We start from the raw sequence: 115343 nt of genomic DNA on the forward strand, positions 1-115343 counted from the left end.
GAAAAGTTTGTGTTCAAAACCCACTTTTTCATACTTCTTTTTTCGGCAGGGTGTTTTTTTTGATTCTTCCATAGATTACTAAATATGATAACTTTTTTAGTCAACCTATTTCAGGACGATGCGTACATCAATGGTGTAAGAAACGGTAGCGTCTAAATAGGTTTCTTGTACCGTACCATCACCAATATTATCGTTAACCAAGGAAATACCATATCCAACCCTGCTATTACGTATTGGAGAGTGTAGGTTAAGTGTAAAGGTTTCTGGTGCACCTTCTAAACCAACCCATTGAGACCTATAAAGTGCAGCCGCTGTAAGTTGCCCTCTGGAACCTGCATAAGCAGGGTTTACAGACAACGTATTAAACATGTATTGCGTGTATTGTGCATCTTGTTGCGCTTTTACAGCTACAACGGTCATTATTAAAGCTAGTGTGGCTAAAAAATTCTTTTTATTTATCATCTTAGAACTAATCATCTAAATGTTATTTACTGATGTATAAGTAGCTGTTATCTATAATTCTCTCACCATTGTTGGCATCGTACTCAAAAATGTAGTAATAGATTCCAGAAGGTAGGTAATCATTAACGCTTAACGTAGAGCGACCTCTTGACCTACCATCAAAAATATTATTAACATTATCATAATCTTCCCCTTCATATACCAAGATTCCCCATCGGTTATAAATTTGAAGTTTATTATTCTTAGCATTATTGATACCTCTAATAAATAAGAAATCGTTCTTTAAATCGTTGTTCGGGGTTACCAACTGGTTTACTTCAACTTCACCATCATCCACTGTTTCTGGTTCAATATCTGGATCTAAATAATCTGGAGTACCATCATTATCCCAATCATCATTGGTTGGGTCTCCATCGCCATTTGCATCTTCGTCTGGAGTGTCTATGCTATCGCCATCGTCATCCAAATCGCGATAGTTAACGTCTTCCGTACCATCCGTATCTGGTAAATCGTTCGCTGGGTCTTCTATCTCATCGTTAACATCATAACCATCATTTACATCACTACCCTCATAGCCATCGTCTAAACCATCATTGTCTGTATCTACTCCAGTGTAAGTATTGTCTGGCTCGCCATCATAATCAAAGTCGTGACCTTCATTACTGTCTGGCACCAAATCATTATCACTATCATCATCTAAATAATCTGGAGTGCCGTCTTGGTCGGTGTCTTCTGGTGTAACACCTTCGTTGCCTGTCCCTTCATAAGCATCGTCCAAACCATCATTATCAGAATCTTCACCACTTGGTGGCAGGTAACCTTCTGTAGGTTGACCTTCTACATTGTCTGGAATACCATCGTCATCACTGTCAATGTCTAAACTGTCTGGTCTGCCATCGTTATCCGTGTCGATAGTTCCGTCTCCTTCTACGGTATCTAATATACCATCATTATCATCATCTAAATCCACCACGTCTGGTACGCCGTCACCATCCGTATCTGGACCGTTGTCTGGGTCTAAGTAATCCGGGGTACCGTCTTGGTCTGTATCATCATTGGTTGGGTCTCCATCGCCATTTGCATCTTCGTCTGGTGTGTCTATGCCATCGCCATCGTCATCCAAATCGCGATAGTTAACGTCTTCCGTACCATCCGTATCTGGTAAATCGTTCGCTGGGTCTTCTATCTCATCGTTAACATCATAACCATCATTTACATCATTACCCTCATAGCCATCGTCTAAACCATCATTGTCTGTATCTACTCCAGTGTAAGTGTTGTCTGGTTCGCCATCATAATCAAAGTCGTGACCTTCATTACTGTCTGGCACCAAATCATTATCACTATCATCATCTATGTAATCTGGGGTACCGTCTTGATCGGTGTCTTCTGGTGTAACACCTTCGTTGCCTGTCCCTTCATAAGCATCGTCCAAACCATCATTATCAGAATCTTCACCACTTGGTGGCAGGTAACCTTCTGTAGGTTGACCTTCTACATTGTCTGGAATACCATCGTCATCACTGTCAATGTCTAAACTGTCTGGTCTGCCATCGTTATCCGTGTCGATAGTTCCGTCTCCTTCTACGGTATCTAATATACCATCATTATCATCATCTAAATCCACCACGTCTGGTACGCCGTCACCATCCGTATCTGGACCGTTGTCTGGGTCTAAGTAATCCGGGGTACCGTCTTGGTCTGTATCGTCATTGGTTGGGTCTCCATCGCCGTTGGCATCTTCGTCTGGAGTGTCTATGCCATCGCCATCGTCATCCAAATCGCGATAGTTAACGTCTTCCGTACCATCCGTATCTGGTAAATCGTTCGCTGGGTCTTCTATCTCATCGTTAACATCATAACCATCATTTACATCACTACCCTCATAGCCATCGTCTAAACCATCATTGTCTGTATCTACTCCAGTGTAAGTGTTGTCTGGTTCGCCATCATAATCAAAGTCGTGACCTTCATTACTGTCTGGCACCAAATCATTATCACTATCATCATCTATGTAATCTGGGGTACCGTCTTGATCGGTGTCTTCTGGTGTAACACCTTCGTTGCCTGTCCCTTCATAAGCATCGTCCAAACCATCATTATCCGCATCTTCACCACTTGGTGGCAGGTAACCTTCTGTAGGTTGACCTTCTACGTTGTCTGGAATACCATCGTCATCACTGTCGATGTCTAAACTGTCTGGTCTGCCATCGTTATCCGTGTCGATAGCTCCGTCTCCTTCTACGGTATCTAATATACCATCATTATCATCATCTAAATCCACAACGTCTGGTACGCCGTCACCATCCGTATCTGGACCGTTGTCTGGGTCTAAGTAATCCGGGGTACCGTCTTGGTCTGTATCATCATTGGTTGGGTCTCCATCGCCGTTGGCATCTTCGTCTGGAGTGTCTATGCCATCGCCATCGTCATCCAAATCGCGATAGTTAACGTCTTCCGTACCATCCGTATCTGGTAAATCGTTCGTTGGGTCTTCTATCTCATCGTTAACATCGTAACCATCATTTACATCACTACCCTCATAGCCATCGTCTAAACCATCATTGTCTGTATCCACTCCAGTGTAAGTGTTGTCTGGTTCGCCATCATAATCAAAGTCGTGACCTTCATTACTGTCTGGAACCAAATCATTATCACTATCATCATCTAAATAATCGGGAGTGCCGTCTTGGTCGGTGTCTTCTGGTGTAACACCTTCGTTGCCTGTCCCCTCATAAGCATCATCCAAACCATCATTATCAGAATCTTCACCACTTGGTGGCAGGTAACCTTCTGTAGGTTGACCTTCTACGTTGTCTGGAATACCATCGTCATCACTGTCGATGTCTAAACTGTCTGGTCTACCATCGTTATCCGTGTCGATAGTTCCGTCTCCTTCTACGGTATCTAATATACCATCATTATCATCATCTAAATCCACAACGTCTGGTACGCCATCACCATCCGTATCTGGACCGTTGTCTGGGTCTAAGTAATCCGGGGTACCGTCTTGGTCTGTATCATCATTGGTTGGGTCTCCATCGCCATTTGCATCTTCGTCTGGTGTGTCTATGCCATCACCATCGTCATCCAAATCGCGATAGTTAACGTCTTCCGTACCATCCGTATCTGGTAAATCGTTCGCTGGGTCTTCTATCTCATCGTTAACATCGTAACCATCATTTACATCACTACCCTCATAGCCATCGTCTAAACCATCATTGTCTGTATCTACTCCAGTGTAAGTGTTGTCTGGTTCGCCATCATAATCGAAGTCGTGACCTTCATTACTGTCTGGAACCAAATCATTATCACTATCATCATCTAAATAATCGGGAGTGCCGTCTTGGTCGGTGTCTTCTGGTGTAACACCTTCGTTGCCTAAACCTTCATATGCATCGTCCAAACCATCATTATCCGAATCTTCACCACTTGGTGGCAGGTAACCTTCTGTGGGTTGACCTTCTACGTTGTCTGGAATGCCATCGTCATCACTGTCAATGTCTAAACTATCTGGTCTGCCATCGTTATCCGTGTCGATAGCTCCGTCTCCTTCTACAGTATCTAAGATACCATCATTATCATCATCTAAATCCACAACGTCTGGTACGCCATCACCATCCGTATCCGGACCGTTGTCTGGGTCTAAGTAATCCGGGGTACCGTCTTGGTCTGTATCGTCATTGGTTGGGTCTCCATCGCCATTTGCATCTTCGTCTGGTGTGTCTATGCCATCGCCATCGTCATCCAAATCGCGATAGTTGACGTCTTCTGTACCATCCGTATCTGGTAAATCGTTCGCTGGGTCTTCTATCTCATCGTTAACATCGTAACCATCATTTACATCACTACCCTCATAGCCATCGTCTAAACCATCATTGTCTGTATCTACTCCAGCGTAAGTGTTGTCTGGTTCGCCATCATAATCAAAGTCGTGACCTTCATTACTGTCTGGAACCAAATCATTATCACTATCATCATCTAAATAATCGGGAGTGCCGTCTTGGTCGGTGTCTTCTGGTGTAACACCTTCGTTGCCTGTCCCCTCATAAGCATCATCCAAACCATCATTATCAGAATCTTCACCACTTGGTGGCAGGTAACCTTCTGTAGGTTGACCTTCTACGTTGTCTGGAATACCATCGTCATCACTGTCGATGTCTAAACGATTAGGGATACCGTCACTATCTGTGTCCAAATCAGAACCAAAAACTGTAGTTTGAGGATTTTTAAAATTACTTAGACAACCGAAATCAATTCCAGATTGCCTAACAATTGTTTTAAAATTATCATTTCTAGCTGTTTTAACTCCAAACCTAAAAACAAAGGATGAAATTACATTATATCTGACAGCAATATTAACTGAAGGGTTTGAATTTTGAATACCTATGTATTCAGTGGTCCCACCAAAAACAAGCAATCCTCCTGCTGTATAATTTAAATCTACCTCGGTAGGTGAATCAAGAGTAAATGCATTAGGTGTGTCAAAGCGATTATATTCTTGATAGTCAGAGTTTCCGTCAATATCTATAAAATTTGCAACTAATCCCTCTATTATAGCTGGATTGTTGGTTTCCTTATCAACTAGGGTAATTCTTAAATCTACATAAGGATTTCTTATTGCGTTTGAAAATTCAAACTGTATTTCTGGTTTAAAAAATTCAGAATCTAAAGAATTGTTATCAATAGTCTCAATTCTTCCGTTTATAATAGCTTCAATTTCTATTAAAGCATCTAACTCTTCATAAACATTTTTAATCCTATATATAGCCCCTTCTTGGTTTGCATTTCCACTTTCCAATTCTGGATTCTGACTAAAATTCAAATTGGGAATTTTTTTACAATCATAATCGCTAATAGTAATACTAGATTCGTTTTGGTCTGGAATCCCATCATTATCCGAATCAAAATCCAAATAATCTTTGACTCTATCTAAATCCGTATCGATTGGTTTTATGCCAAAACCGTATGCTCCCTCGTATGCATCGTCTAAACCGTTGTTATTAGCGTCTGAACCAGAAGGAGCAATATAAGCTGACGTTAGTTGTGCTTCTACATTGTCTAAAATTCCATCGTTATCAGAATCCACATCTAAATAATCAGGAATGCTATCGTTATCACTATCATTGGGATTAGTAGATGGGTCGTTATCACCATCTAAATTAAAATCCTCAACAGAATTTAGAATACCATCATTATCGCTATCCAAATCATTATTAATGGTAAAAATAACTGGAGATATATTCCGATTAACAAAACCAAAGACAGATAAAGTAATAACAAACAGACTTAAGCTTAAAAGAATAGTTCTTTTGCAAGTGGAGTAACGTAAGCCAAATAATGTAGACATATATGATAATATTTTTAAATATTACCATGGCTTAATAGGTGCCTTAAAGGCTATAAGTACATGCAAGAATCTGGGACAATTCTTGTTGCATATATACAAGTAATGGGATTATTCTCCCATTTTACTCGATTAAATGCAACATTTAAACATTAAAAAACCTGTTCCTATAATAAAACAATTCTGGGGGAATATAGTAGATGGTCTCGTTAGTGTTGGCACGAAAATACTACCTTATTTTTAATCCGCACATGCTTAATTTTTGTTTTTTTTCATAGAAATATTAACATTAGGACACCTTGTCTGAAAAAAAGACACTTATAATTTTAAACTATTTTTGCAGAAATTTTTTTAAATGAATTTTGAAAGAGAAATAAATAAAAGAAGAACGTTTGGAATTATCTCTCACCCAGATGCTGGTAAAACTACCCTAACCGAAAAGTTACTACTTTTTGGTGGTGCCATACAAGAGGCTGGAGCGGTTAAAAACAATAAAATTAAAAAATCTGCTACCAGTGATTTTATGGAAATCGAACGGCAAAGAGGAATCTCTGTTGCTACTTCCGTTCTTGCTTTTATTTACAAGGATAAAAAAATAAATATTCTAGATACTCCGGGACACAAAGATTTTGCCGAAGATACATTTAGAACATTAACCGCAGTTGATAGTGTTATCGTAGTAATTGACGTTGCAAAAGGCGTAGAGGAACAGACCGAAAAATTGGTTGAAGTTTGCCGAATGCGCAACATACCAATGATAGTTTTCATAAATAAATTAGACCGTGAAGGTAAGGATGCGTTTGACTTGCTAGATGAAGTGGAGCAAAAACTTGGACTTAGCGTAACTCCTTTAAGTTTTCCTATAGGCATGGGATTTGATTTTAAAGGCATTTACAATATTTACGAAAAAAACATCAACTTATTCAGTGGTAATAACAAATCTAACATTGAAGAAACGATAGCATTTGATAATATTGATAGTCCTGAACTAGAAAAGATTATAGGTGAAAAAGCTGCAGAAGCTTTAAGAGAAAACCTAGAATTAGTAGAAGGTGTTTATCCCTCTTTTGATAAAGAGACCTATTTAAAAGGCGAGCAACAACCAGTTTTCTTTGGTTCTGCATTGAACAACTTTGGCGTAAGAGAATTGTTAGACTGTTTTATTGAGATTGCCCCCCCACCAAGACCTAAAATGGCAGAAGAACGTTTGGTAAAAGCCAACGAAAAAGAATTTTCTGGCTTTGTATTTAAAATACATGCCAATATGGATCCAAAACACAGAGACCGGTTAGCTTTTATAAAAATTGTATCTGGAACATTTGAAAGAAACACTCCATATTTACATGTTAGACATAATAAAAAGCTTAAATTTTCTAGTCCAAATGCCTTCTTTGCCGAAAAGAAAGAAATTGTAGACATATCATTCCCAGGAGATATTGTTGGTTTACACGATACTGGCAACTTTAAAATTGGTGATACCCTTACGAGTGGAGAAGAGTTGAATTACAAAGGAATTCCTAGCTTTTCTCCAGAACATTTTAGATATATAAATAATGCAGACCCTATGAAGGCGAAGCAATTGTTCAAAGGCATAGATCAATTAATGGATGAAGGGGTAGCTCAATTATTTACTTTAGAAATGAATGGTAGAAAAATTATTGGTACTGTTGGCGCTTTACAGTATGAAGTTATTCAATACCGACTTGAGCATGAATATGGTGCCAAATGCACCTATGAAAATTTCCCTGTTCATAAAGCTTGTTGGGTAGAAGCTACCGAAAAGAATGAAGAATTTAACGAGTTTAAACGAGTAAAACAGAAGTTTTTAGCAACAGATAAACAAGGTAAATTAGTATTCTTGGCAGATTCTCAGTTTTCTTTGCAAATGACGCAACAGAAGTATCCTACAGTGAAACTCCATTTTACATCTGAATATAAATAATGTAAACGAAAAATTTGAAAATATAACAATAGAAAAGCCCCGCAATGCGGGGCTTTTTCTTTTATGCTTCTCCTGTAGGACCAAAATTTAATGGTATAGGAGGTTGCTCATAATCTTTAATAGTTCCATGAGCATTTTCAAATCGTCTTACATTATCATTTAATGCTTTTAAAAATTTCTTAGCATGCTGTGGAGTTAAAATAATTCTACTTTTTACTTTACCCTTAGGCGCACCTGGCATTAAACTAATAAAATCGACCACAAATTCTGATACTGAATGATTTATAATTGCGAGATTAGAATAAGTCCCTTCTGCAATTTTTTCATCTAACTCAATATTAATTTGTTGTTGTTTCTGATCCTGCTCAGCCATTTATCTATTAAAATTTAAACTCTTCTTTACGAGCCATTATCTCATCATATTCTTCTTTAGATCCTACTATTATACTATCATAATCTCTCATGCCTGTACCAGCTGGAATCTTATGACCTACAATAACATTTTCCTTAAGACCTTCTAACGTATCTACTTTACCATTAACCGCTGCCTCATTTAAAACCTTAGTTGTTTCTTGGAAGGATGCCGCAGAGATAAAGGATTTAGTTTGTAAAGATGCTCTTGTAATACCTTGTAAGATTGGCGTGGCTGTTGCAGGAACGGCATCTCTTGCAGCTACCAAATTCTTATCTGCACGCGTTAAAAGAGAATTTTCATCCCTTAATTGTCTAACAGTAATAATTTGACCAGCTTTCAGGTTATCAGAATCTCCTGCATCCTCAACCACTTTCTTACCAAAGATTTCATCGTTTTCTTTTATAAAGTCATCTTTATGAACCAACTGGTTCTCTAAGAAAATAGTATCTCCTGCGTCTTGAATTCTTACTTTACGCATCATTTGTCTTACAACTACCTCAAAGTGTTTATCATTGATTTTTACACCTTGTAAACGGTAAACTTCTTGAACCTCATTCACCAGGTATTGCTGTACAGCAGATGGCCCTTTAATTTTCAAGATATCTTCTGGAGTAATTGATCCATCAGATAATGGCATACCAGCTCTAACATAATCATTCTCTTGAACAAGAATCTGATTAGATAGTTTAACCAAGTACTTTTTAATTTCTCCTAATTTAGACTCAATTATAATCTCACGATTTCCACGCTTAATTTTACCAAAAGAAACTACACCGTCTATTTCAGAAACAACAGCCGGGTTAGAAGGGTTACGCGCTTCGAACAATTCGGTTACCCTTGGAAGACCACCCGTAATATCCCCTGCTTTTGCAGACTTACGTGGTATCTTAACCAAAATCTTACCTTCTTTAATTTTCTCTCCATCATCTACCATGATGTGTGATCCAACTGGTAAGTTGTAAGAACGTAACACATCTCCTTTACCATCTTTAATAAGTAACGTCGGTATTAGTTTCTTGTTTCTAGATTCAGAGATAACTTTTTCTTGGAATCCTGTCTGTTCATCTATCTCAACTTGGTAAGTAATCCCTTGCTCAATATTTTCATAAGCAATTTCACCAGTAAATTCAGAGACGATAACACCATTATATGGATCCCAAGTACAAATAGTATCACCTTTAGATACTTTAGCACCATCCTTAATACTCAATTGAGAACCGTATGGAATGTTGTTTGTGCTTAATGTAATACCTGTTTTCTCGTCTATTATTTTAATCTCAGATGTTCTAGAGATAACGATGTCAACTTTTTCACCTTCAGCATTTTCACCAGTTACTAAACGTAAATCTTCAATTTCCGCTCTACCAGCAAATTTAGCTTCAAGTCTATTTTCTTCTGAAATGTTACCTGCAATACCACCTACGTGGAATGTACGTAGCGTAAGCTGTGTTCCAGGCTCCCCAATAGACTGAGCAGCAACTACACCCACAGCTTCACCTCTTTGCACCATTTTGTTGGTTGCAAGGTTCCTACCATAACATTTAGCACAAATACCTTTTTCTGCCTCACATGTTAATGGCGAACGCACTTCCATTTTATCAATTGGCGATGCATTAATTTTCTTAACAATGGCGTCATTAATTTCTTGACCTGCAGCCACAAGTAATTCTTCATTCAAAGGATTGTACACATCGTGTAAAGAAACTCTACCAAGGATTCGTTCTCCAAGAGATTCTACCACCTCTTCGTTCTTACGTAAAGCTTCAACCTCAATACCTCTTAACGTACCGCAATCCTCTGAATTGATAATTACATCCTGAGATACATCTACTAATCTTCTCGTTAGATATCCTGCATCCGCAGTTTTAAGAGCAGTATCTGCAAGACCCTTACGGGCACCGTGTGTTGAAATAAAATATTCAAGAATTGATAGCCCTTCTTTAAAGTTAGAAAGAATTGGGTTCTCAATAATCTCACCACCGCCTGCGGTAGATTTTTTAGGCTTAGCCATCAATCCACGCATACCTGTCAACTGTCTTATCTGCTCTTTAGAACCCCTTGCTCCGGAATCAAGCATCATATATACAGAGTTAAAACCTTGTTGATCCTCACGAATACGTTTCATAGCCAACTCTGTTAGCATAGCATTAGTAGAGGTCCAAACATCAATTACCTGATTATAACGCTCGTTATTGGTAATAAGACCCATGTTATAGTTCATCATAATACCATCTACCTGCTCATTTGCTTCAGCAATCATTTCATGCTTTTCTGCAGGGATAATAATATCGCCTAAACTAAAGGATAAACCACCCTTAAATGCAAAAGTGTATCCCATGGTTTTAATCTTATCTAAGAATGCCGCGGTTCTTGGAACATCAGTGACTGCTAAAATGTCACCAATGATATTACGTAAGGCTTTCTTAGTTAGTACTTGATTGATAAAACCTGCTTCTTCTGGCACCATTTGGTTAAATAATACCCTACCAACAGTAGTATCTACAATCATTGTAACTAACTCACCTTCTTCATTAAAGTCTTTAGTTCTTACTTTAATACCCGCATTAAGATCAACCTTCTTCTCATTGAAAGCAATTTCTACTTCTTCTGGTGAATAAAAAGTAAGCCCTTCACCTTTTACCGTAATAGTATCATCAGAAACTCTCTTTTTGGTCATATAATACAGACCCAGTACCATATCCTGAGAAGGTACCGCAATTGGAGAACCGTTAGCAGGATTTAGTATGTTCTGAGAAGCTAGCATTAATAACTGTGCTTCTAAGATTGCTTCTGGCCCCAAAGGTAGGTGGACTGCCATCTGGTCACCATCAAAATCCGCATTAAATGCAGTACATGCTAGTGGGTGCAAACGTATGGCTTTACCTTCAATCAATTTAGGCTGGAATGCTTGAATACCTAAACGGTGTAATGTGGGAGCACGGTTCAAAAGAACTGGGTGACCTTTCAATACATTCTCCAAAATATCCCAAACTACTGGCTCTTTTTTATCAATAATTTTCTTAGCCGACTTCACTGTTTTTACAATACCACGTTCAATCAGTTTTCTGATAATGAATGGTTTGTATAACTCTGCCGCCATATCTTTAGGCAAACCACATTCGTATAGATTCATTTCTGGACCTACTACGATAACAGAACGTGCTGAATAATCCACACGTTTACCTAATAAGTTTTGACGGAAACGACCTTGCTTACCTTTTAAGGAATCTGACAATGATTTTAAAGGTCTATTAGATTCAGTCTTAACAGCAGAGGCTTTTCTTGTATTATCAAATAATGAATCTACTGCTTCCTGAAGCATTCTTTTTTCATTTCTAAGAATTACTTCTGGAGCTTTGATTTCCATCAATCGCTTTAAACGATTGTTTCTAATAATTACCCTTCTATACAGGTCATTTAAATCTGACGTTGCGAAACGACCACCGTCTAACGGTACTAATGGACGCAATTCTGGCGGAATCACCGGAATTACCTTCATAATCATCCACTCTGGTCTATTTTCACGATTCTCTTGTGATTCACGCAAAGCCTCTACAACTTGAAGTCTTTTTAAGGCTTCTGTTTTACGTTGTTTGGAAGTCTCTGTGTTAGCCTTGTGACGCAATTCGTAAGAAAGTTGCTCAAGATCAATACGCGCCAATAAATCGATAAGACACTCAGCACCCATCTTAGCGATGAATTTATTTGGGTCGTTATCTTCTAGATATTGGTTTTCTACAGGAATGGATTCTAAGATGTTTAAATATTCTTCTTCTGTTAAGAAGTCCATTTTATTCAACTCTTCTCCTTCCGGACCTTTAGCAATACCAGGCTGGATTACCACATATCTTTCATAATAGATAATCATATCCAATTTCTTGGATGGTAAACCTAATAGGTATCCTATTTTATTTGGTAAAGAACGGAAGTACCAGATGTGAGCTACAGGTACCACTAAGTTAATGTGACCTACTCTATCTCTACGTACTTTTTTCTCTGTAACCTCTACCCCACAACGATCACAAACAATACCTCGGTAACGAATACGCTTATACTTACCACAAGCACACTCATAATCCTTGACAGGACCAAAAATACGCTCACAGAAAAGTCCGTCTCGCTCAGGTTTGTGCGTTCTATAGTTTATAGTTTCAGGTTTTAAGACCTCACCTCTAGATTCTGCCAAAATAGACTCCGGAGAAGCCAGACCGATGGAAATCTTATTAAACCTTTTTTGTGTGTTATTATCTTTTGCTCTAGCCATGATGCTATAAAGATGAAATGTTTAACTATGTTCTCTTAAAAATAGTTTCTCAACTATAAAATTACTCTTCCAATCTAATATCTAAGCCCAAGCCTTTAAGCTCATGCATCAATACATTGAAAGATTCTGGCAACCCAGGTTCTGGCATGGTCTCACCCTTAACGATAGACTCATACGTTTTAGCCCTACCGATAACATCATCAGACTTCACTGTCAATATCTCACGTAAGGTTGCAGAAGCACCGTAAGCTTCCAACGCCCAAACCTCCATTTCTCCAAAACGCTGACCACCAAATTGTGCCTTACCACCAAGTGGTTGCTGCGTGATTAACGAGTATGGACCAATAGATCGTGCGTGCATCTTATCATCTACCATATGGCCTAGCTTAAGCATGTAAATAACACCTACTGTTGCTGCTTGATCAAAACGCTCACCAGTACCACCATCATAAAGATGTGTATGCCCAAACCTTGGAACACCAGCTTTATCTGTAAGTTCATTAATTTGGTCTAAGGTAGCACCGTCAAAAATTGGCGTACCATATTTTTGACCCAATTTAAGACCAGCCCAACCAAGAACTGTTTCATAAATCTGACCAATATTCATACGGGATGGTACCCCAAGTGGATTAAGTACAATATCTACTGGTGTTCCGTCCTCTAAGAATGGCATGTCTTCCTGACGCACAATTCTTGCAACAATACCCTTATTACCGTGACGACCAGCCATTTTATCACCTACTTTAAGCTTACGCTTTTTAGCAATGTAAACTTTAGCCAATTTCATGATACCTGCAGGTAATTCATCACCAACAGAAATGGTAAATTTATCTCTCCTAAGGTTACCTTGAAGGTCGTTTAATTTAATCTTATAGTTGTGAAGCAAGTCTGCAACCAAAACGTTAGTTTCGTCGTCTGTAGTCCATGTTCCGCTCACCAAGTGCGCAAAATCATCTACAGAATTCAACATCTTAATCGTATACTTCTTCCCTTTCGGCAATACTTCTTCTCCCAAGTCATTTTGTACACCTTGAGATGTTTTACCGTTTACCAAGTGGAATAACTTTTCTATAAGAACATCTTTAAGTTGTTGGAATTTAACCTCGTACTCCAATTCTAACTTAGAGATTGCCTCTTTATCTTCAGAACGTTTTCTCTTATCTTTAATAGACCTAGAGAATAACTTTTTATCAATTACCACACCTCTTAAAGAAGGGGATGCTTTTAAAGATGCATCCTTAACATCACCTGCTTTATCTCCAAAAATAGCACGTAATAATTTCTCTTCTGGAGTTGGGTCAGATTCGCCTTTAGGCGTAATCTTACCAATTAAAATGTCGCCTGGCTTAACTTCTGCTCCGATACGAATCATACCATACTCATCCAAATCTTTTGTTGCTTCTTCCGAAACGTTTGGAATATCGTTAGTTAATTCTTCGGCACCTAATTTAGTATCTCTAACCTCTAAAGAATATTCATCAATATGTATAGACGTAAAGATGTCTTCCCTTACAACTTTTTCTGAGATTACAATTGCATCCTCAAAGTTGTACCCTTTCCATGGCATGAAGGCTACCTTCATATTCCTACCAAGAGCTAACTCTCCTTTTTCTGTGGCATAACCTTCACAAAGTACCTGTCCCTTTTTAACCGAATCACCTTTTCTTACGATAGGTTTTAGGTTAATGGAAGTACCTTGGTTCGTTTTACGGAACTTAATCAGATTGTAAGATTTATAATCATCATCAAAACTGATTAACCTTTCTTCCTCGGAGCGGGTATATTTTATGATGATTTTTTGTGCATCAACATAATCAACAATCCCATCGTCTTCAGCATTGATTAATACTCTTGAGTCTTTAGCAACTTGTGCTTCTAAACCAGTACCCACGATTGGAGACTGTGGACGCAATAATGGCACTGCTTGGCGCATCATGTTTGATCCCATCAAGGCACGGTTCGCATCATCATGTTCTAAGAAAGGAATTAAAGATGCTGAGATGGAAGCAATTTGGTTAGGAGCCACATCCGTATACTGGATTTCTGCTGGGTCTACCACAGGAAAATCTCCTTCTTCCCTTGCAATTACTTTATCAGTATCTATAGTACCATCATCTTTTAAAGGAATATTTGCTTGCGCAATTTTCATTCCTTCTTCTTCCTCCGCACTTAGGTAAATGTGATTATGAACATCTACTCTACCTTCTTCCACTTTACGGTAAGGAGTTTCTAAGAAGCCCATTTGATTCACTTTGGCAAATACTCCTAATGAAGATATCAAACCAATGTTTGGACCTTCAGGAGTTTCTATAGGACAAAGCCTACCATAGTGCGTATAGTGAACGTCACGCACCTCAAAACCGGCTCTTTCTCTAGAAAGACCACCAGGCCCTAAGGCAGATAAACGTCTCTTGTGTGTAATCTCTGCTAATGGGTTGGTCTGATCCATGAACTGAGACAACTGGTTAGTACCAAAAAATGAATTAATTACAGAAGACAATGTCTTTGCATTAATCAAATCTATTGGGGTAAACACCTCGTTATCACGTACATTCATACGCTCACGTATGGTACGAGCCATACGAGCTAAACCAACACCAAATTGAGAAGACAATTGCTCCCCTACAGTTCTAACACGACGGTTAGATAAGTGATCAATATCATCAATCTCCGCTTTGGAGTTAATCAACTCAATTAAATACTTGATAATTGTAATGATATCTTCTTTGGTCAAAACTTGTTTGTCCATTCCAATATCCAACCCAAGCTTTTTGTTCATTCTGTAACGCCCTACTTCACCTAAGTTATAACGTTGATCAGAGAAGAACAATTTGTCTATGATTCCACGTGCAGTCTCCTCATCTGGCGGTTCTGCATTACGTAATTGTCTATAGATATGCTCTACCGCTTCTTTTTCTGAGTTGGTAGGATCCTTTTGTAAAGTATTGTGGATGATGGCGTAATCAGACTGACTATTGTTCTCTTTATGAAGAAGAATAGTTTTTACATCAGCATCTAAAATTTCGTCAATATGCTCTTTTTCAAGAATGGTATCACGATCTAATACGATTTCGTTTCTTTCTATAGAAACTACCTCTCCTGTATCTTCATCCACGAAATCCTCGTGCCAAGTATTTAACACCCTAGCAGCAAGTTTACGACCAAGCACCTTCTTTAATCCGGCTTTAGATACTTTTACTTCCTCCGATAAATCGAAAATTTCAAGAATATCCTTATCCCTTTCAAAACCTATAGCTCTAAAAAGTGTAGTTACCGGTAATTTTTTCTTTCTATCAATATATGCGTACATAACGCTATTGATATCTGTTGCAAACTCTATCCAAGAACCTTTAAAAGGAATTACCCTAGCAGAATATAATTTTGTACCATTAGCATGAAAAGACTGGCCAAAAAACACACCTGGTGAACGGTGTAACTGAGAAACAACTACTCTTTCTGCACCATTAATTACAAAGGTACCGCTAGGAGTCATATATGGGATAGTACCCAAATAAACATCCTGTACAATTGTTTCAAAATCCTCGTGTTCTGGATCCGTACAATATAATTTTAATCTTGCCTTAAGTGGCACACTATAAGTTAATCCCCTTTCAATACACTCTTGTATGGAATATCTAGGTGGATCAATGAAGTAATCTAAGAACTCTAATACAAATTGATTTCTTGTATCGGTGATTGGAAAATTTTCCATGAAGGTATTATACAAACCTTCGTTGCCTCTCTCGTCAGATTTAGTCTCAAGTTGAAAAAAATCTTGAAAAGATTTAATCTGAATGTCCAAGAAATCCGGGTAATCCGGTATGTTCTTAGCCGATGCAAAGTTTACTCTTTCAGTCTGATTTGTGAACATCTATGGACGAATTTTATAGTGAAATCTCTAAACAGGTTACGTGCACCATTACACGTTGCTTTATAAAACGGGCTAAGGTCTTAACCGATTTACGGTAAGACCTTAACCTCAATATTATAGTTTTTGCTATTATTTAAGCTCAACTTCTGCTCCAGCTTCTTCCAAAGAGTTTTTGATACCTTCTGCTTCGTCTTTAGAAACACCTTCTTTAATAGCTTTAGGTGCGCTATCAACGATTTCTTTAGCGTCTTTCAATCCAAGACCAGTTAGTTCTTTCACCAACTTAACTACAGCTAATTTAGAAGCTCCAGCCGCTTTAAGGATTACATCAAACTCGGTTTTCTCTTCTGCAGCAGCAGCATCACCACCACCAGCACCACCAGCAGCAACAGCAACAGCCGCAGCAGCAGGCTCAATACCGTACTCTTCTTTTAAAATATCAGCTAATTCGTTTACCTCTTTAACGGTAAGATTAACCAACTGTTCTGCAAAATCTTTTAAATCTGCCATTTTTCTATCGTTTAATAAATTTTTAAAATATAAAGGTTTTAGTGCGTACTAATTATTTCTCTGAAAGCGTTTTTAAGATACCAGCTAGTTTTCCGCCACCAGACTTAAGTCCAGAAATAACGTTTTTAGCAGGAGATTGTAACAATCCGATAATATCTCCAATAACTTCTTCCTTAGATTTGATGCTTACTAATGCATCAAGGTTTTCATCACCTACATAAACAGCCTCTTCTACAAAGGCACCTTTTAAAATAGGTTTTGCTGCTTTCTTTCTAAAGTTTTTGATAAGTTTAGCAGGCGCATTACCAGTATCTGATAACATTAAGGAAGTATTTCCCTTAAGTACACCTGGAAGCTCACCAAATTCTTTATCAGAAGCCTCCATTGCTTTTGCAAGCAACGTATTTTTTACAACTGCTAATTTAATATTAGCTTTAAAACAAGCTCTTCTTAAATCTGAAGTTTGCACTGCATCTAGACCAGAAATATCCGCCAAATAAATGATGGAGTTTTCCGCTAACTGAGCAGTCAAATCTTCAATTACGGTTGCTTTTTCTTCTCTTGTCATTGTTTTGAATTTGAGCTACTCGTTATTAAACTGCTTTTGGGTCTAGTTGAACACTTGGACTCATTGTACTACTTATATAGATGCTTTTCATATAAACACCTTTTGCAGCAGCTGGTTTTAATTTCACCAAAGTATCAATTAGTTCTTTAGCGTTACCTGCAATTTTATCTGCAGAGAATGAAACTTTACCAATTGCAGCATGTACAATACCAGTCTTATCAACTTTAAAATCGATTTTACCACCTTTAACATCTGCTACCGCCTTACCTACTTCCATAGTTACAGTACCAGTTTTAGGATTAGGCATTAAACCTCTTGGACCTAAAATTCTACCCAAAGGCCCTAATTTACCCATAACACTAGGCATAGTTACAATAACGTCAACGTCTGTCCAACCACCTTTGATTTTATCCAAATACTCATCCAAACCAACATAATCAGCGCCAGCCTCTTTAGCCTCCGCTTCTTTATCTGGCGTTACTAAAGCTAAAACTTTAACATCCTTACCAGTTCCGTGAGGCAACGTAACTACCCCACGTACCATTTGATTCGCTTTTCTTGGATCAACACCCAATCTTACTGCTAAATCTACAGATGCATCAAAGTTTGCATTTGTAATCTCTTTCACTAAAGCAGAAGCTTCTTGTAAAGAATACAACTTATTCCTGTCAATTTTAGCTTGAGCTTCTTTTTGCTTTTTCGTCAATTTTGCCATTCTAAATTGCTTTTTAGATTAAAAAGGTTTAGTTCCTGAAACTTTTAGCCCCATTGAACGCGCAGTACCAGCAACCATCATCATTGCAGACTCAATAGTAAATGCGTTTAAATCTACCATTTTCTCTTCTGCAATGCTTCTTACTTGGTCCCAAGATACTGACCCCGATTTTACCCTGTTAGGCTCGCCAGATCCTTTTTTAATCTTAGCAGCTTCCATCAATTGAACGGCCGCAGGTGGTGTTTTTACAACAAACTCAAACGATTTGTCTTTGTAAACGGTGATAACAACAGGCAATACTTTACCCTGCTTGTCCTGTGTTCTAGCATTAAATTGCTTACAGAACTCCATGATGTTAACACCAGCAGCACCTAAGGCGGGTCCAACCGGTGGCGACGGATTCGCAGCACCTCCCCTAACTTGTAGTTTTACAACCTTATCTACTTCTTTTGCCATTTTATATAATTAAAATTTTAATTGTGTTTATTGGAAGCACACAATTTACTTGTAACAGCTCTTACTCTAAATTTTCTCAACTTGCATATAACTTAACTCCAATGGTGTTTTTCTACCGAAAATTTTAACCATTACTTCAAGCTTACGCTTTTCCTCATTAATTTTTTCAACAGTACCGTTAAATCCATTAAAAGGACCATCTATAACCTTAACCGTCTCACCAAGAACAAAAGGAATGGCAACATTATCTGTATTCACAGCTAACTCATCAACCTTTCCTAACATTCTATTCACTTCAGATTTTCTTAGAGGAACAGGATCACCACCTTTAGTTTCCCCTAAAAAACCTATCACATTGGTTATAGATTTAATAATATGCACCATTTCCCCACCTAAATTAGCCTTAACCATTATGTATCCCGGGAAATAAGTACGCTCTTTATTTATTTTTTTTCCGTTTCTGATTTGAACAACTTTTTCAGTAGGCACCAAAACCTCCTCTAGATAATCCGAAAAACCAGCACGTTCTACTTCATTCTCTATGTAGCCTTTAATTTTATTCTCCTGACCACTTACAGCCCTAACTACATACCATTTCTTTTCTAAAACCTCTGACATTGACCTCTATTTTTTCTTTACAAAAAATGAATTCACTCCTACAGCAATAGCCAATACCAAAAGCACATACCAAACTATACGTAAAACACCCCAAAAACCAGAATCTAATAAGGCGGAATAATAAGAACCATCCACCAACTTGCCAGTAATTGCATCAGAAAAGAACATATCAATTCCCCACGTAGTTAAAGCAAACAAAATGGAAAATACCGCTACAACCACCATTAAGTTAGATGCCTGCTCACGGCTTAACCATGTTACATTATTCTTAAGTTCTTCCCAAGATTCTTTTACGTAAGTCAACATACTTAAAACTTTAATCGCACGGGAGGAGAGACTCGAACTCCCGACACCTGGTTTTGGAGACCAGTGCTCTACCAACTGAGCTACACCCGTATTTACACTGAAAGGTATCCTGTTAAAACAGAACACCCCTTCGTGTAAATTATTTTATAAAATAAATTAATCTAAAATTTCAGTTACCTGACCAGCACCTACTGTTCTACCACCCTCACGGATTGCAAAACGCAAACCTACGTTTAATGCGATTGGCTGAATCAAATCTACAGTAATTGTCAAGTTATCACCTGGCATTACCATCTCCACTCCATCAGGAAGATTAATGTTACCAGTTACATCTGTAGTTCTTACGTAGAACTGCGGACGATAGTTATTATGGAATGGCGTGTGACGGCCACCTTCTTCTTTTTTCAAGATATAAACCTCTGCCTTAAATTTAGCGTGTGGCTTTACAGAACCTGGCTTACAGATAACCATTCCTCTCTTGATGTCAGACTTTTCAATACCTCTCAATAAGATACCAACATTATCACCAGCCTCACCTCTATCAAGAATTTTACGGAACATCTCTACCCCAGTAATAGTAGAAGACAATTTCTCTGCACCCATACCAATGATATCTACAGCATCACCTGTGTTAGCAACACCAGTCTCGATACGACCAGTTGCTACAGTACCACGACCAGTAATTGTAAATACATCCTCGATTGGCATTAAGAAATCCTTATCAACATCTCTAGCAGGTAATTCAATCCACTCATCAACAGCATCCATCAAACTCATTACCGTGTCAACCCACTTTTGCTCACCATTTAAAGCACCTAAAGCAGAACCAGCAATAACAGGACCATTATCCCCATCATACTCATAGAAAGAAAGTAATTCTCTTACTTCCATTTCTACCAATTCTAATAACTCCTCATCATCAACCATGTCAACTTTATTCAAGAAAACAACGATTCTAGGAATACCTACCTGACGACCTAATAAGATGTGCTCACGTGTTTGAGGCATAGGACCATCTGTTGCAGCTACAACCAAGATAGCACCATCCATCTGAGCAGCACCAGTTACCATGTTCTTTACGTAATCCGCGTGACCTGGACAATCAACGTGCGCATAGTGACGGTTAGCAGTTTGATACTCTACGTGGGAAGTGTTAATTGTAATACCTCTTTCTTTCTCCTCTGGAGCGTTATCAATAGAATCGAAGCTTCTAAGCTCAGAAAGACCAGCGTTAGCTAATACAGTTGTAATAGCAGCAGTCAAAGTTGTTTTACCGTGATCCACGTGTCCAATAGTACCTATATTAAGGTGTGGTTTGGAACGATCAAATGTTTCCTTAGCCATTTTAAATGATTTTTAATCTTAGTTTATATTAGTGTCAAAATCGTTTTGGAGCCAATGACGGGATTTGAACCCGTGACCTCTTCCTTACCAAGGAAACGCTCTACCCCTGAGCTACACCGGCGTAAAGTGTTGAATCAACTACCTTTTTCAATAGCCCCCCAAAATTGGAAGAGTTACCCTAAACAGGGATTGACTTAGAGCGGGAGACCGGGTTCGAACCGGCGACATTCAGCTTGGAAGGCTGACGCTCTACCAACTGAGCTACTCCCGCATTATTAATTATCAATATTTCAAAAAAACTCTGCGAAAAAATTTTTCTTCAGAGCAAATCTTAAAACCGCGCTTTAAGATTTAGTGGGGAGAGCAGGATTCGAACCTGCGAAGACATAGTCAGCAGATTTACAGTCTGCCCTCGTTGGCCGCTTGAGTATCTCCCCGCCTTGTGTTTTCAGTATTTCAGAGCCGATAGAGGGACTCGAACCCACGACCTGCTGATTACAAATCAGCTGCTCTAGCCAGCTGAGCTATATCGGCAATTTTGCACTTAAATTAGTCACAAAAAAAGCCCGCTATTTCTAACGGACTGCAAATGTAGAGATATTTTTATTTAAACAAAACTTTTTGCAAAAAAAATTATCAGGCATGTGCCCTAAGTTTTTGTTTCTTCTTTACCAATTGTCTTTCTAAAGAACTACACGCATTATCCACAGCCTCTTCAAAAGACTTACATTGTTTTTTTACAATTAATTGATCCCTTGGGATTTGCACTTTAATTTCTACAATTTTGTTCTCCTTTGCACTTGTGTTTTGGACTTTTAAATACACATCAGAACTAATTACTTTATCATAAAATAAATCTAGCTTATCCAATCTATTTTCTATAAAATTGATAAGCTTTTTGTCTGCAACAAAGTTTACGGATTGCGCATTTACCTTCATAAAGTGATTTTTTAAAGCTCGTAAGAAATACGAGCGGGTTAAACATAAAAGGAGGCCTTACTCCTTGCTTCTAGGATGGGCAGTCTTATGAATCTTCTTTAATTCTGCAATACTATTGTGCGTGTACACTTGCGTTGAAGCCAAAGAAGCATGCCCTAACAACTCTTTCACAGCATTTAGATCAGCCCCTTGGTTTAAAAGATGAGTAGCAAATGTATGCCGGAGCATATGCGGACTCTTTTTTACCTTAGGCGAGACCAAACTAAGATACTTATTTATAACCCGATAAACAAGAGTTTCGTATAATTTAAGACCCTTTTTTGTAAGAAATAAAAAGGCATAATCTTTGATGACAGGAAGCCTGTTTCTCGCCTCTAAGTACTCTTCTATAGCATCTTTAAGAGTGGGCAATATAGGTACAAGCCGCTCTTTTTTACGCTTGCCTAAAACTTTTAAATTACCTGTTACACCATTGTAATCTACGAGCTTTATTTGCACCAACTCTGCCCTTCTTATTCCAGTTGTATACAGCAGGTTTATTATTAAATAATCTCGTTTACCCTCAAAAGTATTTGGATATTCTATCTGATCTAGAACTTGTGACATTTCTTCTTTTGAAAAAGGAACCTGTACTTTCTTAGGAATTTTTAATGACTTATGTTTAGCGAATGGTGTATCAGTGCGTGCTTCTATCTTTAAAAGAAACTTAAAGTATGCTTTTAAAGAAGATAACTTTCTATTAATACTCCTGGCAGACAATCCAGATTCTATTAAAAATACAATCCAACTTCTTATAACTGCATATTCCAACGTAAGTAAATCTTCTTCCATTAACCCACTCTGAGCTAAGAATGTGCTAATATCATTCTTATAGGCCACAACAGTATGCTTGGCATACTTTTTTTCTAACTGCAAATAATCTAGAAATGCGGATACAGACATGATTTAAATTTACGTCAATCTAAATGGTACAAACAAAAAAATCCCGCCTTTTGGGCAGGATTTTAATATTATTTTGGAAAAACTACAGTTCTTCTTGGTCTCTAAGACTTTGGATATACTGTGCTTTTTGTATTTCCGCTCTACGTTTTACAGAAGGCTTAGTAAACTGCTGACGGCTTCTTAATTGTCTCATTGCTCCGGTTCTATCGAACTTACGCTTAAAACGCTTTAGCGCTCTATCAATGTTTTCTCCTTCTTTTACTGGTATAATTAACATTAGCTACAACCTCCTTTCTTTTATATTTTGGACGGCAAATATACAAATGTATTCCTATGTACAAAGAAAAAAATCATTTTATTATAAGTTATTAGTTTGTAGGCTTTTTATATTCTTTTTTATCGATTATGATTTTTGATAAAATTTCTTTTAAAATTTCTGAAGTACCACCACCAATGGGCCCCAATCTACTATCTCTTAACATTCTTGCAAGAGGATAATCTTCTATATAGCCATATCCACCCAAAAATTGCAAACAATTATACATTACTTCATCTGCAATTTGAGTGCCTTTTAATTTTGAAATGGTAGCCTCTTTAACCATATAGCTACCCTTTTGCATTTGAGCTACTACATGGTAATTGTAGTGTTTTATCAATTCTACCTCTGCTACCATATCTACTAAACGATGACGCAGGGCCTGGTATTGATTGATTGACTTACCAAAGGTCTCCCTTTCTCCCATATATTTTAAAGTATACTCCAAGGCAAACTCTGACCTAGCATGCGCATTTATCCCCATAACCAAACGTTCCAATGCAAAAGCCTCCATTATATAAACAAAGCCTTTACCTTCTTCCCCCATCAAATTGCCAACTGGCACTTCTACATTATCAAAAGCCAACTCCGCTGTATCAGAAGCACGCCAGCCTAGTTTATTTAATTTATTAGCAGAAACACCCTTTGCATTTCTATCCACCAATAACATACTAATCCCTTTATTACCTGCACTTGGGTCTGTTTTAGCAGCCAAAACAATGTAATCCCCATAAACACCATTGGTAATAAATGTTTTAGAACCATTAATGACGTAGACGTCCCCTTTTTTAACAGCAGTGGTACGCATACCTGCAACATCACTACCACCAAAAGGCTCGGTAACCCCTAGGCATCCTATTTTTTGACCCATGACACTAGGCTCTAGGTAACGTTTTTTTTGGTCTGGGTTTGCTATTTTATTTAAATAGGTCATTGCCAGATACTCATGAGCCCACATAGCAGCAGCAAAACCACCCGAGTTAATTTTCTGTAACTCTTCTAAAAAAATAGTGGTGTAAAAAAGATTTAACCCTAAACCTCCATATTCCTCTGGGGTATTGAGCCCAAAATAGCCCATTTCTCCAAATTTTTCCCAAATAAAACGGTCAATAGCTCCGGTTTTTTCCCATTTCTCTATATGAGGTACGACTTCTTTTTGCAAAAAGTCTCTTAGGCTCTCTCTAAACAGTTGGTGTTCTTCTGTAAAGTAGACACTATTCATAGCAATTTGTTTATAGTGACAAATATAAGGCTATTCTATCTAGTTTCTCTGATGGAAAACCGTGAAGATTTTTTAGTTCTTGGTAGGATTTGAACACTCCATTGCGCTCTCTGTATTGCACAATTGCCCATGCCGTTTTTTTATCTATATAAATTAATTGCACCAACTCCTCGTAGGGTGCGGTATTAATGTTTACAGGGGTAATACTTGGCTTTTTTAACACCTTAAATCTTTGAATAGCTTTTTGCGCTACCTCTGGAGGCAACCCATAAACATCCATAAATTGTTCTTCTGTTACAAAGCCACCTAATTTATCCCTAAACTTAATAGTTCTAGCTGCAAGTTTCTCCCCTATACCCTTAACCTGCATTAAATCTTCTTTAGTCGCCAAGTTAATGTCTATTACGGTTTTAACGTTGCTCAATGTTGGGGTCAATTCCTTATTTGATGCTTGCCCCCTTTTTTTCGTCTTCCATTTCGGAAACCTTAAAAAAGGCAAACTTCTTTTTAACATTGAATCTGATATACCAGAAACGATTTGAAAGTCTTCCGGACTATTCATAAAGCTATCCTTAGCTCTAAATCGGATTATATTTTCTAATTCACCAGAGGATAACCCTAAAACATAAGCTTTGTAATCCGAAATGTAATTAGGATTAAAAGGATACAGTTTTAAAGTGTCTTTTTGTTTCGCTAAGGCCCGTAAACTATCTAGTTCCTTTTGTAACTCCTGATTTATTATTAAGGATGAAGGTTGTGATTGTGTTCCATAATTTATCCATAGCCACTTTGCTCCAAGTATAAGGATTAACAGTAAGAGCAAATAAAAAATCCCACTTCGTTCTTGTTTAGAGAACCGAAAGTGAGATTTACTATTTTTCATAAGTATTTACGCCAAAAGGATTACTCCTCTATAGCATTCAACTTTAATTTTATAGCATCCATGTAACGTTTTAACTCTGCTTTTACCTTAGGAGCTAGGATAACTATACCAATCATATTGGGGACCATCATACCAAAAATCATGGCATCAGAAAACCCGATGACTGAGTTTAAACTAGCAGATGCACCTACAATTACAAATAAGCAAAAAATGATTTTATAGGTATATTCGGTCTTTTTATTTCTACCGAATAAATAAGCCCAAGCTTGATAACCATAATAAGACCAAGAGATTTGTGTACTAAATGCAAATAATACAACAGCAATTGTCAACACATATGGAAACCAGCTAATTACAGACTCAAATGCACCTGAGGTTAATAATATAGCTTCCGCATCATTCAAGGATGCGTTTTCTGGATTTACATTACCGGTTATAATTAGTACCAAAGCGGTCATTGTACATACTAAAACTGTATCTATAAACGGTTCTAATAAGGCCACCAAACCTTCGGATGCCGGATACTTTGTTCTCACTGCGGAATGCGCAATAGAAGCTGAACCAACCCCTGCTTCATTAGAAAAGGCAGCTCTTCTGAAACCTTGAATAAGTACACCAACAGCTCCACCTACAATACCTTCTGGAGCGAAAGCTCCATTTATTATTTCGCCAAAGGCCCATCCAATCAAATCGTATTTAGCAATAAGAACAAATAAAGATGCTCCTACATAAATAACAACCATAAATGGAACAATTTTATCTGTAACCTTAGCAATAGACTTAATACCTCCGATAATTACAATACCAACCAATACAGCCATAACTAGACCAAAAACCCATCTATAACCATACAAGAAAGACTCCGTACCGCCTGTCATATTTTCAAATAATTGCACCGCTTGGTTTACTTGAAACATATTACCACCGCCAAAAGAACCCCCAATACACATAACAGCAAAAGCACCAGCTAAGACCTTACCAAGTGTTTTATTTTTTAGTCCTTTATTTAAGTAATACATAGGTCCGCCAAAAACAGTACCGTCTGCACCAACGTCTCTATATTTGACTCCCAAGGTACATTCCACAAACTTGGATGCCATCCCTAAAATACCAGCGACTATCATCCAAAAAGTTGCTCCTGCTCCACCAATAGATACTGCTATTGCCACACCAGCAATATTACCTAAACCTACAGTTGCTGAAAGCGCCGCAGTGAGTGCCTGAAAGTGAGACACCTCACCATCAGAACTTTCATCTCTTATAGTATCTAATATATCGCCATCTACTACAATTTCATCTTTGTTATCTGTAAGGTGTTTATCAAGGCTGTCTACCTTATTCATGTCTACACCCCCGGCAATCCCGTCTTCTCCATATAGGTTTTTGGCTCCATATTTTTCAATGTCTTCATATTTACCCATCACTACTTTAATAGCGACCCAAACTCCGGTAAAATTGATAAATCTAAAATAAAATGTAAAAAAGCCCGCCCCGAGGATTAAAGGGAATAACACCCAATAAATTTTTATATTCTCTGTAAACGGTATTTGGTAGAAAATGAAGTTCACAAACCATCCGGTTAAATCTCCGAATACTTTATCGATTTTTTCATCTATACCCTTCTCTGCAGCATCTTGAGCAAACGTCATGGCGGGTAATAAAAAAGTCATGAGCGAAAGAAGTCTGTACTTCATACTTATGTTAATTTGGTTTAAATTTTTTGTTAGGTCACAATATCCTAAAAAATTACAACTCAATCAAATTTAGTTGTTATTTATCCGCCAATTTCAAACATTTGGTTCAGTTTTTGTATTTGCTCTGGTCTACCTAATACAATAACCTTTCCCTTTGGTTCTAGTTGTTGGTCTGCTTCTGGATTAATGATGTAATTTCCTTGTGGATCTATGTAACCAATTATTGTACATCCCGTTTTTCTTCTTAAATCTAAATCTCTAATGGATTGGCAATCTATTTGGTCTGTAAAATCCGTAATCTCTACCTCTTCTAAATTAGTAGTATTTTCACCCTCTATAGATAGTTTATCCATAAATGTGATTAAATCTGGCATTACTACCAGACTTGCCATGTGGTCACCACCAATTTTGTCTGGCATAATTACCTTATCTGCACCGGCAAATTGCAATTTTTTAACGGAATTAACTTGAGACGCTCTACTAATAATAAACAAGTTTTTATTTAATTGCCTTGCAGACAGCACCACAAAAAGATTTAGAGCATCGTCTGGCAATGCTGTAACTAAATATTGCGCTTTTTTTATGCCTGCAGCCATAAGAGCTTCATCATCATTTACATCGCCCTCCACAAAAAGTATTTCATCTTCAAAAGCTTCTATCACAGCATGGTCTTTTTCTATAACAACAAAAGGCTTTTTATAGGCCTTTAACTTTTCCGCTGCTTGTTGACCATTACGCCCATAACCACAGACAACCACATGATTCTCCAAACTATTAATTTTGTTCATTACTTTTTTCTTTTTTAATAATTGAAGGGAATTTCTACTTAGAATATATTCTGATATTACAGAAATAGCAAAACCAAAAATAAACACGCTAGCAATGATTAAAAAGACAGTAAATATCTGTGCATTTGTATCTAAAGGTCTTACTTCTGAAAAACCAACAGTAGTTACCGTAATAATGGTCATGTAAATGGCTTCTATCCACGTATACCCTGCCATGATACGATAGCCAAAAACCCCAATAATAAATATAACACACATTAAAGTAAGTGCTATAGCGAGTCTGGATCTAAATAATTTAATCATAAATTATAAATCAAAGACGGAAGTTCTCTTGGTATATACAAGGTCCTTAATCTTTAACCAAAAAGCAATAAATAAATACAGTGCAAAACCAAAACCGAGTGTTACAAAGGTTAGATAGATAAAAGTTGTACGTACCACTCTTGCCCTAATACCTATTAGGCCAGCTATGCGTTCACAAACTTCAAAGCCCCGCTTTTGAAAATAATAAAGTAAATCGTAAAACCATTGCATGGTTAAAATTAGCTATTTCTTCTTAAAAGTTGGTGCCCAAGCGCACATTGCAAGCATTTATTTTTAACACAATACTTGTGATACAATTGTAAATTTGCTTGTGAATCCAATGCATTTTCTACTGGAACACCCAAGTTTTTATAGTTGGTATTTATAGTATTTTTCTCTGATGACAAGCTGCGCATTTGTACTATTAAAACCTCTGGCTGTAACTTACCTAAATGCTTCTGATAAGCAAATTTTACTGGTATTAAAGTGTTAATGACCAACAAATCTATAAATGTCTTTGATATTTTTTTTCTTCTATGCGTTGATACTTTACCAAAGTTATAATGTGTATTCCAATAGTCAGATGCAGCAACTTCTTTAAAAACTGAGGTATCTACACCTGCTCCATCCGTAATTACTTTTCTAAAAATATTTTGGGTTTTGTGATACAACTGAGCAAGCTGTGCCAACCTGATGGTAGGAAAATTAGAAGGACGAAGCCCAAAGAACTCTGGCTTGGCAACCTGACTTTTTAATTGAAATTTAATTTTTAAAAAATTATACTCATTAATCAGCTGCTTTTCGTAAGAATGGACACCTTCTAATCCATCTAATAAGCCACTAACCCCTAAAAGCAAGGCTTCTAACTGTAAAATGTTAGGCGCTACTTTACGAATAATTGAAAAATCAATTGCTTTACCTAATTCCAAAAACGCATTGCCATTTCTATTTAAACCAAAATTCTTGAGCAGCATGCAGAAAAGCACTTTTTCCCAATCGTTTTGAGAATCTTCTAATAACTGAAAAAGTAAAGCCGATTTATCTTGTAAACGCTCTATGTATAACCTTTCTTGCCAATTCTTTATAATGAAAGAATCTATTTGCAATAACTGGGATTCACAATTAATAAAAGACTTTTTGGTGTTTCGTAGCAAGTTATTATAAGAATTTAAAAACTCCTTATCCACTATTGTTTTCAATTCCAAAACCGGAATACTAGAGCCATCTTTTCTAAAGACTTCAACATCATTTTCCCAAACTACATGTAAAATCACATTGTTGTACCGCAAGTCGGCTTCGTGCCCATGTATGTACCAATCCGAAGATTTTATATGCATTTCTACATTGCCAGCCCATACTTGTCCACCAATATTAAGTTTTGCATTAAAAAAATCAGGGCCAGCAAATAGATTTAAAGTACCACTTTGGTACACCTCTATTGGCTGACCCTTTTCTGTAGCAAGGCTTTTGCCTCTTAACTTATTATTTTTCCAAATAAAATGAAGTAAGTCTTCTCGCATACTGCTAATATACAGCAAACTACAAGCAACATGGCTTCATCAAAAAAAATAAGATTAATCTTCTACTACCGCTCCCTGCCAGTTCATAAACCCACCTTCTAAATTAAAGGCGCTTTTAAATCCAGCATTTTCCATTATAGCGCATGCTTGTCCACTTCTGTTACCAGAACGGCAATACACATAATAATTTTTACTTTTATCTAACTTTTCAACTTCTGCCAAAAAATCAGGACCTAAATAAAAATCAATATTTGTAGCACCCGGTATGTATCCTTCTTCTACTTCTTCTGGTGTTCTAACATCTAGTATAAACGCGTTGGAATCATTCTCCAACTGTTCTTCCCATGCTTCTTGAGATAAGTTTGCCATATGTTTTATTTTAATCTTGAGAATTAATTAGGCTAAACGCCGTTAATGTTTAAATTTTAATTGAACAACCTATTGCCTTAGTTGTTGTTACTTCTATTTGTTTACCGGCCAGCATAGCATTTACCGCATCTTCTACGTAGCGGTCTTCTACCAGTGCAGCATTTTGGTAATTATCATCAATAGCACCTATGTAACGCACTATATTACCATTCTGTGTTTTTTCTAACAAGAAAACATGCGGCGTTCTAGTAGCTCCGTATAGCGGAAAAACTTTTTGTCCTTCATCTACTAAATATGGATATTCCATTTCTTTTGCGTCTGCCCTCGCAATCATTTCTTTAAAACTTTCACCAGGTTCCACCACTGGGTTATTTGGATTTATAGCGATAACGGGTACATCTTTTGGCGCATATTTTGTGTGTAATTCTATAATACGGTCCTCGTAAGCTTGTGCATATGGGCATGTATTGCACGTAAAAATGACTAAGAAACCTTTAGCTTCTGGGTAATCTACCAAAGAAACCACTTTACCATTAACATTTTTTAGAGAAAAGTCAGATGCTTTATCTCCAATCTCGTACCCATTTTGAGCCCATCCTACCGCTACAAAAAGCAATATTAACAGGTTAATAAATAACTTTTTCATAATTCTTTTTATCTAGTTTTAATAAATTCGTTTAGAACTTCAGTTAACCTATTATAAGATAAACCTTCTTCAAAAAACAAACGTTTATCCTTGTTGTATATTAATGTAGCTGGTATGCCACCACCCCAATTTTCATTCACCTGCGGCATCCAATCATTCATCTTTGTGTCATCCAGAATAACCACTCTGCCTTTTAGTTTATGCTCTTCCACAAAAGGCACCAATCTTTTTTTCCACATATTAGGCATATCAAGACTCACTAGAATTAATTCTACGTTGTTCTCTTTTTGCTCTAAATATACTTTTTCAAAATCTGGTAATTCTGCTATACATGGTTTACACCAAGTTGCCCAAAAATTTATAATGTATGTTTTATCATCTTCCTTATGAAGCAAAGGTTTTAATCCTTCAAAATTATAAATAGGAAAACCTACACCCTCTCCAAAATCTTCATTCTTTTCTAAATTATTTGTAACCTCATCCTTCTTGTTTTTACAAGAACTCAACCCTACAACCAAAAAAATCAGCAATATTATCCTCATCCTAACCTAATTAAGGTCCTAAAATTAAAAGCCCTATAAAGCCTACCATTCTATTTTAACACAAAATTAGTGCTAAAATAATCTTTTCCATTCAAAAAGAATATACATTTGTATATACAATTATTGTAAATACATGAATGTTGAAAAGCTAATAAAAACTTCAAAAGAAATACCAATAAAACAACGTAGCATTATACACCTACAGATGGTGAGTAATATGATTACGGAACAAATTAACAATGCTTTAAAACCTTTTGATGTTTCTCTACAACAATTTAATGTGCTTCGAATTTTAAGAGGTCAAAAAGGAAAACCAGCCAACCTATCTACCATAAGTGAGCGCATGGTATCTAAAATGAGTAATACAACCAGATTGGTAGACAAGCTGATTAAAAAAGAATATGTAGAAAGGCAAGTATGCGCTAGCAACAGACGAAAAGTTGAAATACGCATAACAAAGAATGGTTTGGCCGCTTTAGAGGAAATTGACAAGGTCCTCTTAAACAAAGAAAATGATTTAACTAAAAGTTTTACGGACGAAGATTTAAAACAATTAAATAATCTATTAGATAAATTTTAGAATGAGTGATATTTTAACCCTCTTAAAATGGCGTTACGCCGTTAAAAAGTTTGATGATACAAAAAAAGTTTCTCAAAAAGATTTAGAGCAAATTTTAGAAGCCATACAACTAAGTGCATCCTCTTATGGTTTACAACCTTACGAAGTATTTGTGGTGACCGATGCAGAACTTAGACAAAAATTGCAACCTGCTTCCTGGGGACAATCCCAAATTGTTGATGCTTCTCATCTACTAATTTTTGCAAATAAGACTAACGTAGATGACGCTTACATAGATGCTTATTTAGAAAATGTAGGTGCCATAAGAAACCTACCTACTGAAGCGCTTACTGGCTATGCTGATTTTATGAAGTCTAAAATAAATGAGCTCTCTGCTGAACAGAAAAATATTTGGACCGCAAAGCAGGTATACATCGCTTTAGGCAATGCGCTAGATGCATGTGCTGCATTACAAGTAGACAGCTGCCCTATGGAAGGGTTTGACAACGCCACATACAATGAAATCTTAGATCTCCCTTCTAAAGGTTTAAATGCAACGGTAGTTTTACCAATTGGCTATAGGTCTACAGAAGACCAAACTCAACACTACGAAAAAGTACGTAAATCAAAAGAGGACCTTTTTACATTTATATAAATTAATACATTTTTAATAGTAAACACATGAAAACTACATTATTAAGTTTAGCACTAACATTAGTATTTGGCGCCGCCCTAGCAAACCCAATCGATGGTAAAAAACCTGTAGACACAGAAAAAAGCAAAGTAACATGGAAAGGTTACAAGGTAACTGGATCGCATGAAGGCACCATTTCTCTAAAAGAAGGATTTTTATCTTTTACAGATGATAAATTAACTGGTGGAGAATTTGTTGTTGATATGACCACCATAAACACCACGGATTTAGAAGGTGACATGAAAGGTAAACTAGACGGGCATTTGAGCTCTGCTGATTTCTTTGGTACAGAAAAGCACACCAGTTCTAAATTGGTATTTAAAAGTGTAAATGCTACAGGTAAAAACTCTTACGAAGTAATAGGAGATTTAACCATTAAAGGTACTACAGAACCTGTAACTTTTGATGTTTCGGTTTACGGCAGCAAAGCCACTGCTACTTTAAAGGTAGATAGAACAAAGTACGACATCCGCTATGGTTCTGGTAGCTTTTTTGACAACTTAGGAGATAAAACAATTTATGACGAATTTGATTTGGTTGTTGATTTGGTATTCTAATGAGAACTAATTATCCATGAATTTAAAAAGCCCACTCTTTTTGAGTGGGCTTTTTTCCTATACACCTCACCTACACTTTTGCACCACTCATCTACAGTTATAATTGCCTTATCCTGTTAGCTAACAAAAAATCATAGGGTATTTAAATATTTGTAGCAGATAAAACCAATAACTATGCTACAAAATACAGATTACAACTACCACTTAGCTAATGAGTCTTTAACACTACAACAAACACCTGTGTTTTTTAATGTGTACGATAACAATTTTGAGACGATTGACCGCTCCAAATATCCATGGCATCTAAAATTAATAATCACTTCTGAGTTCAATCCATTTCAAATTCAATCGTTTAAAAATGAAATGGATGTTCAGCATCACATAGAAGAATATCTGACAGCAAACATATCTAGATTTACAATATTTACTAAACTAGCAGCTGTTTTTGATAATCATGGTAATATTGTATACCATTGGTATTTGCAAGACCCCGTTATCAATGTAAATTTTGAAGAGATACAGGACATTAGGGAAATAGAAGTCAGTTTGTATAGAGATAACAATTGGCATAGCAATGATTATCTTATAAGCTATTTAGAAAAGGACAAACAATTTTTGCAAGACGCACAAGATGCCGATAATAGTTATGGCATTTAAGGAGATTAATTAAAATGTTGGTCAATTAAATTTTCATTGCTATATTTACGGCAATGAAAATGTTTACAAAAAATAATTGGTGGTGGAGTAACTTACGAATAACGTCGTGAGCTAGTCCTACCTATAACAATATTAGAAAAAGGCTTGTCATCACGACAGGCCTTTTTCCATTTTACATCACAACTAAAATTTTAACAGCATACCGCAAAGAACCCTAAAAATGAAACAATTTGAACTTAAAACACACTACAAGCAAATACTGGCAGACACCATTACGCCGGTAAGTGTGTATTTAAAAATTAGGGATAAGTTTCCTAATAGCATATTATTAGAAAGTAGTGACTACCACGCCAACGATAATAGCTTTTCTTACATCTGCTGCAACCCTATTGCACATATTAAGGTAGAAAATGAAGTTTTAGAAAAACAATATCCAGATGGCACCATTTCCGTAACCAATATTACCCCAGAAACGGATGTTGTGGCAGAAGTAGATGCTTTCGCAAAAAGTTTTAAAGCGCCAGAACATGATTTCAAATTTATAACCAACGGGCTGTTTGGCTTTATGGCGTATGATGCTGTAAGATATTTTGAAGATTTAGCACTTAGAAAAAAAGATGATTCCGTAAATATTCCAGATATCTACTATGCGGTATACCAGAATATCATTGCCATTAACCACTTTAAAAACGAAGCCTATTTATTTGCCCATTGTTACGAATCTGAAAACAACTTAGAAGAGCTAGAGCGTTTGTTCAACATCAGAACTTTTGCTTCGTACAATTTTAATCGAGTTGGCGCTCCTATCTCTAATCTAGAAGACGTTGAGTACAAAAAACATGTAGAGATAGCCAAAAAACATTGCCAAAGAGGAGATGTTTTTCAATTGGTTCTATCTAGACGATTCACCCAAAAATTTAAGGGAGATGAGTTTAACGTATACCGTGCGCTACGCTCCATAAATCCATCCCCGTACCTTTTCTTTTTTGACTATGGCGATTTTAAAATCTTTGGAAGTAGCCCAGAAGCACAGCTTATCGTTAAAGATGGTAAAGCAGAAATTCACCCCATAGCCGGTACGTACAAGCGTACAGGCAACGATGAAAGAGACGCAGAACTAGCCAAAAAGCTAGCAGCAGACGACAAGGAAAACAGCGAACATGTAATGCTGGTAGATTTGGCCCGTAACGATTTAAGTAGAAACGGCAATACGGTAAATGTAGACACTTATAGAGAGGTACAATACTTTTCTCACGTTATCCATTTGGTTTCAAAGGTTACTGGGATGAAAAAAGAGGATATACCAACTTTAAAAATAGTTGCAGACACTTTCCCAGCAGGTACTTTAAGTGGCGCGCCCAAGCATATGGCCATGCAGCTCATAGAAAAATATGAGAAAACCAGTAGAGGCTATTATGGTGGTGCAATTGGATTCATGGATTTTAGCGGCAACTTTAACCATGCCATTATGATTAGAACGTTCCTAAGCAAAAATCACGAATTGTATTACCAAGCTGGCGCCGGTTTGGTTGCTGCATCTAACCCAGAAGACGAGTTACAAGAAACATACAACAAACTTGGTGCTTTAAACAAAGCCTTAGAAATTGCAGAAACTATCTAAGATGAAGAAAGTATTAATGATTGACAATTACGATAGTTTCACCTATAACCTAGTGCACTATCTAGAAGAATTGGATTGCGAGGTAATTGTAAAACGAAATGACCAATTAACCCTGGAAGAGGTTGCTGATTATGAATTAATTGTGCTTTCTCCAGGCCCTGGTATCCCAGACGAGGCTGGTTTGTTAAAACCTATTATTGAAACGTACGGGGCCACCAAAAAAATATTTGGGGTCTGTTTGGGGCAACAAGCCATTGGAGAAGTTTATGGTGGTAGCTTAGTGAATCTAGACCAAGTTTACCATGGTATTGCTACAGAAATAGAAATTACGGGAGAAGACTATATTTTTAAAGGATTACCTAAGAAAATACAAGTTGGCAGATACCATTCTTGGGTAGTGAACAAAGAATTACCAGAATGTTTGGAAGCCACCTCTTTTGATGAGAATGGTCAAATTATGTCCCTAAAACATAAAACCCATGATGTTAGAGGGGTTCAGTTTCACCCAGAATCCGTTTTAACTCCAGAAGGTAAACAAATGTTGCAGAACTGGTTAGTAGGTTCATAGCAAGGTAAAAAGATATAAATAAGGTCATTTTATAGGAGCTACGTAACTCCAATTTTTGACATGCAATTGAAGTAATAGCTAAAAGCAAGTTCCGCCCTAGCGGAAAAAAAGTAAAGTGAATGAAAGAGACACTAAATAGATTAATTAATCACGAAATCTTGTCAAAGGACGATGCCAAACAAATCTTGGTCAATATTGCTAAAGGCGATTATAACACCAGTCAGATAGCGGCTTTCCTAACTGTTTACATGATGCGTAGCATCACCATAGAGGAATTAGAAGGTTTTAGAGACGCCTTGTTAGAATTGTGCGTTGCTGTGGATTTAAGCGATTACAATCCCATAGACCTTTGTGGAACGGGCGGAGACGGCAAAGACACATTTAATATCTCTACTCTAGCCTCATTTGTTACCGCTGGTGCGGGTATTCATGTAACCAAACACGGTAATTATGGGGTTTCTTCCAAATGTGGCAGTAGTAATGTCATGGAGTTTTTAGGCATTAAGTTTAGCAATGAAGCCGATTTTCTTAAAAAATCCATGGAGGAAGCGGGTATTTGCGTACTCCACGCTCCTTTGTTTCACCCAGCCATGAAAAATGTTGGTCCAATCCGTAAAGAATTGGCCGTTAAAACTTTTTTTAACATGCTAGGCCCCATGGTAAATCCTGCCTTTCCTAAAAACCAAATGGTAGGGGTTTTTAACCTAGAGCTAGCGCGTATGTACGGCTATCTGTATCAAAACACGGATAAGAATTTTACGGTATTACATGCGTTAGACGGTTATGATGAGATTAGTTTAACAGGTGCTACCAAGACCATTTCTAATGGTACAGAAAGCATGCTAGAACCCGTAGATTTTGGTATACAAGCGGTAAAAGCTTCGGAAATTGTTGGTGGTGATGATGTTGCGGATTCTGCTCAAATATTCCTGAATATTCTTAAAGGCAAAGGTACAGAAGCACAAAATAATGTGGTATGTGCCAACGCAGGTGTAGCCATTGCAACGGTAGAGAATTGCACGCCTAAAGAAGGTTTTGAAAGAGCAAAAGAATCGCTTTTAAACGGCAAGGGACTTTTGGCTTTAAACAAGTTAAGGGCATTGAGTAATTAGTGATTACTGGTTGATGCTTTAAATAATTGTTTAATAAAGCTAGATTCTCAAATTCTTTTTCGTCCATAGAAAAAGAAGAAATAAATAAAGAAAACATGAACATCCTAGATAAAATAGTTGCTGACAAGAGAAAAGAAGTCGATTTAAAAAAAGGGTTGATTCCTACTACCCAATTGGAAAAATCCGTTCTTTTTAATAGAACAGGTTCATCCTTGTCTACGGCCTTAAGAAATAGCCAATCTGGTATTATTGCAGAACACAAAAGACGCTCGCCCAGCAAGCAGACCATAAACCAAAATACCAATGTAGGTATGGTTGCCAAAGGTTATGAAAATGCCGGCGTGTCTGGTATGAGTGTACTTACGGATATAAAATACTTTGGAGGTTCTATTGAAGATTTGTTGCTAGCTAGAGCATGTGTTACCATGCCACTGCTTCGCAAGGAATTTATGATAGACGAGTATCAGGTTTTAGAAGCCAAAGCACACGGCGCAGATGTTATCCTTTTAATAGCTGCAGTGCTTTCGCAAAAAGAAATTAAATCACTATCAGAACTTGCAAAAAGTTTAGGAATGGACGTATTGCTAGAAGTACATAATGAGGCAGAATTACAAAAATCCATCATGCCTAGTTTAGATATGTTGGGCGTCAATAACCGTAACCTAAAAACCTTTGAGGTTAGCTTAGAAACCAGTAAAAAACTTGCTACACAAATACCAGACGATTTTGTAAAAGTCTCTGAAAGCGGTATTAGTTCCGTAGCTGCCATAAATGAGCTAAAACAATACGGTTATCAAGGTTTTTTAATAGGTGAAAACTTTATGAAAACCGAAAATCCAGGGCAAAGCGCCCTAGATTTTATTAATGCTTTACAAAACGTGTAGGCCATGAGACTAAAGGTTTGCGGAATGAAATATAACCCCAAAGAAGTAGCGGCTATAGCACCAGACTATATGGGATTTATATTCTATGATAAATCGCCTCGTAATCTTGTTGGGGTTATCCCTACAATCACCAGAAAGGTGAGCAAAGTAGGTGTTTTTGTAAATGCATCCATAGAAGAAATTTTAAAAAAAGTAAGCCTACATGGGTTGCAAATGGTGCAATTGCACGGGCAAGAACCACCAGAATTATGTGAGCGCATAAGAAACCTCAACATTAAAGTAATTAAGGTATTTGGTATTGCAGATAGCTTTGATTTTTCTGTATTGAAACCGTACGAGGACGTGTGCGACTATTACCTTTTTGATACCAAAGGGAAAAATCCCGGAGGCAACGGTTACACGTTTGATTGGGAAGTCTTGGAGAACTATCCGTCTACCAAACCCTATTTTTTAAGCGGCGGTATAGGATTAGAAAATATAGATGAAGTATTAACCTTTTTATATCGGCCAGAGGCCAAATACTGTTACGCCATAGATGTGAACAGTAGGTTTGAAACCAAACCTGGAAAAAAAGACATTGAAAAACTAATAGCATTTAAAAAAAGAATTGACGATGAAGTATCACGTAGATGACCGCGGATATTACGGTGATTTTGGCGGCGCATTTATTCCAGAAATGCTCTACCCCAACGTAGAAGAGCTACGCCAAAATTATTTAAAGTTGATGTACGAAGATGATTTTCAAAAAGAATTTCATCAGCTTTTGAAAGACTACGTGGGCCGTCCTAGTCCATTGTATTTCGCCAATCGTTTATCAGAAAAATACAATTGTAAGGTTTATCTAAAACGAGAAGATTTAAACCATACCGGGGCACACAAGGTTAACAATACCATAGGTCAGATTTTAATGGCCAAAAAACTGGGTAAAAAACGCATCATTGCAGAAACTGGCGCTGGCCAACATGGGGTAGCTACGGCAACGGTTTGTGCCTTAATGGGGATTGATTGTGTGGTGTATATGGGAGAGATAGATATTGCAAGACAAGCACCCAACGTAGCCCGTATGAAAATGCTTGGCGCTACGGTAAAACCTGCATTGTCTGGGAGTAGAACCTTAAAGGATGCTACCAATGAAGCTATTAGGGATTGGATTAACAACCCAGTAGACACCCACTACATAATTGGTTCTGCCATTGGTCCACACCCTTACCCGGATATGGTTACCAGATTTCAATCGGTAATATCCGAAGAAATAAAATGGCAATTAAAAGAAAAAGAAGGACGCGAACTTCCAAACTATGTGGTAGCCTGTATTGGTGGCGGTAGTAATGCTGCTGGTACGTACTATCACTTTTTAGATGAAGAAGAAGTAGGCATTATTGCAGTAGAAGCGGCTGGTAAAGGTGTAAATTCTGGTGAAAGTGCCGCTACTTCCAAATTGGGTAAAGAAGGTATTATTCACGGTTGTAAAACACTATTAATGCAAACGGAAGACGGGCAAATTACAGAACCCTATTCTATCTCTGCAGGTCTAGATTATCCCGGGGTTGGGCCTTTGCATTCGCATTTGTACAAATCTGGACGGGGCGAATTTTACTCGGCTACAGATGATGAAGCCATGGAAGCGGGCTTAGAATTAACCCAACTAGAGGGTATCATCCCCGCTATAGAAACCTCTCATGCCTTAGCATTATTCAAGTATAAAACGTTTAAACCAGATGATGTAGTGGTCATTAGTTTATCTGGACGTGGGGATAAAGATTTACAGACGTATATAGATTATTTTAAACTGTAGTTATACCCACTTAAGATTTCGGGAACAAAAACTTAGGAATTAAAAGGCAAACCTTCATACCTAAAACTATTTTAGATGAATAGAATAAACCAAAAATTACAAGAAGAACAAAAGTTACTTTCTATATATTTCACTGCTGGCTATCCAAAATTAGAGGATACCGTAACGGTTATTGAAGAACTGGAAAAATCCGGGGTAGACATGATAGAAATTGGACTACCGTTTAGCGACCCCTTAGCAGATGGCCCTACCATACAAGAAAGCTCTACCGCTGCTCTTAAAAATGGTATGACTACGAGCAAACTTTTTAAGCAATTAAAGGATATCAGAAAAACGGTATCCATTCCTCTGATTATTATGGGGTATTTTAACCCAGTTTTGCAATATGGTGTAGAGGCGTTCTGTAAAAAATGTGAGGAACTGGGGATTGATGGACTCATACTCCCAGATTTACCTTTAGATGTATATTTGGAAGAATATGAAGCAATTTTTAAAGCACACGGTTTAATCAATGTGTTCTTAATAACGCCACAAACTAGCGAAGCTAGGATTCGCCAGATAGATGCAGCTTCTGAAGGATTTATTTACATGGTAAGTTCTGCAAGTACCACGGGTGCTAAAAGCGGATTTGGAAACGAACAAACAGAATACTTTGAACGAATTGATGGTTTAAAGCTTAAAAACCCTCAAGTAGTTGGTTTTGGTATAAGCAATAACGAAACGTTTACGGCTGCCACTTCTAGAGCTAAAGGGGCTATTATTGGCTCGGCCTTCATAAAACATTTAACCACTCACGGCACTACTGAAATTGATTCGTTTGTGAAGGGGATTAGGTAATAACCTAATACCCCGGATTCTGAATAATATCAGGATTGTAATTAATTTCAATTTGTGGAATAGGCCAAATGTACTCATGAGATTGATATTGTTTGGCCCTTTCTGGATAGTTATCATTGAAAGCATTAATTGCTTCTTCTAATAAACCATTCCTTATCAAATCACTTTTGTAAGCACCTTCAAAAGAAAATTCTAATCTTCTTTGCTTTAAAATTTCATTTAAAAATGCCTGTTGAGTTAAACCCGCTTGTAATATTGTACTTGGTCCTGTTACAGACCTACTTATTAACCTTTGTAGTGCATCATAAGCGCTCTGTGAAGGACCATTAAGACTGTTCTCCACCTCTGCATAAGTCAATAAAACATCTGCACTTCTTAAAATTATTAAATCCATATCCGAGGAATTATAAGTAGGAGGACTAACAAAGTTTTTTATATTTTTCAAAGGTCGCCAATCATCAATATTGTCGGCATTTACTTGAGTATCATTTTCTAACTTAAAAGTCGCTATATTTTCGTTAAAACGTTTATCTGAAATTTCAAGTGGAAAGTTAACTGGACTGGCAGGTGAATTACCTTCCATAAAATAGTCAGAAATATATCCGGAAGTTATTTCTATAGCATCAAGATTTGTATATCCTAGCGGTCCATATATCACCCCTACACTTCTACCTCCCAAATCGGAATTTACATCAACATTTACAGCGAATAAAACCTCATCACTTAGAATATTAGAGGTTTCAAATACATCTCTATACTCATCTTCTAAAATTACATCTGGTAATAAATCAACTAGCAAACTTTTAGCTTCAGTCAATTTATCTGTTTCAAAATCTGGAAAGCCAGCTACATTCATGTAATGTTTAGCCAACAATAACTTTGCAGCATTCACATTTGCTACATACTTGCCATTATTACCTTCTTCTAAACTAGAAATCACAAAGTTTAAATCCGAAATAATCAAATCTTTAATCCCATCCCTATCGTTTACAAAAGGACCTTCTACGGTTGTATCTTCCGTAACTAGAACTGGATTTCCATATAGTACTAATAAATTAGAATAAACTAAGGACCTCATAAATCTCAATTCAGCCAAAATAGCAGGAGTTTGTTTTCCTGATTCTGAATAATAGTTATTATCTAAGACAGTTTTTAAGGTTTGATTAATCTGATACATAAATTGATAGTGATTATTCCAAACCTCTTCTACGACAGGATTATTTGGTGTCAATTGAAAACTATCCACTTCTTCCAATACTTGATTGTATGTGTTTTTATATGTAATAGTTCCAGTGCCCAAATCTCCCCAAATCCAATTTAAATCACCAAATTCAGTAGTATATATGAGTTTTAAACGGTTGTACATAAACTCTAAAAGAGAGTCGATTTCTACTTCACTCTCCCCAATCGGATCAGCCCCCTTTAAAATTGTTATTTCTATAGAAGTTGTAGCACCAGCGGTGACTATTGCACTTTCGTAACTGTACACAAAGTCTTCATTATAATTTTGAGAATTTTCATCAATTTCCACCAAAACATCATAACTTCCTATTAAAAGGTCGGTAAAAGTTGCAACCCCATTAGTATCAGTTTTTTTTGATTCCTTGGTTTGCAATAATGTTACGATAGCATTTGGTTCACGACTATCTTTTGATACTTGCACCGTAACTTCTAAGTTCCCACTTTCTACCATTTCAACATCCACCGTTTCATCTTTTGAACAACCAGCAATTATAAATATTGAAATAGCTATAACTAGTTTAAATACTAGCGTAAAAGAAAAAGACTTCATTGATGAGAATTTATTATGGTAAGTTTAATTAGATTTACAACTAATGTAAAGCGTATTTATGAGAGTTTTAAATTTCCTTTTACTAATCTTACTTTATGTCCCAATAGCCGCCCAAGATTCTACAAAAGTAAAATCTGAGGTTGCCCTTGCCATTACAGATTTACGTGAATTTGTAGCCATACCCAATGATGCCCTAAACCCAGATGATATAGACAACAATCTCTTTTGGTTAAAAAAACAGTTTGATAAACGTGGATTTAATTCGGCTATCTTAGACACAGAAGGTTTACCGCTATTTTTTGCCAACACCCCAATGAAAGATGGCAAAACCACCATCTTATTTTATATGCATTTAGACGGCCAAGGTGTTGATGCCAATAAGTGGGACCAACCAAACCCGTACAAAACGGTTCTTAAGAAACCTGTTGAGAATGGTTTTGAAACTGTAGATTTTTCTGCGCTAAATGAGGATATAAATTATGATTGGCGCCTGTTTGGCCGTTCTACCTCTGATGATAAAGGACCCATAGTGATGTTTTTGCATGCCTTGGATTTACTTAAAAAAGATGACAAGGAATTTCCGTACAACATCAAAATTATTTTAGATAGCGAAGAAGAAAAAGGTAGCAAAAGCCTTCCTAACGCGGTAAAGCAATATAGAGAACTACTGGCTGCCGATTTTTTAGTGATTTCAGACGGGCCAAGCCATGGCTCTGGATTACCTACTATGGTTTACGGTTGCCGCGGTATAACCACATTAAGTTTAACTACCTACGGACCAATAAAACCCCAACATAGTGGCCATTATGGAAACTATGCTCCCAATCCTGGATTCCAGTTAGCCCATCTATTAGCAAGTATGAAGGATACGGACGGCAAAGTGACCATTCCTGGGTACTATGATGGAATTTTTATAAATGATGACATCCAAGCAGTTTTGAAAAAAGTGCCGGATGACGATGCTGTAATCAAAGAAAAACTTCAGTTTAAAACAGCGGAAAAAGTTGGCAGTTATTATCAAGAGTCTTTACAGTTCCCTAGTTTAAACATTCGTGGTCTAAGCTCTGGATGGACAGGCGATGCCGCCAGAACTATTGTTCCAGAAAGTGCTACGGCCGAATTGGACTTACGCTTAGTACCAGAGAGTAATGGCAACCGACTAAAAAAATTAGTAAAAGAACACATTGCCAAACAAGGCTTTAAAGTCCTTGACCACGTACCTACAAATGCGGAGCGTTTACAATTTGACAAATTGATTACCATTACCGAACGTGGGGTTACCGATGCTTTTCGTACAGATTTGGACAATACTTACGGGGTGTTCCTAGCCAATACCCTACAAAGCACCTTTGGGCAAGATGTGGTACAAATACGCATAATGGGTGGTACAGTCCCTATTTCGCCATTTATAAACGAATTAAAGATTCCAGCTTTTATTGTTCCTATGGTAAATCCTGATAACAACCAGCATAGCCCAAATGAGAATTTAAAAATTGGACAATTGGCCTACGGAATTCGTGCTTTTTACAACATACTAAGCACACCCTTGCAATAATAAATAGACTTTAAAGCGTTGAATCTTGCCTAAGGTTAGCGCTAAAGCAATTATTTGTAACGCATTAACACCCAATAACATAGTTTTAGAAGGCTATTAACGGAGTTTAGCTCAAGCTTTTAGTACATTCTCAATAGTTATTAATTTAAAAAAAATACTATGGGAATTATTGAAGATAAGAAGAAGTTTAAAAGAAGAGTAGAACAAACAAATCCTACCAACCCAACTGGGAATACCAACATCAAAACTAACGATTTTGATATTGACGAGGATACCGTTAAAAAGCAACAGAACAAAGGATAATAAAACCCCTTTTTGTGCATAAGAAAGCCCCTGATTTCTCAGGGGCTTTTTCTATATTTTAAGCCGAGTTTCTACTGGCATTAATATTACCATAGAGACTACGTGTCACTATCTTCTCATACAACTCTTTATATTCAGAATCTTTGGTTATATGGAAGAGCGCATTCTGCTGAATTACCAATAACGGCAGAACAATTTTCTCACGAATCTTAACGGATTCTCTAGAAACCGCCTCGTCTTCCATTAAGATTTTATGTCCAGAAATTTGCAATAGCATCTTTTTAGACAATTCAAACTCTTGGTGTAGAATCTTCCAAAAATCACCGAACTCCTTATCCTCCTTCATGTAACTGGTTAAATTGAAGTTGGTTTTTGCCAAAGACATCATACTATTCATCATCAAGGCTCTAAAGAAAGGCACTTCTTTGAACAGCTTTTTCACATCGTTCATCTTACCTTCTTCTTTAAGCTGTGCAATGGCCGTACCCAATCCAAAATAGCCTGGTACATTTTGCTTTAACTGGCTCCAAGAACCAACAAAGGAAATCGCCCTAAGGTCAGATAACGTCAGTTGCTTTTTATTACCACGTTTTCCTGGTCTACTACCAATATTTGCCTTGGTGTAATATTTTAACGTACTTCTATGCTCCAAATAAGGTATAAACTTTTCATGTTGTTTTAACGCGTCATATTTATTAAAACTAAGCTGAGAAAGTTTTTCTATTAACCTACGTTGCTCCCCAGAAATTTTGTGTTCTTTTCCAAACAGGTTGTTGCTTAGCCCAGCGGTAAGTAATTGTTCCGCATTGTGTTTAAACTGCTCTTTGGTACCAAACGTACTTGTAATGGTTTGTCCTTGTACGGTTAATTGAATTTCATGGTTGGCAACATCCTTGGTTTGTGCGGCATAGAAACGATGTGTTTTACCACCACCACGTGCTGGCGGTCCGCCTCTACCATCAAAGAAAATAGCTTTGATGCCGTTTTTCTTACACACCTTACTTAAAGTTTCTTTGGTTTTTAAAATAGACCAGTTGGCTTTTAAATACCCGCCATCTTTTGTACCATCAGAGAAGCCCAACATAATAGTATGTACGTCTTTTCTACGTGCTAGGTGTTCTTTGTACATTGGTATATCAAATAGGGCTTGCATTACTTCTTCAGAAGCATCCATTCCTTTCATGGTCTCAAACAACGGAACAATATCAAAAGTTATATCCTCTGCTTTCCAACCACACCATCTAAACAAACCAAAAACGAATAGTACGGAAAAAATATCTTCGCTATTACTTATGATGTAGCGATTACAGCCTGCCTCTCCATTTCTATTTTGTATTTCCTTTAAGTGAGAAATATTAGTCAGGGTTTGCACCACAATGTCTTCCGTAAAATCGCTCTCATTTACAGTGATATCTTTTTTAAGCAAACAATTAATTAATTCCTCCTGCGATAATTCTTCAAGACTTTCCTTAATTACACCATGCTTTTTAAGTACCTCTGTGACTGTTAAGTAATGTTTACTATGGTCTTGGCGAATATCTAGCGTTGCGAAGTGCACTTTAAATATGTGCACCTTATCTATCATCTTAGTTAAATCTTCTAAATATAACCCATGATAATCATTAACAAGTACATCTTTAACCTGCTCTAGACTTTGGATGATTTCTTCATAGCTCACCAAAAATTCAGTTTGGAACATAGCCTTATAGAGCTTATCACTTAACAATTCTAACGGCTCAGCCAACCCACGGAACGTTAGTTTTTTCCGTAGCACTTTAATGTCATTATAATAACACTTCATTAAAGTAAGGCGCAATTCGTCTGCTACTTTTTTGGTGATATCTTCTGTTACATATGGGTTACCATCCCGGTCTCCGCCAGGCCAAAAACCTAATTTTATAATGTCGTAATTATCAAATTTCTCATCCCTAATACTCTTTTTAATGTCTTGAAACATTTCTCCAATAGCATCGTAATACGTATTTCTAAGGATGTGGATAATGTTTTTTGCTTCGTCTAAAGGCGTAGGCTTTCTGGAGTTTACCAGAGAAGTTAATCCTAATTGCTGCAAAGTGGTATCAATATCATTAATACGGTTATCTTCTATCATTTTTCTTAATTCTGAAATGATATCTAGAACCGCCGGTGTATAAAATTGGGTTGGGTGCGCCGTAAGTACTATTCTTGCACTAAAAGTAGATAGCTTTTTAGAGATTTTATCCCAATTCTTATTTTGGTCTACCAGCTCAAAATAATCTTTAATTCCAAGTGAGTTGGTATATTTTTGCAATTTTGGAAATGCGGCATCTTCTACACTATCATACAACACCACTTGGCGTTCTACGTACTGTATAATACGAAACATGAAATCTATTCGTTGTTTCTCGTCTGTAATTCCTGCAACGCCAGTAAAGAAATTTTCTAATATTTCTTCTGGTTTTTTACCCGCATTTAAGCCTTTCTCACACTGCTCAAATAACAAAGGAACAAGGGTTGCTACATTTTCCATGTCTGCATAAGGCAGACTAAGAAATAGGCTATTGTAGATATTGTATCTGTTGGTGACCGACTTTTGAAATTCTGCCAATCGTTTTGTTTGCCGCATTTTATTCATATAGCTGGATAAAATTTTAATTATGAAACCCTTCAAAGGTCGTTAAATAAGACCATTTAAACCATGGATTGCTGTACTATAACAATTTGTTAGCACCACCATACAAACCTAACAATAGCACTTGCTTTTATAAAGTATATTTATTTTTTTACTTTTAGATTGATGCAGTTTAAGGATTTAACCTTACAATATGATGCTAAAAGAACTTTGCATATTGGAGTACGCGAAAATCTAGAGTATTAAAACTTGGATTTTTACGCTTTAATTCTTTGTACAATGGCAAGCTGCCCACTGCCCTGTTAGCAGTACCGCTAGGAGCTGTTAGGCTAACCGTTTGTATATTTACTTGTGTGCTTGGGTGTACAAACTGATGTATTCTAGGCACCGAACTATCCACTACTTGTAGTCGTAAATTATTTGTCTTAAGCAATCTCCTAAAAAAATACTCGGGACCATTTTTGCTATTACCACCGGTAAAAAGTAGCGTGTTTACCGTAGTATATTCTTTCAAATACCCCAATAAATCTCTCAATTGCACATTTTGCATACCAAGGTCAGAGGCATCCACTTTTTCTCTTTCTGCACTCGCAACAATATCACAAACACCAATCTTCTGCTCACGTAAAAATTCTTTACGCTGTTGTACGGCCGCTTCCGTAGTTTCAAACAATAAATCTAAATGAAAAATACGGTCTAAAATTGGCCAAAGTTGACCATCTCTACTGCCATAACAAAAATCCACATCGCCTTCTTTTAAAAGCCCCGTTGTAAATCTCGGTGGTGGCAATGTCCCAACAATTAATTTTTCTACACCCTTGAATAAGAAAGGTGGATAAGGATGGGTATGTAAAAAGGGCTTAGACAATGGTACAGGTTTGTCCTAAAAATACAAGAATAATTCTGGGCCAGAAAAACCGACCCAGAACCAATATTACTTTAAAATAAGTACAAGGTCGTCACCATTGACCAAAGTACCGCTAGGCAATTCAACACGGTCTACAACACCCTCTTCCGGAGCTGTAACCGTTGTTTCCATTTTCATTGCTTCTATAATGAACAAAGGCTGATTCTTTTTAATCTCTTGCCCATTTTTAACTAGTACATTACTTAGTAAACCTTGCAATGGCGAGCCAATTTCTTTGGGATTATTAGCATCTACCTTTTTGTTTTCTTGCTTGTCTACCTTTATACTCTTGTCTTTAACAACTACATTACGTAATTGCCCATTGACTTTAAAAAACAAATTGACATTACCACTAGAATCTGGCTCGCCAACAAGCATAAGTTGTACTAAGATGGTTTTACCTTTATCCATCTCTATCATTATTTCTTCCCCAATCTCCATTCCGTAGAAAAAGTTTTTGGTAGGAATAACCATAACATTACCATATAAGAGATGGTGCTGGTAGGCATCTTCAAATACTTTTGGATACAACTGATATGACAAGAAATCTGTCATCTCTAATTCCCGTCCCATTCCCTTGGTGTACTTGGCCTGAAACACTTTAAATTCCTCATCAAAATCTACAGGTTCCAAATGTGCATTGGGCCTATCCGTATATGGTTTTTCATCCTTTAGAACAATCTCTTGTAGACGTTTAGGAAAACCACCTGTAGGCTGCCCTAAATCGCCTCTAAAAAAACTCTTTACGGACTCAGGAAAAGAAATGCTATCCCCTCTTTCTAATACGTCTTTAACAGAATATCCATTGCTGATAAGGTATTGCGCCATATCACCCACCACTTTAGAGCTTGGTGTTACTTTAATAATGTCTCCAAAAAGTTCGTTGACCTCAGCATACATTTTAGTTACCTCCGGAAATTTATTCTCTAACCCTAAAGCTATAGCTTGCCCTTTTAGATTGGAATATTGTCCGCCAGGAATTTCATGAGTATACACTTCTCCTGTTCCTGCTTTTAATCCAGATTCAAATGGATAATAATACGTACGAACGGTTTCCCAGTAATTAGAATACTCTGCCAATTTTTCACGGTTCATTTTATTTTCACGTTCCGTAAAGCGAAGCATCTCTAACATAGAATTGAAGTTTGGCTGTGCTGTTAAGCCAGATAAGCCCCCAAGTGCCACGTCTACAACGTCCACACCTGCTTCTATAGCTTTTAAATACATGGCTGCTTGTACAGAAGAAGTATCGTGGGTATGTAAATGTATAGGAATATTTAGTTCTGATTTTAATGCAGAAATCAACTCAAACGCAGCTTGAGGTTTTAACAACCCTGCCATGTCTTTTACGCCTAATATATGTGCACCGGCATTTTCTATATCTTTAGCCAACTGCACATAATACTTTAGGTCATATTTAGATTTTTCCGGATTCAAGATATCGCCCGTATAACAAATAGAAGCTTCTGCCAAACCACCCGTATGCTTACGCACGTGTTCAATACATGGCGCTATGGATTGCATCCAATTTAGCGAATCAAAAATTCTGAAGACATCCAAACCTGTTTCCCAAGATTTTTCTACGAATTTTGCAATTAAGTTATCTGGATACGCCTTGTAACCCACGCCATTAGAACCACGAATAAGCATTTGCGTTAATACATTAGGCATCGCATTTCGCAGCAATGCTAAACGCTCCCAAGGGTTTTCTTTTAAGAATCTAAGGCAAACATCAAACGTAGCTCCACCCCAAATTTCCATGGAAAAGATTTCTGGATGATTCTTTGCATAACCTTCTGCCACTTTTAGCATATCTATAGTACGCATTCGTGTGGCTAATAAGCTCTGGTGCGCATCTCTAAAGGTAGTATCTGTAAAATGTACTTGCTTTTGGTCTTTAAGCCAATTAGCAAAACCTTCTGGACCTAATTCTGTTAATAAGTCTTTGGTACCTTTAGGGTAAGGTTGGTTTTTAGGGAAACTCGGTATTTGTGGCTTTGTAAAAACGCGGTCCTTATCTACTTTTTTAACATCTGGATTGCCATTTACTATAGTTTCTGCCAAATAACCTACCAACTTATTGGCACGGTTTCTAGACTCTCTGATTTTAAATAAGCTGGGTTCGTTCTTAATAAAGTTTACCGTTACCTCTCCCTGTCTAAAGGTAGGATGTAATAGAATGTTATCTAAAAACGGAATATTAGTATTTAACCCTCTAATTCTAAATTCTGCCAATGCTCTACGCATTTTTCTACAACAGCCATCTAAGGTTCTACTAGAAGCAGAAACTTTTACCAACATACTATCAAAAAATGGCGAAATACGGACCCCTTGGTAAATACTACCTGCATCTAAGCGTATGCCATGCCCAGATGCACTGCGGTATGTAGTAACAATACCATAATCTGGCTTAAAATCGTTGGTAGGGTCTTCCGTGGTTACCCTACATTGCAAAGCATAACCAGTGGCTACTACAGAGGCTTGGTCTTTAATTTTTATTTGCTGGTCTGCCAATTTATAGCCACCAGCAATAAATAATTGAGCTTTAACCAAATCTATTTTGGTAATCTCCTCTGTTACGGTATGCTCTACTTGTATACGAGGGTTTACTTCTATAAAATAAATGCTACCATCTTCGTCTACTAAAAATTCTACCGTTCCAATGTTATTGTAATCTACCGCCTTGCAAATTTTTATGGCATACTCGTATAATTTATCTCTTGTAGTTTGTGGTAAGCCTAAAGAAGGCGCAAACTCAATAACCTTCTGATATCTACGCTGTACGGAACAATCGCGCTCAAATAAATGCACCATGTTCCCATGCGTATCTGCCACAATTTGCACCTCTATATGCTTTGGATTTTCTACAAACTTTTCTAAGAAAACAGTATCATCTCCAAAAGCTTTCAAGGCTTCTCTTTGCGCTTCTGGATAGCCTTTTCTTAAATCGTCTGCAGTACGTATTACACGCATGCCCCGGCCACCACCGCCAGAAGCCGCTTTTAGCATAACAGGATAACCAATTGTATCTGCTTCTTCTAGAGCAATTTCTAGAGTAGTTAAATCTTCACTACTACTTTGGATAATGGGCACTTGTTGAGATACTGCTACTTCCTTAGCCGTAATCTTATCACCTAATGCTTTTAATACCGAAACTTTTGGCCCTACAAAAATGATATTATTATCTGCACATTTTTGAGCGAATTCTGCATTTTCTGACAAGAATCCGTATCCAGGATGTATAGCATCTACACCGTTAGCTGTTGCGATATTGATGATAGCGTCTATATCCAAATAAGGTTTTAAAGGCTCATCATCTTCCCCAACTTGATACGCTTCGTCTGCCTTGTACCGATGCAGAGAGTATCTATCCTCATAAGTATAAATACCTACAGTTTGCAATCCGATTTCTGCACATGCTCTAAAAATACGGATGGCGATTTCACCGCGATTCGCAACAAGAACCTTTTTAATTTCCATTGATTTTCTTAAATTTTAGAATTAGTTAATAGTTAGTGTATGTGGTATAGTATAATTCTTTAAGTAATGAATATTTTTCACAAAACTATCATTTAAACTAAAAAAATCACAAACTAAAACGTTGTAGTGCCATTAATTTATGATGATTATAAAAAAATAAATATTAGTTTACGTGTAGGTAAAAGGGATGTGAATATAAGAGAAGATAAAATTACCGATAAGTGTTTGGCGCAGGAAGAAAAAAGCTCATAGTAGAGATAACCATCGTAGAAAAATACAGGTTATACTATTAATATAGGATTAATCAATTTTAAATTGAAACTGCAGTTCCCCTTCATCCGAAATAGACAACTCGTAAGTATAAACTCCTAAAGGAAGAGAATCTGTCTGTATTTCTGGAACAAAACGTAAATCTAAAGAATCTGCAACTACGTGTACTGTGTCTTGTTGGTAAGCCCTTACTACTTCTTGATAATCAGAATAACCACCTGAAACAACATTTTCAAAAACTAGTCGCTCATCCCCAACGGTAACCGTTGTAAAATTAGTAGAACTACTATTTTGAATACGCAGATCTACACCTTCTAAATTATCATCCCTATCATTACATGCTGCAATGGCTGCAACAACTACCAATGACAAAATAAGCTTTCTCATAGTTTTCTATATACTATAAGAACGGTATAAATTGCAATTTAGTCTACCGGATAAATGCAGGTTCATTAGGTTTAAGGGTATGTTCTTGGCTAAACTGGTATCCATCATAGTCAAAGCCTTTTAATTGGTCTAGCGTTTCCACATCATTATCTATTATATAACGCACCATAGAGCCTCTAGCTTTTTTTGCATAAAAGCTAATAATCTTCAATTTATCATTCTTCCAATCTTTAAATACCGGAGAGATTACAGGTACTTTTAAAGTTTTAGTATCAATTGCTTTAAAGTACTCGTTGCTTGCTAGATTGATAAATAATTCGTCTTCTACCAACTCGTCATTCAAATGCTGTGTCAGCGTTTCTTTCCAAAACTCATACAAATTCTTTTTGCGCCCTACTTTTAACTGAGTACCCATTTCTAAACGGTAAGGCTGCATTAAATCTAAAGGTTTTAGAATCCCATATAAGCCAGATAAGATGCGAAGTTTTTGCTGTAGAGCATCTATTTTGTTTTCTGGAAGAGTATATATATCTAATCCTTGATACACATCGCCATTAAATGCATAAACTGCAGGTCTTGCATTCTCCGGAGTAAAAGGTGTAGAAAACTGTTGATTGCGTTCCCAATTAAGTTGCGCCAAACTATCACTAATATGCATCAACTCTGATAAAGCGTTTGGTTTTTTCTTTGCCAATACCGAGTTTAACTTACTTGCTTCTTCTAAAAATACAGGTTCTGTGTGTTTACTAGTGGGCAACTGTGTTTCAAAATCCAATGACTTTGCAGGAGAAATTACAATTTTCATAGTGTCTAAACTTTGGGTAAAAATACATTGCTTTTTAAAAAGACAAAATGCTTGCTGCAATGCTCTTTTCAATAGCAGAATTGAAAATCTTTATGATTCTTCTATACTGTTTTTGCTGTAGGAGCGCCATTTTTCTATGCACGCTTGCATATCTGCCGGTATTTCAGAATCAAATCTTAGCGCCTTTGCTGTAGTAGGGTGTACAAATCCTAAAGTCTTTGCGTGTAAAGCTTGTCTTGGTAATAATTTAAAGGCGTTGTCTACAAACTGTTTGTATTTGGTATAGGTTGTACCCTTAAGTATTTTATCTCCGCCGTAACGCTCATCATTAAATAAAGGATGACCTAGATACTTCATGTGCACCCTAATTTGGTGTGTTCTTCCTGTCTCTAATTTGCAAGACACTAGGGTTACATAACCAAATCGTTCTAAAACTTTATAATGCGTTACCGCTTCTTTACCAACATCGCCTTCTGGAAAAACCATCATTTGCAATCGGTTTTTTGGATTGCGTGCCAGATTCCCTTCTATAGTGCCTTGATCTTCTACCACATTACCCCAAACAAGGGCTACATACTCCCGTTCTGTAGTTTTATTAAAAAATTGCTCTGCCAGATGCGTCATAGCATGTTCTGTTTTAGCTACAACTAGCAATCCAGAAGTATCTTTATCAATACGGTGTACCAACCCCGGTCTGCCAGAACTATTATCTGGCAAATTTTCAAAGTGATAAACTAAAGCATTAATTAAAGTGCCAGAATAATTTCCGTGTCCAGGATGCACTACCATCCCTGGTTCTTTATTGACGACCAAAACCTCATCATCCTCATAAGCAATATCTAGCGGAATGTTTTCTGGGGTTAGCAAAAATTCATACGGCGGATGCTCAAATAACACTTTTACAACATCCCCCGCTTTAACTTTATAATTTTGCTTAACTTGAGTGTCATTTACCCAAATGTTTCCTGTTTTAGCAGCTTGTTGAATTTTATTGCGGGTGGCGTTTTCTATAAAATTCATTAAAAACTTATCCACTCTTAGTGGTTCTTGTCCTTTAGAAGCTACAAACTTATGGTGTTCGTATAAATCGTCTTGGTTAGGCCCAAAATCTTCCTCTTCTTCCATATACATTATTGGTCAGACTCCGTAGCTAAAATCTCTTCTGGGATAGTACCGTTACCACAAATAAGCTCCACTTTGGAGGTTTTTGGCAATTTTTCTCCAGGACTTATATCTTTTCCCTTGTATTTTACACGGTATACCATGTCTTTACCAAGTTCGTCTATGTAGGTTACACGTTGCACATCTAAACCAACTGCACGGAGCATGGCAGTAGCGTTTCTGCGAGTAACTTGTATAATTTTAGGCACAGATACTTTTTTATAACCAGAAGGGTTTACCGTAAAATATATTTTTCTGTTATGTTTTACTTTGGATCCAGCCTTAGGGTTTTGTTCTAATATGGAAAATCTTGGATATTCTGGGTTATAATCGGTAGAATCTAAAACCTCATAACGCAATCCTGCTTCTTCTGCTGTTTTACGCATATCCATCACAGACATTTTAGAAAAGTCTGGCACCTGTACAAACTCGCCATGATTGGTAGTGCTTTTTAACCAGCCTAAGATTACAAACACTAATAACACTATTAACACCAATGCAATAGCCAACTGTATTAAAAACGTCTTGCTTTTTAAAAAGTCAATAAAATCCTTCATAAGAAGTTGTTTGCGGACAAATATAGAAAAACGCCCTCTTTTTTTATTTACTTTGCCACCACATTAATTCTAAGGAATGAAAATAAATATAGCTGTTGTCATGGGTGGTTTTTCTAGCGAAAAAGAAATCTCCATGAAAAGTGGAAGTGTTGTAATGAAGCATTTAGACACTACCAAATACAATACCTACGGCATTGTTATCACAAAAAATTCTTGGTATCACCAAGATATTAGTGGCAAAAAGTATGAGATTGACAAACACGATTTCTCTTTAGAATTACCTAGTGGCAAGATTACTTTTGATTGTGTTTTTAACGCCATCCATGGTACTCCAGGAGAAGATGGCCTATTACAAGGATATTTTGAGCTACTACAATTACCACAAACCGCCTGTAATGCGTACCAGGCGGCTCTAACTTTTAATAAACGTGATTTACTAAGCACCTTAAAACCGTATGGAATTAAATGTGCTAAATCTTACCCTTTAAACGAAGGAGACGTTATAGATGTAGAGGGTATTGTAGAGACAGTAGGCTTACCATGTTTTGTAAAAGCAAATAAGGCAGGTAGTAGTTTTGGAATTTCTAAAGTACATAAGAAAGAAGATATTGCTATCGCGATTGTAATGGCGTTTAAAGAAGATGATGAAATTATAATAGAGTCTTTTTTAGAAGGTACAGAAGTCTCTGTGGGCGTAATTACGTATAAGGATGAAATTAAAGTACTACCAGTTACTGAAATAGTTTCTGAGAACGATTTTTTTGACTACCAAGCTAAATACGAAGGTAAATCTCAAGAAATAACGCCAGCAAGAATATCAGATATTCAGCTACAAAATGTGGCCAGTGTAGCCACCAAAATTTATAAAGTATTAAAACTAAAAGGGTACACCAGAAGTGAATTTATTTTTATTGGGGACCAACCTTATTTATTAGAAGTAAATACGACACCTGGATTAACAGAAGAAAGCATTTTACCGCAACAAGCACAAGCTGCAGGCATAAGTCTAGCTCAACTTTTTGAAAGTGCAATTACAGAGGCTTTAAAGTAGAGAATAATCGTTACTTTTAAGCCAACGATTTACAACAAATGAGACGCGCTATATTTCCAGGGTCCTTTGACCCTCTTACCTTAGGACATTATGATATTATCCAAAGAGGTATTACCCTTTTTGATGAGTTAATCATTGCTATTGGTATTAATGCAGACAAAAAGTATATGTTTAGTTTAGAAGAGCGTCAGAAATTTATAGAAGAAGCGTTTAAGGACCAACCCAAAATAAAAGTGCTGACCTATGAGGGTTTAACAGTGGATTTCTGTAAAAGCATTAATGCTAATTTCATTTTAAGAGGATTGAGAAATCCTGCTGATTTTGAGTTCGAAAAAGCTATTGCTCACACCAATAGAAAATTATCAGAAATAGAGACGGTTTTTTTGCTCACCTCTTCTGGCAAGTCTTACATTAGTAGTTCTATAGTTAGAGATGTAATACGAAATGGGGGAAATTATACAGGGTTGGTACCAGATACCGTTCGCTATACAGCTCAACCTTAGTTAACAACCATTCACCTATAGCATATCTCCTTTCAATCAGAATGAGCAGGATTTAAAGGAAAAACCACATTTTTTTGTAGCTACACAACAAAAAGTCTTTTCTGTAGTACTATATTTATAGTATTGTAAGAAATTTCTTGTATTTGTGCGATTAACACCAAACACTTTGAAAGCTACTATTAACTCTTATTCCATAAAGGAATTGCCTATTATGATGGCAATGATTAACACTGATGGCGTGTTAGTTGAAGCCACCAAAAAGTGGGCAAAATTCTATGGTTTTAAGGGAGATTCTTTTATTGGCTTGCACTTAACAGAGATATTTAAGGGGGAGCAATGCGAGCAACAGAAAGAAATTTTTGAAGACGTACTTAAAGGAATTCACAAACAAGGTATTTGCGACCATAATGAGCACCAATATTTTAAATGGGATTTCTCGCCTTGGTTATCTGATGACATGGAGCTTTTAGGAACAGTTCTAAAAATTGAAGACATTACCCAAGAACTACAAACTAATCTTAAATACGATAAGCTAGACAATTTACTAAACATACAAAGCGAAATTTCTAAAGTGGGTATTTGGGAGTACGACATGTTCTCTAAAACCATTACATGGTCTAAAACCACTAAAGATATTTATGATGTACCTTTAGATTTTGAACCCACCGTAGAGAACTTCATTAAATTTTATGATGGTGAAGAAGCCAAAGAATCCATGAAAAACCTATACAAAACCAGTGCAGAAATAGGGATTACTTGGCATAAAACCATGAAAATTAATAGCGCCAAAGGCGTTAAAAAACATATTATAACCGCGTGTAGGCCAATAACACAAAACAAAAAAGTGGTAAAGCTCGTGGGAACCGTGCAAGATGTAAGTGAACAAGTAAATGCAAAAATACAGATTGTAGAAAACGAAAAGTTATTACGTACGCTGATAGACAGCCTACCTGTTAGTATCTATATTAAAGATTTAGAATCTAGAAAGGTTATGATTAACCAACAAGAATGTAAATTTTTTAATAAAACGGAAGAAGAGATACTAGGAAAAAATGATTTTGACTTATTTGAGCCAGAACTAGCACAAATTTTAAGGAAGGAAGACCTTGACGTAATGGAAAGCAAAGAGCCTATGTTGGGCAAAAGGTTTACCTACCGCAATGCCACAGGAGAAAGCTTATCTTTTTTAACCTCTAAGTTGCCACTACTAGATATTAAAGGAAGAGTAAAGGGTTTAATAGGTATCAGTTTAGATATTTCTGATGTGGTAAGTAAAGAAGCAGAACTGCAAGAGTTAATTAAAGTAACTGCGGTTCAAAATAAAAAGCTTCTCAATTTCGCCCATATTGTTAGCCATAATATCCGTTCGCATTCTGCCAACTTTACCATGCTATTAAATTTCTTAAATATTGAGAGTGATGGTATAGAGAAGCAAAAATTAATGGACATGTTAACGGAAACAGCTAGCAAATTATCAGAAACCTTGGAACACCTTAATGAAGTTTTAGAAATTAATGCCAATTTAAAATTAGAGAAGGAGCCTATAAATCTCTATGAAGCTACCATCAAGGCACTTAATAATTTAAGGACACAAATTTTAGATTCCGACATAAATGTAAAGGTTACCATAGATGATACTATTGTAGTACAAGCTGTTCCACAATATCTAGAAAATATCATCACCCAATTTATAAGCAATAGCATAAAGTATAGACATCCAGATAAGCCATTGGTTATAGACATAAAAAGTAGTATTACTGAAAGTAAAGTACTCCTTAATGTTACAGATAACGGCTTAGGATTTGACATTTACCAACATCAAGATAAGTTATTTGGTATGTATAAGACGTTTCATGATAATCCAGATGCAAAAGGCATCGGTTTATTCATTGCTAAAAACCAAGCAGAAGCTATGGGAGCAAAGTTAGCGGTATGTAGTGAAATTAATGAAGGAGCAACATTTAGCATCATTTTTAAACATGGAGAACAATAAAGTATTTATAGTAGACGATGATATGATTACCGTCTTTGGACTCAAAAAAATATTAGGCAAATTTCAACTTGCTATAGAAATAGATGATTTTGGCAACGGAGCTGATGCGCTTGCTGCTATTAAACTAATTATTGAGCAAAATAAAAGCATTCCTAACCTTATTTTCCTAGACATAAATATGCCTATCATGGATGGATGGACATTTTTAGAAGAATTTATAGCCCTACCTATAGATAAGCTCATAAATATTAAAATTATTACCTCCTCTATTGATAAGGCTGACCGGGATAAATGGCATTATTTCTCAGAAAACACCAAGCATCGTATAGATTTTCTTACGAAACCTATCTATAAATTAGACATTAATGATTTGTCTGTATTAAATATGGCTTCGTAAGGCATAATAGCTAATTTAGCGTCACAACTCTTTAATTTTTTTAAATGAAATTGGTTTGGCGCTCACTTAGTTTAATTGTTTTTTTGATTCTTATTGCTTGTGATGAACAAACGGAAAAGAACGAGCAAACGTTTAAAACCACCTTTGAAAATAGCGGTGGAACGGAAACTGCCACCTACCAGGAGGTCATAGATTTCTATTTAAATCTAGCTAAAGAATACCCAGAAATACATGTCCAAAACATTGGTGCTACAGATAGTGGCAAACCCCTTCATTTAGTTACTTACAATCCCGATGGCAACTTCAACTTTAAAAAACTTCAGGAAGACAAAACCATTTTACTTATAAATAACGGTATACATCCGGGAGAAAGTGATGGTATAGATGCCTCTATGATGCTTTTTAGAGATTTAGCTAATAATAAAATACCTACTCCTAAAAATACCATTCTAACAACCATTCCAGTTTACAACGTGGGTGGTATGCTCAACAGAAATAGTACTAGTAGAGCCAATCAAAATGGCCCCAAGGCATACGGGTTTAGAGGCAATGCCCGTAATTTTGATTTAAACCGGGACTTTATAAAAATGGACACCAAAAACGCCGCTACTTTTGCCACAATATTCCACATGGTAAAACCAGATGTTTTTGTTGATAACCATGTAAGTAATGGTGCAGATTATCAATATACTTTAACACATTTATTTACCCAACACAACAAACTTGGAGGTGCCGCTGGCGATTTTTTACATAGCACGCTAATGCCACAATTAGAACAAAAATTAGCTGTACATAAATGGGATATTACCCCTTATGTAAATGTATTTAACAAACCTCCAGAAACTGGTTTTTCCCAATTTCTGGATAATCCAAGATACTCCACCGGGTACACCACCCTTTGGAATACGTTAGGCTTAATGGTAGAAACACATATGCTAAAACCTTATAAACAACGGGTAGAAGGAACATATGAGCTTATGAAACAATTAGTAGTTCTAACAGAGGAGCATCACAAAAAAATTAAAAATCTGCGAAAGGAAGCTCAACAAACAGCTTTAACCTTAGAGAAATATCCTTTGCGTTGGGAACTAGATTCCACCCAAGTAACTACCCTAAATTTTAAAGGCTACAAAGCAGACACCATCGCTAGCGCCATAACAGGCTTTAATCGATTAAAGTATAACAGAGATTCTACGTTTACCAAGCAAGTTCCTTATTACAATTATTATAAAGGCACAGAAGAGGTAGAGGTACCAGCGGCTTACCTTATTAAAAAGAGTTGGAGCACTGTTTTAGAACGCTTGTCACAAAATGGTATTAGCTATCAAACCATAGCAAAAGATACTGTTTTAGAGGTAGAAGCATACAAGATTGCTAGTTATGAAACTTATTCTAATGCATATGAAGGTCATTATCCTCATTACGACACCAGAGTGACCAAGAGCTCCAAAAGCATAGCCTTAGAAAAAGGAGATGTTTTGGTTAAAACCAACCAATTAGGAGTACGATATGTGTTAGAAGTTTTAGAGCCTACCGCGGTAGATTCTTTTTTTAATTGGAACTTTTTTGACACGATTTTACAGCAGAAGGAAGGATTTTCTCCCTATGTATTTGAGGATACTGCCTTAGAAATTTTAGAAAATAATTCTATCCTAAAAGATAGTTTAATGGCCAAAAAACAACGGGAACCAAGTTTTGCCAATAACTGGTATGCGCAATTAGACTATATTTTTAACCATTCTCAATTATACGAAAGAGCACACTTAAGTTATCCTATTTATCGTGTTACAAAAGGCAAATACAATTTAGAAGGGTTAATCCAATAAGTCAGCATCAAACAACAATTTGATGTTTTCGTAGGTATTTTTGAGGGCTTTTCGTGTCTTACGAGGCCCTTTCCATTTTACTTTGCTAATACCCTCTTCTTGCTGAGGAACGAGTTTTTTATCATAATTCGTAGACATATGGTACCAATAGGTCCGCTTTAACTTAAACTTTCCTTTTCGCTTAAAAACATGGTAGGTAGTTTGTAAAAAATCGCCTAAAACTAAATTAGCTACTCCAGTTTCTTCTTCTACTTCTCGTAATGCCGCATCCTCAATACGCTCTCCTTCTTCTAACTTGCCCTTAGGCAAATCCCAAACACCATTTCTAAATATAAAAAGTACTTTGCCCTTAGGATTTTTAACCAATCCACCAGCAGCATCTACAAAAGGTATTTCTTTTGTAAATTCTGACAGAATTGCTCCGTTAGGATCTAAAAGATAAGTTTCTTTTAAGGTACCATCTAAATAGTGCTGAAGAACATCTTGTATTTTAATTTCCTCTATATTAAATACCCTTACCGTTGTATTTTTGGGTTTTTTATTGGTTAAATAAAGGGGCGCTTCATTCACAAAAACTTTATACATTTGCCGCATGATTTTGGATAAGAACAGTGCTAAAAAAACTGCCGAACTTTTGCTGCAAATTAATGCAATTAAGTTGAGTCCAGAAAACCCCTTTACTTGGGCATCTGGCTGGCAATCTCCCATCTATTGTGACAATAGAATTTTACTCTCTTACCCTAAAATACGTAATTACGTAAGGGAAGAAATGGCAAAACAAGTTGAAAAATTGTATGGTAAACCAGACGTTATTGCTGGGGTAGCTACTGGCGCCATAGGTATAGGCATTTTAGTAGCAGAAGCGCTAGGTTTGCCTTTTGTCTACGTACGTCCAGAACCCAAATCTCATGGTAGACAAAACCAGATAGAAGGGTATTTAGAGAAAGGTAAAACGGTAGTAGTAATAGAAGACTTAATCAGCACAGGTAAGAGCAGTTTAAATGCTGTAACTGCCTTAGAAAACGCAGGTGCAGAAGTAAAAGGCATGCTTGCTATATTCACCTACGGATTCCCCGCTGCTGCAGAAAACTTTAACGCTGCAGAGCTTGAACTGCATACATTAAGTGATTATCATCATTTAATTGAGCAAGCATCAGAAACCCATTACGTTAAAGAAGAACAACTAAAAACCCTTTTAGAGTGGCGAGAAGCCCCTGCTAATTGGAAACCCTAAGCATTATGCATATAGAGACCCCTAAAAAAACCGTAAATCAAAGTGCGGAACAAGTGTTTATCTTTTTATCAGACATCAAAAACTTTAAAGTTTTAATGCCAGATAATATTGACAAATTTGAAGTGTTAGACGAAAACACTTTTAAGTTTGCTTTAAAAGGTATGCCAGAGATTATTTTAAGATTAAAAGAGCAGATTCCTAATTCTAAAGTAATTCTAGGAGCCGCCTCTGACAAATTACCATTTACCTTAACGGCAGACATCGAAGAAATAGCGACCAGTAAAAGTGAAGTTACACTAAGTTTTGAGGGCGAATTTAACGCAATGATGGCTATGATGATAAAAAAGCCTATCACCAACTTTATGGACACTCTTACCACAAACATGGATAAAATAGGTCAGTAAAACAATTGCACCTCCTTAAAGGCATAGTCTTTTATACTATCGTCTTCTAATTGCAATTGCAATCTACCCTCTAGGGACACTCCTAAAATTACAGCACTAAATTGTTTTTTATGGGTGTCCTTAAAGGTAGACACCGTCCCTCTTCTAAATAATAAATTTTCATACTCCTTCTTTAAGAATTCGTATTTAGATACAGGATAGTCTGTAATACACTCCTTTAAATTTTTAATGAGGATTTGTAGTACTTCTTCTCTATCCTTTTCCTTGCCAGTTTGAAGTAAAACAGAAGTTGCACTGGGCAAATTGTTAAAAGATTCTTGATTTACATTTAAGCCAATACCAATAATCGATTTTTTAATATGGCCAGTTTGCAATAGGTTTTCTATGAGAATTCCACATATTTTTTTATTGCCTGCCATAATGTCGTTAGGCCATTTTACCCTGACACGCCCAACTGACAGGTCTTTCAAGGTCTTTGCTATTGCTAAAGACACCACACAATTTAAATAAAAAAAATCCTCTACATGCAAAGCATCAAACTTCTTTAACACACTTAATGTTAGGTTTTTAAAGGGTTCAGACTGCCATATATTTCCTACTTGCCCCCTTCCTTGAGTCTGTTCATCACAAACTACCAGAGTAAAATCTGAAACGGGGGCATCCAAAACAAGTTGTTTTAAATACAAATTGGTAGATTCCGTGGCACTAAGTTTGATTATTTGCATGTGGTTCTCTTAATTGCAGTTTCAATGTTATGTTAAAAACTCAATTGAGCAAAACAAAAAAATAATAACTTTGTAAAAATTTAAAATTATTGGATGCAGAAAAACAAAGCTAGTGCAGATGAACTGATTGCCTTAATCATCGCAGGTATAGAAGATGTAAAAGGAATAGATATAAACCTATTAGATTTAAGAGAAATAGAAAATACGGTTTGCGACTACTTTGTTATCTGTAACGGAACATCCAACACCCACGTCAACGCCATAGTATCTTCCATTCAAAAAACCGTAAGTAAAGCCATTAAGGATAAACCATGGCATATAGAAGGTTCTGATAATGCAGAATGGGTACTAATGGATTATGTTAATGTTGTTGTTCACGTATTCCAAAAGCATGTTCGTGAGTATTACGATATAGAAGGTCTTTGGGGAGATGCCAAAGTAACTATGGTCGAGAGCAGCTATAATTAAAAAAGAATGGCTAGAGAAAACAATTCCAACACACCCAAAAAACCCCGTTTTAGTTCTTGGTGGATATATGGTGTAATCATTGCCCTAATTTTGGGCTTTCAATTTTTTGGTAGTGCAGCTTTTTCCAACACAGAGAAAACTACAACATCAGAAATGCAAGAGTTTTTACGTAATGGAGATATTGATAAAATTGTTATCATCACCAACACTCGTAAGGCTAAAATATTTTTAAAGCAAGAGGCGCTAAGCAAAGAAATACACAAAGGCGTGTCAGAAAAATCTTTAATTCCGTCTGCAGGTATGGTGCCGCAGTATATTTTAGATTACGGAGATTTACAAATTTTTCAGAATGAAATTTCAGACATCAAAAAAGAAAACAATTTAGATACTATTGTTGAGTTTGATACGGAATCTAACATTTTTGGAGATTTACTATTGTCTCTACTTCCCTTTGTTTTAATCATTGGAATTTGGATTTATCTAATGCGTAGAATGTCTGGAGGCGCCGGTGGTGGTGCTGGCGGTCAAATATTTAACATTGGCAAGTCTAAAGCTAAGTTGTTTGATGAAAAAACAGACACTAGAACTTCTTTTAAAGATGTAGCTGGTTTAGAAGGTGCTAAAGAAGAAGTACAAGAAATTGTGGAATTCTTAAGAAACCCAGATAAATATACCTCTTTAGGAGGTAAAATTCCTAAAGGAGCCCTTTTAGTTGGCCCTCCTGGAACAGGGAAAACTTTACTTGCAAAAGCAGTTGCGGGTGAAGCTAAAGTGCCTTTCTTTTCATTATCTGGTTCTGATTTTGTAGAAATGTTTGTAGGTGTAGGAGCCTCTAGAGTAAGAGACCTATTTAAACAAGCAAAGGATAAATCGCCTGCTATCATTTTCATAGATGAGATAGATGCTATTGGTAGGGCAAGAGGTAAAAATAATTTTACAGGTTCTAACGATGAGCGCGAAAATACCTTAAACCAGCTACTGACCGAAATGGATGGTTTTGGCACCAACACTAACGTAATTGTATTGGCTGCTACTAACCGTGCAGATGTTTTGGATAAAGCTTTAATGCGTGCTGGTCGTTTTGATAGGCAGATTTATGTAGACCTTCCGGATATCCGGGAACGTAAAGAAATATTTGAGGTTCACCTTAGACCTATTAAAACAGCAGAAACATTGGATTTAGATTTCCTTGCTAAACAAACTCCTGGATTCTCTGGGGCTGATATTGCCAACGTTTGTAATGAAGCTGCTTTAATTGCTGCACGTAAAGAACGTAAAGCGGTAACTAAGCAAGATTTCTTGGATGCCGTAGATAGAATTGTTGGTGGTTTGGAGAAAAAGAACAAAATCATTACTCCAGAAGAAAAGAAAACAATTGCTTACCATGAAGCAGGCCACGCTACCGTTAGTTGGATGACAGAACATGCTGCTCCTTTGGTAAAAGTAACCATAGTTCCAAGAGGTCAGTCTTTGGGTGCTGCCTGGTATCTTCCAGAAGAACGCCTTATTGTTAGACCAGAACAAATGTTAGACGAAATGTGTGCCACCATGGGCGGTAGAGCTGCAGAAAAAGTAATGTTCGATAAGATTTCTACAGGAGCTTTATCTGATTTAGAAAAGGTAACTAAGCAAGCTAGAGCAATGGTTACTATCTATGGTCTTAATGACACTCTTGGTAATATTACCTATTATGATTCTTCTGGTCAAAATGAATACGGTTTCTCTAAACCTTACAGTGAAGAAACTGCGCAGAAAATTGACACAGAAATATCTAAAATCATTGAGGAGCAATACCAAAGAGCTATTAAGCTTTTAATTGATAATAAGGATAAGCTTACAGAGTTAGCAGAGCGCTTACTAGAAAAAGAGGTTATTTTTAAAGACGATTTGGAGAAAATTTTTGGCAAGAGACCATTTGACAAAAATGAAAATAATGATAGTAACACTCCTACAGAGGAAACTATTAATGAAACTCCTAGTATTTAAGAGTAAACCATCAGAACAGACATTACAAAGTAATTGCGTCATTGTCCCCAAATGAACGATACTTAACTTATAGGAATACTTATTTCATGGGCATATTTGATAGACTTTTTGGCGGTGGCAAAAAAGTATCCAAAGAAACATTGGAAACTCGTGGGGAACATATGCCCGATATCAGGATTCCCGCAGACGAAAAATTTACCATCTATTTTAAGAAAAACGGAGGTAAATTTATTTACTGTGAAAATTTTGATGAAGTACAAGAAGCGTTACAAAATATACTTGCAGAGAATAACTGGCAAAACAGTCATTTTTATACCTTAGACAAACGTATTAATGAACGTTTTGCCACAGAACGCATAAAATTTACTGCCAATAGAAACGACTCTGATATCTTTTTTACCACCTGTGAACATTTAATTGCTCATGATGGCTCTATACTAGTCTGTAGCAATCAAATCATGGAGAAAAAACTAAAAGAATTACCCTCGAACATAATAATATTTGCTACTACAAGCCAAATGGTAGAAAATATTAGCGAGGCGCTCAAAGTAATTAAAAAACGCTATCCAAAGCAACTCCCAGATAATATTACTACTATTAAACATTTTATCCCTTCTGCAGAAAACAAAAATGATTTTCTTTCTTACGGCAGTACATCAAAAAATGTATATCTTTTGCTCTTAGAAGATTTTTAGATTGATGAAAGAACTGCTGAGAAGGTCCATTACCGGGATTGTTTACGTCTTTTTATTACTTGCCGCCATCTTTTTAAGTTCAGATGCGTTCGACTTTCTATTTATGGTATTTGGTTTAGGTTGCTTGTACGAGTTTAAGCGATTAGTAAAAATACGTGGATACTACGTATTTGTTGCCTATTTGGCATTATGGTGGCTGTATATCTATTTTATCACCGATATGCTGCCAATCTATGGTTTGCTAGGGGCAACCTTATTAGTAGACCTTTTTCTTTTGGTTTACCTTTTTGCCGGAAGAGATTATAAATTAAATGATGTTTCTAAATTTCTTTATGGTATCTTCTATATTGGCGGCGGATGTATTTTTCTAACTTTAATACCTTACAGATTAGATGGTTTTGATGAATTACTAATAATGGGTGTATTCATCATTATATGGGTAAATGATAGTTTTGCTTATTTAGTAGGAAAATCTTTGGGAAGAACTAAATTATTTCCTTCAATTTCTCCTAAAAAAACTGTGGAAGGTTCGCTAGGAGGTTTTATTTTTGCACTGCTAGCTGCCTACTTGTTATCATTATTAGATACCAGTATTAATAGTTTTGAATGGTTAATACTTGCTGTAATTTTAGTAATAAGTGGTAATCTAGGTGATTTATTGGAATCTAAATTTAAAAGACGCGCTGGTGTAAAGGATAGTGGCGCCATACTACCCGGTCATGGAGGTATCCTAGATCGTTTAGACAGTTTGGTATTTGCAGCTCCTTTTGCCTACGCTACCCTAACGGTATTTGCATATGTTTCATAAAGAAGGAAGAAAAATAATTTTTACAACCTTAATTTTAGTTATTGCAGGCATACTTGCAGCACAATACTACATTGGGTTAGAGTGGCTACGCTATGCACTTCAAATTGGGTTACTTGTTATTTTAATTTTAATTCTTCAGTTTTTTAGAAATCCTAAAAGACCAGTAACTCCAAATTTTGATGAAATTATAGCTCCAGTTGACGGGAAGGTTGTGGTTATAGAAGAGGTTGAAGAAACAGAATATTTTAAGGAGAAAAGAAAACAGGTATCTATTTTCATGTCTCCTGTTAACGTACATGTAACAAGATACCCAGCAAGCGGAACAATTTCTTACTCTAAATACCATCCAGGAAAATATCTGGTAGCGTGGCACCCAAAGTCTAGTACAGACAACGAAAGAACAACTGTAGTCTTAAAAACTCCAAAGTTTGGTGAAATTTTATACCGACAAATTGCGGGTGCTCTAGCCCGTAGAATTGTGAACTATGCCGTAGAAGGAGATAGTGTTATGCAGGGAGAGGATGCAGGATTTATAAAATTTGGTTCTAGAGTAGATGTATTTTTACCGCTAGATGCCAAGGTTTGTGTTAAATTAAATCAAACCGTGAAAGGAGCTAGAACCTGTATAGCAATGCTTGCTGATAAGGATGAGTGATGAAAAATTACATAAAGCTTTTAATGATGCGGTAAATTTGGTCAACAGTTACACCAAACCACTACCAGCAGATTTACTATTAAAGCTTTATGCATATTATAGAATAGCCAACGATAATTACAACCATCCCGGAAGCCGAACACCACTCATAAATGCCTTTAAAGCCAATGCATTAATCCAAGCTAAAAATCTAAGTAAGGAAGAAGCTATGGAAAGTTATATTGCTTTAGTAAACAAAGAGGTTAAAAAGTTTATTGGCTAACCACAGTATTTTGAATGCTTTCCTTTTTCTCAATAAAAATAAAGTAGTAAGCTGCTGCAATACAAAATAGTAAGTACCCAATTAAATAGGTGCTATTGACTGTCATTTGAGCGGGCAATTCAACCCATTTTTGTAAACTTAGAATACTAGTAATTCCTAAAATTCCCCGTATCAATTCCATATAGAAACCGTATTTACTATTGTCCATTACTGCTGTATACCCAAATACACCAAGGAAAAGAATTCCACCTAAAACGAGTAGGTTTCTAAATCCTAAAATACTATAGTTATCAAACATATACATTAATAACATTGTAGTCGTAAGCAACTGTAAAACCGCATATATTTTTAATAAAGTAGAATTATAAGGATAATACTTATTATAAGCATATACATCTTTAATAGAATTTATAGGATACTTAATCCTTACATCTTTTGGTCGCCAGCCTGTGGGCATAAACCAAATTCTAAACTTATCACGGAAGCTACGAGTACGATAAGCATCTAAACACAACCGCCAAAAATGCTGAAAATTAATTATTACAGGATTCCAAGTTTTCACAGGTTTTAACACCCCAAATTTTGGAGGAACATTGTCCAATTCCTCTTGAAAAGTACCAAACATACGGTCCCAAATACTTAAAATTTGTCCCAAATTTTTATCTATGTATTCCGGATTTATAGCATGATGCACTCTATGCTGGGATGGTGTTACCAAAATATATTCTACCCAACCCAACTTACCAATGTGTTGCGTATGGTACCAAAACTGAGCAAATAAATGTAATGGTGCCAACAATGCAATGACCTCATTAGGCACCCCCATAATTGCTGCAGGAATTAACAATAGCGCATAATAGCCAAATATATTGGCTATAGGTTGCCTCAAAGCACAGGACAAATTAAACTCTTCACTACTATGGTGTATTACATGCTGATTCCAAAATATGTTAACAGCATGGCTCAATCTATGATTCCAGTAGCCCGCAAAATCAATAGCCAAAAAAGCAATTACCCAAACCACCCACGTAGTTTTAATATGGATAATCGCTAAATATTCAAGTAAAAATGGATAACTCACCAAAACCACAATTAGTCCTAATGAATCCTTGATAATATTGGTTAAGCCAGAGCTAAGGCTACTAACCGTATCCATTAAAGTATATTTCTGATTTTTTACAATATAGCCATAGGCTATTTCAATTAACACCAAAACCACAAAGAAGGGTATGGCATACAAAAGAGCTTTTGCGTAGGTTTCCATGAAATAAATTTAAACAAAAAAGTAAATTATTTTCAAATAAATAATTTAACTCCATTTTATTTACGCATTTCTTAAAATAAAACCTTTTCCGTGTACATTCTCTATTTGCACATTTTCTTCTTTATCTGTAATTTTTATAAGAGACTCTTGCTTGCTTAAAAAAAACCAGTTAACAAAACTATCTTGAAAAACCTAGAATTTAAAAAATTAATCAGCTAATCGGCTGTATTGTAGATAAACATTACAATCTTTTCTGCATTTATAAATCCTTGGCCATGTGTAGCATCCCATTCTTTAGAAAGGTTCATTTTTTGCACTTGCTCTAAACTCTTACCGCTATTCCTAGCGTCTACAATACGTTTGCGTAATGTCAGAAGCACATGCTTATAACTTTCTAAATCTTCTATATTAGAAACTGGACCGTGTCCTGGTATTATTTTAGTAGTACTATCTACCATACCTAAGGCCATGGTAACGTTAGCAATTAATCCATCTATATCTCCACCCGAATTGATATCTATATAAGGATACCTGCCACTAAAGAAATTATCTCCCATATGGAGAACGTTTTCTTCTGGAAAATAATAAAACACATCACCATCTGTGTGTGCATTGTTAACCGCAATGGCATGCATAACACTGCCATTACCTAAATGCAGGTTTAAATCTTTATCAAACGTTATTACCGGTAATGCTTTTTCTGGAGACGCTTCTGTGATTCTTCCTTCACCTCTATTTTGTTTGGTTCCCATTCTAACCCTAACATTTTCATGAGCAATGATTACCGCTCCACTTGCAGCCAAATTTAGATTTCCTCCTGTATGATCACCATGCCAATGGGTATTTAAAACAAATTTTATTGGTTTTTCGGTAATCGTTTTAACATGTGCAATAATTTTATCTGTCAACGGCCCAAATTGGTCGTCTATTACAAAAGCCTCTGTCTCCCCAATTGCCAGCCCAATATTACCTCCTGCACCAAATAAGGCGTACACGTTTGCAGACAATTGTTCTGAGGTAATTTCTACATCACTAAAATCCCGTTGCGCCATTGCTATTTGCATTGCAATTAAGGCTACCAATAATCCTAATATTCTATTTCTCATACCAAATGCTTTTATCTTTTAAATTTACCCAATTATTCGTTTTAAAAATGCCTCTTTGTAGGCTCTGCCTATTGGTATTTTATAACCCTCTCCCAAATAAACCAGATTACCGCTTATCCGCTCTATCTTTTTAAGATTGATGAGATAGGATTTATGCACCTGCATAAAATAACTTACCGGTAGTTGTTGCATCCAATATTTCAAAGTTTCATGAGAAAGCAGCTTGTTTGTATTTATATACAACTCTGTGTAATCTGCATCGGTATGGATATAACTAATATCCTCTGGATTAACCTTAACTAATTCGTGCCCAGTTTTTACAAAAAAAGAATTTTCGCTTTGATTCCGATTCAAATTTTCAGCTACAGGTGCAATAACTTCTTGCCGTTTAGGCACTTTATTCACAGCTTGAACAAAACGTTGAAAGGAAAATGGTTTTAGTAGATAATCTATCACATTCAAATTATACCCTTCTAAAGCATACTCAGAGTACGCTGTAGTTAAAATTACGTGAGGTGTCTGAGTTAAACTTTTGAGCATCTCTAAACCAGACATTTTTGGAAGGTTTATATCTAAAAACAGAACATCTACAGCGGTAGAACGCATAAAGTCCATAGCTGCAAGACTATCAGAAAAGGTTTTAATTAGATGCAAAGAGCCTTCTTCTTCTATAAATTTTTTAAGAATACGCTGTGCAGGGGGTTGGTCTTCTACTATAATACAATTCATACCACTATTATAATTGTTGTAATTCCATTATAACTTCGACAAAATATTCTGATTGATGTTCTTCTATTTTTAAATCGTGCTTATCCGGATACAATAATTGAAGGCGCTTTTTAACGTTCACCAAACCAATACCTTTGGCTACGGTATCCTCTGCTGTAGCTTTTTCAAAATTATTCCTCACACTAAAGTGCAATTTATTGGCCTTCATCCAGACATCAATTTCAATTTTAATATCCTTAGACTGCCCCGCTTGGCTGTGCTTAAATGCATTTTCCACAAAAACTACCAATATTAAAGGGGCAATCTTAAAATCATAGGACATATCTGTGACCTTAAATTGCACCTCTCCCCGTTCTTCTATTTGTAATTTATACAGTTTAATAAAATTTTCTAATTGCTCAATTTCTTTACCCAGTGGTACGTATTGCTCCTTAGACTCGTACAACATATACCTTAGTACACCGCTCATTTCTAGGATTATTTCTGGGGTTTTTGTAGAACCTTCTAAAGCATAAGAATATAGGTTGTTAAGATTATTGAACAAAAAATGAGGATTTATTTGGGAGCGCAAAAACTGCAATTCACTTTCTTGCACTGCACTTTGCAATTGGTTTATTCTTTCTTCTTTCTGTAAAGCATCCCATGCAAATTTACCACTGGCTAATATGGTCATGATTGGTAATACACCGAATAAGGATAAGAATACTCCAGGAAAGGTATTAGCTCTTTTAGTATCTGGATAAAGCCAAGGTTCTAAAATTTTTTCTTCTATAACTATCAAGATGACTAAGAACACAATAACACCTAAAAAAAAGTGCAGATATTTTTTCTTGTACAAATAGTTTGGCATTAGCACATAGCTGATTATAACCGTAGCAATTGCATACATTAAAAAAAACCATACTCTATCTGGACGTATAGCTTGGTCGCTCCAACTATACGTAAAGAATACTAGTACCACTATATGTAATAGCAGCTGAAATAGAATTTCTTTTTTAGTTACTGTCATTCCACTTAAATAAATTCCCCTAAAAATAAGGGTACATAATTGTGTATAGCTACAAATATCATTTAAACAACAGAATTAAGCCTGTAAACAACAATCATCCTTAAAGTTATCCTAAAAACCGTTGGTGAACAGTCTAACCATGTCGTTTGGAGTGAAAAACTACACGTTCTTTAGAGCTTTTTGGAATTTTGTAATCGTAAACTAAAAAACTGTTCATGAAAACACGTTGGCAATTATATCTTCTGTTATTTTTTAGCTTCTCTATTTTTTATCCCTTACAGGCTCAACAAAGCACCACCATCAAGGGAAAAGTAGTTGAAGAAGGTAGTAACTATCCCGTTGCTTTCGCTACAATAATGATTGGCAATCCTAATACCAAATCTGCTATTACGGGTACTACGACTTTAGAAGACGGTACGTTTGAGTTTACTTTTACCGCAAGTAACTATTTTATTGAAGTAAGTTTTATTGGCTTCAAGAAAAAGACTATTGCACAGCCCAATAACAATCAATCAACCATAGATTTAGGAACTATAACCTTAATACAAGATGCACAACAGCTCCAAGAGGTGGTTGTTGCAGGAGAAGTTTCGCAAACTGAATTTAAGTTAGACAAACGTGTTTTTAATGTTGGCAAAGATTTGAGTACTACTGGGGCTAGTGCTTTAGACGTGCTTAATAATGTACCTTCTGTAAATGTTGATATAGAAGGCGCCATAAGCCTAAGAGGAAGCTCTGGAGTACAAGTGTTAGTTAACGGAAAACCAAGTATCATGGCTAGCGATGAAAACAACGCTTTAGGTACTTTAACTGCTGATATGATAGAGCGTGTAGAAGTAATTACCAACCCATCTGCAAAATATGATGCTGAAGGTACTTCTGGCATAATAAACATCGTCCTTAAAAAAGAAGAACGTAAAGGACTCAATGGTTCTTTATCTGTAAATACTGGCGCACCCAACAACCATAGTATAGGACTCAGTTTAAATAGCCGTAGTGAAAAATGGAATCTTTTTACTCAATTGGGCGCTGGTTATAAAGAAATGCCGAACGATACCGAGAGCATAAATACCGACTTAACAGATGGTAGCCGTGTTACTTCCGTAGGTGAAGAGTTTAGGAACGAGACATTCTACAACCTCATCTTAGGTACAGATTACTTCATCAACAAAACAAGTGTAATAACATTATCTGGCAATGTTTCTTACGAAGAAGAAGATCAGCCCTCTACTACTTTATTTGGTGCTTTTGATGGTGAAAATAACCTATCATCTCAATGGGAGCGTACAGAGACCACGGATGCCGGCAACCCTAAATTTCAATATGAATTCCAGTATAAAAAAGACTTTGAAGACAATGAGGAACACGATTTACTATTTAGTGCCTTAGGAAACTTTTTTGGCAAAGACCAAACCTCTGACTTTACAGATGTTACCCTTTCTGGTGAGGACAGAGATAACCAACAAAAAACTAGAACCGACTTTAAAGAATCTGTTTACACCTTTAAATTAGACTACACCAAACCCTTTACAGGTGCTTTAACTATGGAGACGGGAGTACAGTACGTGATAAACGATGTAAGTAATGATTATGAAGTACAAAACTTAGAAAATGGCTCATTTGTAACGGATACTGGATTGACCAATATATTTGAGTATAACCAAAAAGTTTTAGCAGCTTACGGTACAACAGCTTACGAAGCGGAAAAATGGGGCATTAAAGGAGGGTTGCGCGTAGAGAACACAGCCCTAAACACCTTGCTTGCTAATACTGGAGAGATTAATGACCAAAATTACACAGACTTTTTCCCAAGCGCCCATGCCTCTTATAAATTTACAGATAGAATTTCTATCCAAGCTGGGTATTCTAAAAGAATATATAGACCAAGGTTGTGGGATTTAAATCCGTTTTTCAACATCAGAAATAATTTTAATATTCGACAAGGAAATCCGGACCTTTTACCAGAATATACAGATTCTTATGAGCTTACTTCTATATTTTTTGTAGGCAAGACAGCCATGAATTTTGGCGTGTTCCATAGAATTACAAATGATGTAATTGAACGTATAAGTCTGTTCGAAAATAACGTAAATACTACCATTCCAGAAAATGTGGGTACTAGCAATGCTACAGGTATTGAATTTAATACCAAGTACAGCCCTACAAGTTGGCTAACATTCAATGCTGATTTTAATTATAGTTATTTAGACCGAAATGGCACTTTTGAAGATAATGTATTCGATTTTACTACAGACCAATGGTCTAGTAAAATAAATTCCAAATTTAAACTACCTCTAGAAATAGATTTTGAAGCCACAGGAAATTACCGCAGTAGTTTTGAAACCGTACAAGGAGAACGTGCCGATAACTGGTTTATTGATTTAGGAATCCGTAAAAAATTATTAAAAGGTAGAGCCGTACTAAGCATGAGTGTACGAGACCTTTTTGCTTCTAGAAATAATGAAGTAAGCATTGCACAAGCAGATTATGAGGTATACAATTACAGCCAAAGAGGGCGTTTTATTGCCTTTGGCTTTAGTTATGGTTTTGGCAAAGGAGAAGCCATGCAATACACTGGTGGTAGAAGAAGATAAAGGTTAGCACACTAACTAGTTTGCATAGAATTGTTCTATTTGTTTTTTGCAAAACATAACAAGCAGTAAATAAGCTATTAATCTAAATTTGCTTCTTACCTTTATCGCTTTTTTTGCTAAAGCCAATACTCTTTTGAAGAAAGCCGTACTTTTTATGCTCTTGAGCACGCTGTCCTTTACCGGGATGAACCTAATGATTAAACATCTAGAAACTATTCCTACCTTTCAGATTGTATTTTTCAGGGCTTTAGGCACCGTTGTTCTTGCCTCCATTTTTTTATTGAAAAACGGAATTAACTTTTTGGGCAACAATAGAAAATTGTTGGTTTTCAGAGCGTTCTTTGGGGTTACAGCCATGACCTTGTTTTTTATGTCTTTAAAAGAACTAGAAGCTGGCACGGCTGTATCTATACGCTACATAGCGCCTGTATTTGCATCTATCATAGCTGTTTATTTCTTAAAAGAAAAACTAAGAGCTATACAATTATTACTGTTTGCAATTGCATTTGCCGGAGTTATGGTGATTAAAGGGTTTGACCCCAACATCAATTTAAAAGGATTGGGCTTAGCCTTAGCTGCTGCTTTCTTCACGGGTTTTGTATACATTTTTATTCGTAAAATTGGCAAGGGAGATCATTATATGGTTATTGTAAACTATTTTATGTTTTTCTCTCTAGTTATTGGGGGAATATTAGCCATTAATGTTTGGGTAAATCCAAATACTACGCAATGGGCTATGCTTTTAAGCTTAGGCATCTTTGGTTATTTTGGCCAAATTTACATGACGCAAGCATTTCAATTAGCTAAAACCAACGTGGTGGCTCCTTTAAAATATATGGAAGTTGTTTTCACCATCTTAATTAGCTTTACATGGTTAGGTGCTAAATACACTACACTAAGTTTAGTAGGCGTGACCATGATAATTAGCGCACTTATTGTAAATACGCTACTTAAAAAAGCAGATTAAAAAATCCGCCAGAGGGTAACTAGCGGATTTTAAAAGTATTAATTTGTTAAGAAACGTACTAGCCCAAATTGGCTAAACTCTTTTCTAAAGTTTCAATTTTAGCCTCTGCATCCGCAGCCTTTTTACGTTCTATCTCTACCACCTTTTCTGGCGCATTATTTACAAAACGCTCGTTACTTAATTTTTTCTGTACAGATTTTAAAAAGCCTTTAGTATACTCTAATTCTTGCTGAATTTTCTCTTTCTCTGCTTCTACATCTATAGCCCCAGCAATTGGAATAAAATACTCGTTACTCTTAACCCTGAACGTCAAAGCTCCCTCCACAGAGGCATCTACCGTAGCGATACTTTCTATATTGCCCAACTTCTGGATAATAGCATTCATACTTTCCGAAGTACCGGACTGATTTAAAATAGACAGCTCTAATACCTCTTTATTAGGAATATTTTTGTCCTTACGTATGGTTCTAATACCAGCAATTACCTCAGCAGCAAAGGCAAATTCTTCTACAATGTTGGTATCAAAAGTCTCCTTAGATGGCCATTTTGCCACACAAAGTGCATCTTTGGCATCGCGTTCCGCAATATGTTGCCAAACTTCCTCTGTTAAAAATGGCATAAAAGGATGCAATAACTTTAGGTTGTCTTCCAAAATGCCAATGACCTCATCAAAAGTTTTCTGGTCTATGGGCTGTTGGTAAGCTGGTTTTACAATTTCTAGTAACCAGGAACTGTAATCGTCCCAAACCAATTTATAAATAGCCATTAAAGCATCGGAAATACGGTATTTGCTAAAATGGTCCTCAATTTCTACTAGTACCTGTTGGTAACGGGCTTTGTACCAATCTATACCTATACGTGCTGCTTCGGGCTGGGGAATATCTGCTATTTCCCAACCTTTAACCAATCTAAAGCCGTTCCAAATTTTATTGGCGAAGTTAGAACCTTGCTGGCATAAGGCTTCATCAAACAATAAATCGTTCCCTGCGGCAGAACTCAACAGCAAACCCACACGAACACCATCTGCACCAAACTGTTCAATCAACTTTAAGGCATCTGGTGAGTTACCTAGAGATTTGGACATCTTTCTACGCTGTTTATCGCGTACCAACCCGGTTAAATATACGTTCTCAAACGGTCTTGCATCTCTAAACTCGTACCCAGCCACTATCATTCTAGCCACCCAGAAAAACAAAATGTCTGGTCCGGTAACCAAATCGTTTGTAGGATAATAGTATTTAATTTCTTCGTTTTCTGGCTCTAAAATGCCACCAAAAACACTAATGGGCCATAACCAAGAAGAAAACCACGTGTCTAAAACGTCTGGGTCCTGTTTTAAATCAGCTAGGGTTAACGCAGTATTTCCAGAAGCCTCTTTTGCTAGTTGTACTGCTTCTTCCGCAGTTTCTGCCACTACAAAATCTTCTTTACCATCGCCATAAAAATAGGCTGGTATTTGCTGTCCCCACCACAATTGTCTAGAGATATTCCAATCCCGAATATTCTCCATCCAATGGCGATACGTGTTTTTAAACTTATCTGGAAACAATTTTACATCGCCAGACTCCATAACCGCTTCTAAACCTGGTTTAGAAAGGTCTTCCATTTTAAGGAACCACTGATCAGACAGGCGAGGTTCTATTACCGCTTTGGTACGTTCAGACGTACCTACTTTGTTTACGTGTTGTTCCGTTTTTACCAAAAAGCCTCTTTCTTCTAGCTCTTTAGCAATCTCTTTGCGCACTACAAAACGGTCCTTACCTTCATAATGCAAACCAAAAGAGTTTAGACTGGCATCCTCATTAAAGATGTCTATTACTTCTAAATTATGCTTGTCTCCAAGGTTTTTATCGTTCTCATCATGTGCAGGTGTAACCTTTAAACAACCGGTACCAAACTCCATATCTACATACGCATCTTCTATTATAGGAATTACCCTACCAGAAATTGGTACAATAGCCTTTTTCCCTTTTAGATGTGTATATCTTTCATCATTTGGATTGATACAAATAGCCGTATCTCCTAAAATTGTTTCTGGCCTTGTGGTTGCGATGGTTACTTTTTCATCTGACCCCTCAATTTCGTAAGCTAAATAATACAAAAGTCCATTACGCTCTTCGTAAATCACCTCTTCATCAGACAAGGTCGTCTTTGCTTCTGGATCCCAATTTACCATTCTATAGCCACGGTAAATTAGTCCTTTTTTATAAAGGTCTACAAATACTTTGATTACAGAGGCAGACATATCATCATCCATGGTAAATTTGGTACGTTTCCAATCACAAGAACAACCCAGTTTGCGTAATTGTTTTAAGATAACACCACCATATTCATTGGTCCAATCCCAAGCGTGCTTAAGAAAGTCTTCCCTAGATAGCGTAGCTTTATCTATGCCTTCTGCTTTAAGTTTGGCCACTACTTTAGCTTCTGTGGCAATAGATGCATGATCCATACCTGGCACCCAACATGCATTTTTACCTTGTAAACGGGCTTTTCTAATCAATACATCTTGTATGGTATTGTTTAGCATGTGCCCCATATGCAATACTCCCGTAACATTTGGCGGTGGTATTACTATGGTGTACGGCTCCCTGTCATCTGGTGTAGATGTAAAAAAATCTTGGGATTCCCAGTACGAATACCAGCGCTCCTCTACCCTATTGGGCTCATATTTGGATGGAATTTCCATTTTCGGTATGATTATTGTTTATACAAAAATGGATTGGTCAACTATAAGAAAGCCACAACAAATTTTAACATATAGCTTTCCAGATTTACCAATCCGCTGAATACGAAACAAAAATAAGTAACGTTATTACATTACAAAAGAATTTTGGAGGTAGGTTTAAATCCCCTACTTTTGAATTTACCCAAAACTAAAAAAATGAAGAAAGTATTACTTTTAATGTTTGTTGGTCTTTTGGCCATGAGTGTAAAAGCCCAGGACAAAACAGCGAAAATTGAATTTAAGTCGGAAACGATTGATTATGGTGATATTGAAAAAGGTAGCGATGGTGTTCGCGTTTTTAAATTCACCAACACCGGAGATGCTCCTTTGGTAATCAGCAATGTTAGATCTAGTTGTGGTTGTACAATTCCCAAAAAGCCAGACGCACCTATTTTACCAGGTAAAGAAGGAGAAATTCAAGTTAAATATGACACTAAACGTGTAGGGCCAATTAGAAAGGCTATTACCGTAACTTCTAATGCAGATACACCAACTAAAGTTTTAAAGATTAAAGGAAACGTAAAAGCAGAAGGAGCTAAATAATAAGGTAACACACTTACCGTAATTAGAAAGCCTTGACAATTGTCAAGGCTTTTTATTTTCAAAAACATCTTTTAAAACAAAAGAAAAATGCTGGTCTCTATTGTACCGTTCTATCACCATCTTAACCCGTTTACCCTTTTTATTATTCAGCATTTGTAATACTTCTTGCAACTTATAACGGTGTACACGCTTATTATTCACCATTAAAATTACATCTCCTTCTTGCAGACCCGCTCTTTCTGCTGGGCTCCCTGCACGTATACCAGACACTACAATCTCTGGCACTAAACTAAGCTTAGTCCTATTCTCCATGACAATTTGTACATTCCCAAAAGAGTCGTTATGCTCGGCATCTACAATACCCCTAGCATCTGCAATACGCTCAGAGATATACCTTACCCCGTTATGCTGTATGGACAAACCAGATAAATTGTATTGGTAAGGCATATTAAAATTTCCGTTTTTGACTAAACTTAATTTTTCATTGCGATAATCAAAAACCAAATTAAACCGCTTTAAGACTTCTCCTCCTAAGCTCCCATTTCTATCTTTAAGATTATTAAGTGCTAAAAATGAAGTTTTATACGGAAAGGCTGTTTTAGTTTCACTCAAAAAATATTCTCCCATACGAATACCTTTAATCTTAGAACGCTTTCCATAAATTGAACCACTAAGACCTTTACCCAAAAATTCTTCAAAACTCTTTTTAGGAACTTCTAAGCCTTTTATAGTGTCTTTAAAGAGCCATAATGCATCACTACTTCCCGTATCTACCAATAATTTTACAGGTATTTCTTTATCATCATTGCGCACTACACTACCTTTTACATAAGCTTTTTTAGCCTCTATTGCTAAGGGGATTGTTTTATACTTTTTCTTGTAGTACGGATAGGTATTAGGACGATATAGTTTTAAAACAGAAGCGGCATAATTTACTTCTACCACAAAATCTTTAAATATATCATACCCGATAATACCGTGCACAGGCGTACCCAAGCTAGGAGAAAGATTTAAATCCTTATCCATCACCACAAAGAGGGATTGGTCATAATTAACCGCTTTGCCAAATTTAACCGTATTATGTACAGAACGCAGCGCTTCTATAGGCTCGCCTTCTCCTAAACCTCTGAGGGTTATGGATGAAACATTATTAATTTGAATGGAATCTTGATCATTTAAATTAAAAAGTATGGGTGAACTTACCCCGCTATCTAATATAAATTTTAATGGCGCCCCATTAATGGTGACCGGTACCAATATTAGATTGTTGACTTGCTCAAACTTTATCCGCTCAAATTTTTTCTTTTTCGCAAAGCGATATGTTTGCCCCAACGTATGGGTAGTTGTACACAAGAGCAACAAGCCAAGCACATAAAAATTCCTCAAAACATTACCATTTAAACGGTTACACCCTAATAAGTTACTAAAAAAAAGCTGTTATTGACATTAATTTAACAATTAAGCAGGTGTTTCATTCTGAATTATTTAGTTGTGATATCGTATCCATTTCGCCATTTTTGCAGAAAAATTAGAGCATGCCAAAAATTTCTATTAAAGGAACTCAAATGCCTTCCTCTCCCATACGTAAATTGGTACCGTATGCAGAAAACGCCAAGAAAAAAGGCACAGAAGTAATTCACCTAAACATTGGCCAACCAGATATTAAAACTCCAGAGGTTGCTTTAAACGCTGTAAAAAATATGAATCTGGATGTTTTGGCCTATAGCCGTACCGAAGGTTCTGAGGTATACCGAGAAAAAATTGCAGAATACTACGCGCAACATGATGTTACGGTAACTGCCCAAGATATTATTGTTACTACTGGTGGTTCAGAAGCTTTATCTTTTACCATGGGCGCTATTATGGACCCAGAAGACGAGTTAATAATTCCAGAGCCATTTTATGCGAATTACAATGGTTTTGCTACAACCAACGGTGTTACCGTGGTTCCCATTTTATCTGCTATAGATAATAATTTTGCACTACCTCCTATTGCTGAGTTTGAAAAATTAATTGGCCCAAAAACCAAGGCTATTTTAATTTGTAACCCTGGCAATCCTACGGGTTACCTTTATACAAAAGAAGAAATAGAACAGTTAGCTGCATTAGCCCTAAAACACGATTTGTTTTTGGTAGCGGATGAGGTATACCGTGAATTTGCGTACGATGGCAAAAAACACCATTCCATATTAAGCATCCCAGGTCTAGAACAACATGCAATTATGGTAGATTCTGTTTCTAAAAGATACAGTATGTGTGGCGCAAGAATTGGTTGTGTTGTTTCTAAAAACAACTCAGTTATGACTGCTATTTTAAAGTTTGCACAAGCAAGATTGTCACCACCTACCCTTGCACAGATTGCCAGTGAAGCAGCATTAGAAACTCCAAAAACCTACTTTACAGAAGTAATTACAGAATACGTTTCTAGACGCGATTTGTTAGTTAGCGAATTACAAAAAATTCCTGGTGTAAAAGTTGCAAACCCTAGTGGGGCATTTTATTGTATTGCAGAATTGCCAGTAACAGATTCTGATGATTTTGCACAATGGCTATTAGAACATTTTCAATTGGATGGGGCTACAGTTATGGTGGCACCTGCAGCAGGTTTTTATGCTTCTGCCAATACGGGTAAAAACCAAATAAGAATTGCTTATGTACTAGATAAGTCAGAATTATTAAAAGCGGTTAGTATCTTGCGAGAAGGTTTAAACCAATACAACGCTGAGTGAATATCTTAGAAAATATAGCATTAAAACCCTACAATACCTTTGGTATAGCAGTAAAGGCTCGTTTTTTCTTAGAGATAAACAGTCTTTTGCAACTACAAAAGGCACTTCAACTTTCTGCTTATCCAGATAAATTCATCATAAGCGGTGGCAGCAATATGCTCCTAACAAAGGATATAGATGCCCTTGTGCTACATATAAACCTGAAAGGTATAACGGTAGTAGAAGAAACGGAAAGTGAAGTTGTTATAAAGGTAATGGCGGGTGAAAACTGGCATGAGTTAGTACAATGGACTTTAGCACAGGACTACGGTGGCTTAGAGAATATGTCTTTAATACCCGGAAACGCTGGTACAGCTCCAATCCAAAATATTGGTGCCTACGGGGTAGAATTAAAAGATGTTTTTGTGAGTTGTGAGGCTATGCGTATTGACAACCAAGAATTAGAAGAGTTTACCAAGGAGGAATGCCAATTTGGTTACCGTGATTCTATCTTTAAAAACAAAGCAAAGGGATCTTACATCATAACAGCAGTTAAATTAAGGCTCACTAAAGGGCAACATCAACTTTTTACCCATTATGGCGCTATAGAATCAGAATTGGATGCCATGGGAGTCGTTACCCCAACAATACAAGCCATTTCGGAAGCTGTAATTCGTATTAGGCAAAGTAAATTACCAGACCCTAAAGAAATTGGCAATAGTGGTAGTTTCTTTAAGAACCCCATAGTATCACATAAAAAATTTAATGCCTTTATAAAAAAATTTCCAGATGCCCCCTTCTATGAGGTTGGAGAACAACAATATAAAATACCTGCTGGCTGGCTAATTGAGCAAGCTGGTTTTAAAGGCAAGCGTTTTGGAGATGCTGGGGTCCATGCCAAACAAGCTTTAGTTTTGTTAAATTACGGAAATGCTACAGGCATGGAAATAGTACACCTTGCACAACGCATACAAAAAACAGTAAAAGAAAAGTTTGGCATTGAGATAGATGCAGAAGTAAATATTATAAAATAACCCCAGCAACAAAGAACGTCACTGGGGTTATACCAAACCAAACTAACCAAAAATTTAATATCTAAACGTAACTAACATCTTAAATGCGTTACTGTACAATGTATTTTTTACTTTAGCGCTATTGGATATACGGAGGAAAATCTACTTTGGATTTCGGAAAGTGATTTTTTTTCTGATTTTTTTTTCCAACCTATGAGCACATTACTTGAGAAGCATATCATTGAACTGCTGCAAGAACGAGATGAAAAAGCTATTTCGCTCTTATATGACAACTACGGAGACACCTTATACGGTGTAGCCTTTAAGGTTGTTAAGGATGAAGACCTTGCACAAGACGTGGTACAAGAAAGTTTTATAAAGATTTGGAAAAAATCTGATTCTTACGACCCTTCCAAAGCTAAATTATTTACTTGGTTATTTAGAATTACCCGTAACACTGCTATAGATAAATTAAGAAGTGTAAACACAAAAGCAGATAAAGAAATCCAAATAGACGTTTCTGACGTATATAACTTAGGCGAACAGAGCATTAGACCAGAGTTTTTAGATGTAAAACAACATCTAGACCAGATTGAAGAAAAATATCGTATTGTTCTAGAGGCTTTATTTTTTGAGGGGATGACCCAGCAAGAAGCGAGTGATGAGTTAGATATCCCGCTGGGCACTATAAAATCCAGACTCAAAATAGGCTTACGAGAAATGCGTAAAATTTATGGCAACTTGGCTATAATGCTCCTTTTAAATATAATGTCATGAAAGAAAAAATACACCACTTTTTAGAAAGCGACCTATTAGAAAAATATCTTTTAGGAGAAACTACTACTTTGGAAACTACTCAAGTAGAAAGATACATAGCCATGTACCCAGAAGTTCGCAAGGCCTATGATGAGTTGCAAGACAACCTAGAAGCCTACGTAAAGTTGCATGCAATTAAAGCTCCAGAAGGTTTAAAAGAAAGCATATTACATAAAGTTAAAAAACAAGGCAAGGGTAACTTTAAATTCTATAAGATGGCCATTGCAGCTAGTTTAATTGCTATGATTTTTGGAGGTGCCACCTTCTTCTTTTACAATCAGAACCAAGATTTGATAGAAAAAAATACCATTGTAAATAATAAAATTAAGGATTTGGAAATGGACATGCGTGTTCAATTAGAAGACTTAAGAAATCAATACATCGTCCTAAACAACCCCAACACCAAGCGTTTAGATGTTAGAGGCAATAAAAAAGCAAAAGAATTAAAGGCGTTGGCGTATATAAATCCTGTTAAAAAATTATCCTACATCAATGTAAGCCATTTGCCTCAGTTACCAGAAGACCAGTGTTTTCAAATGTGGGCAGAAGTGAACGGTAAAATGGTGAATCTAGGTGTGATAAAACAGTTCGATGATAAGGAACAGCTATTAGCGCTACCCTATGCAGACCAAGCTGTAGGTTATATCACTATTGAACCAAGAGGTGGCAATGCAGCTCCAACAGTAGAAAATATTGTTGCAAACATAAACTACTAATAACCTAAAGTAGTCTTAAGCCATTATTGTTTTTAATTAGGGTTTAGTACCTTTGTAACAGATTAATTAGTTATGAAGTTAGTTCTACTTACAATTGGTTTAATGGCACTTGCATTTGCAGGAATTGCTATTAAAATTTGGGGAAAGAAAGACGGTAAATTTGCAGGCACTTGTGCAAGTCAAAATCCATTTTTAAACAAAGATGGGGAGGCCTGTGGCTTTTGCGGTAAGCTACCAGATGAACAAGACTGTAAAAAAGACAGCGTAGCACAAGCTTCCTAATCCTTTCTTTACTTTTATTTGAGCGCTACAGCATTTAACCTTTTAGAGACTATACAACAAGCAAAAGCAGGCCAACAACTTGCCTTTAGTCAGCTCTTAGACCATTTTTGGAATCAAGTGTATGGGTTTCAATTGCAGCGTACTAAAAATGAAAATGACGCGGAAGACATTACCGTGCAAACCTTTTCTAAAGCATTTGATAAAATAGCCCAGTTTGATGAGTCTTATGAATTTGGCACTTGGCTTATCGCCATATCTAAAAACATTCATGTAGACCTAATCCGCAAGAGAAAGCGTAATGTTTTGGATGAAAGTGACGGTAAAGGGGACGAAGTGAATTCGGTATTAGACGATAGTCCCACCGCAGAAGATGCCTTAATCACTGAACAAAATTTAGTATCGCTCTTAGCAGACATTAAAAAGCTAAAACCACATTATCAAAAAGTTATTCATTTACGTTTTTTTAATGAAATGAGCTACGCAGAGATTGCTAAAGAGCTTAACGAACCTGTAAATCGTGTTAAGGTTAAGCTATTGCGCGCCAAAAAACTTTTAGCAGAAATTATCACCAATAGTAAAGAAGGATAATGCTCCCTTTCTCTTGGAACCATTTCGTATATTTGTAAGCTAAATTACTGTTATGGCAACTACAACAGAAACACATGTAATTCCACCTAAAAAAGGAAAACCAAAATGGTTACGTGTTAAATTACCAACAGGTAAAAAATACACACAGCTAAGAGGTTTGGTAGATAAGTATGACTTGCATACCATATGTACCTCTGGTAGCTGTCCAAATATGGGCGAATGTTGGGGAGAAGGTACGGCCACCTTCATGATTTTAGGCAATGTTTGTACACGCTCCTGTGGTTTTTGTGGTGTAAAAACAGGGAGACCAGAAAGCGTTGATTGGGAAGAACCAGAAAAGGTTGCCCGTTCTATAAAAATTATGAACATTAAACACGCAGTGCTTACTTCCGTAGACCGTGATGATTTAAAAGACATGGGTTCCATAATTTGGGCAGAAACGGTGAACGCTGTGCGCCGTATGAATCCAAATACTACCATGGAAACCTTGATACCAGATTTTCAAGGGATAACGACACATTTGGACCGAATTTTGAGTGTGGCACCAGAAGTAATTAGCCATAATATGGAAACGGTAAAACGATTAACCAGAGAGGTACGCATACAAGCTAAATACGAAAGAAGTTTAGAGGTTCTAAAATATTTAAAAGATAATGGCGCTAACCGTACCAAATCAGGAATCATGTTAGGTCTTGGAGAATTAGAAGAAGAGGTTTTAGAAACAATGGAAGACCTTAGAAAAGCAAATGTAGACGTAGTTACCATTGGTCAATACTTACAGCCATCTAAAAAACACCTACCTGTTAAGGAATTTATATTACCAGAACAATTTAAGAAATATGAAGAGGCAGGTCTAAAAATGGGCTTTAGACATGTAGAAAGTGGAGCTTTGGTACGCTCTTCTTACAAAGCGCATAAGCATATAGACTAGCCGCCAATTCTATAGCATGAAAAAAATAAGAATTGGAATCAACGGATTCGGTCGTATAGGTCGTACATTATTTAGACTATTAGATCAGCATCCGCATCTCCAAGTTGTCGCTATTAACGATTTATCAGATGCCATTACTCTTGGGCATTTGTTAAAATATGATAGCATTCATGGGGTTTTTAATCAAGACATTACAGCTACGGATAACCACCTTTCTTACAAAGGCAATAAGATTCCTGTTTTAAATGAGTCCCACCCGTCTCACATCAATTGGGCAGCGCACCAAGTAGATGTTGTGGTAGAAGCTACTGGAAAATTTAAGACAAGAGAAACCCTAGAATATCACTTGGTAAATGGCGCTAAAAAAGTAATTCTGTCTGTACCGCCCCAAGATGACCAGCTAAAAATGGTGGTTCTAGGTGTTAATCACGACTGTCTTACCGCAGAAGATAACATAATAAGTAATGCTTCTTGTACCACAAATAACGCTGCTCCAATGATTAAGGTGATAAATGAGCTATGCGGTATAGAACAAGCATACATTACTACAGTACATTCGTACACCTCTGACCAAAGCTTGCATGATAAACCGCATAGGGATTTAAGACGAAGCAGGGCAGCAGCACAATCTATTATACCTACTACAACTGGGGCCGCAAAAGCCTTGACAAAAATATTTCCAGATTTGGCAGATGTTATTGGGGGTTGTGGTATTCGCGTACCTGTACCCAATGGTTCGTTAACTGATATTACATTTAATGTTAAAAAATCGGTTTCAATAGCAGAAATTAACGAACGTTTTAAAAATGTTTCTGAGAACGAATTAAAAAATGTAATTTTCTATACCGATGAGCCCATTGTTTCCATCGATATAAACAATACTTCCTATTCTTGTACGTTTGATTCTCAAATGACTTCAGTAATAGGTAAAATGGTTAAGATTATTGGATGGTATGATAATGAAACTGGATACAGTTCCAGAATAATTGACCTAATTAACTTACTGAATAGTAAAGGATATATTAAACATTGAGAACAGCCCTAGACCAAAGTATTACAAAAGCCTTTTGTCTTTTATTTTTCTGTTTTAATACGGTAATTGCAAATAATGCAACCACGGTAAACCAATCTACGTCTTTACCACATCTTTACCAGCAAGCCTTAGATTACACCCACCAAGACCGTTTAGAAGAAGCTTTGGAAACACTGCAAAAAGCGGTAGACCTAGCAGAAGCTCAAGAAAGTCAGCAGCAATTATTAGATACTTTTCATAAGCTTGCTCTTCTTTATTTAGAGTTTAATGACACAGAAACTAGCCTGTTTTATTGGGACCGCGCTGGAGCACTACTTAAAGAGATTGAGTATCCATACGGGGAGGCTGTACATAAATTAATTAATGCCATAATTGAATATAGAAAAGGAAACTTTTTTCAATCGCTACGCTCCTTAGACGAAGCCAAAAGATTGAGTAATGACAAAAATCTTTTAAATAATATTTTACTGGCAGAGGCTAATACGTATGTTGGTTTAGGAAAGTTAGAAGAAGCTACTAAAAATTACAATGCGTTAATTGTTAACTCTGACAATTACGAACAAGCCTACTTAGCTACTTTAGCCAATATTGGTCTTGGCAAAATTCTTAAAGAAACAGAAGACATTGAAGCGGCTATTAGACATGCAGAATCTGGAATGGAGCTGGCAGAAAAAAATCAATTTTTTGGAGAGATTATAAATGCAAGCAAACTACTCACAACGCTATACACCATCCAAAACGAACCCAATAAAGCTCTATTATTTACTCAAAGACAATTGGCTTTAAAAGATTCTGTTTACACCTTAAAAAAACTAGAAACAGAAGCCAACAAGGCAAACAAAATTAAGTTTGACCAACTGGCGAAATCGGTTTCTGATTTACAAGAGAAAAATGAGGAGTTGAGTGCTTCTGCCAACCGTTCAGAAATAACAGCTATCTTAACTTCTGCATTTTTAACCATTATCTCTATTTTGGCAGTTTCGCTGTATAGAAACAATCAAATTAAATTAAAAACCAACGATTTACTACAAACTAAGAATGACGAATTAGAACAGGCCAGAGATGCGGCAGTATCGGCTATGGAGGCTAAAACTAATTTCTTATCTACAGTAACCCATGAGCTACGGACTCCCTTGTATGCGGTAACAGGACTCACCCACCTACTCTTAGAAGAAAATCCGCAAGAACACCAAAAAGAACACTTACAGTCCCTTAAATTTTCTGGGGATTACTTGTTAAACTTTATTAATGATATTCTACAGATTAATAAAATTGATGCTGATAAGTTAGAGCCCTTACATATTGATTTTAAACTAAGAAAGGTAATTAATGATGTCATAGATCCCTTACAGCAGAATGCAAAAGATTCTGGAACACAAATTAACGTGCTTTACGATAGTAAAATACCAACCACATTATTAGGAGACCCTTTAAAGCTATCTCAAGTATTTATGAATTTGATAGGCAATGCTTTAAAGTTTACTAAAAACGGTAAAATAGATGTAATGGCTAGGATACAACAGAGGTCTCCAGACACCATAAAAATATACTTTGAAGTAAGCGATAACGGAATTGGTATTTCTGAAGAACAACAGAAAAACATCTTTGATAGTTTTGAGCAAGGCTCCATACAAATTAACAGAGAATATGGCGGCACAGGTTTAGGCCTAACCATTGTTAGGAGTTTGCTAGGATTATTTAATAGTGATATTCAGTTAAAAAGTAAGTTAGGCGAAGGCAGTACGTTCTCTTTTGTACTCGATTTTAAGATACCAGAAACGGTACAAGAAGAACCTGCATTTGAAGTTGCCGCGGAAGAATTTGAGTTTGATGGCTTACACGTGCTAGTGGTAGAAGACAACAAAATAAACCAAGTTATCACTAAAAAAATGTTGCTTAAAAAAGGGATTACTTGCGATATTGCTAATAACGGTGTAGAAGCTATTGATCATGCAGAGAATAATGAGTATGCCTGCATTTTAATGGATATACACATGCCTGGAATAAGCGGAACCGAAGCTACCAAGCAAATACGAAAATTCAATAGTAGTATTCCTATAATTGCGCTGACCGCAATTTCTATGGAAGATAGCCTAGAAGAGTTTTATGAAGCAGGTTGTAATGCGGTAGTAACAAAGCCCTTTAAACCAGAGGTATTTTACCAAAAAATTGGAGAAAACGTTTTTGGTAGTAAAGTATAAGTCTAGTTAAATCTCACTTTTTAAATAGGCAAGCAATTGTGCATCCCCACCATCCATAAATTGATGCGCTACAGGCAAGTACCATAAGTCTGCGATTTTGTTTTTTAAACGTACATAATCCTTTTCTGTAGTCAAAATAGTGCCTTTGGTTTGCAATACCGCAATTTCTTTGGTCGTAAAATTATGATGATCATTAAATGCCACATGGTCAAACTTCAACCCTAATTCCTTCAAATAAGTTATCAATGGTCGCGGGTTTGCTATCCCTGTGACCAAGGTAAAAGGCTGTTGTTTTAAATGGGTCAATGGTTTTTCTGTAGTTTCACTCTTAATAAGGTCACTGTACTGTAAAAAACTAAAAAGGACTTGCTGTTCAGCAGTTGGTTTTAATTTAAGCTCAATCGCTTTTTTTTCAGCATCAGAAAGGTTTTCAGGGCATTTTGTTACAATAATTTTGGCTGCATTTTTAGCTACGTATTTGGCGTCTCTAAGATTTCCGGTAGGCAGGTACCAATCATCTATGTATAAATCTCCGTAAGCCGTTAGTAATAATCTTACCTTGGGATGCACTTTCCGGTGTTGGTAGGCATCATCTAACAAAATAACATCAGGGTTGTCCTTTTTTATCAATCTATCAATACCATTTCGCCTATCCGCATCCACAGCCAATAGCATCGGCTTAAATTTCTGGTACATTTGGTAAGGTTCATCGCCCAAAGTAGAAACGGTACTACGCTCATCTGCCAAAACATAACCCGAGCTAGCTCTTTTATAACCTCTACTTAAAACAGCCAAACGGTAATGTTCTCGTAAATTTTTAATTAGGAATTCTGTCATTGGGGTTTTTCCCGTGCCACCAACACTTAAGTTGCCTATACAAATTATGGGTGTAGTATAGCGTTTAGAGGCAAACCAACCTATGTCATACATCCAATTACGAATGTGTACTACAAGCGCGTATACCAAAGAGAACGGAAATGCTATTTTACGAAGTAAACCCACGAGGGCGAATTTATAATATTTTATCTTAGTCCTCTTAAAAAGTACATGATGACGGTTAAGGAAGTTTCGCATATTTTAGAACAACTAGCACCATTAGGGCATGCAGAAGATTTTGATAATGTTGGCTTATTGGTTGGCAATCCCATGCAAGAGGTCAATGGAATTTTGGTGACCTTAGACACTTTAGAAAATGTGGTAGACGAAGCTATCGCTAAAAAATGCAATCTAATCGTAAGCTTTCACCCCATTATTTTTAGCGGTCTAAAAAAGATTACTGGCAAAACCTATGTAGAACGTGTGGTTATGAAGGCTTTGGAACATTCTATCGCCATCTATAGTATGCACACCGCCTTAGACAATAGCCCCATAGGTGTAAATGCAAAAATATGTGAGGTCTTGGGTGTAGAAAAACCGAAGATTTTAATTCCTAAAAAAAGGGCAATTAAAAAATTAGTAACCTACGTTCCAAAAAGTCATGCCCAACAAGTTACAGATGCTTTATTTGCTGCGGGAGCTGGAGCACTTGGCAATTATAGTCATTGTAGTTTTAAAACAGAAGGTCAAGGCAGCTTTTTAGCCACTGAAGGTGCCAACCCAACACTAGGTACAATAGGTACTTTGCATGTAGAAGAAGAACTACAAGTAAACCTAACCTTTGATGCTATTCTAGAACCTAAAGTTCTAAACGCCTTAGTTCAAAGTCATCCTTATGAAGAAATTGCTTACGAGGTAACCACATTAGATAATAGTCATCAGCATTTAGGTATGGGTATGGTAGGAGAACTCCCAAAACCCATCCCGGAAACCGAATTTTTAGCCCTTTTAAAGGAAAAAATGAATGCCGCCGTGGTAAGGCATAGTGCTTTTTTAGGAAAAGCAATAAAAAAAGTAGCCGTTCTTGGTGGGAGTGGCGCTTTTGCCATTGGAGCAGCAAAAGCTTGTGGGGCAGATATTTATATTACGGCCGACCTAAAATACCACCAATTTTATGAGGCCGAAGGGCAACTAGTACTGGCAGATATAGGACACTTTGAAACAGAGCAGTTTACAAAAAATCTTTTAGTAGAATTTCTTAACAAAAAAATTCCTAATTTTGCGGTCACTTTATCGGAGAGTATTACTAATCCCATCAAGTATTATTAAAATATATGGCAACAAAAACTGAAACAACCGTAGAAGAAAAATTAAGGGCATTATATGACCTACAACTTATAGATTCTAGGGTTGATGAAATAAGAAATGTTCGTGGCGAACTTCCTTTAGAAGTAGAGGATTTAGAAGACGAGGTGTTGGGACTTAAAACTAGGATAGACAAGTTAAAGTCTGATGTAGAAACGGTAAACTACGAAATTACTGCCAAGAAAAATTTGATAGAAGAAGCAAAAGCTTTAATCAAAAAATACGCTGAGCAACAAAAAAACGTAAGAAACAGTAGAGAGTTTAACTCTTTAAGTAAAGAAGTAGAATTCCAAGAATTAGAGATTCAGTTAGCTGAAAAGAATATTAAGGAATTTAAGGCTCAAATAGAGCAAAAGAAAGAAGTAATTTCTAAGACTAAAGAAAATCTTTCTGAGCGCGAGGCACACCTTAAGCACAAAAAAGGAGAGTTAGATGCCATTTTGGCCGAGACAGAAAAAGAAGAAGCTGCACTTCTTAAAAAATCTGAGGAGTACGAATCTAAGATTGAAGACAGATTGGTACAAGCTTACAAAAGAATCCGTACCAATGTTAAGAACGGTTTAGCCGTTGTACCCGTAGAAAGAGGTGCTTCTGGTGGTTCTTTCTTTACCATACCACCACAGGTACAGGTAGAGATTGCTTCTAGAAAAAAGATTATTACAGATGAACATAGTGGTCGTATTTTAGTAGACCCTGTTTTAGCAGATGAAGAGCAAGAAAAAATGCAAAAATTATTTGCTAAGCTTTCTTAATACGCTTTCTAAAAGAAATTAAAAAGCCTTCCAAAATTGGAAGGCTTTTTTTATGCTAAGTCTGCAGCTGCTATCAACCGCAGTATAGTATCTGTGACTTTTTCACTTTCCCATTCTTCTTCTATATTGGGGAGTTGCATTACGTGTTGCATAATACGTTCTTGGGCATCTCCTAGTTCTAAAGCTTCTGCATAAGGTCTGTTAGAAAAGGTAACCCTGCTGTAAACGGGTGTCCATTTATCTGGATGTTCCGCGGCAAACTTTTTTTCTATTTTCTTCTGGAGTAAAAACATAGGGTTGGCGGTTTTACTACTCATTTCTATAAAATTACGGTAGCTTAACTCCGCAATAGCATCCGCATTTGGCTTGCGTTTCTTTTCGTACTGTTTAAAAATTTGTTCCCAGTCGTCTCCATTCGCTTCTATCAGTTGGTGTAACTCATAGATATCCTCAAAACCGGCATTCATCCCTTGCCCGTAAAACGGTACAATGGCGTGGGCAGAATCCCCTACCAAGGCTACTTTATCCCAATACGTCCAAGGAAAACATTTCATAGTCACCATTGCACTCGTAGGATTTTTAAAAAAATCTTTAGTTAAATCTTCTATCTCTTTACGTACGTTAGGAAAGTATTCTTTAAAAAAGTCTTTAGCCTCTTGTTCTGTGGTTAAGGTTTCAAAAGATACATCCCCTTCAAAAGGTAAAAACAGCGTACACGTAAAACTACCATCTAAATTGGGCATGGCAATTAGCATAAACTTACCTCTGGGCCAAATGTGAAAGGAATTTTTATCCAGTTTATGGCTGCCGTCTTCATTGGGTGCTATGGTGAGCTCTTTATACCCTACATCTATAAAATCTTGAGAATAATCGAACCTACTTCTACGCTGCATTTTATGGCGAACTCTAGAAAATGCCCCATCACAACCAAAAATATGGTCATAGGCATATTCTTTCCATTCTCCTTTTTCCGTTTCGCCCGTATAGATTTTTGCTTCTGGCAGGTTTACATCCCAAACTTTTTCATTGAATCTAAATTCCACGCCGTTCTCTTCTGCTAAATCTATCATCTTACGGTTTAAAATACCTCTAGAAATAGACCAAATAGCCTCGCCTTCTTTCCCGTATTTTTGGTAATAAACAGGTGTGTCATTTACATGCATGGCTCTTTGGTAGAGCGGAATTGCAATTTTCTTGATTTCATCTTCTAAACCAACTTCTCTAAGCGCCTGCCAGCCTCTATTGCTCATTGCAAGATTGATAGAACGCCCAGAAAACTCCACCGTTCTAATATCTGGTCGCCTGTCAAAAACAGTAATCTGGTGTCCTTTTCGTTTTAAATAAATAGCCAATAGCGAACCGACTAATCCTGAACCTATTATGGCTATATTTTTTGCTGCTTGCTGCTTCATTTATTCCTGTTTATGAGAGCGGAGTTTAATTAATCGTTAAATGTAAGAACAAATAATAACATGGTATTGGCAAAGATTTATTTTGTTTAATATATTTTTGTTTTAATTAAACATTTTAAGCCATTGCATTCAAAATCCCACTTACCTACTAAAATTTGTCCTGTTTGTAACCGGCCATTTAGCTGGCGTAAAAAATGGGAACGTAATTGGGAGCATGTAAAATATTGTAGCAAAAAATGCAGCAAAAACAAAAACAAAAATCAGGTACCGGGCTAGTCTGGTTTAGGAACGACTTGCGAGTTACAGACCAACTTTCGTTGGTAAAAGCTTGCGAGCACACTAAAACAATAGCCGTTTATTGCTTGGACCCATCGCTATTTAAAAAATCTTCCTTCGGTTTTACAAAAATGGGGAAATACCGCGCCAAGTTTTTATTAGAGTCGCTTGTAGATTTAAAAGCGCAGCTCAAAGCATTGAACATTCCTTTATTTGTTGTCCTTGAAAGTCCAGAAACGTATATCCCTGCCTTAGTAAGCAAACACCATATAACAACCATTTATTTGCAGAAAGAGTGGACTAAGGAAGAAGTGGATAGTCTTAAGCAAGTAAAGGAACAACTTACAGAGAACGTGACCTTGTATGAGTCGTACTCGCAATTTTTATTTCACCCAGACGATATTCCCTATCCTAACTTTGATACCATCCCTAATGTTTTTACGGCTTTTAGAAAAAAGTGCGAAAAATATGCTACGGTTAGAAGACCAATTTCCGAGTGCAGTCCAAAGGACCATTCTAATTACTTCATCACAGAAAACAACCAAATTCCTACGCTAAAAGATTTAGGCTATTCTGACTTTGAACCCAACTTAAATACAGCCTTTCCCTTTAGTGGTGGCAGTACTGCAGCCAAAGAGCGTATTGCTCATTATTTTTATAAAACTGAAAATTTAGCCCATTATAAGGAAACAAGAAATGGACTTTTAGGAATAGATTACAGTTCTAAATTATCTGCTTGGTTGGCAAATGGAAGTATTTCTGCAGTAGAAATCTACTGGGAAATTCAAAAATTTGAGAAAAGCGTCATCAAAAATCAAAGTACCTACTGGTTATTTTTTGAATTGGTTTGGCGCGATTATTTTAAATACGCTAGCCTAAAATACAACGACCGTTTATTCTATTTAAGTGGTTTTATGGACAGGACGTATGATTGGCACCTGAACGATAGAAAAAAGCAACAGTGGATAGATGGAAACACTCCAGATGCCTTTGTAAACGCCAATATGATAGAACTTGCCAAAACTGGTTGGATGAGCAACAGGGGAAGACAAAACGTTGCAAGTTATTGGTCTAAAACTTGGCAACAAGATTGGCGTATTGGGGCAGCTTATTTTGAAGAGCAACTAATAGATTATGATGTACATAGCAATTGGGGCAATTGGCAATATGTTAGCGGCATAGGTAACGACCCCCGCAATCGAAAATTCAATACCAAATTGCAAGCAGAACGCTACGACCCACAAAACACGTATCAAAACCTTTGGCTACATGAAAATTAAAACGATACGATTGGTCTTAGGAGACCAACTTAATAGTAAGCACAACTGGTTTAGTAGTACGGATGACAGCGTACTTTACCTGATGGCAGAAATGCGCCAAGAAACAGACTATGTAAAACATCACATACAAAAAGTGGTTGCCTTTTTTATGGCGATGCGCAATTTTGCAGAAGAATTAAGCACAAAAGGGCACCAGGTAAAATACTACAAAATTAATGATGAGGATAATCCTCAAAACTTAAATGAATTAATAACGCAAGAAGTATCCAAACACCAAGCGGCTTCTTTTGCCTATCAATTGCCAGATGAGTATAGGTTAGATCAACAATTACAAAACATCTGCAAGGAGCTTAATTGCGATACCAGTGTAGCGGATACTGAACATTTTTATACACAACGCAAAGACCTAGAAGAATTTTTTAAAGGAAAAAATAACTTGCTGATGGAAAGCTTTTACCGCATGATGCGTAAAAAGCACCATATTTTGATGGCAGCAGACCAACAACCAGAAGGTGGCAAATGGAATTTTGACCATAGCAATAGAAAAAAATGGAACGGAGAACCCCAAATTCCGCACGAAAGGGGATTTAGAAAAGACGCAACTAACCTGTTAGCAGAGATTGAAGCCGCAGGCATAGTTACATTTGGTAACATTCCAGATAATAATTTAAGCTGGCCTACCTCTAGAGCGGACAGTCTTGCTGTACTCAATCATTTTTGCAAAGAGTTACTGGTACATTTTGGAGATTATCAAGATGCATTACACACCCAGGAGTATTTTCTATTCCACTCTCGCCTTTCTTTTGCCATGAATAGTAAAATGCTTTCTCCAAAAGAGGTTATAAACAAGGTATTAGATAGGTATTATGATGAGGACCAACAGGTAGCTATTTCTCAAGTAGAAGGTTTTATAAGACAAATATTGGGTTGGCGAGAATATATGAGGGGTATTTATTGGAAAGAAATGCCAAACTACGCCAATCTGAACAAATTAGACAACACCAACAAGCTACCTGAATTTTTCTGGACAGGCAATACAAAAATGAACTGTCTAAAGCATGCTATTGGTCAGAGTTTGGATACAGCGTATGCACACCACATACAACGCTTAATGGTTATTGGTAATTTTTCATTACTAGCACAATTACACCCAGACCAAGTAGATAATTGGTATTTAGGCGTTTATATAGATGCGATAGAATGGGTAGAAATTACCAACACCAGAGGCATGAGTCAGTTTGCAGATGGTGGTATTGTGGCTACCAAACCCTATGTAAGTAGTGCCAATTACATAAATAAAATGGGCAATTACTGCAAAGGTTGTCATTACAAACCCACTAAAAAAACGGAAAAAGATGCTTGCCCTTTTAATGCCTTGTATTGGAACTTTTTAGACGACAAAAAAGAGTATTTTAAAGACAATCAGCGAATGGCCATGATGCTAAATCTATTAGAAAAGAAAAATGCATCGGAACTTGCCCAATTAAAAGAGCGGGCTCAAGAAATTATTAAAAATCCTGATAATTTTTAGACAAAACATCCAAAACGTACTTCCATACGTATATAAGTTGAACTATTCCGCGAGAGCGTCTATATATAGAAAGACCTTCATAAATTGTTTATGAAGGTCTTTTCATTTTTAAACGGTAAACTTTACTACTCTAAGATGCCGTCTACAATTCCATATTCTAAAGATTCTTTGGCATCCATCCAGTAATCACGGTCAAAATCTTTCATTACTTTTTCAAAAGATTGCCCACAATTATCTGCTAAAATCTGTGCCCCAATTTCTTTGGTCTTAATAATTTCTCTTGCCTGTATTTCTATATTAGACGCTTGTCCTTGAGCGCCACCACTAGGTTGGTGAATCATAACTCTGGCATGGGGTTGTATAAACCGTCTCCCCTTTTCACCCACAGATAACAAAATAGACCCCATAGATGCTGCTAGTCCCGAACAAACGGTAGAAACCGGACTCTTAATTTGCTTTATAGTATCATAAATAGTGAAACCAGAAGTAACATAACCCCCAGGACTATTGATAATCAATTGTATTTCCTCGTTGCTGATCATATCTAAATACAAAAGTCTATCTACTACATGTTTGGCAGAATCGTCGTTAACCATTCCCCAAAGGAAAACCTTTCTGTCTTCCAATAATTTCTCTTGTATAAGATCTTGTACTTTTCCTTTTTTAGCACTCATAATATAAACTATCTAGACTTCAAAATTAATTAAAATAATCCGCTTTACAGTAACTAAAATCACGCTAATAATTTTTCTTTCCTACAAATTCCTACACAAATTCTTATACCAAACGTTAACCACAAAGAGCAACTGATTCACAACAAATTAATACCAATTTTAACATTTATCCGTTAAGAGATTTTGTGATTTTAACGAAATAAACCACACAAACACCGTGTATTTTATCGATTAGGTAACGGGCTGTTTAATTTTATACCCGAATTGAAACCCAAATCAATTTACACAAGAACAAACAAACATAACCCCTATGGGAAAAAATTACATCGCTAAAAATTACGGGCTAAGACTTGCTATCTTAGCAATATTTTCGTTGCTTACACAACAATTTTTAGTTGCGCAGCTACAAACACCTTTCTCTGCTAGGTATTCAGAAACCATAAATGGGGATGTTACCATGATTGCCAATACTGTACTTTCTAGAACAGCTACTGGCGATTATAATGGAGAAAATGGAAATCACAATTTCAAAGACAATGTCTTTGTAGATATTGACTCTGATAATTCCACTTTTAATTCGTCCAATGCAGAATTTAAAAATCCATTACCAAGAGTTAGCTGCTATAATTTTAAAAAAGTACTACTCTATTGGGCTGCTGCGGATAAAGAATATCAAACAACGGCTACAGATACCATTGCAGGTACAGGAGGAGCAGAGCCTAACTGGAATTTTAGACAAGTAAAATTAAGGCTTCCAGGAGAATCTACATATAGCACTGTTGATGCAGATGAAGTAATTTTTAGGGGTAGAGACACCCACTTTGTAAACGACCCTTACGTTTGTATTAAAGATATTACTGCAGAGGTAGATGCTTTGGCAGACCCTTTTGGTATTTATCAAATAGCTAATGTAAAAGCTACAGAAGGTAGGTTGCAATCCCATTTAAATAATAGGACAGGTACCTCTGGTGGTTGGCAAATTGTTTTTGTGTATGAAAACGAAACTTTAAACCTTAGAAATGTTACTCTTTTTGATGGATATGTACATACCACACAAACAGAAGGCGAAACGGAGTTTACCTTTTCTGGTTTTCAGACCGTTCCTAGTGGACCAGTAAATGCGGATATTATTTTTGGGGCCTTAGAAGGTGACCGAGATATTACTGGTGACCGTTTTCAAATATTAGACACCAGCAACCAATGGTTCGAAATGACAGAGGGCTTGGGTGCAAACGTTGTTCGTGATACCGCCAATTTCTTTAATAGTAGAATCACCTTAAAGAATACAGATTTCTTAGATAGAACACCCGCAAGTACCAATACATTAGGATTTGACGCAGGGATTTTTGAATTAAAAAATAGAGCTAATAACATTATTGGCAACAACCAAACTTCGGCTAGATTAAGGATTACCTCTACTCAAGAAACCTATGGTGTATATTTAACGGGACTAAGCATAGAAGTTTTTGAGCCTAACGTTGGCTCCATGCAGTTAACTACGGAAGATAACAATACGTTCTTAGAAGCTGGAGACAACCCCATATTACGTTTAACGGTGAACAACACAGGTAATGATGATGTTAGAAACTTGGTCATCACAACCACCTTACCAGAACAGTTAGATTTTATTGGGGACGCTAGTAGTCCCGCTGGTACTACGTACAGCTTTAATGCAGCCACAAGAGTACTAACAATAGCTGTACCTGATGGAGCTACTGATATTACTTCTCCTAGCTATAATTTAGATTTTGAAGTACACGTAAAAGACCCCTGCCCTGGTTGTTTAGATAATTTTGCTTTGCAGGCATCTGCAACCTATACCGGTGCTATCAATTCCACAGAAAAGACCAGCGTTAGTTCTGGCTCCTTTGATGATTGTAATTTACCCAATTACGACCCCACACAATTTACCATCAAACCAAATATTAGAATAACAGACGGTGCTGCAGAAGAAGGAAATACCATTCCTATTACGGTAACATCTAGCCATGTATTGAGCAATCCCGTAAGTTTTGAAGTTAGTTATAGCAATGACACCACTACAGATGATGATTATACCAGACCTGCCAATGTAACCATACCTGCCAATGCTAGTTCTGCTACTGTGGGTATTGTTGCCATAGATGATGATTGGGCAGAAGCCACAGAACAAACCTTTGAAGTAAGTATTGGCAACCCTACTAGTGACGTTACCTTAGCGGATGACAATGCCATCGGAACCGTAATAGATACAGATATAGCTTATATAGTTGGGGGGAACTTTAGTGCAACTGAAGGTGATGATATTCAATACCGTTTCTTCTTATCTACAGGTCAAAATTCTGACGGCCGCACCTATGTAGGTATAGAAGACGAATATTTTTTAGATGCATTATTTCAAGAAAAAGCAAATTCCACAGACCCCGCTACAGATGGAGCCGATTTTAATGGCTTTTCTACCACAGTATCTTTTCCTGCAGGTTCTTTAGCAGGTTCAGAACTTTTTATTCCGGTACCTACAATAGACGATAACATTTTTGAGCCTACGGAAGAATTTGAAATTGTAAAGTCTTATAATTCCGCTGAGAACACAAAATATGGAACGGGGCCAAGAAGGGTAAGCATTAATCTAGAACGCAGTGTTTTACGTATTTTAGACAATGACAATTTTGCTCCTGGCCTAGGGATTAGTGTATCTGATTTTAATGTCCCAGAAAATGTGGGTACTGCAGAATTTGTAGTTTCATACAAAGGACTTACCATTCAAAACGGTTTTACCATAGATTATGAAGTAACCAATGGAACAGCTGTTCGCCCGGGAGATTACACAATAGATGCAAATGCATATACAGGTACGCTTACCTTCCCTGCAAACACTCAGAATGGAGATACCCAAACGGTTACACTCAATATAATTGACGATTTACTACTAGAGCAAGACGAAACCGTAAACATTAGATTATTGAATCCATCTAATGTTCTTATTCCTCTAGTAGATGTTAATGGTGTAGGTACAATAGAAGACAATGAAACCTTTGGAGCTAATCAAGGTTTATTTGCAGAAGGTTTTACGGTTCCAGAAAATGAAGGCACAACCAACTTTACCATTCGTTATACTGGTCCTGATGTACAAGATGCTTTTGATATAAATTATGTAATTGCCAATGGTACTGCAACCACACCAGCAGATTATACGGTAGCTAATGCTACTGGCACAATTATATTCCCTGCGGGCACAAGAGCTAATGATACTATTAACCTTCCGGTAACTATTATTAATGATAATATAATTGAAGGTCAAGAGCAACTTACGTTAACCATAAACACTACCAATCCGTTAGTGCCCATTAACGATGCTACCGCCAATGGTATCATCAATGATGATGACAGTACGGGTACCGAAGGTCTTTCTATTGTACAAACCGATGTTATCGTGACCGAAGGTTTGGGTGTAACCGCTACTTTTGATGTAACCTTGACTGGAGCGTATGCTTCTGGTTTCGATGTAGATTTCTCTACCGCTTTTGGTACGGCCACCGCCACCGACTTTACCCCTATCAACAACGGAACTATCACCTTTGCTGGTAATAATGGCGAGGTACAACAAATCGTGGTGTCCATCTTGGATGATGCTATCATTGAACCGCAAGAAGCGTATACCGTTACCTTGAACAGCACTACCAATCCGTTAGTGCCTATTAACGATGCTACCGCTAACGGTATCATCAATGATGATGACAGCACAGGCACCGAAGGTCTTTCTATTGTACAAACCGATGTTATCGTTACGGAAGGTTTGGGCGTTACGGCTACTTTTGATGTGACTTTAACTGGGGATTATGCTTCTGGGTTTGATGTAGATTTCTCTACCGCTTTTGGTACAGCTACCGCCACCGACTTTACGCCTATTACCAATGGAACTATCACCTTTGCGGGTACAGATGGTGAAGTACAACAAATCGTGGTGTCCATCTTGGATGATGCTATCATTGAACCGCAAGAAGCGTATACCGTTACCTTGAACAGTACTACCAATCCGTTAGTTCCTATCAACGATGCTACCGCTAATGGTATCATCAATGATGATGACAGCACGGGTACCGAAGGTCTTTCTATTGTACAAACCGATGTTATCGTGACCGAAGGTTTGGGTGTAACCGCTACTTTTGATGTAACCTTGACTGGAGCGTATGCTTCTGGGTTTGATGTAGATTTCTCTACCGCTTTTGGTACAGCTACCGCCACCGACTTTACGCCTATTACCAATGGAACTATCACCTTTGCTGGTAATAATGGCGAGGTACAACAAATCGTGGTGTCCATCTTGGACGATAATATCATTGAACCGCAAGAAGCGTATACCGTTACCTTGAACAGCACTACCAATCCGTTAGTGCCCATTAACGATGCTACCGCTAATGGTATCATCAATGATGATGACAGCACAGGTACGGAAGGTTTATCTATAATACAGACCGATGTTATCGTGACCGAAGGTGTGGGTGTAACCGCTACTTTTGATGTAACCTTGACTGGAGCGTATGCTTCTGGTTTCGATGTAGATTTCTCTACCGCTTTTGGTACGGCTACCGCCACCGACTTTACACCTATCGCCAATGGAACTATTTCTTTTGCGGGTACGGATGGTGAAGTACAGCAAATTGTGGTGTCCATCTTGGATGATGCTATTATCGAAGCCCAAGAAGCCTATACCGTTACCTTGAACAGCACTACCAATCCGTTAGTGCCTATTAACGATGCTACCGCTAACGGTATCATCAATGATGATGACAGCACAGGCACCGAAGGTCTTTCTATTGTACAAACCGATGTTATCGTGACCGAAGGTTTGGGTGTAACCGCTACTTTTGATGTGACTTTAACTGGGGATTATGCTTCTGGGTTTGATGTAGATTTCTCTACCGCTTTTGGTACAGCTACCGCCACCGACTTTACGCCTATTACCAATGGAACTATCACCTTTGCGGGTACAGATGGTGAAGTACAACAAATCGTGGTGTCCATCTTGGACGATAATATCATTGAACCGCAAGAAGCGTATACCGTTATCTTGAACAGCACTACCAATCCGTTAGTGCCTATTAACGATGCTACCGCTAATGGTATCATCAATGATGATGACAGCACAGGTACGGAAGGTTTATCCATAATACAAAGCGATGTTATCGTAACTGAAGGTGTGGGCGTGACCGCTACTTTTGATGTGACCTTAACTGGGGATTATGCTTCTGGTTTCGATGTGGATTTCTCTACCGCTTTTGGTAGCGCTACCGCCACCGACTTTACGCCTATCACTAATGGAACTATCACCTTTGCCGGTAATAATGGCGAGGTACAACAGATTGTTGTGAACATTATAAACGATGATATCATTGAACCGCAAGAAGCCTATACCGTTACCTTGAACAGTACTACCAATCCGTTAGTGCCTATAAACGATGCTACCGCTAATGGTATCATTAATGATGATGACAGCACAGGTACAGAAGGTCTTTCTATCGTACAAACCGATGTCATCGTAACCGAAGGTGTGGGTGTAACCGCTACTTTTGATGTGACCCTGACTGGAGCGTATGCTTCTGGTTTCGATGTAGATTTCTCTACCGCTTTCGGTACGGCCACCGCGACAGACTTCACCCCTATTACCAATGGAACTATTTCTTTTGCGGGTACCGATGGTGAAGTACAACAAATCGTGGTGTCCATCTTGGATGATGCAATTATCGAGGCCCAAGAAGCCTACACCGTTACCTTGAACAGCACTACCAATCCGTTGGTGCCTATAAACGATGCTACCGCTAATGGTATCATCAATGATGATGACAGCACAGGTACAGAAGGTCTTTCTATCGTACAAACCGATGTCATCGTAACCGAAGGTGTGGGTGTAACCGCTACTTTTGATGTGACCTTAACTGGAGCGTATGCTTCTGGTTTCGATGTAGATTTCTCTACCGCTTTCGGTACGGCTACCGCGACAGACTTCACCCCTATTACCAATGGAACTATTTCTTTTGCGGGTACCGATGGTGAAGTACAACAAATCGTGGTGTCCATCTTGGATGATGCTATTATCGAGGCTCAAGAAGCCTACACCGTTATCTTGAACAGCACTACCAATCCGTTAGTGCCTATCAACGATGCTACCGCTAATGGTATCATCAATGATGATGACAGCACAGGTACGGAAGGTTTATCCATAATACAAAGCGATGTTATCGTAACTGAAGGTGTGGGCGTGACCGCAACTTTTGATGTGACCTTAACTGGGGATTATGCATCTGGTTTCGATGTAGATTTCTCTACCGCTTTTGGTAGCGCTACCGCCACCGACTTTACGCCTATCACTAATGGAACTATCACCTTTGCGGGTAATAATGGTGAGGTACAGCAGATTGTTGTGAATATCATAAACGATGGTATCATTGAACCGCAAGAAGCATATACCGTTATCTTGAACAGCACTACCAATCCGTTAGTGCCTATCAACGATGCTACCGCTAATGGTATCATCAATGATGATGACAGCACAGGTACAGAAGGTCTTTCTATTGTACAAACCGATGTTATCGTTACGGAAGGTGTCGGCGTGACCGCTACTTTTGATGTGACCTTAACTGGGGATTATGCTTCTGGTTTCGATGTAGATTTCTCTACCGCTTTCGGTACGGCTACCGCGACAGACTTCACCCCTATTACCAATGGAACTATCACCTTTGCGGGTAATGATGGTGAGGTACAGCAGATTGTTGTGAACATATCAAACGATGATATCATTGAACCGCAAGAAGCGTATACCGTTATCTTGAACAGCACTACCAATCCGTTAGTGCCTATTAACGATGCTACCGCTAATGGTATCATCAATGATGATGACAGCACAGGCACCAAAGGTCTTTCTATTGTACAAACCGATGTTATCGTGACCGAAGGCTTGGGTGTAACCGCTACTTTTGATGTTACCCTTACTGGAGCGTATGCTTCTGGTTTCGATGTAGACTTTAGTACCGCTTTCGGTACGGCTACCGCGACAGACTTCACCCCTATCACCAATGGAACTATCACCTTTGCCGGTAATGATGGTGAGGTACAACAGATTGTTGTGAATATCATAAACGATGGTATCATTGAACCGCAAGAAGCCTATACCGTTATCTTGAACAGCACTACCAATCCGTTAGTGCCCATTAACGATGCTACCGCTAATGGTATCATTAATGATGATGACAGCACAGGTACAGAAGGTCTTTCTATCGTACAAACCGATGTTATCGTTACGGAAGGTGTGGGTGTAACCGCTACTTTTGATGTGACCTTAACTGGGGATTATGCTTCTGGTTTCGATGTAGATTTCTCTACCGCTTTTGGTAGCGCTACCGCCACCGACTTTACGCCTATCACTAATGGAACTATCACCTTTGCGGGTAATAATGGTGAGGTACAACAGATTGTTGTGAACATATCAAACGATGATATCATTGAACCGCAAGAAGCGTATACCGTTATCTTGAACAGCACTACCAATCCGTTAGTGCCTATCAACGATGCTACCGCTAATGGTATCATCAATGATGATGACAGCACAGGTACGGAAGGTTTATCCATAATACAAAGCGATGTTATCGTAACTGAAGGTGTGGGCGTGACCGCTACTTTTGATGTGACCTTGACTGGGGGTTATGCATCTGGTTTTGATGTAGACTTTAGTACCGCTTTTGGTACGGCTACCGCGACCGACTTTACCCCGATAACCAACGGAACTATTTCTTTTGCGGGTACCGATGGTGAAGTACAACAAATCGTGGTGTCCATCTTGGATGATGCAATTATCGAGGCCCAAGAAGCCTACACCGTTACCTTGAACAGTACTACCAATCCGTTAGTGCCTATAAACGATGCTACCGCTAATGGTATCATTAATGATGATGACAGCACAGGTACAGAAGGTCTTTCTATCGTACAAACCGATGTTATCGTTACGGAAGGTGTGGGTGTAACCGCTACTTTTGATGTGACCCTGACTGGAGCGTATGCTTCTGGTTTCGATGTAGATTTCTCTACCGCTTTCGGTACGGCTACCGCGACAGACTTCACACCTATTACCAATGGAACTATCACCTTTGCGGGTAATGATGGTGAGGTACAACAGATTGTTGTGAATATCATAAACGATGGTATCATTGAACCGCAAGAAGCCTACACCGTTACCTTGAACGGTACTACCAATCCGTTGGTGCCTATAAACGATGCTACCGCTAATGGTATCATCAATGATGATGATGATATTCCTGGAACTACCGGATTATTTATCAATGATATCACCGTTAATGAAACAGACGGCACAGCTACCTTAGCAATTACTTTAGTTGGTACGGTTCAAGATTCGTTTACTGTAGACTTTAGCACTTCAGACAATACAGCAACCGCTAGTGAGGATTATACAACAACAGCAAACACCCTAACCTTTGTTGGGAATGAAGTTGACCCAATCACCATAACAATACCTATCCTAAATGATGTATTGTTAGAAGAGGAAGAAGATTTCCATGTCGTTTTATCCAACTTAAGCACAACAGTAATTCAAATTAACAAGGCAATAGGAATTGTAACTATTATTGATGATGAATACGATACTGATGGTGACAACGTACCAGATATAACAGATTTAGACGATGATAATGATGGTATCCTAGATGCTAACGAGGGAGACACTACTATTGACACCGATGGTGATGGATTTGCGGATAGTATCGACATCGATTCGGATAACGATGGTATTCCAGACAATGTAGAAGCGCAAACCACTGATGGTTATGTACCACCAACTGGTAATGATTCTGATAACGATGGTTTAGATGATGCTTACGATACCAACGATGAAGGACTTGTCCCTGTAGACACCGATGGCGATGGTTCGCAAGATGTTATAGACCTAGATTCTGATAACGATACTGTTCCGGATAATAACGAAGGGAACGATTTTAATAACGATGGCCAACCAGATTGGACCTTTACGGGTACCGATACCGATGGTGATGGCTTGGATGACGGTTACGAAGGCAGTGATGTAAACGATGGCTTTGATGTGAACGATGAGATTGACGACCCTGCCAACGATTTACCCAATACGGACAACCAAGACGATGTTAATTATCGTGATGTAGATGATGATGGTGACGGTATCCCTACCATGGACGAAGATGCGGACAACGATGGCGACCCAACCAATGATGATACCGATGGGGATGGCATTCCAGATTACCTAGACCCAACGGATACAGACGGAGACGGTGTTCCTGATTATGTAGATTTAGACGATGATAATGATGGTATCCTAGATGCTAACGAGGGAGACGGTGCTACAGACACAGACAATGATGGCTACCCAGATAGCAGAGACATTGACTCGGATAACGATGGTATTCCAGACAATGTAGAAGCGCAAACCACTGATGGTTATGTACCACCAACTGGTAATGATTCTGATAACGATGGTTTAGATGATGCTTACGATACCAACGATGAAGGACTTGTCCCTGTAGACACCGATGGCGATGGGGCCCAAGATTTCATCGACCTAGATTCTGATAGCGATACCGTTCCGGATAATAACGAGGGGAACGATTTTAACAACGATGGCCAACCCGATTGGACCTTAACGGGTACCGATACCGATGGTGATGGCTTGGATGACGGTTATGAAGGCAGTAATGTAAACGATGGCTTTGATGTGAACGATGAGATTGACGACCCTGCCAACGATTTACCTAATACGGACAATCAAGACGATGTTAATTATCGTGATGTAGATGATGATGGCGATGGCATCCCAACCATGGACGAAGATGCGGACAACGATGGCGACCCAACCAATGATGATACCGATGGGGATGGCATTCCAGATTACCTAGACCCAATGGATGATAGATTTATGGACCCGAATTTTGAGGACATGACCATCATTTGTGGAGAAGAAGTACCTGCCATACCAGAATTAGGAGATATTGGCGGTTGCAGTACCCCTGTGGTTAACTTTACAGAAGAAATTGTTACGGTAGCAGACACCGATGATTATATGATAGAGCGAAGATGGGAAGTAGCTGATGACTGTGGCAACACAGCCACATTTACGCAGACCATTTTTGTAATGCAGCCACAATTAGAAGAAGTTTATATTGATGTTTGTGTGGAGGATGAAGTTGTAGACCTTATCAATTATTTACCACAGGGCTTTGATACCAACGGAATCTTTACCGTAGTAGAAGGCGAAGTGATTTTAGAAGGCTCGCTATTTAATCCTGCTAATTTAGCATTAGGAGAATATAAAATAATGTACGCATCAGATAGTGGTGATTGCAAGTATTATGTAGATTTTATAATTACTACAAACAATAATTGTGTGCCTTGTACTAGAGACCAAATAGAGGTTTCTAAAGCCGTAACACCAAATGGTGATGCTATTAATGATGTTTTCGAAATTAAAGGAACCGAGTACTGTGGGTATACTTTTGATGTTCTCATCTTTAACCGATGGGGAGATAAGGTATATGAGTCTAGAAACTACCTAAACGATTGGGGAGGCACATCACCAAACAATGCTTACGGTAGTAGAGGAACTGTACCAGCAGGAACGTATTATTACATTATAAAAATAAATGAACAGCCAGAAATGCAACCCATCAACGGTTACATTTACGTTGGCACAGAATAAAACATACAACTTGGAATCAGCACCTTATAACGATGATTTTGACAAAGAACGAAAATAGAATCAATTAATCGGTGTAATTCGTTTTTCGTTATAAGATGCTGTTTCTTTGTTATCACAATGCCCCCGAACCTAACAAATTAAAGAACTAACAACGAGTGTTATGAATACCATTTTTAAGGGTATAACTGTATTGAGCCTGCTCTTCTTTTCTAATATAAAAGGACAGCAGTTACCACAATTTACACAATACATGTTCAACACAACCTCTATTAACCCTGCCTATGCGGGTAGTAGAGAGAGTTTGAGTTTTACGGCTTTACATCGTAACCAATGGGCCGGTTTAGAAGGCAACCCTAGAACCAGTACATTTTCTTTGCATACCCCTATGCGTAATGAAAAAGTAGCACTAGGATTATCTTATATTAATGACCATTTGGGAGACCAAAGTACGCAGTTTATTTATGGTAATTTTTCGTACACTATCCCAATATCCTGGGAAGCCAAACTTTCGTTTGGTTTAAATGGTGGTTTCACTAAATACGATTTATCAAATCCTGATGTAAACGACCCCTTCTTTAATCAGAATTTTAATGTTTGGGACCCTAATTTTGGTGCGGGCATGTACCTAACTACCAACAGATGGTATGTTGGTTTTTCTGCCCCTAGAATTTTAAATACAGATGTAAACGAAGGAGAGTTTGAAGCTTTAGAACGAAACAGCTACTACGGTATTGCCGGTTTGGTCCTAGACCTATCTTTAGATATAAAATTTAGACCTTCTGTAATTACAAAATTTACCAATGGAGCACCAGCTTCTTATGATGTCACCTCTAGTTTTTTGTTTTACGAAAAATTCTGGCTAGGTGCATCTTATCGCTTTAACGATGCCTCTAACTTTGGAGCTTTTGCAGATTATCAAATCAGTAAAAATTTAAGAATAGGCTATGCCTATGATTTACCAACCTCCCTCACCAGACCCTACACTGGTGGCACACACGAGGTGATTTTAATATTTGAACCCAAACTAAATAAGAAGGAAGATTTATACCGTTCCCCAAGATACTTTTAAGATGAATTTTAACAAGCACCTACTTAGTCTGCTACTACTGGTAGCCTGTATTTCTAGTATATACGCTCAACATCCACTACAGCGCAAAGCGGATAAATATTTTGGCACCTTCTCTTACGCAAAAGCCATTCCTTTATATGAAGAGATGGTAACAGAAGGTATAGATATAGAACACGCGCAAAAAAGATTAGCAGAATGCTATTTATTGCAAAGAGACTATGAAAAATCGATACCCTATTTTGAAAGATTTATTCATAAATCTGGTATCTCTAGCAGCCATTATTTTAAATACGGCATGGCACTTAAAAGTGTGGGTAGGGAAAAAGAAGCTGCGGAGTGGTTAAAACTTTACAAAAAGACAAACAAGAATGATAAGTTAATAGACCGCTTTTTAAAAGATGGTAATCTAGCATCTGTTGTTTTTAACAGTAGAGAACGCTATGATATACAACCTGTTAAATACAATAGTCAGTTTAATGATTTTGGCGCTATAAAATTTGGAAATACAATCTACTTTAGTAGTAGTCGCCCAGATTCTGATGACGAACGAGTTTATGATTGGGACAACCAACCATGGCTTGATCTCTTTTTTATAGAAGAAGGTGGTGCTTTTGAACGGATGACAGAATACATTCCGCAACGAATCAAAGGAGATATCAATTCTAAGTTTCACGAAAGCTCCATTGTTTTTTCCACCGATTATAAAAATGACACCATAGCCTACTTTACACGAAACAATTATTTTGAAGATAAAGAAGGTTTCTACGTAAAAAAGATTAAGGAGAAACATCTGGTTCAAAAACAAAACAACTTAAAAATATTTGTCGCCGAAAAGGATGGTGAAGAATGGCGCGTAGCCAAAAACCTAAAAATAAATGCAGACCACTACTCCACCGGTCATCCATCTGTCAACGAGAACAGGACAAAGTTATACTTTGCATCAGACAGGCCTGGAGGATATGGCGGTACGGATATCTATTATTGCGATATTCATCCACGAGGTGGAGTAGGTCAACCCATTAACGCAGGACCAATCATCAATACAGCAGGTGATGAGATGTTTCCCTTTATCAATAATGAAGGTAAACTGTTCTTTGCCTCTGATGGTCACGTGGGTTTTGGAATGCTAGACATATTTGCCACAATTACCGATGAAAATGGTGAAGTCACAGACGTAATTAACCTAGGAAAACCGGTGAATAGCGAAAAGGATGATTTTGCATTTTTCTCTAATGAAGATGGAACGGAAGGCTACATCAGTTCTAACAGAGATGGTGGTAAAGGAGGTGACGATATTTATAAATTCGATTTTACACCATCTTTATATGTAGATGGTTTTGTATACGATGCGGTAAATGGTAACCCACTCGATTCGGTGGTGGTAAAACTTACGGATATCAACACAGGGAATTTCATCAAACAAGTAAAAACAGATGGCCGTGGTTACTACCGTATGTTCGTAAATCGTGGTTCCAAATACAAATTGGTTCTTAACCGCATTACCCACCCAGAAAAGAAGGTCACCCTAAACCTGACCAATTTACCCAACAAGCAGAAAAAAGTTCAAAAAGATGTGTATTTAGAACCTGTGTTAGATGTAAAAATATTAGCTGGCTTGGATAAAATTTATTTTGATTTTGATAAATCTTACATACGCCCAGATGCAGCTAAAGAATTGGATAAAGTGGTAAAATTGATGGTAGAAACCTATCCCTATATGACAATTAAGCTAGAATCACATACAGACGGCGTTGGTAGTCATGAATATAATGATAAACTATCTGAGGCTAGAGCAAAAGCCACCTATGAGTATTTGGTAGCTAATGGAGTGCCTGCCGAACGCATACTATCTTACAAGGGCTATGGAAAAAGGCAGCCAGTAAATGATTGTAAAACAAGGTGGGATTGCCCTCCAGAAATACTGGAATTAAATAGAAGGTCTGAATTCCCGATAATTAACATATTTAAACCAGACCATCTTAAAGCCTTAGACCCTACAACGCCCGATAAAAAGTCAAAAACCAAATAAAAAAAAGCCTCTTAAAAGAGGCTTTTTTTTATTCTATAATAATTACTTTCTTTTCCACCACTTCCTTTATAGGGAGTACTACTTTACCCTCTTCGGTTTTTAAAGTCATAGACATATTGTCTATAGCGACAATAACACCTTCTAATTTACCTACTATCACTTTATCCCCTACCATATAGGTTTTTCTGGCGTAAAACATTTTAAGAACATCTGCAAAAACCTCCCTTGAACCCAAACCAAAGCCTAAAGCTGCTGCAGCTAAAAAGGCTCCTAAAATTAAGGTGAAATTACTGGTGATTATATCAGTCTGTATGCCTGCTTGGTTTAATGCCGTAATCGATACAAAAAAGGCGATAAGATAAAAAAGCGTATTGCTAATAAATTTTGAACCGCCTACACCCATAGAATCAAACAAAGCCAAAGTAGCTTTTTTTACAGTGGTGGCGATATACAAGCCAGCAGCTAAAATTAAAAGCGCGCTAAATAAGGTTGGTAAATAGGCAAAAATTGCGACAATTCCATCAGATACAGCTTTAAGCCCTAACACTTCAGAAATGACGGTCGCAAACATTAAAATTAAAAGTACTTTTACAATACCTAGTATAATTTTTGCTAAATCTACTTTAACTTCTTTATCTCCAAAAAAATTAGCCTCTGTAACTTTTTGAGAAAGCGCATCTATTTTCGCTGCTTTAAGTACTTTCTTTAGAATGAACATGATTACCTTAACCACTAGCCAAGCAAAAATGAGCCCTAAAATCCCCAATACTATCTTTGGTAATAGTTGCACCGCACTGGAGAAAATATCGGATAAGCTATCCTCTAGTACTTTTTTATATTTTTCCATGAGTTGTATATAAATTGAATGTTGATTGGTTTACTTACGTTTATTAGTCCGTATCATCCCAGAAATTACAGAGGCATAATTAGAGCTTACTAAAACGGCCATATCTAGAATAAGTTTTGCAATGGCAATATCATTCATAACCTTTTTCCGCATCTCAGGAGGAACCTCCCGCAAATTGCGGTTAAGCTGTTTAAAAGGGTTATCTGTTTGGTCTGCCATTTTATCTTATCCTAAGGTATTATAAATTTCTAAAAGCTTGGTCTTAGCCCGTTTTAATCTCATTTTTACGGCACTTTCTCCAAGCTCTAACAAATCACTCAACTCCTTAACAGACGCACCATCTTGGTACTTTAAGAGTAAGATTGATTTATTTTCTGGACTAATCATTTCTAAAGCTTTGGCTAATTTGTTAGCCTTAAGTTCGTAGATACTTTCGTCTGGCACATCGTCTTGTGCTAATTTATACTCCGTGTCTTCCATTGCCACGGATTGGTCACTCATCTTCCGTTGTTTGTCTCTATTTACATAATTAACACAAAAGTTATACGTAAAAGAATACAACCAGGTAGAAAATTTAGACTTGCCCTTAAAAGAAGCTAATTTTACAAAAAGCATCAAAAAAATATCTTGGGTCAAATCTTCCGCTTCGTCATCAGAACGGGCAAAACCGTAACATTTGTTGTAGACCATTTTAACATAACGATCATACAATACTCCAAATAACAAGGTGTCATTATTGGCTACAATTTTAGCTACTAGTTCTTCGTCACTCAAATCCTTATACGCATCTTCTCTACCACTACCATTTCTGGTTTGGTTTATAAGTATGAGAAACAAGCGTTTAAGAAAAGTCACTTAGATTTTTTTAAAATAATCGGCAATATAGTTAATACTGGGTATCTTTAAACAAAAATTAAGCTATGAAATACGGTATTGGTACGCTGTTTGTTGTTATTTGCTTTTTAATTATTAGTTGTAAGAACAACACTTCAAAAACAGAAGAAACTATTCCTGAAGCTCCGGAAATAGAGGAAAAACACCTAACCTTACCAGAAAAAATAGCTGTAGCACATGGCTTTGAAAACTGGAAAACTATTGATCAACTGGCTTTTACTTTTAATGTTGATCGTAATGAAAAACATTTTCAGAGAAGCTGGATTTGGAATATAAAACAAAACACAGTAACCCACATTAATGGTACCGATAGTTTAACCTATAACCGAAAATCCATGGATAGTGTTGCCTATAAAACCAATGCTGGTTTTATCAATGATAAATTTTGGTTATTAGCACCCTTTAATTTGGTATGGGACCGTAAGAACTATACTTATACCCACAAAGTCTTAGATACCACCCCAATTGGCAAACATCCTATGCAAAAACTCACTGTAGTATATGGGAATAAAGGTGGCTACACTCCAGGTGATGCCTATGATTTTTATTTTGGAGACGACTTAATTATTCGTGAATGGACTTTTAGAGAAGGAAATCAAGAAAAACCCAGCATGAGTACCACTTGGGAAAATTATAAAGAACAAAACGGTATTAAAATTGCACAAGAATATAAAGGTGCGTCTAAAGATTTTAAACTCTATTTTGATGGAATAAAAGTAAATGGCACAGCACTTGATGAGTAATTTTTTATGAAATCTTCTACGCTGTTAATTGTGCTATTTTTTGGTTATTTAGGCTTTTCCCAAAACCAAAAACTTGGCGTTATTTTAGACCAACAAACAAAACAACCCTTAGAGTTTGTAAATATCTATACCACTGGCGATTATACCCTTTCTAATGCGGATGGCCGTTATTTTATCAACAGTTATGCAGATAGCATACAGTTTAAGTTACTCGGATATGAGATTAAGAAACTTAGTTTTGCTCAACTAAAGGATACCGTTTATTTAAAAAACCAAGCGCTAGAACTAGAAGGTGTTACAGTAAGCAACCTAAAAACAATGTTCCAAAAAATAAGGGACAGTATTAAGGTCAATTACCAATTTAAACCCTACCAAGAAAATTTCTTTTTGCGCGCTACATTGAGACGAAATGGAAAGTTAGTACGCATCCAAGATATGCAAGGTAATCTGTGGCGTAAAACGTTATTGTACAACAAAGAAATTCAACTAACTACTAAAGATTACCAGGTGCAATTAAACCATATGCGCAAGGTTGGCATGGTTAAAGACACTAGTAATATCTATTTTATTTTTCCAACTTTTTATGGAATACTTACCAATTTTGCCCGGATAAAGGCTGTAGAAAAAGCACATAATTTCAAAAAGATTCCTTTTGAAAGCGGAGATAGATTAAGGTATGAATATGCTTCTAAAAATGCAGACACTACTAAAACAGAAGGGCATTACATTATTAACCTCAAAAATAACGCAATTGAAAAATTTCAATTAAAACAAACAATCACTAAAAATCAGAATAAAGCTCCCTACAGCACTGATAATTGGTTAAAATACAAAACTTTGGAGCACTTTGTAGAAGTATATTTTGAACCAGACACAAACACCCATCTTTATACGTTAAAAAAAGCAAAGCAAAGACAGATTGTGGAATGTATAGATACTAGAACAGACACAAAAACACTGTTTGAAGCTGAATTTATATTGAGTAACTATAATCCATTTAACACCAAAAAGTTTAAGAAAAATGTAAGTGCTACTAGAGATATTTTTAAACTTAAAAAAAACTATGACGCTGCTTTCTGGAAAAACCAAGAATATCTCTTGTTAACTAAGGAAATGGAAATATTTATAATGAATATGCAAGCTAAAGCTGTTGAATTTAAGGTAAAAACAAATCTTGACTAATCGGTTTTTCGCTTGGTAAAAGCTATCAGGAACACTAACACCGCACAACACAGAAGTAGTGTAAAACTAAATTTTAGATTAAAAGTCTCTGCTAAATACCCCAGCAACACCGGGCCAGATAAAAAACCTAGATATCCACAACCTGCAATCAATGCTACTCCTTGACTAGAGGGGACACTATTTACCTTACCTCCTATTCTAAATAATTCTGGCACCATAGCAGAAAAACCAAGCCCTGCAAATCCAAAGCCTATAATAGCTAAAATAGTTGTTGTTGTTAATACGAGTACAAAACCAAGGATACATAAAATTGCCCCTAACATTAATAACTTGTAAGACCCCAGAGACTCGCTTATACCGTCTCCTAAAAATCGCCCTAAAGTCATGGTTGCGGAGAATGCTAAAAAACCAGCACCTATTAAGTATGTTGGCGCAAGGGTTATTTCTTTCAGATACAACCCACTCCAATCTACAATAGCACCTTCACTGCCCATACTAACAAATGCAACTAAACCTAATAGAAATAAAGGTTTAAACATTTTTATATTAAAAGTTTGATTGTTTTTAGTAGCAGCAGTAATATGAATATAATGCTTACGCATGTTATAACTTACCCATAAAATAAGGACTACACTCCCTAACATATGATACATAGGATGCGGAATTATCGGAATTAAAAAACTAGTAAGTCCTACTAAAATACCACCTAGACTGTAAAATCCATGGGCTGCTGACATTATACGAATTCCATCTTTTTTTTCAATTTCTGTCACCAAGGTATTCATTGCTATATCTGTAAACCCATTGCTTGCCCCTAAAAAAAATAACGCAATACATAGCAGACCATAATTTGGTGCAATTAGGGGAAACATCGCAAATAAACTAGAACATAGAATAGAAACCCAAGTAGCCCTACCTACTCCAAGTCTAGCAACCAGTTTAGAGGCTATAGGAAATACACTAAACACCCCTAATGACAAAAAAAACAAAGCAAATCCTAAATCTGCCTTACCAATAGCTAGCATTTCCTTTACCGTAGGTATGTAAATGGCCCAAGTACCAAACCAAATATTTAGGCTAGCAAAAACAAGAGCGGGAGCTAAATATCTTGGATTAGAAAGTATGAGTCTTAGTGATTTCATAAGGTGTTGCAATTAAACTCTTACAAAGATTATCTATTTAAAAACAGAAGTTTGTAAATTATCTCACCACTTCTATAACAATATATTCCTAAACATCTTACTGCAAAACACAAATAGCTAATTTTATACTATGAAACCCATAGTAGAAGCCATTAAACCAAATATTGGCGCCTCCATAAAATACGCCCATTACACCATTGATAATGGTTGCAATTCTGTTGGATGGCATATCCATCCAGAATTGGAATTAGTTTATATCAAAAATGGTTCAAAAAAAATACATATTGGAAC

At 37.0% G+C, this 115343-nt stretch carries 95 protein-coding genes, 5 tRNA genes and 2 pseudogenes (1 of these 102 running past the window's edge); 50 read left to right on the top strand and 52 right to left on the bottom strand.

Going from position 1 to position 115343, the window contains the following annotated elements; translation table 11 throughout:
- Positions 1-123 precede the first annotated feature (123 nt).
- A pseudogene (locus HCO57_RS04845) lies at positions 124-462 on the bottom strand (PorP/SprF family type IX secretion system membrane protein); the annotation flags it as partial.
- Between the two features lie 22 nt (positions 463-484).
- Positions 485-5812 (bottom strand): gliding motility-associated C-terminal domain-containing protein, encoded by a 5328-nt coding sequence (locus HCO57_RS16630; RefSeq protein WP_167988126.1) that lies wholly within the window; start codon positions 5810-5812, stop codon positions 485-487.
- 352 nt (positions 5813-6164) lie between these two features.
- Here HCO57_RS16630 and HCO57_RS04855 point away from each other — a divergent pair, with 352 nt between their 5' ends.
- Positions 6165-7751 (top strand): peptide chain release factor 3, encoded by a 1587-nt coding sequence (locus tag HCO57_RS04855; protein WP_167988127.1) that lies wholly within the window; start codon positions 6165-6167, stop codon positions 7749-7751.
- A 61-nt stretch (positions 7752-7812) separates the two neighbouring features.
- Here the strand turns inward: HCO57_RS04855 and HCO57_RS04860 are convergent, their stop codons facing one another.
- The 27 genes and pseudogenes from HCO57_RS04860 to HCO57_RS04990 form a co-directional block, all read right to left on the bottom strand.
- On the bottom strand, positions 7813-8124 hold the full coding sequence (locus tag HCO57_RS04860; protein WP_136951892.1) for a DUF3467 domain-containing protein: 312 nt from the start codon (positions 8122-8124) through the stop codon (positions 7813-7815).
- A gap of 7 nt (positions 8125-8131) precedes the next feature.
- The gene (gene rpoC / locus HCO57_RS04865) at positions 8132-12430 is read right to left on the bottom strand and encodes a DNA-directed RNA polymerase subunit beta' (RefSeq protein ID WP_167988128.1); all 4299 of its coding nucleotides are present in this window, start codon (positions 12428-12430) and stop codon (positions 8132-8134) included.
- 61 nt (positions 12431-12491) lie between these two features.
- Positions 12492-16301, bottom strand: a complete 3810-nt coding sequence (gene rpoB, locus HCO57_RS04870; RefSeq protein WP_167988129.1) for a DNA-directed RNA polymerase subunit beta — start codon at positions 16299-16301, stop codon at positions 12492-12494.
- A gap of 129 nt (positions 16302-16430) precedes the next feature.
- Positions 16431-16817 (bottom strand): annotated as a pseudogene (rplL, locus tag HCO57_RS04875) (50S ribosomal protein L7/L12); the annotation flags it as partial.
- A gap of 46 nt (positions 16818-16863) precedes the next feature.
- On the bottom strand, positions 16864-17379 hold the full coding sequence (gene rplJ, locus HCO57_RS04880; protein WP_136951888.1) for a 50S ribosomal protein L10: 516 nt from the start codon (positions 17377-17379) through the stop codon (positions 16864-16866).
- Between the two features lie 25 nt (positions 17380-17404).
- Entirely contained in the window at positions 17405-18094 is a 690-nt protein-coding gene (gene rplA / locus HCO57_RS04885; protein ID WP_136951887.1) for a 50S ribosomal protein L1, read from the bottom strand.
- An 18-nt stretch (positions 18095-18112) separates the two neighbouring features.
- On the bottom strand, positions 18113-18550 hold the full coding sequence (gene rplK / locus HCO57_RS04890; RefSeq protein ID WP_136951886.1) for a 50S ribosomal protein L11: 438 nt from the start codon (positions 18548-18550) through the stop codon (positions 18113-18115).
- Positions 18551-18616: 66 nt separating this feature from the next.
- Positions 18617-19168, bottom strand: a complete 552-nt coding sequence (gene nusG / locus HCO57_RS04895) for a transcription termination/antitermination protein NusG (protein WP_136951885.1) — start codon at positions 19166-19168, stop codon at positions 18617-18619.
- 6 nt (positions 19169-19174) lie between these two features.
- On the bottom strand, positions 19175-19474 hold the full coding sequence (gene secE / locus HCO57_RS04900; RefSeq protein ID WP_136951884.1) for a preprotein translocase subunit SecE: 300 nt from the start codon (positions 19472-19474) through the stop codon (positions 19175-19177).
- 17 nt (positions 19475-19491) lie between these two features.
- Positions 19492-19564 (bottom strand) — tRNA-Trp (locus HCO57_RS04905).
- Positions 19565-19630: 66 nt separating this feature from the next.
- Positions 19631-20818, bottom strand: a complete 1188-nt coding sequence (gene tuf / locus HCO57_RS04910; RefSeq protein WP_136951883.1) for an elongation factor Tu — start codon at positions 20816-20818, stop codon at positions 19631-19633.
- A 46-nt stretch (positions 20819-20864) separates the two neighbouring features.
- Positions 20865-20939 (bottom strand) — tRNA-Thr (locus HCO57_RS04915).
- 77 nt (positions 20940-21016) lie between these two features.
- Positions 21017-21089, bottom strand: a tRNA-Gly gene (locus HCO57_RS04920).
- An 84-nt stretch (positions 21090-21173) separates the two neighbouring features.
- Positions 21174-21255 (bottom strand) — tRNA-Tyr (locus HCO57_RS04925).
- A 23-nt stretch (positions 21256-21278) separates the two neighbouring features.
- Positions 21279-21352, bottom strand: a tRNA-Thr gene (locus HCO57_RS04930).
- A gap of 102 nt (positions 21353-21454) precedes the next feature.
- A complete protein-coding gene (gene hpf, locus HCO57_RS04935) occupies positions 21455-21757 on the bottom strand; it encodes a ribosome hibernation-promoting factor, HPF/YfiA family (RefSeq protein ID WP_136951882.1) in 303 nt (100 codons plus the stop codon).
- Between the two features lie 57 nt (positions 21758-21814).
- Complete coding sequence (locus HCO57_RS04940; protein ID WP_167988130.1) at positions 21815-22699, bottom strand: tyrosine-type recombinase/integrase; 885 nt, start codon at positions 22697-22699, stop codon at positions 21815-21817.
- 82 nt (positions 22700-22781) lie between these two features.
- Positions 22782-22976: a 30S ribosomal protein S21 gene (gene rpsU / locus HCO57_RS04945; RefSeq protein ID WP_136951880.1), complete on the bottom strand. Its 195-nt coding sequence runs from the start codon at positions 22974-22976 to the stop codon at positions 22782-22784.
- Between the two features lie 91 nt (positions 22977-23067).
- On the bottom strand, positions 23068-24237 hold the full coding sequence (locus tag HCO57_RS04950; protein WP_167988131.1) for an acyl-CoA dehydrogenase family protein: 1170 nt from the start codon (positions 24235-24237) through the stop codon (positions 23068-23070).
- 10 nt (positions 24238-24247) lie between these two features.
- On the bottom strand, positions 24248-25120 hold the full coding sequence (locus HCO57_RS04955; protein WP_167988132.1) for a helix-hairpin-helix domain-containing protein: 873 nt from the start codon (positions 25118-25120) through the stop codon (positions 24248-24250).
- Between the two features lie 20 nt (positions 25121-25140).
- The gene (locus tag HCO57_RS04960; protein ID WP_167988133.1) at positions 25141-26814 is read right to left on the bottom strand and encodes an alanine/glycine:cation symporter family protein; all 1674 of its coding nucleotides are present in this window, start codon (positions 26812-26814) and stop codon (positions 25141-25143) included.
- Between the two features lie 80 nt (positions 26815-26894).
- Positions 26895-27905 carry a potassium channel family protein gene (locus tag HCO57_RS04965; RefSeq protein ID WP_167988134.1) on the bottom strand — a complete coding sequence of 337 codons (1011 nt, stop codon included), beginning with the start codon at positions 27903-27905 and terminating at the stop codon, positions 26895-26897.
- 3 nt (positions 27906-27908) lie between these two features.
- Positions 27909-28136, bottom strand: a complete 228-nt coding sequence (locus HCO57_RS16635) for a PspC domain-containing protein (protein WP_136951875.1) — start codon at positions 28134-28136, stop codon at positions 27909-27911.
- A gap of 8 nt (positions 28137-28144) precedes the next feature.
- Positions 28145-29425 (bottom strand): DUF2851 family protein, encoded by a 1281-nt coding sequence (locus HCO57_RS04975; protein WP_167988135.1) that lies wholly within the window; start codon positions 29423-29425, stop codon positions 28145-28147.
- A gap of 54 nt (positions 29426-29479) precedes the next feature.
- A complete protein-coding gene (locus HCO57_RS04980; RefSeq protein ID WP_136951873.1) occupies positions 29480-29794 on the bottom strand; it encodes a rhodanese-like domain-containing protein in 315 nt (104 codons plus the stop codon).
- A gap of 49 nt (positions 29795-29843) precedes the next feature.
- On the bottom strand, positions 29844-30440 hold the full coding sequence (locus tag HCO57_RS04985; protein ID WP_167988136.1) for a thioredoxin family protein: 597 nt from the start codon (positions 30438-30440) through the stop codon (positions 29844-29846).
- An 8-nt stretch (positions 30441-30448) separates the two neighbouring features.
- Complete coding sequence (locus tag HCO57_RS04990) at positions 30449-30982, bottom strand: TlpA family protein disulfide reductase (protein WP_167988137.1); 534 nt, start codon at positions 30980-30982, stop codon at positions 30449-30451.
- A 133-nt stretch (positions 30983-31115) separates the two neighbouring features.
- Here HCO57_RS04990 and HCO57_RS04995 point away from each other — a divergent pair, with 133 nt between their 5' ends.
- The 11 genes from HCO57_RS04995 (at position 31116) to trpA (ending at position 40266) form a co-directional block, all read left to right on the top strand.
- Positions 31116-31562: a MarR family winged helix-turn-helix transcriptional regulator gene (locus HCO57_RS04995; RefSeq protein WP_136951870.1), complete on the top strand. Its 447-nt coding sequence runs from the start codon at positions 31116-31118 to the stop codon at positions 31560-31562.
- A 1-nt stretch (position 31563) separates the two neighbouring features.
- On the top strand, positions 31564-32196 hold the full coding sequence (locus HCO57_RS05000; RefSeq protein ID WP_167988138.1) for an NAD(P)H-dependent oxidoreductase: 633 nt from the start codon (positions 31564-31566) through the stop codon (positions 32194-32196).
- A gap of 26 nt (positions 32197-32222) precedes the next feature.
- Positions 32223-32792, top strand: coding sequence for a YceI family protein (locus tag HCO57_RS05005; RefSeq protein ID WP_167988139.1), 570 nt, complete (start codon positions 32223-32225; stop codon positions 32790-32792).
- A 174-nt stretch (positions 32793-32966) separates the two neighbouring features.
- The gene (locus tag HCO57_RS05010; RefSeq protein ID WP_167988140.1) at positions 32967-33449 is read left to right on the top strand and encodes a hypothetical protein; all 483 of its coding nucleotides are present in this window, start codon (positions 32967-32969) and stop codon (positions 33447-33449) included.
- A gap of 220 nt (positions 33450-33669) precedes the next feature.
- Positions 33670-35070, top strand: coding sequence for an anthranilate synthase component I family protein (locus HCO57_RS05015; RefSeq protein WP_010519832.1), 1401 nt, complete (start codon positions 33670-33672; stop codon positions 35068-35070).
- A gap of 1 nt (position 35071) precedes the next feature.
- Complete coding sequence (locus HCO57_RS05020) at positions 35072-35638, top strand: anthranilate synthase component II (protein WP_010519833.1); 567 nt, start codon at positions 35072-35074, stop codon at positions 35636-35638.
- Positions 35639-35757: 119 nt separating this feature from the next.
- Complete coding sequence (gene trpD, locus HCO57_RS05025) at positions 35758-36750, top strand: anthranilate phosphoribosyltransferase (protein WP_167988141.1); 993 nt, start codon at positions 35758-35760, stop codon at positions 36748-36750.
- Between the two features lie 95 nt (positions 36751-36845).
- Positions 36846-37634: an indole-3-glycerol phosphate synthase TrpC gene (trpC, locus tag HCO57_RS05030; protein ID WP_167988142.1), complete on the top strand. Its 789-nt coding sequence runs from the start codon at positions 36846-36848 to the stop codon at positions 37632-37634.
- Between the two features lie 3 nt (positions 37635-37637).
- Entirely contained in the window at positions 37638-38267 is a 630-nt protein-coding gene (locus HCO57_RS05035; protein WP_167988143.1) for a phosphoribosylanthranilate isomerase, read from the top strand.
- Complete coding sequence (gene trpB / locus HCO57_RS05040; RefSeq protein WP_167988144.1) at positions 38248-39429, top strand: tryptophan synthase subunit beta; 1182 nt, start codon at positions 38248-38250, stop codon at positions 39427-39429. The genes HCO57_RS05035 and trpB overlap by 20 nt, the downstream gene beginning before the upstream one ends.
- A 75-nt stretch (positions 39430-39504) precedes the next feature.
- On the top strand, positions 39505-40266 hold the full coding sequence (gene trpA / locus HCO57_RS05045) for a tryptophan synthase subunit alpha (protein ID WP_167988145.1): 762 nt from the start codon (positions 39505-39507) through the stop codon (positions 40264-40266).
- Positions 40267-40270: 4 nt separating this feature from the next.
- Here the strand turns inward: trpA and HCO57_RS05050 are convergent, their stop codons facing one another.
- Positions 40271-42058 carry a RagB/SusD family nutrient uptake outer membrane protein gene (locus tag HCO57_RS05050; RefSeq protein ID WP_167988146.1) on the bottom strand — a complete coding sequence of 596 codons (1788 nt, stop codon included), beginning with the start codon at positions 42056-42058 and terminating at the stop codon, positions 40271-40273.
- 58 nt (positions 42059-42116) lie between these two features.
- Between HCO57_RS05050 and HCO57_RS05055 the strand changes: the two genes are divergently transcribed.
- The gene (locus HCO57_RS05055; protein WP_167988147.1) at positions 42117-43613 is read left to right on the top strand and encodes a M20/M25/M40 family metallo-hydrolase; all 1497 of its coding nucleotides are present in this window, start codon (positions 42117-42119) and stop codon (positions 43611-43613) included.
- 159 nt (positions 43614-43772) lie between these two features.
- Positions 43773-43916, top strand: a complete 144-nt coding sequence (locus HCO57_RS05060; protein ID WP_167988148.1) for a hypothetical protein — start codon at positions 43773-43775, stop codon at positions 43914-43916.
- Between the two features lie 58 nt (positions 43917-43974).
- On the opposite strand, the gene HCO57_RS05065 is transcribed toward HCO57_RS05060, so the two are convergent.
- From HCO57_RS05065 to HCO57_RS05095, 7 genes are all read right to left on the bottom strand, one after another.
- Complete coding sequence (locus tag HCO57_RS05065) at positions 43975-46521, bottom strand: phosphoenolpyruvate carboxylase (protein WP_167988149.1); 2547 nt, start codon at positions 46519-46521, stop codon at positions 43975-43977.
- Positions 46522-46726: 205 nt separating this feature from the next.
- Complete coding sequence (locus HCO57_RS05070) at positions 46727-47395, bottom strand: uracil-DNA glycosylase family protein (protein ID WP_167988150.1); 669 nt, start codon at positions 47393-47395, stop codon at positions 46727-46729.
- 66 nt (positions 47396-47461) lie between these two features.
- Positions 47462-50914 (bottom strand): pyruvate carboxylase, encoded by a 3453-nt coding sequence (locus HCO57_RS05075; RefSeq protein WP_167988151.1) that lies wholly within the window; start codon positions 50912-50914, stop codon positions 47462-47464.
- 300 nt (positions 50915-51214) lie between these two features.
- The gene (locus HCO57_RS05080; RefSeq protein WP_167988152.1) at positions 51215-51571 is read right to left on the bottom strand and encodes a hypothetical protein; all 357 of its coding nucleotides are present in this window, start codon (positions 51569-51571) and stop codon (positions 51215-51217) included.
- 43 nt (positions 51572-51614) lie between these two features.
- Complete coding sequence (gene yaaA, locus HCO57_RS05085; protein WP_167988153.1) at positions 51615-52376, bottom strand: peroxide stress protein YaaA; 762 nt, start codon at positions 52374-52376, stop codon at positions 51615-51617.
- A gap of 90 nt (positions 52377-52466) precedes the next feature.
- Positions 52467-53501, bottom strand: coding sequence for an RluA family pseudouridine synthase (locus HCO57_RS05090; RefSeq protein ID WP_410492683.1), 1035 nt, complete (start codon positions 53499-53501; stop codon positions 52467-52469).
- Positions 53502-53506: 5 nt separating this feature from the next.
- Positions 53507-54094 carry a PASTA domain-containing protein gene (locus tag HCO57_RS05095; RefSeq protein WP_167988155.1) on the bottom strand — a complete coding sequence of 196 codons (588 nt, stop codon included), beginning with the start codon at positions 54092-54094 and terminating at the stop codon, positions 53507-53509.
- 76 nt (positions 54095-54170) lie between these two features.
- On the opposite strand from HCO57_RS05095, the gene HCO57_RS05100 reads away from it, so the two are divergent.
- From HCO57_RS05100 to HCO57_RS05120, 5 genes are all read left to right on the top strand, one after another.
- A complete protein-coding gene (locus HCO57_RS05100) occupies positions 54171-55145 on the top strand; it encodes a D-alanine--D-alanine ligase (protein WP_167988156.1) in 975 nt (324 codons plus the stop codon).
- Between the two features lie 38 nt (positions 55146-55183).
- Positions 55184-55648 carry a pantetheine-phosphate adenylyltransferase gene (coaD, locus tag HCO57_RS05105; RefSeq protein ID WP_167988157.1) on the top strand — a complete coding sequence of 155 codons (465 nt, stop codon included), beginning with the start codon at positions 55184-55186 and terminating at the stop codon, positions 55646-55648.
- 166 nt (positions 55649-55814) lie between these two features.
- Positions 55815-57641 (top strand): PAS domain-containing protein, encoded by a 1827-nt coding sequence (locus HCO57_RS05110; RefSeq protein WP_167988158.1) that lies wholly within the window; start codon positions 55815-55817, stop codon positions 57639-57641.
- Positions 57628-58038 carry a response regulator gene (locus HCO57_RS05115; protein ID WP_167988159.1) on the top strand — a complete coding sequence of 137 codons (411 nt, stop codon included), beginning with the start codon at positions 57628-57630 and terminating at the stop codon, positions 58036-58038. The genes HCO57_RS05110 and HCO57_RS05115 overlap by 14 nt, the downstream gene beginning before the upstream one ends.
- A gap of 44 nt (positions 58039-58082) precedes the next feature.
- Entirely contained in the window at positions 58083-59864 is a 1782-nt protein-coding gene (locus HCO57_RS05120) for a M14 family metallopeptidase (RefSeq protein ID WP_167988160.1), read from the top strand.
- Here HCO57_RS05120 and HCO57_RS05125 read toward each other — a convergent pair.
- The gene (locus HCO57_RS05125; RefSeq protein WP_167988161.1) at positions 59853-60449 is read right to left on the bottom strand and encodes an NUDIX hydrolase; all 597 of its coding nucleotides are present in this window, start codon (positions 60447-60449) and stop codon (positions 59853-59855) included. The two genes, HCO57_RS05120 and HCO57_RS05125, sit on opposite strands and share 12 nt — an antisense overlap.
- Positions 60450-60456: 7 nt before the next feature.
- On the opposite strand from HCO57_RS05125, the gene pyrE reads away from it, so the two are divergent.
- Both pyrE and HCO57_RS05135 read left to right on the top strand, forming a co-directional pair.
- Entirely contained in the window at positions 60457-61098 is a 642-nt protein-coding gene (gene pyrE, locus HCO57_RS05130; RefSeq protein ID WP_136951846.1) for an orotate phosphoribosyltransferase, read from the top strand.
- A gap of 5 nt (positions 61099-61103) precedes the next feature.
- Positions 61104-61502 (top strand): SRPBCC family protein, encoded by a 399-nt coding sequence (locus tag HCO57_RS05135; RefSeq protein WP_167988162.1) that lies wholly within the window; start codon positions 61104-61106, stop codon positions 61500-61502.
- Here HCO57_RS05135 and HCO57_RS05140 read toward each other — a convergent pair.
- Positions 61496-62227: a biotin--[acetyl-CoA-carboxylase] ligase gene (locus HCO57_RS05140; RefSeq protein WP_167988163.1), complete on the bottom strand. Its 732-nt coding sequence runs from the start codon at positions 62225-62227 to the stop codon at positions 61496-61498. The genes HCO57_RS05135 and HCO57_RS05140 overlap by 7 nt on opposite strands.
- A 93-nt stretch (positions 62228-62320) precedes the next feature.
- Here HCO57_RS05140 and rsfS point away from each other — a divergent pair, with 93 nt between their 5' ends.
- The 6 genes from rsfS (at position 62321) to HCO57_RS05170 (ending at position 67101) form a co-directional block, all read left to right on the top strand.
- On the top strand, positions 62321-62695 hold the full coding sequence (gene rsfS / locus HCO57_RS05145) for a ribosome silencing factor (RefSeq protein WP_136951843.1): 375 nt from the start codon (positions 62321-62323) through the stop codon (positions 62693-62695).
- Between the two features lie 6 nt (positions 62696-62701).
- Positions 62702-64681 (top strand): ATP-dependent zinc metalloprotease FtsH, encoded by a 1980-nt coding sequence (gene ftsH / locus HCO57_RS05150; protein ID WP_167988164.1) that lies wholly within the window; start codon positions 62702-62704, stop codon positions 64679-64681.
- Between the two features lie 86 nt (positions 64682-64767).
- Positions 64768-65376, top strand: a complete 609-nt coding sequence (locus tag HCO57_RS05155; RefSeq protein ID WP_136951841.1) for an LUD domain-containing protein — start codon at positions 64768-64770, stop codon at positions 65374-65376.
- Between the two features lie 4 nt (positions 65377-65380).
- The gene (locus HCO57_RS05160) at positions 65381-66184 is read left to right on the top strand and encodes a phosphatidate cytidylyltransferase (protein ID WP_167988165.1); all 804 of its coding nucleotides are present in this window, start codon (positions 65381-65383) and stop codon (positions 66182-66184) included.
- On the top strand, positions 66174-66839 hold the full coding sequence (locus tag HCO57_RS05165) for a phosphatidylserine decarboxylase family protein (RefSeq protein ID WP_136951839.1): 666 nt from the start codon (positions 66174-66176) through the stop codon (positions 66837-66839). Before HCO57_RS05160 ends, HCO57_RS05165 begins: the two co-directional genes overlap by 11 nt.
- On the top strand, positions 66832-67101 hold the full coding sequence (locus HCO57_RS05170; protein WP_136951838.1) for an acyl-CoA-binding protein: 270 nt from the start codon (positions 66832-66834) through the stop codon (positions 67099-67101). The genes HCO57_RS05165 and HCO57_RS05170 overlap by 8 nt, the downstream gene beginning before the upstream one ends.
- On the opposite strand, the gene HCO57_RS05175 is transcribed toward HCO57_RS05170, so the two are convergent.
- From HCO57_RS05175 to HCO57_RS05190, 4 genes are all read right to left on the bottom strand, one after another.
- The gene (locus HCO57_RS05175) at positions 67091-68365 is read right to left on the bottom strand and encodes a sterol desaturase family protein (RefSeq protein ID WP_167988166.1); all 1275 of its coding nucleotides are present in this window, start codon (positions 68363-68365) and stop codon (positions 67091-67093) included. The two genes, HCO57_RS05170 and HCO57_RS05175, sit on opposite strands and share 11 nt — an antisense overlap.
- A gap of 215 nt (positions 68366-68580) precedes the next feature.
- Positions 68581-69471, bottom strand: coding sequence for an MBL fold metallo-hydrolase (locus tag HCO57_RS05180; protein WP_167988167.1), 891 nt, complete (start codon positions 69469-69471; stop codon positions 68581-68583).
- 24 nt (positions 69472-69495) lie between these two features.
- A complete protein-coding gene (locus tag HCO57_RS05185) occupies positions 69496-70200 on the bottom strand; it encodes a LytR/AlgR family response regulator transcription factor (protein WP_167988168.1) in 705 nt (234 codons plus the stop codon).
- Positions 70201-70207: 7 nt separating this feature from the next.
- Positions 70208-71209, bottom strand: a complete 1002-nt coding sequence (locus HCO57_RS05190; RefSeq protein WP_167988169.1) for a sensor histidine kinase — start codon at positions 71207-71209, stop codon at positions 70208-70210.
- Between the two features lie 215 nt (positions 71210-71424).
- Here HCO57_RS05190 and HCO57_RS05195 point away from each other — a divergent pair, with 215 nt between their 5' ends.
- Entirely contained in the window at positions 71425-73803 is a 2379-nt protein-coding gene (locus HCO57_RS05195; RefSeq protein WP_167988170.1) for an outer membrane beta-barrel family protein, read from the top strand.
- A gap of 133 nt (positions 73804-73936) precedes the next feature.
- The gene (locus tag HCO57_RS05200) at positions 73937-74770 is read left to right on the top strand and encodes a DMT family transporter (protein WP_262887810.1); all 834 of its coding nucleotides are present in this window, start codon (positions 73937-73939) and stop codon (positions 74768-74770) included.
- A gap of 58 nt (positions 74771-74828) precedes the next feature.
- Here the strand turns inward: HCO57_RS05200 and HCO57_RS05205 are convergent, their stop codons facing one another.
- Positions 74829-77459 (bottom strand): valine--tRNA ligase, encoded by a 2631-nt coding sequence (locus tag HCO57_RS05205; RefSeq protein WP_167988171.1) that lies wholly within the window; start codon positions 77457-77459, stop codon positions 74829-74831.
- 195 nt (positions 77460-77654) lie between these two features.
- Here HCO57_RS05205 and HCO57_RS05210 point away from each other — a divergent pair, with 195 nt between their 5' ends.
- Positions 77655-78041, top strand: coding sequence for a DUF1573 domain-containing protein (locus HCO57_RS05210; protein ID WP_136952086.1), 387 nt, complete (start codon positions 77655-77657; stop codon positions 78039-78041).
- A 42-nt stretch (positions 78042-78083) separates the two neighbouring features.
- On the opposite strand, the gene HCO57_RS05215 is transcribed toward HCO57_RS05210, so the two are convergent.
- The gene (locus HCO57_RS05215; protein ID WP_167988172.1) at positions 78084-79427 is read right to left on the bottom strand and encodes an aspartyl protease family protein; all 1344 of its coding nucleotides are present in this window, start codon (positions 79425-79427) and stop codon (positions 78084-78086) included.
- Between the two features lie 149 nt (positions 79428-79576).
- Between HCO57_RS05215 and HCO57_RS05220 the strand changes: the two genes are divergently transcribed.
- The 9 genes from HCO57_RS05220 to HCO57_RS05260 all read left to right on the top strand — a co-directional run bounded on the left by HCO57_RS05220 (position 79577) and on the right by HCO57_RS05260 (position 88329).
- Positions 79577-80770: a pyridoxal phosphate-dependent aminotransferase gene (locus HCO57_RS05220; RefSeq protein WP_167988173.1), complete on the top strand. Its 1194-nt coding sequence runs from the start codon at positions 79577-79579 to the stop codon at positions 80768-80770.
- On the top strand, positions 80767-81783 hold the full coding sequence (gene murB, locus HCO57_RS05225; RefSeq protein ID WP_167988174.1) for a UDP-N-acetylmuramate dehydrogenase: 1017 nt from the start codon (positions 80767-80769) through the stop codon (positions 81781-81783). Before HCO57_RS05220 ends, murB begins: the two co-directional genes overlap by 4 nt.
- Before the next feature lie 192 nt (positions 81784-81975).
- Positions 81976-82539 carry an RNA polymerase sigma factor gene (locus HCO57_RS05230; RefSeq protein ID WP_167988175.1) on the top strand — a complete coding sequence of 188 codons (564 nt, stop codon included), beginning with the start codon at positions 81976-81978 and terminating at the stop codon, positions 82537-82539.
- The gene (locus tag HCO57_RS05235; protein ID WP_136952081.1) at positions 82536-83294 is read left to right on the top strand and encodes an anti-sigma factor; all 759 of its coding nucleotides are present in this window, start codon (positions 82536-82538) and stop codon (positions 83292-83294) included. The genes HCO57_RS05230 and HCO57_RS05235 overlap by 4 nt, the downstream gene beginning before the upstream one ends.
- 72 nt (positions 83295-83366) lie before the next feature.
- A complete protein-coding gene (locus HCO57_RS05240) occupies positions 83367-83576 on the top strand; it encodes a membrane or secreted protein (RefSeq protein WP_136952080.1) in 210 nt (69 codons plus the stop codon).
- Between the two features lie 18 nt (positions 83577-83594).
- A complete protein-coding gene (locus HCO57_RS05245; RefSeq protein WP_136952079.1) occupies positions 83595-84164 on the top strand; it encodes an RNA polymerase sigma factor in 570 nt (189 codons plus the stop codon).
- A 52-nt stretch (positions 84165-84216) separates the two neighbouring features.
- Positions 84217-85095 carry a lipoyl synthase gene (lipA, locus tag HCO57_RS05250; protein ID WP_136952078.1) on the top strand — a complete coding sequence of 293 codons (879 nt, stop codon included), beginning with the start codon at positions 84217-84219 and terminating at the stop codon, positions 85093-85095.
- Between the two features lie 16 nt (positions 85096-85111).
- The gene (gap, locus tag HCO57_RS05255) at positions 85112-86128 is read left to right on the top strand and encodes a type I glyceraldehyde-3-phosphate dehydrogenase (protein ID WP_167988176.1); all 1017 of its coding nucleotides are present in this window, start codon (positions 85112-85114) and stop codon (positions 86126-86128) included.
- Entirely contained in the window at positions 86125-88329 is a 2205-nt protein-coding gene (locus HCO57_RS05260) for a response regulator (RefSeq protein ID WP_209066042.1), read from the top strand. The genes gap and HCO57_RS05260 overlap by 4 nt, the downstream gene beginning before the upstream one ends.
- Before the next feature lie 6 nt (positions 88330-88335).
- On the opposite strand, the gene lpxK is transcribed toward HCO57_RS05260, so the two are convergent.
- Positions 88336-89331 (bottom strand): tetraacyldisaccharide 4'-kinase, encoded by a 996-nt coding sequence (gene lpxK, locus HCO57_RS05265; protein ID WP_167988177.1) that lies wholly within the window; start codon positions 89329-89331, stop codon positions 88336-88338.
- 48 nt (positions 89332-89379) lie between these two features.
- On the opposite strand from lpxK, the gene HCO57_RS05270 reads away from it, so the two are divergent.
- Together HCO57_RS05270 and HCO57_RS05275 are read left to right on the top strand one after the other, a co-directional pair.
- Positions 89380-90474 carry a Nif3-like dinuclear metal center hexameric protein gene (locus tag HCO57_RS05270; protein ID WP_167988664.1) on the top strand — a complete coding sequence of 365 codons (1095 nt, stop codon included), beginning with the start codon at positions 89380-89382 and terminating at the stop codon, positions 90472-90474.
- Positions 90475-90479: 5 nt separating this feature from the next.
- A complete protein-coding gene (locus HCO57_RS05275; RefSeq protein WP_136952074.1) occupies positions 90480-91262 on the top strand; it encodes a zinc ribbon domain-containing protein in 783 nt (260 codons plus the stop codon).
- Between the two features lie 50 nt (positions 91263-91312).
- Here HCO57_RS05275 and HCO57_RS05280 read toward each other — a convergent pair whose 3' ends face one another.
- A complete protein-coding gene (locus HCO57_RS05280) occupies positions 91313-92674 on the bottom strand; it encodes an FAD-dependent oxidoreductase (protein ID WP_167988178.1) in 1362 nt (453 codons plus the stop codon).
- Positions 92675-92797: 123 nt separating this feature from the next.
- Between HCO57_RS05280 and HCO57_RS05285 the strand changes: the two genes are divergently transcribed.
- Genes HCO57_RS05285 through HCO57_RS05295 form a run of 3 tightly spaced genes read left to right on the top strand, consistent with a single transcriptional unit; the run spans position 92798 to position 95761 of the window.
- Positions 92798-92950 carry a DUF2256 domain-containing protein gene (locus HCO57_RS05285; RefSeq protein ID WP_167988179.1) on the top strand — a complete coding sequence of 51 codons (153 nt, stop codon included), beginning with the start codon at positions 92798-92800 and terminating at the stop codon, positions 92948-92950.
- A complete protein-coding gene (locus HCO57_RS05290; protein ID WP_167988180.1) occupies positions 92911-94230 on the top strand; it encodes a DASH family cryptochrome in 1320 nt (439 codons plus the stop codon). The genes HCO57_RS05285 and HCO57_RS05290 overlap by 40 nt, the downstream gene beginning before the upstream one ends.
- Positions 94220-95761, top strand: a complete 1542-nt coding sequence (locus tag HCO57_RS05295) for a cryptochrome/photolyase family protein (RefSeq protein WP_167988181.1) — start codon at positions 94220-94222, stop codon at positions 95759-95761. Before HCO57_RS05290 ends, HCO57_RS05295 begins: the two co-directional genes overlap by 11 nt.
- Positions 95762-95886: 125 nt before the next feature.
- Here the strand turns inward: HCO57_RS05295 and HCO57_RS05300 are convergent, their stop codons facing one another.
- On the bottom strand, positions 95887-96435 hold the full coding sequence (locus tag HCO57_RS05300; protein WP_136952128.1) for a ClpP family protease: 549 nt from the start codon (positions 96433-96435) through the stop codon (positions 95887-95889).
- Between the two features lie 310 nt (positions 96436-96745).
- On the opposite strand from HCO57_RS05300, the gene HCO57_RS05305 reads away from it, so the two are divergent.
- The 3 genes from HCO57_RS05305 to HCO57_RS05315 all read left to right on the top strand — a co-directional run bounded on the left by HCO57_RS05305 (position 96746) and on the right by HCO57_RS05315 (position 110244).
- Positions 96746-107146 carry a Calx-beta domain-containing protein gene (locus tag HCO57_RS05305; RefSeq protein ID WP_167988182.1) on the top strand — a complete coding sequence of 3467 codons (10401 nt, stop codon included), beginning with the start codon at positions 96746-96748 and terminating at the stop codon, positions 107144-107146.
- A gap of 160 nt (positions 107147-107306) precedes the next feature.
- Positions 107307-108215: a type IX secretion system membrane protein PorP/SprF gene (locus HCO57_RS05310; protein WP_167988183.1), complete on the top strand. Its 909-nt coding sequence runs from the start codon at positions 107307-107309 to the stop codon at positions 108213-108215.
- Between the two features lies 1 nt (position 108216).
- Entirely contained in the window at positions 108217-110244 is a 2028-nt protein-coding gene (locus tag HCO57_RS05315) for an OmpA family protein (RefSeq protein ID WP_167988184.1), read from the top strand.
- 28 nt (positions 110245-110272) lie between these two features.
- On the opposite strand, the gene HCO57_RS05320 is transcribed toward HCO57_RS05315, so the two are convergent.
- The 3 genes from HCO57_RS05320 to HCO57_RS05330 are packed head-to-tail and all read right to left on the bottom strand — an operon-like array spanning position 110273 to position 111919.
- Entirely contained in the window at positions 110273-111091 is an 819-nt protein-coding gene (locus HCO57_RS05320) for a mechanosensitive ion channel family protein (protein ID WP_136951712.1), read from the bottom strand.
- A gap of 30 nt (positions 111092-111121) precedes the next feature.
- Entirely contained in the window at positions 111122-111310 is a 189-nt protein-coding gene (locus tag HCO57_RS05325) for a hypothetical protein (RefSeq protein ID WP_136951713.1), read from the bottom strand.
- A 6-nt stretch (positions 111311-111316) separates the two neighbouring features.
- Complete coding sequence (locus tag HCO57_RS05330; protein WP_317171135.1) at positions 111317-111919, bottom strand: RNA polymerase sigma factor; 603 nt, start codon at positions 111917-111919, stop codon at positions 111317-111319.
- Between the two features lie 92 nt (positions 111920-112011).
- Here HCO57_RS05330 and HCO57_RS05335 point away from each other — a divergent pair, with 92 nt between their 5' ends.
- The gene (locus HCO57_RS05335; protein ID WP_167988186.1) at positions 112012-112728 is read left to right on the top strand and encodes a hypothetical protein; all 717 of its coding nucleotides are present in this window, start codon (positions 112012-112014) and stop codon (positions 112726-112728) included.
- Between the two features lie 6 nt (positions 112729-112734).
- Positions 112735-113910 carry a carboxypeptidase-like regulatory domain-containing protein gene (locus HCO57_RS05340; protein ID WP_167988187.1) on the top strand — a complete coding sequence of 392 codons (1176 nt, stop codon included), beginning with the start codon at positions 112735-112737 and terminating at the stop codon, positions 113908-113910.
- Here HCO57_RS05340 and HCO57_RS05345 read toward each other — a convergent pair.
- Entirely contained in the window at positions 113907-115052 is a 1146-nt protein-coding gene (locus tag HCO57_RS05345) for an MFS transporter (RefSeq protein WP_136951717.1), read from the bottom strand. The genes HCO57_RS05340 and HCO57_RS05345 overlap by 4 nt on opposite strands.
- A gap of 130 nt (positions 115053-115182) precedes the next feature.
- Here HCO57_RS05345 and HCO57_RS05350 point away from each other — a divergent pair, with 130 nt between their 5' ends.
- Positions 115183-115343: the 5' end (the start) of a helix-turn-helix domain-containing protein gene (locus HCO57_RS05350; protein WP_167988188.1), read on the top strand. 679 nt of this gene lie beyond the right edge of the window; the window shows 161 of its 840 coding nt (coding positions 1-161); it begins with the start codon at positions 115183-115185; the stop codon falls past the right edge of the window.

It is taken from the genome of Croceivirga sp. JEA036 (genome assembly GCF_011882165.1).
In the GTDB taxonomy this organism is placed as follows: Bacteria; Bacteroidota; Bacteroidia; order Flavobacteriales; family Flavobacteriaceae; genus Croceivirga.

What these genes read in the sequence shown, in the direction of transcription:
- HCO57_RS16630 (WP_167988126.1), bottom strand. Translation starts at nt 5,812, where the DNA reads ATGTCTACATTATTTGGCTTACGTTACTCCACTTGCAAAAGAACTATT.
- HCO57_RS04855 (WP_167988127.1), top strand. Translation starts at nt 6,165, where the DNA reads ATGAATTTTGAAAGAGAAATAAATAAAAGAAGAACGTTTGGAATTATC.
- HCO57_RS04860 (WP_136951892.1), bottom strand. Translation starts at nt 8,124, where the DNA reads ATGGCTGAGCAGGATCAGAAACAACAACAAATTAATATTGAGTTAGAT.
- rpoC (WP_167988128.1), bottom strand. Translation starts at nt 12,430, where the DNA reads ATGGCTAGAGCAAAAGATAATAACACACAAAAAAGGTTTAATAAGATT.
- rpoB (WP_167988129.1), bottom strand. Translation starts at nt 16,301, where the DNA reads ATGTTCACAAATCAGACTGAAAGAGTAAACTTTGCATCGGCTAAGAAC.
- rplJ (WP_136951888.1), bottom strand. Translation starts at nt 17,379, where the DNA reads ATGACAAGAGAAGAAAAAGCAACCGTAATTGAAGATTTGACTGCTCAG.
- rplA (WP_136951887.1), bottom strand. Translation starts at nt 18,094, where the DNA reads ATGGCAAAATTGACGAAAAAGCAAAAAGAAGCTCAAGCTAAAATTGAC.
- rplK (WP_136951886.1), bottom strand. Translation starts at nt 18,550, where the DNA reads ATGGCAAAAGAAGTAGATAAGGTTGTAAAACTACAAGTTAGGGGAGGT.
- nusG (WP_136951885.1), bottom strand. Translation starts at nt 19,168, where the DNA reads ATGTCAGAGGTTTTAGAAAAGAAATGGTATGTAGTTAGGGCTGTAAGT.
- secE (WP_136951884.1), bottom strand. Translation starts at nt 19,474, where the DNA reads ATGTTGACTTACGTAAAAGAATCTTGGGAAGAACTTAAGAATAATGTA.
- tuf (WP_136951883.1), bottom strand. Translation starts at nt 20,818, where the DNA reads ATGGCTAAGGAAACATTTGATCGTTCCAAACCACACCTTAATATAGGT.
- hpf (WP_136951882.1), bottom strand. Translation starts at nt 21,757, where the DNA reads ATGAAGGTAAATGCGCAATCCGTAAACTTTGTTGCAGACAAAAAGCTT.
- HCO57_RS04940 (WP_167988130.1), bottom strand. Translation starts at nt 22,699, where the DNA reads ATGTCTGTATCCGCATTTCTAGATTATTTGCAGTTAGAAAAAAAGTAT.
- rpsU (WP_136951880.1), bottom strand. Translation starts at nt 22,976, where the DNA reads ATGTTAATTATACCAGTAAAAGAAGGAGAAAACATTGATAGAGCGCTA.
- HCO57_RS04950 (WP_167988131.1), bottom strand. Translation starts at nt 24,237, where the DNA reads ATGAATAGTGTCTACTTTACAGAAGAACACCAACTGTTTAGAGAGAGC.
- HCO57_RS04955 (WP_167988132.1), bottom strand. Translation starts at nt 25,120, where the DNA reads ATGAAAAATAGTAAATCTCACTTTCGGTTCTCTAAACAAGAACGAAGT.
- HCO57_RS04960 (WP_167988133.1), bottom strand. Translation starts at nt 26,814, where the DNA reads ATGAAGTACAGACTTCTTTCGCTCATGACTTTTTTATTACCCGCCATG.
- HCO57_RS04965 (WP_167988134.1), bottom strand. Translation starts at nt 27,905, where the DNA reads ATGATTAAATTATTTAGATCCAGACTCGCTATAGCACTTACTTTAATG.
- HCO57_RS16635 (WP_136951875.1), bottom strand. Translation starts at nt 28,136, where the DNA reads ATGCAATGGTTTTACGATTTACTTTATTATTTTCAAAAGCGGGGCTTT.
- HCO57_RS04975 (WP_167988135.1), bottom strand. Translation starts at nt 29,425, where the DNA reads ATGCGAGAAGACTTACTTCATTTTATTTGGAAAAATAATAAGTTAAGA.
- HCO57_RS04980 (WP_136951873.1), bottom strand. Translation starts at nt 29,794, where the DNA reads ATGGCAAACTTATCTCAAGAAGCATGGGAAGAACAGTTGGAGAATGAT.
- HCO57_RS04985 (WP_167988136.1), bottom strand. Translation starts at nt 30,440, where the DNA reads ATGAAAAAGTTATTTATTAACCTGTTAATATTGCTTTTTGTAGCGGTA.
- HCO57_RS04990 (WP_167988137.1), bottom strand. Translation starts at nt 30,982, where the DNA reads ATGAGGATAATATTGCTGATTTTTTTGGTTGTAGGGTTGAGTTCTTGT.
- HCO57_RS04995 (WP_136951870.1), top strand. Translation starts at nt 31,116, where the DNA reads ATGAATGTTGAAAAGCTAATAAAAACTTCAAAAGAAATACCAATAAAA.
- HCO57_RS05000 (WP_167988138.1), top strand. Translation starts at nt 31,564, where the DNA reads ATGAGTGATATTTTAACCCTCTTAAAATGGCGTTACGCCGTTAAAAAG.
- HCO57_RS05005 (WP_167988139.1), top strand. Translation starts at nt 32,223, where the DNA reads ATGAAAACTACATTATTAAGTTTAGCACTAACATTAGTATTTGGCGCC.
- HCO57_RS05010 (WP_167988140.1), top strand. Translation starts at nt 32,967, where the DNA reads ATGCTACAAAATACAGATTACAACTACCACTTAGCTAATGAGTCTTTA.
- HCO57_RS05015 (WP_010519832.1), top strand. Translation starts at nt 33,670, where the DNA reads ATGAAACAATTTGAACTTAAAACACACTACAAGCAAATACTGGCAGAC.
- HCO57_RS05020 (WP_010519833.1), top strand. Translation starts at nt 35,072, where the DNA reads ATGAAGAAAGTATTAATGATTGACAATTACGATAGTTTCACCTATAAC.
- trpD (WP_167988141.1), top strand. Translation starts at nt 35,758, where the DNA reads ATGAAAGAGACACTAAATAGATTAATTAATCACGAAATCTTGTCAAAG.
- trpC (WP_167988142.1), top strand. Translation starts at nt 36,846, where the DNA reads ATGAACATCCTAGATAAAATAGTTGCTGACAAGAGAAAAGAAGTCGAT.
- HCO57_RS05035 (WP_167988143.1), top strand. Translation starts at nt 37,638, where the DNA reads ATGAGACTAAAGGTTTGCGGAATGAAATATAACCCCAAAGAAGTAGCG.
- trpB (WP_167988144.1), top strand. Translation starts at nt 38,248, where the DNA reads ATGAAGTATCACGTAGATGACCGCGGATATTACGGTGATTTTGGCGGC.
- trpA (WP_167988145.1), top strand. Translation starts at nt 39,505, where the DNA reads ATGAATAGAATAAACCAAAAATTACAAGAAGAACAAAAGTTACTTTCT.
- HCO57_RS05050 (WP_167988146.1), bottom strand. Translation starts at nt 42,058, where the DNA reads ATGAAGTCTTTTTCTTTTACGCTAGTATTTAAACTAGTTATAGCTATT.
- HCO57_RS05055 (WP_167988147.1), top strand. Translation starts at nt 42,117, where the DNA reads ATGAGAGTTTTAAATTTCCTTTTACTAATCTTACTTTATGTCCCAATA.
- HCO57_RS05060 (WP_167988148.1), top strand. Translation starts at nt 43,773, where the DNA reads ATGGGAATTATTGAAGATAAGAAGAAGTTTAAAAGAAGAGTAGAACAA.
- HCO57_RS05065 (WP_167988149.1), bottom strand. Translation starts at nt 46,521, where the DNA reads ATGCGGCAAACAAAACGATTGGCAGAATTTCAAAAGTCGGTCACCAAC.
- HCO57_RS05075 (WP_167988151.1), bottom strand. Translation starts at nt 50,914, where the DNA reads ATGGAAATTAAAAAGGTTCTTGTTGCGAATCGCGGTGAAATCGCCATC.
- HCO57_RS05080 (WP_167988152.1), bottom strand. Translation starts at nt 51,571, where the DNA reads ATGAGAAAGCTTATTTTGTCATTGGTAGTTGTTGCAGCCATTGCAGCA.
- yaaA (WP_167988153.1), bottom strand. Translation starts at nt 52,376, where the DNA reads ATGAAAATTGTAATTTCTCCTGCAAAGTCATTGGATTTTGAAACACAG.
- HCO57_RS05090 (WP_410492683.1), bottom strand. Translation starts at nt 53,501, where the DNA reads ATGGAAGAAGAGGAAGATTTTGGGCCTAACCAAGACGATTTATACGAA.
- HCO57_RS05095 (WP_167988155.1), bottom strand. Translation starts at nt 54,094, where the DNA reads ATGAAGGATTTTATTGACTTTTTAAAAAGCAAGACGTTTTTAATACAG.
- HCO57_RS05100 (WP_167988156.1), top strand. Translation starts at nt 54,171, where the DNA reads ATGAAAATAAATATAGCTGTTGTCATGGGTGGTTTTTCTAGCGAAAAA.
- coaD (WP_167988157.1), top strand. Translation starts at nt 55,184, where the DNA reads ATGAGACGCGCTATATTTCCAGGGTCCTTTGACCCTCTTACCTTAGGA.
- HCO57_RS05115 (WP_167988159.1), top strand. Translation starts at nt 57,628, where the DNA reads ATGGAGAACAATAAAGTATTTATAGTAGACGATGATATGATTACCGTC.
- HCO57_RS05120 (WP_167988160.1), top strand. Translation starts at nt 58,083, where the DNA reads ATGAAATTGGTTTGGCGCTCACTTAGTTTAATTGTTTTTTTGATTCTT.
- HCO57_RS05125 (WP_167988161.1), bottom strand. Translation starts at nt 60,449, where the DNA reads ATGTATAAAGTTTTTGTGAATGAAGCGCCCCTTTATTTAACCAATAAA.
- pyrE (WP_136951846.1), top strand. Translation starts at nt 60,457, where the DNA reads ATGATTTTGGATAAGAACAGTGCTAAAAAAACTGCCGAACTTTTGCTG.
- HCO57_RS05135 (WP_167988162.1), top strand. Translation starts at nt 61,104, where the DNA reads ATGCATATAGAGACCCCTAAAAAAACCGTAAATCAAAGTGCGGAACAA.
- HCO57_RS05140 (WP_167988163.1), bottom strand. Translation starts at nt 62,227, where the DNA reads ATGCAAATAATCAAACTTAGTGCCACGGAATCTACCAATTTGTATTTA.
- rsfS (WP_136951843.1), top strand. Translation starts at nt 62,321, where the DNA reads ATGCAGAAAAACAAAGCTAGTGCAGATGAACTGATTGCCTTAATCATC.
- ftsH (WP_167988164.1), top strand. Translation starts at nt 62,702, where the DNA reads ATGGCTAGAGAAAACAATTCCAACACACCCAAAAAACCCCGTTTTAGT.
- HCO57_RS05155 (WP_136951841.1), top strand. Translation starts at nt 64,768, where the DNA reads ATGGGCATATTTGATAGACTTTTTGGCGGTGGCAAAAAAGTATCCAAA.
- HCO57_RS05160 (WP_167988165.1), top strand. Translation starts at nt 65,381, where the DNA reads ATGAAAGAACTGCTGAGAAGGTCCATTACCGGGATTGTTTACGTCTTT.
- HCO57_RS05165 (WP_136951839.1), top strand. Translation starts at nt 66,174, where the DNA reads ATGTTTCATAAAGAAGGAAGAAAAATAATTTTTACAACCTTAATTTTA.
- HCO57_RS05170 (WP_136951838.1), top strand. Translation starts at nt 66,832, where the DNA reads ATGAGTGATGAAAAATTACATAAAGCTTTTAATGATGCGGTAAATTTG.
- HCO57_RS05175 (WP_167988166.1), bottom strand. Translation starts at nt 68,365, where the DNA reads ATGGAAACCTACGCAAAAGCTCTTTTGTATGCCATACCCTTCTTTGTG.
- HCO57_RS05180 (WP_167988167.1), bottom strand. Translation starts at nt 69,471, where the DNA reads ATGAGAAATAGAATATTAGGATTATTGGTAGCCTTAATTGCAATGCAA.
- HCO57_RS05185 (WP_167988168.1), bottom strand. Translation starts at nt 70,200, where the DNA reads ATGAATTGTATTATAGTAGAAGACCAACCCCCTGCACAGCGTATTCTT.
- HCO57_RS05190 (WP_167988169.1), bottom strand. Translation starts at nt 71,209, where the DNA reads ATGACAGTAACTAAAAAAGAAATTCTATTTCAGCTGCTATTACATATA.
- HCO57_RS05195 (WP_167988170.1), top strand. Translation starts at nt 71,425, where the DNA reads ATGAAAACACGTTGGCAATTATATCTTCTGTTATTTTTTAGCTTCTCT.
- HCO57_RS05205 (WP_167988171.1), bottom strand. Translation starts at nt 77,459, where the DNA reads ATGGAAATTCCATCCAAATATGAGCCCAATAGGGTAGAGGAGCGCTGG.
- HCO57_RS05210 (WP_136952086.1), top strand. Translation starts at nt 77,655, where the DNA reads ATGAAGAAAGTATTACTTTTAATGTTTGTTGGTCTTTTGGCCATGAGT.
- HCO57_RS05220 (WP_167988173.1), top strand. Translation starts at nt 79,577, where the DNA reads ATGCCAAAAATTTCTATTAAAGGAACTCAAATGCCTTCCTCTCCCATA.
- HCO57_RS05230 (WP_167988175.1), top strand. Translation starts at nt 81,976, where the DNA reads ATGAGCACATTACTTGAGAAGCATATCATTGAACTGCTGCAAGAACGA.
- HCO57_RS05235 (WP_136952081.1), top strand. Translation starts at nt 82,536, where the DNA reads ATGAAAGAAAAAATACACCACTTTTTAGAAAGCGACCTATTAGAAAAA.
- HCO57_RS05240 (WP_136952080.1), top strand. Translation starts at nt 83,367, where the DNA reads ATGAAGTTAGTTCTACTTACAATTGGTTTAATGGCACTTGCATTTGCA.
- lipA (WP_136952078.1), top strand. Translation starts at nt 84,217, where the DNA reads ATGGCAACTACAACAGAAACACATGTAATTCCACCTAAAAAAGGAAAA.
- gap (WP_167988176.1), top strand. Translation starts at nt 85,112, where the DNA reads ATGAAAAAAATAAGAATTGGAATCAACGGATTCGGTCGTATAGGTCGT.
- HCO57_RS05270 (WP_167988664.1), top strand. Translation starts at nt 89,380, where the DNA reads ATGACGGTTAAGGAAGTTTCGCATATTTTAGAACAACTAGCACCATTA.
- HCO57_RS05275 (WP_136952074.1), top strand. Translation starts at nt 90,480, where the DNA reads ATGGCAACAAAAACTGAAACAACCGTAGAAGAAAAATTAAGGGCATTA.
- HCO57_RS05280 (WP_167988178.1), bottom strand. Translation starts at nt 92,674, where the DNA reads ATGAAGCAGCAAGCAGCAAAAAATATAGCCATAATAGGTTCAGGATTA.
- HCO57_RS05290 (WP_167988180.1), top strand. Translation starts at nt 92,911, where the DNA reads ATGCAGCAAAAACAAAAACAAAAATCAGGTACCGGGCTAGTCTGGTTT.
- HCO57_RS05295 (WP_167988181.1), top strand. Translation starts at nt 94,220, where the DNA reads ATGAAAATTAAAACGATACGATTGGTCTTAGGAGACCAACTTAATAGT.
- HCO57_RS05300 (WP_136952128.1), bottom strand. Translation starts at nt 96,435, where the DNA reads ATGAGTGCTAAAAAAGGAAAAGTACAAGATCTTATACAAGAGAAATTA.
- HCO57_RS05305 (WP_167988182.1), top strand. Translation starts at nt 96,746, where the DNA reads ATGGGAAAAAATTACATCGCTAAAAATTACGGGCTAAGACTTGCTATC.
- HCO57_RS05310 (WP_167988183.1), top strand. Translation starts at nt 107,307, where the DNA reads ATGAATACCATTTTTAAGGGTATAACTGTATTGAGCCTGCTCTTCTTT.
- HCO57_RS05315 (WP_167988184.1), top strand. Translation starts at nt 108,217, where the DNA reads ATGAATTTTAACAAGCACCTACTTAGTCTGCTACTACTGGTAGCCTGT.
- HCO57_RS05320 (WP_136951712.1), bottom strand. Translation starts at nt 111,091, where the DNA reads ATGGAAAAATATAAAAAAGTACTAGAGGATAGCTTATCCGATATTTTC.
- HCO57_RS05325 (WP_136951713.1), bottom strand. Translation starts at nt 111,310, where the DNA reads ATGGCAGACCAAACAGATAACCCTTTTAAACAGCTTAACCGCAATTTG.
- HCO57_RS05335 (WP_167988186.1), top strand. Translation starts at nt 112,012, where the DNA reads ATGAAATACGGTATTGGTACGCTGTTTGTTGTTATTTGCTTTTTAATT.
- HCO57_RS05340 (WP_167988187.1), top strand. Translation starts at nt 112,735, where the DNA reads ATGAAATCTTCTACGCTGTTAATTGTGCTATTTTTTGGTTATTTAGGC.
- HCO57_RS05345 (WP_136951717.1), bottom strand. Translation starts at nt 115,052, where the DNA reads ATGAAATCACTAAGACTCATACTTTCTAATCCAAGATATTTAGCTCCC.